Source organism: Pseudomonas sp. MOIL14HWK12:I1, assembly GCF_000510705.1.
GTDB classification, from domain to species: domain Bacteria; phylum Pseudomonadota; class Gammaproteobacteria; order Pseudomonadales; family Pseudomonadaceae; genus Chryseomonas; species Chryseomonas oryzihabitans.
In genome coordinates this window covers 1-112654 of record NZ_KI783308.1, presented here as the reverse complement: position 1 = coordinate 112654, position 112654 = coordinate 1, and the positions used below count along the sequence as shown (strand labels likewise).

Sequence of the window (112654 nt, the reverse complement as noted above, 5' to 3'; positions counted from 1 at the left end):
CGGCTCGGTCACCCGCCCCAGGTAGGTGACGAAGGCATAGAGCACGCCAATCTCGGCGCCGCCCTGCAGATGGCCCATCCCGTAGACCAGCAGCAGCACCGCCAGCACCGCCACGCTGACCAGATCCAGGGCCGAACGCAGCAGGAGTCCGGAGACACGGATGGTGCGCATGCGGGCGCCGTACTGGGCCTGATTGAGCCGCTGGAAATCCTGGCGGAAGCGCTCGGTCTGGTTGAAGGCCTGCAACAGGCCCATACCGCCGATGGCCTCGCCCAGGCGGGCGCTCTGCTCGGCGCGCAGCATCCTGACCTCCATGGCCGCCGCCCCGCTGTATCGCTGATAGGCCCAGACGATCAGCATGGCCGCCGGGATCAGCAGCACGGCGATGGCCATCAGGCGCACGTCGAGCAGGGCCATGGCCACCAGGATGCCGATCAGCAGCACGATGTTGCCGACCATGTTGCCGAGAAAGGCCACATAGAGTTCACGCAGGGCGTCGGTGTCGTTGGTGACCCGCGCCACCAGTTCGCCGGTGGCGGTGCGGTCGTGGAAGCTCTGCGGCAGGCTCAGCACGTGGCGGAACAGCCGGCGCCGCTGCAGGAGCACCACGTCCATGGCGATCTCGGCGAATCTCAGCGATTGCAGGTAGCGACCGTAGGCGGCCAAGCCCTGGGAGACCACATAGGCCGCCACCAGGCCCACCAGCGGCCAGAGCCGCAGGTCGTGAGGCACCAGGTAGTTGTCCAGGTAGTGCTTGGTCAGCCAGGGCCCCAGCACATCGAACAGGGTCGCCGTGACCAGGATCGCCACGGTGCCGGCCAGCTTGCGCGGATTGGCCAGTACCGGCTTGAGCAGCAGCGAGAGCACGCGGGTCTTGGTCATTGGCTGGCCTCCTCCGCCTGCTGCAGCGTCCAGAGTCGGGCATAGAGGCCACCGGCGGCGAGCAGCTCGGCGTGCCGGCCCCGCTCCACCAGGCTGCCCTGGTCGAGCACGATGATCTCGTCGGCCTGCTGCACGGCGGAGAGCCGGTGGCTGACGATCAGGGTGGTGCGCCCCTGCAACCCGGCCAGCGTCTTCAACAGGCGGGCTTCGGTGGCGGTATCCACCGCCGAGAGGGTGTCGTCCAGCAGCAGGATGGGCGCCGGCGAGAGCAACGCCCGCGCCAGGGCCACCCGCTGGCGCTGGCCACCGGAAAGGGTCAGGCCACGCTCGCCCACCGGGGTGTCCAGGCCTTGCGGCAGGGCCGCCAGGTCGGTGCCGAAGGCGGCGGCATCCAGGGCTTCGCGGATCTCCCCGGCGGTGGCGTCGGGACGACTGAGGGCGACGTTCTCGCCCAGGGTGCGGGCGAACAGGAAGGGATCCTGGGGCACATAGGCGAATTGGGCGCGCAGGTCGCCCAGGCGATACTCCTCCAGCGGCACCCCGCCCAGGCGGATGCAGCCCTGCTCCAGCGGAAACTGGCGCAAGAGCAGGCGCAGCAGGGTGCTCTTGCCGCTGCCGGTGGCACCGACGATGCCCAGGGTATCGCCGGCGGGCAGGTCGATGACCACGTCCTGCAAGGCCGGCTGACGCGCCTGGGGATAGGTGAAGGCCGGGATGTAGACCGACAGATCGGCCTGGTCCGGTGGCGTCTGGGTGCCCTCGTCGCGGATGCGCTCGGTGACGGCGAACACCTCTTCCAGCCTACGCGCTCCAGCCTCACCACGCTGCAAGAGGTTGAAGCACCAGCCAATGGCGAACATCGGCCAGATCAGTTGCACCAGATAGAGGCTGAAGCTGGTCAGCTGGCCGAGGGTGATATGGCCGTCGAGATAGCGCCAGCTGCCCATGACCAGGGTCAGCAGGGTGGCGAGGCTCAGGGCGACAAAGATGATCGGCTCGTAGCGCGCCTCGGTGCGCTGCACCTGGTAGTCGGCCTTGGCCACGCTGCGGGCGCGGGCGTCGAAGTCGTCCAGCTCGGCTTCGATCAGGGCGTGCTGACGCAGCATGCGCAGACCGCTCAGGGCTTCCTGGGTACGGTCGTTGAGGGCGGAAAAGCCGGCCAGCGCCAGGCCGAAGCGCTGCTGCACCCGCCGCGCCACGCGATAGAAGCCCCAGGCCATGAAGGGAAAGGGCAACAGCGCCAGGGCGGCCAGGGGCGCGTCGATGCCGATGAACATGGCCAGCAGCACCAGCAGCAGGGTCAGCATGCCGTCGAAACTGGCCAGCACCCCTTCGCCGGCGGCCGTCTCCACGGCGTCGATGTCCTGGGTGGCGCGGGCCAGCAGATCACCGGTGCGACTGGACTGGAAGAATCCGGGATCCAGCCGCGCCAGCTTGGCGAAGAAGGCGTCGCGCAATTCCACCCCGACCTGGTAGGAGGTGCCGAACAGCCGCACCCGCCACTGATAGCGGAGCACATAGAGGCCACAGCCGACCGCCACGATCAGGGCGACGCGCCAGAGCAGCCCGGTCTGATCCAGCTCGCCGGCGCGCAAGGCGTCGATGGCCTTGCCGATCCACCAGGGCAGGGTCAGGTTGAGCAGGCCGACGCCCAGCAGGCAGAGAATGGCAGTCCCGTAGGCACGCCGTTGGCGCAGGAAGAAATCACGCAACAACCGCCACAACGCCATAGAACCGCCTTACCCGAGCAAAGGTGCAGTATATCGGCTACCCAACCGGCAGCGGAGTTCCTTCGTCCCGATGCGGGTCCCATGTCAACGGGTGGCGCGGGGCGCGAGGTCGTTGTAGGGTGCCACTCCCTGCGGCGCCCGGCCGCTGCGCCCCTTTTTCCTTTGCTAGGCTGACGTCCATGACCCTCGAACCCCAACGTCCCGTCGTCCTCTGCCTGTCCGGCCACGATCCGAGTGGCGGTGCCGGCCTGCAGGCCGACATCGAAGCCCTGCTCGCCCAGGGTTGCCATGCCGCCCCGGCGGTCACCGCCCTGACCGTGCAGGACACCGTCGACGTGCGCGACTTCCGGGTGCTGGATCGCGAGTGGGTGCTGGCCCAGGCCCGGGCGATCATCGCCGACCTGCCGGTGGCGGCGGTCAAGCTGGGCATGCTCGGTTCGGTGGAGATGGTCGAGACGGTGCTGGAGATCATGGAAGCCCTGCCCGGCGTACCCCTGGTCTGCGATCCAGTGCTGCGCGCCGGTGGCGGCGGCGCCCTGGGCAAGGACGAGGTCGGCTATGCCATCCGCGAACGGCTGCTGCCACGCGCCACCATCGCCACCCCCAATCTCCCTGAGGCGCGCATCCTCGCCGAGTTGCCCGAGGGCACCCCGGAGCAGTGCGCCGAGCGCCTGCTGCCTTTTTGCGCCCACCTGCTGATCACCGGTGGCCATGGCGAGGAACACGAGGTGCACAACCGGCTCTATGATCGCGAAGGTCGCTGCGAGACCCACGTCTGCCAGCGCCTGCCCGGCAGCTACCACGGCTCCGGCTGCACCCTGGCCAGTACCCTGGCCGGGCGCCTGGCTCTGGGCGAAGCCCTGCCCAGCGCGGTGCGCAGCGCTCTGGACTACACCTGGCGCACCCTGAGGGACGCCGAGCGCCCCGGTCGCGGCCAGTACGTGCCGCGCCGCCTGCCACTGGACTTCTGTTCATGAGCCCGCTGCGCGGCCTCTATGCCATCACCGACAGCGCCCTGCTCGCCGAGGGTCGCCTGCTGCCCTATGTGGAGGCCGCCCTGCAAGGCGGCGCCCGGCTGGTGCAGTACCGCGACAAGTCAGAGGACGCCAGTCGCCGTCAGGACGAAGCCGCTGCCCTGGCCGAGCTCTGCCGCCAGCACGGTGCCCAGCTGATCATCAATGACGACCTCGCCCTGGCCCGCCGGCTGGGCGTCGGCCTGCACCTGGGCCAGGAAGACGGCTCCCTGGCCGCGGCCCGCGCCGACCTGGGGGCGGACGCTGTTCTTGGCGGTACCTGCCACGCCAGCCTGGAACTGGCCGAGGCCGCGGCCCAAGCCGGCGTCAGCTACCTGGCCTTTGGCCGCTTCTTCGCCTCCAGTACCAAGCCGGATGCCCCGCCGGCGCCCCTGGATTTGCTCGACCAGGCCCGCAGCCGCTTCGCCTTGCCGGTCTGCGCCATCGGCGGTGTCACCCTGGACAATGCCCCGCTTCTGCTCGACCACGGCGTCGATCTGCTCGCCGTCGTCCACAGCCTGTTTTCCGCCGCCAGCGCGGGCGAGGTGGAGCGCCGCGCGCGCGCCTTCGCCCAGCTGTTCGCGGCCTGATCTCATTCAAGGAGACCCCTATGTCCCGCTCCGCGCAACTCTTCGACCAGGCCCAGCGCCACATCCCCGGCGGCGTCAACTCGCCGGTCCGCGCCTTCAAGAGCGTCGGCGGCACGCCGCTGTTCTTCAAGCACGCCCAGGGCGCCTACATCGTCGACGAGGATGACAAGCGCTATGTCGACTACGTCGGTTCCTGGGGTCCGATGATTCTCGGCCACAGCCATCCGGACGTGCTCGACGCGGTGCGCCGCCAGCTGGAACACGGCCTCTCCTATGGCGCCCCGACCGCCCTGGAAACCACCATGGCCGACCTCATCTGCGAGCTCGTGCCGTCCATGGAAATGGTGCGCATGGTCAGCTCCGGCACCGAAGCCACCATGAGCGCCATCCGCCTGGCGCGCGGTTACACCGGGCGCGACACCATCATCAAGTTCGAGGGCTGCTACCACGGCCACTCCGACAGCCTGCTGGTCAAGGCCGGCTCCGGCGCCCTGACCCTGGGCGTGCCCAGCTCGCCCGGCGTGCCGGCGGCCTTCGCCCAGCACACCCTGACCCTGGCCTACAACGACCTGGGCGAAGTGGAAGAAACCCTGGCCAAGGTCGGCGACCAGATCGCCTGCATCATCGTCGAGCCGGTGGCCGGCAACATGAATTGCGTGCCGCCGGCGCCGGGCTTCCTGGAAGGATTGCGTAGCCTCTGCGACCAGTACGGCGTGGTGCTGATCTTCGATGAGGTCATGACCGGCTTCCGCGTCGCCCTGGGCGGCGCCCAGGCGCACTACGGCATCCGCCCCGACCTCACCACCTTCGGCAAGATCGTCGGCGGCGGCATGCCGGTGGGCTGCTTTGGTGGCAAGCGCGAGATCATGGAAAAGATCGCCCCGCTCGGCCCGGTCTACCAGGCCGGCACCCTGTCGGGCAATCCACTGGCCATGGCCGCCGGCCTCACCACCCTGCAGCTGATCCGCCGCCCCGGCTTCCATGCCGAGCTGACCGACTACACCACGCGCATGCTGCAGGGCCTGCAGGATCGCGCCGATGCCGCCGGCGTGCCCTTCGTCACCACTCAGGCGGGCGGCATGTTCGGTCTCTACTTCAGCGGCGCCGAAGACATCGTCACCTTCAGCGATGTCATGGCCAGCGACAGCGAGAGATTCAAGCGCTTCTTCCACCTGATGCTGGACGGTGGCGTCTACCTGGCACCCAGCGCCTTCGAGGCCGGCTTCACCTCCATCGCCCATGGCGACGAGGAATTGCGCATCACCCTGGACGCCGCCGAGCGCGCCTTCGCCACCTTCAAGGACTAGGTGTCATTCGTCTCGCTTGCGGAACCTCTCTGCCCTGCCGGCCTCACACCTAGTTGAGTGGCCGGCGTCACAGGTAAAAAAGTTCCGCCGTTGCGCGTAAAGGTTTTGAAAGCGTGCGTCGGCTTGACCCATAATGAGACGTCGGCGCGTTTCGCCGACCGGGTTCTCCGAACCTGCCTCGCTTGTGGAGGCGCTTCATGCACCGCGCTGGTCGTACCCTGTGCGCAGCCCTAATCCTGATGCCCCTGGTCGCCCTGGCCGGAGGCAATTCGCTGCTCGTCCCCAGCACCAGCCGTTGCAACCTGAATCTGGCCAACGAAGCCCTGGCGCAGGCGATCGCCCGTTGCCAGCAGATCGCCCATGACGGCGATTCCCAGGCGCAGTACGAACTCGGTGACTTCTACTACGAAGGCAAGCAGACGCCCAAGGACCTGAACCAGGCGCGTCAGTGGTTCGAGCAGGCCTCGCTCAAGGGCAATGCCGATGCGCAGAATCGCCTCGGCAACATGTTCTTTCGCGGCGAGGGCGTACCGCCCAACAATATCCAGGCCTACATCGTGCTGAAGATGGCCGCCATCAATGGCAACGACGAAGCCATGGACACCGCCGACCTGGTCAGCGCCCAGATGCGCCGGGACGAGCTGGAGATGGCCACCCAGGTGCTGGGCCAGATCTTCCGCGACTATCTGCAGGACATGCAGACCGCGGGCAACCTCAATCCCTTCCAGCCGCCGCAGAACTGACCGCGAGCCCGGTCAGGGCTTGTCGGGCATGGGCATGGGGAACGGCATGACATTGGTGCCGCCCTTGGCTTCGCTGATCTTGGGCTGGCCCAGGCGCTCCACCTCGTCGATGCGGATGATCGAGTGCATGGGCACGAAGCTGCGCACCACGCCTTCGAATTGCGCCTTGAGCTTTTCCTCGCTCGGATCCACCACCACCTGGGTGCGTTCGCCGAACACCAGCTCCTCGATCTCCAGGAAGCCCCAGAGATCGCTCTGGAAGATCTGCTTGGCGTAGATCTCGAAGACCTGACCCTGGTTGACGAAGATGACCTTGTAGATGGCCGGCTTGCTGGGGGATGAGCTCATGGTGGACGCGGGGTTCGCCGAGGAAAAAGGGGGCGGCGAGCATAGCATGTCGTCCCCGGCTGCCGTCAGGGCTCGCCCGGGGTTTCCAGCCAGGCCCGCTCGGCCACCAGGGCCGTCACCCAGTCGATGAAGACCCGCAACTTGGCGCTGACGTGACGGTTGGGCGCGAAGGCCAGATACAGCGGCATGGGGGCCACCCGCCAGTCCGCGAACAGCCTGACCAGTTCGCCGCGGGCGACAGACTCCGCCGCCAGATAGTGCGGCAGGCAGACCACACCGAGCCCGGCCTGCCCCGCGGCTAGGCAGGCATTGCCGTCGTCCACCTCCAGACGGTGCTGGCTCTGCAATTCCAGGCGCTCGCCCCCGCGCCGCAGGGCATAGGGAAAGCCCTTGCCCGCCCCCCCAGAGGAACCGCACCACCCGGTGCGGTGCCTCGGCCAGTTCGGCGGGATGAAGCGGCACACCCTGGCCGGCGAGATAGGCCGGCGCGGCATAGCACCCCAGTTGCAGCGCCCCGAGCGGTCGGGCCACCAGATACTGCTCGCAGATGCGCCCGCCGCGGATCACGCAATCGACGTTGTCGCCGATCAGATCCACCTGGCGATCGCTGACGCCCAGTTCGAGCTGGATGTCCGGATAGCGCTGGAAGAAGTCCGGCAGGGCCGGGATCAGGATCAGCCGCGCCAACGGACTGGGCACGTCTACCCGCAGGCGGCCACGGGGCGTGCGGGTGGCCACCGAAAGCCCCGTCTCGGCATCGTCCACCGCCGCCAGCACGCCCAGGCAGCGGTCGTAGTAGGCGGCGCCGTCGGCGGTGACCTGCACCTGCCGGGTGGTGCGATTGAGCAGGCGCACCTGCAGGTGCGCTTCCAGCTGCTGCACCTGCTGGGTGACGCGGGTGCGGCTGCTGCCGAGGGTCTCGGCCGCGCGGGTGAAGCTGCCCGCTTCCACCACCCGCACGAAGGTCTGCATCGCGGCGAACAGATCCATGCCGATTCCTCACCAGGAGATTGTTTGGATTGTACAAACAATGCTGACCGCCGGGCCGGGTTTATCCCCTGGCGGGCGACGCCTAAGGTGGCCCCATCCATCCCTACCGGAGCCCCACCATGACCCGCGACGTCGTCTTTCCCGCCCAGCGCCACGCCCTCTACGAACAGCACCGCTATTCGCCGGCCATCCGTTCCAACGGCTTTCTCTTCGTGTCCGGGCAGGTCGGCAGCCGCGCCGATGGCTCGCCCGAGCCGGAGCTGGAAGATCAGGTCCGCCTGGCCTTCGCCAATCTCGACGCCGTCCTCACCGCGGCAGGCGCTTCCTTCGCCGACGTGGTGGACGTCACCCTGTTCATGGTCGATGCCGAAGCCAGCTTCGAACGCATCTGGCCGGTGCTGTTGGAGCACTGGGGCACGGCGCCCTACCCCACGGTGACTGCGGTCGGCGCCACCTGGCTGGCCGGCTTTCGCTTCGAGATCAAGGTCATCGCCCGGTTGCCGGAGGGCGCTGCCCAGGCCTAGACCGACCGCCTTCCGGGCGGCTCTTCCCCGTCCGGAAGGCCATCATTATAATGCGCGGTCCACTCGCCACCGACTCCCTGCCGCGCATGTCCAAGAAGCTCTATATCGAAACCCATGGCTGCCAGATGAACGAATACGATTCGTCGCGCATGGTCGACCTGCTCGGCGAACGGGAGACGCTGGAAGTCACCCAGAATCCGGCCGAGGCCGACGTCATCCTGCTCAACACCTGCTCGATCCGCGAGAAGGCGCAGGAAAAGGTGTTTTCCCAGCTCGGTCGCTGGCGCGAACTCAAGCTGGAGAATCCCGACCTGGTGATCGGCGTCGGCGGTTGCGTGGCCAGCCAGGAAGGCGCCGCCATCCGTGATCGCGCGCCCTATGTCGACGTGGTCTTCGGGCCGCAGACCCTGCATCGCCTGCCGGAAATGATCGACGCCGCGCGCACCACCCGGGCGCCCCAGGTGGACATCTCCTTCCCCGAGATCGAGAAGTTCGACCGCCTGCCCGAGCCGCGCATCGACGGCCCCAGCGCCTTCGTCTCCATCATGGAAGGCTGCAGCAAGTACTGCACCTTCTGCGTGGTGCCCTATACCCGCGGTGAAGAGGTCAGCCGGCCGCTGGATGACGTCCTTGCCGAGATCATCCACCTCGCCGAACACGGCGTGCGCGAGGTGACCCTGCTGGGCCAGAACGTCAACGGCTATCGCGGCGCCACCGGCGACGGCCGCATCGCCGACTTCGCCGAGCTGCTCTATGTGGTGGCGGCGGTGGACGGCATCGACCGCATCCGCTACACCACCTCGCACCCGCTGGAATTCTCCGACGCCCTGATCCAGGCCCACGCCGAGATCCCGGAACTGGTGAAATTCGTCCACCTGCCGGTGCAGGCCGGTTCGGATCGCATCCTGGCGGCCATGAAGCGCAACCACACGGCGCTGGAGTACAAGTCGCGCATCCGCAAGCTCAAGGCGGCGGTGCCGGACATCTGCATCAGCTCGGACTTCATCGTCGGCTTCCCCGGCGAGACCGAGAAGGACTTCGAGCAGACCATGAAACTGATCGAGGACGTCGGTTTCGACTTCTCCTTCTCCTTCATCTACAGCGCCCGCCCCGGCACCCCGGCGGCGGACCTGGTCGACGACACCCCCGACGAACTCAAGAAGCAGCGCCTGCAGATCCTGCAGACGCGCATCCACCAGCAGGGCTTCGAGATCAGCCGGCGCATGGCTGGCAGCGTCCAGACCATCCTGGTGAGCGACTTCTCCAAGCGCGATCCCGGCATGCTGCAGGGCCGCACCGAGAACAATCGCATCGTCAACTTCCGCTGCAGCGATGCCAGCCTGATCGGCCAGTTCGTCCAGGTGCACATCGACGAGGCCCTGCCGCACTCCCTGCGCGGCACCCTGCTGGCCCCCGTCGCCAGCGGTGCGCGCCCGCCCGTCGCCGTCGCGCTGGCCTGATGGATGGTCGCACGCGCCCTTTGCCAAGGGCGCGACGCAGGTTACTCTCAAGCTACGTCAAGTTTTCGTAAAGCCAATCCAAAGGGTTTCCCAGCACACCTTGAATACCCCCCAGACGCTCCAGCATTTCACCCTCGAACCCTTCGATGCCGACCGTTTCGCCAACCTGTGCGGCCAGCTCGATGAAAATCTGCGCCAGATCGAAGGCCGTCTTGGCATCGAGATCCGCAATCGCGGCAACCAGTTCGAACTGGTCGGCGATCCCGAGCGCACCCGCGCGGCCCAGAACCTCCTGCAGCGCCTCTACCGCGAGACCGCCAGCGGCACCGCGGTGGCCCCGGAACTGGTGCACCTCTACCTGCAGGAATCCGGTCTGGAAGCCCTGCAGCAAGAGCACCGCGGCGGCGGCGACACCAGCGTGGCCCTGCGCACCAAGAAGGGCATGATCCGCCCGCGCGGCGCCAACCAGCAGCGCTACGTCAAGTCGATCCTCGATCACGACATCAACTTCGGCATAGGCCCGGCCGGTACCGGCAAGACCTATCTGGCCGTGGCCTGCGCCGTGGACGCCCTGGAGCGCGAGCAGATCCGCCGCATCTTGCTGGTGCGCCCGGCGGTGGAAGCCGGCGAGAAGCTCGGCTTCCTGCCCGGCGACCTGGCGCAGAAGATCGACCCCTACCTGCGCCCGCTGTACGACGCCCTCTACGAGATGCTCGGCTTCGAGCAGGTGGCCAAGCTCATCGAGCGCCAGGTCATCGAGGTCGCGCCGCTGGCCTACATGCGTGGCCGCACCCTCAACAATAGCTTCATCATTCTCGACGAAAGTCAGAACACCACCCTCGAGCAGATGAAGATGTTCCTGACCCGGATCGGTTTCGGCTCCACCGCGGTGATCACCGGTGACGTCACCCAGGTCGACCTGCCGCGCGGCACCAAGTCGGGTCTCAAGCACGTCATCGAGGTCCTGCGCGACGTGCCCGGCATCGGCTTCACCCATTTCGAGTCCAAGGACGTGGTGCGCCACCCGCTGGTGCAGCGCATCGTCGAGGCCTACGACCGCTTCGAGGCGCTGCAGGACAAGCCGCGCGCTCACGGAGAGGATCGCCATGGCGATTGAGCTGGACGTCCAGGTCGCCAGCGAGGCGGCCGACCTCCCCGAGGAGCCGGACTTACGTCGCTGGTGTGAACTGGCCCTGCGCGCCCGCCAGGGCGATTCGGAACTCACCATCCGCCTGGTGGACGAAGACGAAGGCCGCGAGCTCAACCGCACCTGGCGGCACAAGGACTACGCCACCAACGTGCTGTCCTTTCCGGCCGACGTGCCGGACGAATTCCTCGATATCCCCCTGCTCGGCGATCTGGTGATCTGCGCCCCCGTGGTGGCGCGCGAGGCCGCCGAGCAAGGCAAGCCCGCCAAGGCGCACTGGGCGCATCTGGTCATCCATGGCTGCCTGCACCTGCTCGGCTACGATCATCTGGAGGATGACGAAGCCGAGGAGATGGAAGAACTGGAACGCCAATTGCTCGCTGAACTGGGCTACCCCGATCCCTACGGTGAATGACACACACATGAACGAAGATCGATCAGGCGCTGGGCATCGTTCCTGGCTGGAACGCATCGTCCAGGCCTTTGCCCATGAACCCAAGAGTCGCCAGGAACTGCTGGAACTGCTGCGCGAGGCGCATGAGAACAAGGTGCTCGACAGCGAAGCCCTGTCCATCGTCGAGGGCGCCATCTCGGTGGCCGACCTGCAGGTACGCGACATCATGGTGCCGCGCTCGCAGATCATCAGCATCCGCGCCCACCAGACCCCGGCGGAATTCCTGCCGGCGGTGATCGAGGCCGCCCACTCCCGCTATCCGGTGATCGGCGACGGCCCCGACGACGTCCTCGGCCTGCTGCTGGCCAAGGACCTGCTGCCGCTGCTGCTCGACCACGAGCGCACCTTCGACCTCAAGGCGGTGCTGCGCCCGGCCACCTTCGTGCCCGAGTCCAAGCGGCTCAACGTGCTGCTGCGGGAATTCCGTTCGACCCACAGCCACATGGCCATCGTGGTGGACGAATACGGCGGCGTCGCCGGCCTGGTCACCATCGAGGACGTGCTCGAGCAGATCGTCGGCGAGATCGAGGACGAGCACGACGTGGAGGAAGAGAGCTTCATCAAGTCGCTGCCCAATGGCGACTTCGTGGTCAAGGCGCTCACCCCCATCGAGACCCTCAACGAAACCCTGGAAACCCGTTTCGCCGATGCCGAGGCCGACACCGCCGGTGGCCTGGTGATGAATCGCCTGGGTCACCTGCCCAAGCGCAACGAGGAAACGGTGATCGACGACTTCCGCTTCCGCGTGCTCAACGCCGACGGCCGCCGCATCCACCTGCTGCGCGTGACCCCGGTCAATCGGTAGCGCCCTTACCCCCTCTCCCCCTTCAGGGATTGTTTAATCGCGGCCATGGGCCGCTCCTACAAGAGCTTGACATCCTGTAGGAGCGGCCCATGGCCGCGATTGCCCTTCGCCTGAACACTCCCTTTCTTCACCCGGACTGCGATCTGCCTCGCTCCCCGCACACGCCTTTGGCACTCCCCCGCGGCGGCGAGTAAGCTTGCGCAGCCTCGATCGGACCAAGGATTTTCGATGCGCTGGATCTCTCAACCCGGCTGGAAGGGCAACCTTCTGGCGCTCTTCGCTGGTGCCCTCACGCCCCTGGCGCTGGCCCCCTTCAACATCTGGCCGCTGGCGCTGCTGTCCGCCGCCCTCTTCTACCTGGGCCTCAAGGGTCTTGGTGTCTGGCGCGCCCTGCTGCGCGGCTGGTGCTACGGCTTCGGCGCCTTTCTCGCCGGCACCAGCTGGATCTACGTCAGCATCCACACCTATGGCGCCGCGCCGGTACCCCTGGCGCTCTTTCTCACCGTAGGCTTCTGCGCCGGTATCGCCCTGTTCTTCGCCCTGCCGGCCGCGCTCTGGGCGCTGTGCCTGAGACGCAACCAGGCGCCCCTGGGCGACGCCCTCACCTTTGCCGGCCTCTGGTTCGCCCTGGAACTGTTCCGCAGCTGGGCGCTGACCGGCTTTCCCTGGCTGCTGCTCGGCTACAGCCAGCTCAACGGCCCCCTGCAGGGCCTGGCGCCGCTGGGTGGCGTCTGGCTGATCTCCGCCGCGCTGGCCTTTACCGCAGCGCTGCTGGTCAACGCCCCGCGCCTGATCATGTGGCCGCTCGCCCTGGTCGCGGGCCTGGTGCTGGTGGCCCTGCCGTGGGTGGCCGGCGACGTCTTCAAGGGCCAGGTCTGGACGCAACCCGCCGGCGCGCCGCTCAAGGTCGCCGGGGTCCAGGGCAACATCGCCCAGGAACTCAAGTGGAATCCCGACCACGCCCGCGCCACCCTGGCGCTCTATCGCGACCGCACCGCCGAGCAGACCGATGCCGACCTCGTGGTCTGGCCGGAAAACGCCATTCCCGTGCTGCGCGAATACGTCAGTGACTTCCTCGCCGCCGAAGGCGCCCAGGTGGCGGCCCATGGCGGCGCCCTGGTGACCGGCCTGCCGGCGCGGGAACGCGACGCCGACGGCGATTCGCGCTATTTCAACAGCATCACCGCGGTCGGCAACGGCTCGGGCACCTACTACAAGCAGAAGCTGGTGCCCTTTGGCGAATACGTGCCGCTGCAGGACTACTTGCGCGGCCTGATCGGCTTCTTCGACCTGCCCATGTCCGACTTCGTCCGTGGTCCCGAGCAGCAGGAACCGCTGCTGGTGAAGGGCTATCGCGTGGCGCCCTACATCTGCTACGAGGTGGTCTATCCGGAATTCGTCGCCAGCATGGCGGCCCGGAGTCAGCTGCTGCTCACCATCAGCAACGACACCTGGTTCGGCAAGTCCATCGGACCGCAACAGCACCTGCAGATGGCGCAGATGCGCGCCCTGGAAAGCGGGCGCTGGCTGGTACGGGTCACCAACGACGGCATTACCGCCCTGGTCGATCCCTTCGGTCGCATCAGCCGGCAGATCCCGGCCTTCGAGGTCGGCGTGCTGCAGGGCACCGTGGTGCCCATGGACGGCCTGACGCCCTATCTGCACTACCGCCTCTGGCCGCTGGGGATCTTTTCCGCCCTGGTGCTGCTCTGGGGTCTGCTAATGCGTCGGCAGGATCGCCCGGAAGAGACGCCGCTGGTGGTCACCCAGAGCTAGGCGCGCGTCAGCGATAGGCGAGCGGATAGAGAAGTAGTCCGGCAGCCTCGTTGAGCAACTGGGCGGTCTGCTCGACCGCCTTGGCTTCCGGTAGCCAGCCACCGAAGGGCCGGGCATTGACGACGCCGATAAAGCCCATGGGCGCGGCCACCACGGCGAAGCCCTGCCGTTCGAAACACCAGCGCGAACGAGCCATGTGATAGGCCTGGGTCACCAGCACCACCCGCTTGACCCCGGCCTCGCGCAGCAGCGGCGCACTCAGGGTGGCGTTTTCCCAGGTGGTGCGACTGCCCCCTTCCTGCCAGCGCACCGGCACCCCCAGGTCGCGTTCCATCACCTCGGTCATCAGCGCCGCCTCGCTCAGTGGACGGTCATGGGGCGAGCCCCCGGTGATCAGCACCGGCAGGCCGCTGGCCTTGGCCAGCCGCGCCGCATAGCGCAGCCGCTCCACCGCCAGGTGGCTGGCGGCATCGCCCGCCCAGCCCGGATCGTCCACTTCGCGACCGGCGCCCAGCACCACGATGGCGTCGGCCTGCTGCGCAAGGTCCGCCCAGCGCACCTCGGGCAGCGCGGCATCGCGCTCCAGCAGGCGTCCACCCGTTTCCACCACGACCGGCAGGGTGCTGGCCCAGAGGCCCAGCAGACCGCCCAGGAAGCAGACCAGCCCCAGGCGCGGATAGCGACGACGCAGCCACCAGCCCAGCAACAGGAGCAGCAGCAGGCCGCCCGGTGGCAGCAGCAGCTGCTTGAAGAAATAGCGCAGACCCATGGTCCCTCCGGTCGGGGGCGACCTCCGGGTCGCGGCGGCGCCTAGTGTAGGGGAGCGCCGACCGGGGCAGAAGGACTCTCGACCAGCAGTCGTCGGCCCTGACACCGCGGGCAGAAGGCACCCGCCGGCTGGACCCGGCCACAGCCCAGGCAGCAGGCCATGGCGGCGTCGGCCGCCTGATGGCGCGCCAGCCAGCGCTTGACCAGGGCGTATTCGGCCGGACTCAGGCCCTGCACCTCGACTTCCTCATCGGCTTTGTCATAGAGGCGCTCCTGGGTAGCCGCCTCATCCAGCGCCAGCGCCAGGCGCCGTTGCAGGCGCACGTCGACGGGCAGCTTTTCGGACTCGCGTCGAAACTTTCCCATGATGGCGATCATCCTCCCGAATAATTGAACGGACGTTTGAACAGCCTAGTACGGCCCTTCCAACCCTGCCTCCCCCGGAGTGCGAAACAAGCGGCGGACCGGGACATTTCCCCGCGCTCGGGGGGTCATGTATGCTTGGCGGCTCGATCAAACGCCTCTGCAGCCCTCGACACGCCCATGCACGAACACTATCAGCCCCGCGAAATAGAAGCCGCCGCCCAGTCCTTCTGGGACCAGAATCTGTCCTTCAAGGCCACCATGCGCCCGGGCCAGGAGAAGTTCTACTGCCTGTCGATGTTCCCCTACCCCAGCGGCAAGCTGCACATGGGGCACGTGCGCAACTACACCATCGGCGACGTCATCGCCCGCTACCAGCGGATGCTGGGCAAGAACGTCCTGCAGCCCATGGGCTGGGACGCCTTCGGCATGCCCGCGGAAAACGCCGCCATGAAGAACGGCGTGGCCCCCGCCAAGTGGACCTACGAGAACATCGCCTACATGAAGTCCCAGCTGCAGAGCCTGGGTCTGGCGATCGACTGGTCCCGCGAGGTCACCACCTGCAAGCCCGACTACTATCGCTGGGAGCAGTGGCTGTTCACCCAGTTGTTCGAGAAGGGCATCATCTACCGCAAGAACGGCACGGTGAACTGGGACCCGGTGGACCAGACCGTCCTGGCCAACGAGCAGGTCATCGACGGCCGCGGCTGGCGCAGCGGTGCGCTGATCGAGAAGCGCGAGATCCCCATGTACTACTTCCGCATCACCGACTATGCGGAAGAGCTGCTGACCTCCCTCGACGGCCTGCCCGGCTGGCCAGAGCAGGTCAAGACCATGCAGCGCAACTGGATCGGCAAGTCCCGCGGCATGGAGGTGCAATTCCCCTATGACCAGGACAGCATCGGCGCCGAAGGTACCCTGAAGGTCTTCACCACCCGCCCCGACACCCTGCTCGGCGCCACCTATGTCGCCGTGGCCGCGGAACACCCGCTGGCCACCCAGGCCGCCCAGGGCAATGCCGAGCTGCAGGCCTTCATCGACGAGTGCAAGCGCGGCGGCGTCGCCGAAGCCGACATCGCCACCCAGGAGAAGAAGGGCCTGGACACCGGCCTGTTCGTCCGTCATCCGCTGACCGACGCCCGCCTGCCGGTATGGGTCGCCAACTATGTGCTGATGCACTACGGCGACGGCGCGGTCATGGCCGTGCCCGGTCACGACGAGCGTGACTTCGAATTCGCCAATAAGTACCAGTTGCCCATCGTCCAGGTGGTGGATACCGCCGAGGCCACCCAGGTGCTGGCCAATCCGGACGACTACAGCCCCGAGGAATACGAGCGCTACCAGTTCGACCCGGTGCAGTGGAAGGACTGGTACGGCAGCAAGGAAGGCTTCCTGATCAATTCCGGTGCCTACGACAACCTCGCCTACGACGCCGCCTTCGACGCCATCGGCGCCGATCTGCAGGCCAAGGGCCTGGGCCAGCCGCGCACCCAGTTCCGCCTGCGCGACTGGGGCATCAGCCGCCAGCGCTACTGGGGCTGCCCGATCCCCATCATCCACGGCGACGATGGCGTCGATATTCCGGTGCCGGCCGACCTGCTGCCGGTGGTGCTGCCCGAGGACGTGGTGCCGGACGGCGCCGGCTCGCCCCTGGCGCGCATGCCGGAATTCTACGAGACCGTCGATCCGCGCAACGGCCAGCCGGCCCGTCGCGAAACCGACACCATGGACACCTTCGTCGAGAGCTCCTGGTACTTCGCCCGCTATGCCTCGCCGAATTTCACCGGCGGCATGCTGGACAAGGAAGAGGCCAACTACTGGCTACCCGTCGACCAGTACATCGGCGGCATCGAGCACGCCATCCTGCACCTGCTCTACTCGCGCTTCTTCCACAAGCTGATGCGCGACCAGGGCCTGATCGATTCCGACGAGCCCTTCGAGAATCTGCTGACCCAGGGCATGGTGGTGGCCGAGACCTACTACCGCACCAATCCCAACGGCAGCAAGGACTGGTTCAACCCGGCCGATGTCGAGGTGGAACGCGACGCCAAGGCCAAGGTGATCGGGGCGCGCCTGAAGAGCGACGGCCAGCCGGTGGAAATCGGTGGCGTCGAGAAGATGTCCAAGTCGAAGAACAACGGCGTCGATCCCCAGGCGATGATCGACCAGTACGGCGCCGACACCTGCCGCCTGTTCATGATGTTCGCCTCGCCGCCGGACATGAGCCTGGAGTGGTCCGATTCCGGCGTCGAGGGTGCGAGCCGCTTCCTGCGCCGCGTCTGGCGTCTGGCCCAGGCCCACGTGAGCCAGGGCCTGCCGACTGCCGGCGCCCTCGGCGAGCTGTCGCCCGCCCAGAAGGACGTCCGCCGTGCCATCCACCTGGCCATCCGCCAGGCCAGCCAGGATATCGGTCAGCATCACAAGTTCAACACCGCCATCGCCGCGGTCATGACCCTGATGAATGTGCTGGAAAAGGCCGCCCAGGACAGCGACACCGATCGCCGTCTGCTGCAGGAAGGCCTGGAGGCCGTCACCCTGCTGCTGGCGCCCATCACCCCGCACATCGCCCACGGTCTCTGGCAGCAACTGGGCCACAGCGACGCGGTCATCGACGCCCGCTGGCCGCAGGTGGACGAGAGCGCCCTGGTGCAGGACAGCCTGCAGATCGTCATCCAGGTGAACGGCAAGCTGCGCGGCCAGATCGAAGTACCGGCCGATGCCAGCCGCGAGGCCATCGAGGCCGCCGCCCGCGCCAACGAGAACGTGGCACGCTTCACCGAGGGTCTGACCATCCGCAAGGTCGTCGTGGTCCCGGGTAAACTGGTCAACATCGTCGCCAACTAAGACACGCGAACGGAGCAGACAACAGATGAAGAAACGGATTCTCCCCGGCCTTGCGGTAGTCGGCCTGGCGACCCTGCTGACCGCCTGCGGCTTCCAGCTGCGTGGCACCGGCGAAACCCGCCTGAGCCTCACCGAGCTGAACCTGACGGCGCGCGACGCCTATGGTCAGACCGTCAAGGACGTCCGCGACATGCTGGACGACGCCCATGTGCGGGTCACCTCGGGCGCGCCCTACACCCTGGATCTGGGCGGCGAAGCCCAGAGCGAGCGCACCGCCAGCTACACCAGCGGCGCCCGCAGTGCCGAGGTCGAGCTGACCACCCGTCAGCCCTACAGCATCATTGGCAAGAACCAGGCGGTGCTGGTCAGCGACTACCTGGAAACCCAGCGCTACTACGTGACCGACCAGAACAACATCGTTGGTTCCGAACAGCAGAAGGACCAGTTGCGCCGCGAAATGCGTCGCGAGCTGGTGCAACAGCTGGCCGCCCGCCTGCAGGCCGTGACGCCGGAGCGCCTGGAGAAGCTGCAGCGCGACGCCGATGCCCGTGCCGCCGCCAAGGCCGAAGCCGACCGCCGCGCCCGCGAGTCCGCCCCGCCGCAGCAGTCGCCGATCGAAATCCCCACCCCCGCGCGCTAAGCGCCGCATCCGGAGCCGCAAGGCTCCGGTTTGCCCTTCCGGTTCAGCATGAAACTCAACGCCAACCAGCTCGGCAAGCAGCTCCAGGGCTCGCTGGCCGCCGTCTATGCCGTCAGCGGCGACGAGCCGCTGCTCTGCCAGGAAGCCAGCGACGCCATTCGCGGCGCGGCCCGCGCCCAGGGCTTCGACGAGCGCGAGGTCTTCGACGTCGATGCCGGTTTCGACTGGGGTCGTCTCTATGAGGCCGGCGCCAGCCTCTCGCTGTTCGCCCAGAAGCGCATCCTCGAATTGCGCCTGCCCACCGGCAAGCCGGGCGACAAGGGCTCCGCCGCCCTGCTCGACTACCTGGCCCGCCCCGCCGAAGACACCCTGCTGCTGATCAGCCTGCCGCGCCTGGATGCCGCCGCCCAGAAGACCAAGTGGGCCAAGGCCCTGCTGGAGCACCCGCAGGCGCAATTCGTGCAGATCTGGCCCGTGGAACTGGCGCAGCTGCCGCAGTGGATCAACCAGCGCCTGTCGCGCCTGGGGCTGGCGGCCACCCCCGAGGCGGTCGAACTGATCGCCGAGCGGGTGGAAGGCAATCTGCTGGCCGCGGCCCAGGAGATCGAAAAGCTCCGCCTGCTCATCGAAGGCTCCCAGGTGGATGCCGAGACCGTGCGCGCCTCGGTGGCCGACAGTGCCCGCTACGACGTCTTCGGCCTGCTGGACGCCGCCCTGGCCGGCGATGCGGAACATGCCCTGCGCATCCTCGAAGGCCTGCGCGGCGAAGGCGTGGAAGCCGCCGTAGTGCTCTGGGCCCTGGCCCGGGAGCTGCGCCTGCTGGCCAACCTCGCCCATCTGCAGGAAAGCGGCACGCCGCTGGAGCGCGCCTTCACCCAGGTCAAACCGCCGGTGTGGGACAAGCGGCGGCCGCTGGTCAGTCGGGCCCTGCAGCGCCAGGGTGCGCGCCGCCTGGAAGCCCTGCTGCGCGAAGCCCAGGTCGCCGACGAACAGATCAAGGGCCAGGCACCCGGCGAGGTCTGGCTGACCCTGGCCAGCCTGGCGCTGACGCTCGCCGGCAAGCGGCTGGCCCTGCCCAGGTCCTGACGCTGGCCGCGCCTTGCAATCCACGGCCCTTGCAATAGACTGGCGCGCCCCCATCAAGGGGGAGTCCCCAACCCTCGGAGCACGCACCATGGCCAAGAAATACAGCCGCGGCCCCAACAAGGCCAAGGTCCTCGTCAGCGATCCCCGATATCGCGCCCGCCAGGAAAAGCCTGCCAAGGGCAAAGGCAGCTACCGCCGCGAAGCCTTCTCGTTGCAAGACGAGAAGGCTTCGGTCTTTCTGGCCGCCTGAAAGCCGCGTCCAGACGCCAGCACCCGGGCCGTGCTAAGGTGAGTCTTCCTGCCTAGACGTCCGGTGGAGACAGATGCAATTCGGGAAAACCCGCGGATTCAAGACCGGCGGCCTCCTCGCCGGAACCCTGGTCACCCTGCTGACCGCCGCCCTGGCCGCCTGCGCCCAGACTCAGACGACGCCCTCCGCGGCGCCCTCTTCACCCTCCTCGTCCAAACCCGCGCCCGCGGCCAATGCCCCCGCCTCGGCGGCCGAGGCCATGCCGCAGCCGGATGAAAGCTTCGAGCAATGGCGCAGTCGCTTTCGTACCCTGGCCCTGGGCCGGGGCATCTCGGCCGCCACCTTCGACCAGGCCTTTGCCGGCGTGCAACCCGATCCGGCAGTGATCGCCGCCGACCGCAGCCAGCCGGAATTCACCAAGCCGGTCTGGGAATACCTGGAATCCGCCGTGTCGCCGCTGCGGGTGCGCAACGGCAAGAGCCTGCTGATCCAGCAGGCCGGGCTGCTGGCCTCGCTGGAGGCCCGCTATGGCATCGAGCCGGCGCGCCTGATGGCCTTCTGGGGCATGGAGAGCAACTACGGCAACAACATGGGCAACAAGGGCGTCATCCGCTCCCTGGCCACCCTCGCCTACGAAGGTCGCCGCCCGGACTTCGCCCAGGATCAGCTCATCGCCGCCCTCGGCATCCTGCAGCACGGCGACGTCACCGCCGACCGCATGATCGGCTCCTGGGCCGGCGCCATGGGCCAGACCCAGTTCATCCCCACCACCTACGACCAGTACGCGGTGGACTTCGACGGCGACGGTCGCCGCGACATCTGGGGCTCCACCGCCGATGCCCTGGCCTCCACCGCCAACTACCTCAAGGCCTCCGGCTGGCAGGACGGCAAGCCCTGGGGCTACGAGGTCCGGGTACCGGCCAATTTCGACTACAGCCTGGCCGACATGGGCGTGCGCAAGAGCCTGGCCGAGTGGAACTCCCTGGGCATCCAGGGCCTCGGCCTGCCGCAACCGGCCGCCCAGCCGAGCGACAGCGCCTCGCTGCTGCTGCCCGCCGGCCATCGCGGCCCGGCCTTCCTGGTGTTCAATAACTTCCGCACCATCCTCAAGTACAACAACTCCAGCTCCTATGCCCTGGGCGTGGCGTTGCTCTCGGAGCGCTATCGCGACGCCGGCCAGATCGCCGGCAGCTGGCCCACCGACGACCTGCCGCTGAGCCGCAGCGAGCGTGTGGAGCTGCAACAGCGCCTGGCCGCCCTGGGGCTCGACCCGGGCAGCGCCGACGGCATCATCGGCGCCAACACCCGCAAGGCCATCCGCGCCTACCAGCAGTCCCAGGGCTGGCCCGCCGACGGCTATCCCAACCATCAGCTGCTGGACAAGCTGCGCGGCTAGGGCCTGACGACGCCCCTTATCCACACGTGGAAAGGGGCGTCCGCCGTCAGCCCTGGCGCGCCACCTCCCCCACCAGCGCCTCCAGCAGAGCTGTCGCCGCCGGCGCCAGCTCCGCGAAGTCTCGGCAACCCACCACCAGGTCACGACGCGCCCAGGCGTCCTTCAGCGGATGACGGGCCAGCGCCAGGCCCGGTCCTGCGCGGAGCAGACTCGCGGCCGGCAGGATGGCCACACCCAGGCCACCGGCGACCAGGGCACAGGCCTGGATCGCACTCGGCACCCGGATACGGATCGCCAGCTCCCGCCCCCATTGCGCGGCCTGGGCTTCCACATGCAGTTGCAAAGCATTGCCGCGGGACAGGCCGACAAAGGGCTGCTCGAGCAGATGGGCGAAGTCGACCGCCTCGCCGTCCTCGAGCCTCAGGCGACCCGGCGCCGTGACCAGCACCAGGGGATCCGTCCGGAATGGCCGGACCTGTAGCCCTTCCAGCCCCGGCGCCGCGACGAAGATCCCCAGGTCGGCACGCCCCTCACGCAGCGCCAGCACGATACGCGGGCTGGGCAGCTCCTCGACGTCCACGTCCACCCGGGGCTGCGCCTGGAGGAAATCGGCCAGGGGCGCATCAAGGTGCTCCATCACCGCGGCGCCATTGGCCAGCAGCCGTACCCGCGTGCGGCTGTCCGCCTCGGCGCCAGCGAGGTCCTGGTCCATGTCCTCCAGTCGCTGCAGGATCGCCCGGGCATGGCGCTCCAGGGTCAGACCGGCCGGGGTGGGGCGTACCCCACGCGCATGGCGGATCAGCAGCGGCGTACCCAGGCTGTCTTCCAGGGCCTTGATGCGGGCACTGGCGGAAGGCAGCGCCAGGTGGCTCCGTTCGGCGCCCAGGGTGATGCTGCGCGCCGCCACGACATGGAGAAACAGACGCAGGTCGAGCAGGTCATAGCGCATCGCCGCAGAGCCTCTGTGCCGACCGTAGGCAGCCTTCGCCAATCCCGGCTTCTCACCTGCGGTCCTGGACGCCATGGTAACCCCTCCACCCGCGGAGACGACCATGACCCTGCTGCTCTGTATCCTGATCTTCGTGCTCGCGGGGCTGACCAAGGGCGTGCTGGGCCTGGGCCTGCCCACCGTGGCCATGAGCCTGCTGGCGCTGCTGATGACGCCGGCCGAAGCCGCCGCCCTGCTGCTGATTCCCTCGCTGCTCACCAACGTCTGGCAATTCTGCGCCGGCCCCTCGCCCTGGCCGACGTTCAAGCGCCTGTTGCCGCTGCAACTGGCCCTGGTGCCCGGCACCCTGCTCAGTATCCCGTTGCTGACCGGAGGCGATGGCGCCGGACTCGCCGCTGCGCTGGGCGCGGTGCTGGTCGCCTATGGCCTGGTCGGCTGGACGAGCTGGCGCCTGCCCGCGCCTGGTCGTCATGAGGGCAAGGTCGCTCCGCTGGTGGGTTTCGTCACGGGTCTGATCACCGGCATGACCGGGGTCTTCGTGCTGCCGGCGGTGCCCTATCTGCAGAGTCTGGCGCTGGACAGGGAACAGCTGATCGAGGCCCTGGGCCTGACCTTCACCGTCGCCACCCTGGCCCTGCTGATGGGCCTCTGGTGGCAGGACGCCCTGGCGGTCGAGCGCCTGGGGGCTTCCAGTCTGCTGCTGCTACCGGCCCTCCTGGGCATGGCGCTGGGCCAGCGCCTGCGCCAGCGTCTCGATGAACGCCTGTTCCGCCGCCTGTTCTTTGGAGGATTGCTGCTGTTGGGCGCCTACGCCGTCCTGCATTATCTGCTGCGCCTGGGCTATCTTGGCTGAACCCGTCACAGCGCTGTCAGGTTCAGCCGGTGTAGGCTGCACCTTCGACGGGCAGCACGGTCTATGGGCGTAATCTAATGGTCGCCGCGCCGCGCTGCCCATTCAGAACCGGCCTTGTGCCTGACCGCTGCCTCTTTCTGACGTATACAGGACGCTTTCATGACGCTCGCTCCCAATGCAGGACGCCTTCCCGACGAGAACACCCTGACCCACCTGCCGCGCCTGGTGGCACGCTACTACAGCGATCGCCCCGACCCCAGCGATCCGGGTCAGCAGGTCGCCTTCGGCACCTCCGGGCACCGCGGTTCCTCGCTCAAGGGCAGCTTCAACGAGTGGCACATTCTCGCCATCACCCAGGCCATCTGCGAATACCGCAAGGCCCAGGGCGTCGATGGCCCGCTGTTCATGGGCATGGACACCCACGCGCTGTCCGAACCGGCCTTCATCTCCGCCTTGGAAGTGCTCGCCGCCAACGGCGTGGAGGTCCGTATCGACGCCGGCTGCGCCGAGACCCACGGCGAACCGGGCTATACCCCTACCCCGGCACTGTCCAACGCCATCCTCGAATACAACGCCGGCCGTAGCTCGGGCCTGGCCGACGGCATCGTCATCACCCCGTCGCACAATCCGCCGGCCGATGGCGGCTTCAAGTACAACCCCACCAATGGCGGCCCGGCCGACACCAACGTCACCAAGAGTATCCAGGACCGCGCCAATGCCCTGTTGGTGGCCGGTCTCGACGGCGTCAAGCGGATGGACTACCGCCAGGCGCTCAAGGCCGCCACCACCCACAAATTCGATTTCCTCGACAGCTACGTGAGCGGCCTGGGCCAGGTCATCGACCTGGACGCCATCCGCGGCTCCGGCCTGACCTTTGGCGTCGATCCCCTGGGCGGCGCCGGGGTGCACTACTGGCCGCGCATCGCCGAGCGCTATGGCCTGCCGCTGGAGGTGCTGTCGACCCGCGTCGACCAGACCTTCCGCTTCATGCGCCTGGACTGGGACGGCAAGATCCGCATGGACTGCAGCTCGCCCCACGCCATGGCCGGCCTGATCGAGAACAAGGACAGGTTCGACGTGTCCTTCGCCTGCGATACCGACCATGACCGCCACGGCATCGTCGCCCGCTCGGTGGGCCTGCTCAATCCCAACCACTACCTGGCGGTGGCCATCGAATACCTCTTCACCCACCGCCCGCAGTGGAGCCAACAGGCCGGCATCGGCAAGACCCTGGTGTCCTCCTCGATGATCGACCGCGTGGCCCAGGGCATCGGCCGCCAGGTGGTGGAAGTGCCGGTAGGCTTCAAGTGGTTCGTCGACGGCCTGCTGGATGGCAGCCTGGGCTTTGGTGGCGAGGAATCCGCCGGGGCTTCCTTCCTGCGCAAGGCCGGTGGCGCCTGGTCCACCGACAAGGACGGCATCATCCTCGGCCTGCTGGCCGCGGAAATCACCGCCGTGACCGGCAAGGATCCAGGCGAGCGCTACCAGGCCCTGACCGAGCGCTTCGGCGCTCCGGTCTACCAGCGCATCGACGCCGCCGCCGACCGCGAGCAGAAGGCCCGGCTGAGCAAGCTCTCCGCCGCCCAGGTCACCGCCAAGGAGCTGGCCGGCCAGCCGATCACTGCCATTCTCACCGAGGCCCCCGGCAACGGCGCCGCCATCGGTGGCCTCAAGGTAGTCACCGAAAACGGCTGGTTCGCCGCTCGCCCCTCCGGAACCGAGGACGTCTACAAGATCTACGCCGAAAGCTTCGAGGGCGAAGCCCACCTGGGGCGTATCCAGGAAGAAGCCAAGGCGCTGGTGGATGGCGTGCTGCGCGGGTAACGGGACTCTCCCCTCACCCCAACCCTCTCCCGAAGGGAGAGGGGGCTAGACGCGGATCGGAGTGGGGCTAGAGACTCCGCCTCCAACATGAAAAAGGGCAGCCACGGGGCTGCCCTTTTTCATGACGACGCCAGGATCAGTTGATCTTGGTGCCGTGCGCCTGCTGGTCGGCGTGGTAGGACGAACGTACCAGGGGACCGGAGGCGACGTTCTTGAAGCCCATCTTGGCGCCTTCCTCGGCGTACCAGGCGAAGGTATCCGGGTGGACGAAGCGCTGCACCGGCAGGTGGTTGCGCGAGGGCTGCAGGTACTGGCCGAGGGTCAGCATGTCGATCTCGTGCTCGCGCATGCGCTGCATGACCTCGATGACTTCCTCGTCGGTCTCGCCCAGGCCCAGCATCAGACCGGACTTGGTCGGCACATGGGGCACGCGCTTCTTGAAGTTCTGCAGCAGGTCCAGCGACCACTCGAAGTCCGAACCCGGGCGCGCGGCCTTGTACAGGCGCGGGACGGTCTCCAGGTTGTGGTTGAAGACATCCGGCGGCTCCTGCTCGGTGATGGCCAGGGCGACATCCATGCGACCGCGATAGTCCGGCACCAGGGTCTCCAGCTGGATGCCGGGGGTCAGCTTGCGGATCTCGCGCAGGCAGTCGACGAAGTGCTGGGCACCGCCGTCACGCAGGTCGTCGCGGTCCACCGAGGTGATCACCACGTACTTCAGACCCAGGTCGGCGATGGCCACCGCCAGGTTCTTCGGCTCGTCCACGTCCAGCGGCTTCGGCCGACCGTGGCCGACGTCGCAGAAGGGGCAGCGACGGGTGCAGATGTCACCCATGATCATGAAGGTGGCGGTGCCACCGGAGAAGCACTCGCCCAGGTTGGGGCAGGACGCCTCTTCGCAGACACTGTGCAGCTTGTGCTTGCGCAGCAGCTGCTTGATGCGCTCGACCTCGGGGGTGACCGGGATGCGCACGCGGATCCAGTCCGGCTTGCGCGGCAGCTCCTCGGTGGGAATGATCTTTACCGGGATGCGCGCGACCTTTTCGGCGCCGCGCAACTTGACGCCGGCTTCCACCTTGTTGGGGCGGGCGGGCGGGGNAAGGGTCTGGACGCTGTCTTGTACTGTAGTGGTCATGTCAATCCGATTCCAGGGTGATCGGTTCGGGGTAGCCCAGGCGCAGACTCAGGTGACGCACCAGAGACTCGCGGACCTCGTCGAAAGCTAGTGGCCCGGTCACCAGATCGCGGAGCTGGGTCATGGCCAGGCCGGCATAACCGCAGGGGTTGATCCGGCGGAAGGGTGCCAGATCCATGTCAACATTGAGCGCCAGGCCGTGGAAGGACCGGCCATTGCGGATGCGCAGACCGAGGGAGGCGATCTTGGCTCCGTCCACGTAGACACCCGGCGCATCGGCTCGGGCCGCGGCCTGCACGCCCCAGTCGGCGAGCAGCGCGATCAGGCTGTCTTCCATGGCGCTGACCAATTCTCGCACGCCCAGGCCCTTGCGGCGAACATCCAGCAGCACATAGGCGATGAGCTGACCGGGACCATGGTACGTGACCTGGCCGCCGCGATCGACCTGCACCACCGGAATGTCGCCCACGGCGAGCAGGTGCTCGGGCTTGCCGGCCTGGCCCTGGGTGAAGACCGCAGGGTGCTGCAGCAGCCAGAGTTCGTCGGGAGTGGCCGGGCCGCGTTCATCGGTGAAGCGGCGCATGGCCTCCAGGGTCGCCTCGTAGGGCCTCAGGCCCCAGCGGCGCACGCCCAGGCTGGCCGGGGCGGGAGTGGTCATCAGATCACCATGTGCACGCGGCCGGTGGCGCGCAGGTCCTGGTGGATGGCCTGCAGCTGGTCCACGCCGGTGGCGGTGATGAGCACCTGCACGGAGAGGAAGCGGCCGTTGCGACTGTCGCGGGTCACCAGGGTGCCGCGATCCAGATCCGGGGCATGGCGCTGGACGGTGTCGAGCACCAGCTCGGCGAAATCGGCACCGGCGTCGCCGATCACCTTGATCGGATAGCGCGGGCAGGGAAATTCGATCTTGGGGGGTTTAACGTCTTCGGTCATGCGGACTTCCAGGCCGAGCTCTGTCGGCAGGGGGTGAAAGGCCCGCAGATGCGGGCCTTTCCAGGGTGACGGATCAGTTGAACAATCCGTAGAAGAACAGGCGAATGCTATCCCACAGGCGACGGAAGAGGCCACCCTCCTCGACCGGCTGCAGCGCGACCAGGTCGGCGGTGTGCACCACCTTGTCATCCAGCTTCACCTCGACCTTGCCGATCACCTGGCCCTGGGCGATGGGCGCGATCAGCTGCGGGTTGAGCACCATCTCGGCGTGCAGCTTCTTGGCCTGACCGCGCGGCAGGGTCATGGTCAGGTCGTTGGCCAGACCGGCCTGGACTTCGCGGCTGTCACCCTTCCATACCGGCGCCTTGGCCAGCTCGGTGCCCTTCTTGTAGAAGGACTGGGTCTCGAAGAAGCGGAAACCGTAGGTCAGCAGCTTCTGGGTCTCGGCGGCGCGGGCCTGTTCGCTGTTGGTGCCGAAGACCACGGCGACCAGACGCATGCCGTCGCGCACGGCCGAGGCCACCAGGCAGTAGCCGGCTTCGTCGGTGTGGCCGGTCTTCAGGCCGTCGACGGTCTTGTCGCGCCACAGCAAGAGGTTGCGGTTGGGCTGCTTGATGTTGTTCCAGAAGAATTCCTTCTGGGAGTAGATGGCGTAGTGCTGGGCATCGGCGTTGATGATGGCGCGCGCCAGGATCGCCATGTCGTGGGCCGAGGAATAGTGATTCGGATCCGGCAGGCCGGTGGCGTCCATGAAGTGGGTGTTCTGCATGCCCAGCTTCTGCGCGGTGGTGTTCATCATGTCGGCGAAGGCGTCTTCGCTGCCGGCGATGTGCTCGGCCAGGGCGACGCTGGCGTCGTTGCCGGACTGGATGATGATGCCGTGCAGCAGGTCACCGACCGACACCTGGGTGCCGACCTTGATGAACATCCGCGAACCGCCGGTACGCCAGGCGTGCTCGCTAACGGTGACCATGTCCGATTCCTTGATGCGACCCCGGTTGATTTCCAGGGTGGCGATGTAGGCGGTCATCAGCTTGGTCAGGCTGGCCGGCGGCAGGCGCTGGTCGGAGTTGGATTCGGTGAGCACGGCGCCGCTGTTGGCATCCATGAGAATCCAGGCCTTGGCGGCCAGCTGGGGCGCCGCCGGAACCATTGTCTCGGCCGCCCAGACGGCCGGGACACAGGCGATCGTTACTAGGAGGAGCAGGCGTCGAGCGAGTTTTGCGATTGTCATCCGAATCTCTGAAAGGTTGGGGTATGGCAGGAGCAGCGGACCCAGACCGCACGGTCCACGGCGATCCGCGCGAGGCGGATCACGACGGCTGGGGCCGGCGACTGGGCGTCATGAAGCATCCCTGCTTCAATCCGGTTGCACGAGAGACGCCTGACCCAGGCGGGCCACGCGTACACTGTTCTGGAGCTGGGAAACCTCAGCCGGCTGGACCGGTCCGAGGCGGACCCGATGCAAGGTCTGCTGGTTGCGCACCGTCGAACTGATGAACACCGGGGCACCGGTCAGGTCGCTGAGCTTGTCCTTGAGCAATTCCGCAGCGTCCGGATTGGCGAAGGCCGCCACCTGCAGATAGAGCCCAGCGGCTGGGACAGAAACGTTTTTTTTTGCGTCGACGGCCGCGGGCGTCACCGGCTCGGCGTGCTGGTTGACCGGTGGCGTATAGGTCTCGATGGCGCCGAAGGTCTGGGTCTCGGTGGTCTTCTGGGCCACCGGCGCCTGGCGCGGCTGGGCCAGTACCATGGGCACCGCCTGGCCGCGCTGGGCCCAGTACTGCTGCGGATCTATGCCTTCGACGCTGACCCGGGCGGTGCCGATCTCGGCGTAGCCGAGCTTCTTGGCCGCGGCAAAGGACAGGTCGATGACCCGGTCGGAATAGAAGGGGCCGCGGTCGTTGACGCGCAGGATCACACTGCGGCCGTTGTCCAGGTTGGTGACCCGCACGTAGCTGGGTAGCGGCAGGGTCTTGTGCGCCGCGGTCATGCCATAGAGGTCGTAGGTCTCGCCGTTGGCGGTGGCCTGACCATGGAACTTGGTGCCGTACCAGGACGCGGTGCCGGTCACGCGGTAGTTGCGCGAATCGGTCAGCGGGAAATAGGTCTTGCCCAGCACGGTGTAGGGATTGTTCTTCAGCGGCCCGTTGTAGGGCATGGGCACGGCGTCGGGAATGCGGCTGACGTCCACGTCCCACCAGGGCGCGCCGTCACGGTGCGGACGCAGGTAGCCACCCGGTCCGGCCACGCCCTTGCTGGTCGGCTTGGGCGCCTGGCTGGAACAGCTCACCAGCAGCAGGCCGAGGCCCAGGCAACCGGCCAGGCGCGCCAGGGCAGTCAGGCGCATCACGGCTTGGCACCCTCGGCGGCATGGCGCTCGGCGATGGCATTGGCCAGATCGGTCACCGCCATGGCGTACATGACGCTGCGGTTGTATCGGGTAATGGCGTAGAAATTGGGCAGGCCCATCCAGTACTCCGGTCCCTTGTCTCCGTCGAGGCGGAACGAGGTTACACGCAAATCGTCACGCAGGGCAGGGTCTTGGGCGTTCCAGCCCAGGGCGCGCAACTCGGCGACGCTCTTGACCGGCTCGATGCCGGCCACCACGCCCTCCTCCACCCGCTCGCCGCTGACCTGGGCGCGAATGGCGGTGGGACCGCGTCCGGACCAGCCGTGGCGCTTGAAGTAGTTGGCCACGCTGCCGATGGCGTCGGTGGGATCGGACCAGATGTTGATGTGGCCGTCGCCGTCGAAGTCCACCGCATAGGCGCGGAAGCTGCCCGGCATGAATTGCGGCAGGCCCATGGCGCCGGCATAGGAACCGGTCAGGCTGAGCGGATCGACCTGCTGTTCGCGGGCGAGCAGCAGGAATTCGCGCAGCTGGCTACGGAAGAAGGGCGCGCGCGGCGGATAGTCGAAGGCCAGGGTCGAGAGCGCATCCAGCACCCGGTAGTTGCCGGTGTTGCGGCCGTAGAAGGTTTCCACGCCGATGATGGCGACGATGAACTGGGCCGGCACGTCGTATTCGCGCTCGGCGCGGGCCAGGGCCTCTTCGTGGGCCTTCCAGAAGTCGACGCCCTGGGCGATGCGCCGATCGGTGATGAAGATGGGGCGGTATTCGCTCCAGGGCTTGACCCGCTCGGCCGGTCGCGAGATGGCGTCGAGGATGGCCTGCTTGCGCTCGACCTCGCCGAACAGCGCCTGCAGCTGTTCCGGGGCGAAGCCATAGCTCTGACTCATCTCGGCGATGAAGTCGCGCGTCAGCGGTGCCGCGTCGTAGTCACCCGCGACGACGCCGGTCGTCACGCCCATCGCACCCGCGAGCCCCAGGCTCAGCAGGCAGCGACGCATCCATCCCATTGTCGGCATCTAACCCTTCTTTGTTGCGTGTTAAACCTGGGCAATCCACTTGCGGTGCGTGTGGATCGACATCAAAACTCCGAACCCGGTGAACAAGGTGACCACCGAGGTGCCGCCATAGCTGATGAATGGCAGCGGTACGCCCACCACGGGGAGCAGGCCGCTGACCATGCCGATGTTGACGAAGACATAGACGAAGAAGGTCATGGTCACGCCGCCGGCGAGCAACTTGCCGAACAACGTCTGGGCCTGCACCGTGATGGTCAGGCCGCGACCGATGAGCAGCAGATAGAGCACCAGCAGCAGGCAGACGCCGACCATGCCGAACTCTTCGCCGAGGACGGCAATGATAAAGTCCGTGTGACTTTCCGGCAAAAAATCCAGATGAGACTGGGTACCCAGCAGCCAGCCCTTGCCGAACACCCCGCCCGAGCCGATGGCGGCCTTGGACTGGATGATGTTCCAGCCGGCGCCCAGGGGGTCCATCTCCGGGTCGAGGAAGGTCAGGATCCGGCGCTTCTGGTAGTCGTGCAGGACAAAGAACCACATGGCCACCGCCAGGGGCACCGCGGCGCTCACCGCGCCGATCAGCCAGCGCCACTGCAGGCCGCCGACGAACAGCACGAAGCCGCCCGAGGCCAGTACCAGCATGGCGGTGCCGAGATCGGGCTGGTCGAGGATCAGCACGAAGGGCACCACCACCAGCGACAGGCTGATGACGCTGTGCTTGAAGTTGGGCGGCAGGCTGCGCTTGGACAGGTACCAGGCCATCATCATGGGCATCAAGAGCTTCATGAATTCCGACGGCTGGAAGCGGATGACCCCGGGAATGTTGATCCAGCGGGTGGCGCCCATGGCGTTGTGGCCCATGACGTCGACCACCACCAGCAGGGCCACGCCGATCACGTAGCCCAGGGGCACCCAGCGCGCCATGAAGCGCGGTTCGAGCTGGGCGACGACGGCCATGGCCACCAGGCCGAGGCCGAAGGAACTCGCCTGCTTGAACAGCAGGTCGAGATTGCGGCCGCCCGCGGAATAGAGGACGAACAGGCCGGTCGCCCCGAGCATCAGCAGCAGGATCAGCAAGGGGCCGTCGATGTGCAGGCGCTGCAGCAGGGTGGCGCGCCGCTTCATCACGTCCCCTTCGGGGATGGTGCGATCGAAGTTGGGAGCAAGACTCATGGCTGCACCTTGGTCGCGGCGGCGGTCGCCCCGGCGGTAGTCGGCTTGGCGTACTCGGCCTTGAGATGGCCCTGGTCATCGAGCAGCCAGGCGTCGAGCACCTGACGCGCGACCGGTCCGGCCACGGCGCCACCCGACTCCCCGTTCTCGACCATCACCGCCACGGCGATCTGCGGATTGTCCACCGGGGCGAAGGCGACGAACAGGGCGTGGTCGCGGTGGCGCTCCTTGAGCGCGGCCGAGTTGTACTTCTCGTTCTGGCGAATGGCGACCACCTGGGCGGTACCGCTCTTGCCGGCGATGCGGTACTGGGCACCGACGTTGAGCTTGTGGGCGGTGCCGCGCGGATTCTGCACCACCATCTCCATGCCGTGGATGGCTCTGTCCCAGTAGCTCGGGTCCTTGAGGTCGATGTCGGGCATGGGGTTGGGATCCGCCGGCGGCTGACCGTCGAGGGTCTTGGCCAGGTGCGGCCGGATCCACTGGCCATGGCTGGCGATCAGCGAGGTGACCTGAGCCAGTTGCAGCGGAGTCACCTGCATGTAGCCCTGGCCGATCCCGAGGATCAGCGTCTCGCCGGGGAACCAGGCCTGGCGGCGGGTGGCGCGCTTCCACTGGCGCGACGGCATCAGCCCCGGCGCTTCCTCGAACATGTCCAGGGCGACCTTCTGGCCAAGGCCGAACTTGCCCATGTATTCGGAGAGGCGATCGATGCCGATCTTGTGGGCGAGGTCGTAGAAGTAGGTGTCGTTGGACCTCATCAGCGCCGTATCCATGTCCACGTAGCCGTCGCCGCCGTGGTTCCAGTTGCGGTACTTGTGATCGTAGTTGGGCAACTCGTAGTAGCCCGGGTCGAAGACCCTGGCCTGGGGCGTGGTGGCGCCGGTGTCGAGACCGGCGATGGCCACCGCCGGCTTGATGGTCGAACCGGGCGGATAGAGGCCGCGCAGCACCCGGTTGTAGAGCGGGCGATCGATGGAGTCGCGCAGCTCGGAATATTCCTTGAAGCTGATCCCGGTGACGAAGGGATTCGGGTCGTAGCTCGGCTGGCTGACCATGGCCAGCACCTCGCCGGTCTTGGGCTGGATGGCGACGATGGCCCCGCGACGTCCGCCCAGGGCGGCTTCGGCGGCGGCCTGCAGCCGCGAGTCGATGGTCAGGACGATGTCCTTGCCCGGCTTGGGGTCGGTGCGATTGAGCACCCGCAGGACCCGGCCACGGGCGTTGGTCTCCACCTCTTCGTAGCCCACCTCGCCGTGCAGTTCGGGCTCGTAGAAGCGCTCCACGCCGGTCTTGCCGATGTGGTGGGTGCCGCTGTAGTTGACCGGATCCAGGCGCTTGAGCTCCTGTTCGTTGATCCGCCCGACATAGCCCACCGAATGGGCGAAGTGCTCGCCCATGGGATAGTGCCGCACCAGCTGCGCCGTCACCTCGACCCCGGGCAGGCGGAACTGGTTGACGGCGATCTTGGCGATCTGCTCTTCGGTCAGCTCGAACAGCACCGGCACCGGCTCGAACGGCCGCCGCCCCTGCTTCATGCGCTTTTCGAACAGCTCGCGGTCTTCCTCGGTCAGGCCCAGGACCTGCACCAGGGTATCGAGGGTCTGCCGCCAGTTGTCGGCCCGCTCCCGGGTGATGGTCAGGCTGAAGCTGGGGCGGTTGTCGGCGACGATGATGCCGTTGCGGTCGTAGATCAGGCCGCGGGTGGGCGGGATCGGCTGGACATGGACCCGGTTGTTTTCCGACAGGGTCGAGTGGTAGTCGTGTTGGATGACCTGCAGGTAGTACATGCGCGCCACCAGTACGCAGGCGAGCACGAGAAAGAGCACCGCCCCGACGGTCACGCGGGCGCGGACGAGCTGGGCGTCTTTCTCGTGGTCCTTGAGGCGTATGGGTTGCGACATCGCAGGTACGAACTACTTGTGATACGGATGGCCGGCCAGTACGGTCCAGGCGCGATAGAGCTGCTCACCGACGAGGATGCGCACCAGCGGATGCGGCAGGGTCAGCGGCGAGAGCGACCAGCGCTGTTCGCTGCGCGCCTGCACCTCGGGAGCGAGACCCTCGGGACCGCCGACCATGAGGTTGACGGTCCGGGCTTCCAGGCGCCACTGCTGGAGTGTTTCAGCCAGTTGCTCGGTGCTCCAGGGCTTGCCGGTGACCTCCAGGGTCACCACACGCTCGCCCGGCTGCACCTTGGCCAGCATGGCCTCACCCTCCTGGCGGATCAGCCGGGCGACGTCGGCGTTCTTGCCACGGGTCTGCAGCGGGATCTCGACGAGTTCCAGCGGCAGTTCCGGCGGCAGACGCTTGACGTACTCGTGCCAGCCCTCTTCGACCCAGCGCGGCATGCGCGAGCCGACGGCGATGAGACGCAGGCGCACCGGGCTTATTCGCCGTGGGCGGCGCGGCTCTGCTCGGCACCGCGCCAGAGGCGCTCGAGGTCATAGAACTCGCGGGTGGTCGGCAGCATCACGTGGACGACCACGTCGCCCAGGTCGAGCAGCGCCCATTCGCCGCCTTCCAGGCCTTCGCTGCCCAGCGGGCGCACGCCCTGCTGCTTGACCTTTTCCAGCACGTTGTCGGCCAGCGACTTGACGTGGCGGCTGGAGGTGCCGCTGGCGATGACCATGATGTCGGTCACGCTGGTCTTTTCCCGCACGTCCAGGGAGATGATGTCCTGGGCCTTCATGTCTTCCAGGGCGGCGATGGCCACCTGGACGAGTTGTTCGCTTTGCATGGTGTAGCTCTTACCTCGGTTCGGAGGACGCCGGATAGAGGCCGTGCGTCCGGATGTAGTCAAGCACGGCATCGGGCACCAGGAAGCGGATGGACTTCCCGGTGGCCAAGAGGCCGCGGATCTGGGTGGCGGACACCGCGAGCGGGTTCTGCCAGATAAAGGTGATCTGCCCGCCCGGCCCCTTGAGGGCCTGGGGATCGGGCTGACTGCGCGCCGCCAGGAAATCGCGCAATTCCTGGCAGGGCTCGCTGTCGGCGTCGGGTCGTTGCAGGACCAGGATGTGGCACAGCTCCAGCAACTCGCGCCAGCGGTGCCAACTCGGCAGGCCGCAGAAGGCGTCCCAGCCCAGCATGAGCAACAGCTGCACCTCATCGCCGAGTTCGGCGCGCAGGCTTTCCAGGGTCTCTATGGTATAGGAGTGGCGCGTCCGGCGCAGTTCCCGGTCATCGACCACCAGGGTCGCGACGTCGGCCACCGCCAGGCGCACCATCGCCAGGCGATCCTCGGCGGAGACGCTGGGCGCCTCGCGATGGGGCGGCCGGGCACTGGGGATCAGCCGCAATTCGTCCAGCGCCAGGGCCTCGGCCACCTCCAGCGCCGCGCGCAGGTGACCGATGTGCACGGGATCGAAGGTACCGCCGAACAAGCCGATGCGGGTGGGCAGGCTGCTCATCAGCTGCGGACGTGACCGTCGCCGAAGACCACGTATTTCTCGCTGGTCAGTCCTTCCAGGCCCACCGGCCCGCGGGCGTGCAGCTTGTCGGTGGAGATGCCGATTTCGGCGCCCAGGCCGTATTCGAAGCCGTCGGCGAAGCAGGTCGGGGCGTTGACCATGACCGAACTGGAATCCACTTCGGCCAGGAAGCGGCGCGAGCGACCGAGGCTCTCCGTCACGATCGCATCGGTGTGATGGGAACCGTAGTGGTTGATGTGCTCGATGGCCTGGTCCAGACCCTCGACGATGCGAATCGACAGAATGGGCGCGAGATACTCGGTAGACCAGTCGGCCTCGGTGGCGGGCACGGCCTGGATCAGATCGCGCGTACGCTCGCAGCCCCTCAGTTCCACGCCCTGCTCCTCGAAGCGGCGCGCCATGGCCGGCAGGAAGGCCTCGGCCACCTGGGCATCGACCAGCAGCGTTTCCATGGCACCGCAGATGCCATAGCGGTAGCACTTGGCGTTCAAGGCGATGGACTCGGCCTTGGCGAGATCCGCAGCCGCGTCGACATAGACATGGCAGATACCGTCGAGGTGCTTGATCACCGGGACGCGGGCATCGCTGCTGATGCGTTCGATCAGATTCTTGCCACCGCGCGGCACGATGACGTCGACGAACTCGGGCATGGTGATCAGGGCGCCGACGGCAGCCCGGTCGGTGGTTTCCACCACCTGGACCGCAGCGGCGGGCAAGCCGACCTTGGCCAGGCCTTGCTGAATGCAGGCGGCGATGGCGCGATTGGAGCGAATGGCTTCTGAACCACCGCGCAGAATGGTGGCATTGCCTGACTTCAGGCAGAGACTGGCCGCGTCGATCGTCACGTTGGGCCGGGATTCATAGATGATGCCGATGACCCCGAGCGGCACGCGCATCTTGCCGATCTGGATCCCGGACGGCCGGGCACTCAGGTCTCGAACGGCACCCACCGGATCGGGCAAGGCGGCGACCTGCTTGAGGCCGTTGATCATCGCGTCGATACGCGCCGGCGTCAGCGTCAGTCGATCCAGCAACGCCGATTCGAGCCCCGCAGCCGTGGCGGCCGCGACATCCTCGGCGTTGGCCGCGATCAACCCTTCACGATCGGCGCCCAGGGCGTCGGCAATGGCGGTCAGCGCCAGGTTCTTCTGGCCAGTGGACGTACGCGCGAGGACCCGCGACGCGGCACGGGCAGCCTGGCCAAGACGGGTCATGTAGGCGGAGACGGACTCGGTCATGGTCGGCGGCCTGCGAAAGACGGTGGGAAAGCCGCAGAGTATAGCGTCGCCGGGCCCTGCGCGGCCAGCGCCGAGGGGCCTGGCGATGGCATTCGCCTGCTCGATTTGGTTGACTCGCCACGGCCTGTCGGGAATCATCCGCGGCTGTATTTGCCGTTCAGCTTGCGTTCAGCTATTCCCTTATAGCCGAAATCGTCCCCAGCTCTGCGCCAGGTGCTGCAGCGACGCCTACCAGTCTTCACGGAAAGAACCATGCCCAAGCACCTCACCTTGTCCCTTGGTCTGCTCGCCCTGCTGATTCATGCCGACGCGACCTGGGCCGCCGCTGCCGACACCGCGCCGAGCGCGGCCGCCGTCCAGGCCCTGGAAGCCCAGCTGAAGAAGACGCCCCAGGATCCGGACGCCCTGGGCAAGCTGGGCAGTGCCCGCCTGGCGCAGCAGCGCTGGACCGATGCCGAGCAGTTGCTGACCCAGGCCGTGCAGAAAGGCGGCAAGACCTGGCAGCCGGCGCTGGACGAGGCGCGCTACCACCACCTGCTGGAACGCGCCCATGCCGCCGAGAACAAGCGCGAGCTGGACCAGGCGCGGGATCTCAGCGTGGAAGCCATCCGCCTGAAGCCCGAAGCGGTCGAGGCGCAGCTGTTCCTCGCCGGCATCCAGAGCCAGAAGCGCCAATGGGAACTGGCCGAGGCCACCTACCGCCAGGTGCTGATGCGCGAGCCGGCCAACGTCGACGCCTACTACGGACGCATCGCCGCGCTCAACGAGCTGGGCCGCACCGAGGAAGCCCTGCAACTCACCAAGAATCTGCAGCCGAGCGCCAAGAATCAGGTCAAGGGCCTGGATCGCCTGCGCGCCGGCCAGGCCATGCAGGAAGCCGAAGCCGCCGAGGCGCGGGGCGATCTGCAGGGTGCCTCGCGCTTGCTGGAACAGGCGCGCCAGGAGTCCCCGGAGGATCCCTGGCTGCGCCTGGCCCAGGCTCGCCTGGAGGTCCGCCAGGGCCGGCCGCGCGCCGCCCGCGACCTGGTGGACAGCCTGGTCAAGGATGGCGCCCAGCGCCCCGAGGTGCTCTATGCCAGCGCCCTGCTGTCCAACGAGCTGGGCGAATACCCGCGCGCCATGCAGACCCTGATGCGCATTCCCCAGGCCCAGCGTTCGCCGGACATGAACGCCCTGGCCGCGCGCATCACCTTCAACGAACAACTGGCCGAGACCGTGGCCCTGGCCAAGCAGGGGCGCCGCGAGGAAGCGCGCAGCCTGATGCAGCGCCTGGAAGCCCGCGCCGGTCGCAATCCGGATCTGATCGGCGACCTGGCCGAGGCCTTCGCCACCGCCGGCGATCCCGAGCACGGCCTGGCCCTGCTCAAGCCGATGATCACCGGCGATACCCGCCCGGCGCCCGCCATGCAGCTGCACTACGCCAGCATCCAGCTGCAGCTGAACCAGGACCAGACCGTGGGCAACGTCCTGCGCGACCTGCAGGGCGTGGTGCTCGACAGCGGCGAGAAGCAGCAGTACGACGACCTCCTCGCCCGCTATCGCATCCGTCAGGCCGATCGCCTCACCGACCAGGGCAAGCTGGCCGCCGCCTACGACACCCTGGCCCCGGCGCTCAAGGCCCGTCCTGACGACAAGGCCGCCCAGGCCGCCCTGGCGCGCATGTACCTGGCCAGCGGCGACACCCAGAAGGCGCGCCAGCTCTATCGCGACGTGCTCAGCGACCAGCCGAAGGACGCCGAACTCTATCTGGGCGCCGCCGAGATCGCCGCCAAGTCCCAGGACAGCGTCACCGCCCGCCAGTATCTGGACCAGGCGGTCAAGCTGGGCCAGAGCGATCCCCTGGTGCTGCGCCGCGCCGCCCTGCTCTACCGCGACATCGGCATGGCCGGTACCGCCACCGGCCTGCTGGAGCAGGTGGTCCAGGTGGAGCGCAAGGATCGCGAATCCGCGGCCCGCGCCGCCGGTGCCAGCGACAACCCCTTCGCCGCCCTGCCCGGCCAGACCCGCAGCGATGACGCCCTGGCCGCCGTTCCGGCCGCCGCGGGTGGCAACGCCGGCAGCGCCGACTACGCCTGGAGCGATCCGCTGCAGGCGCAGAAGGCTGCCAACAATCCCTTCAGCGACCTGTCCGTGGTGCCCACCAGCAGCCTGTCGAGCACCCTGGCCACCGAGCAGATCCTTGGCCAGCTGCAGCGCGAGCGCAGCATCCGCATCACCCAGGGCCTCAGCGTACGCAGCTACGATCCCAGTGGCAGTTCGCGCCAGACCACCGTCAGCGCGCCGCTGGAGATCTCCTTCCCCGCCGGCGACCAACGCCTGGCCGTGCGCGTCACCCCGACGCGCATCAACGACAGCAGCAGCGACGGCAGCCAGAAGGAAAACGGCGTGGCGGCGTCCATCGCCGTGGAAGACGCGGGCCGCGGGCTCAAGGGCGACATCGGCGTCTCGCCGGTGGGCCTGAGATACAGCACCGTGGTTGGCGGCGCGACCCTGGAGCGCCCGCTGAGCAGCCTCAGCGAGAACCTGCTCTATGCCCTGAGCGTATCGCGCCGTTCGGTGACCGATTCCCTGGCGTCCTATGGAGGCATCCGCGATCCGCGCACCGGCCAGGAGTGGGGCGGCGTCACCGCCAACGGCGGCCTGGCGCGGCTGAGATACGACGACGGTCGCTACGGCTCCTACATCTATGGCGCGGCCCATCGCCTGACCGGCCACGACGTCAAGGACAACGACCGCTTCGAGATCGGCACCGGCGTCTACTACTACCTGCGCAATGGCCCGGACAGCCTGTTCACCGTGGGCCTCTCGGCCACCGCGATCGGCTACGACAACAACCAGAACCACCTGACCTACGGCCATGGCGGCTACTTCAGCCCGCAGCGCTACTTCGCCATCGGCGTGCCCCTGGTGTGGGCGCAGCGCGGCGATCTCTGGGCCTACCAGGTGCAGGGCATGCTGGGCGTGCAGACCATTCGCCAGGACGCCGCGGATCGCTATCCAGACGACGCCGCCCTGCAGGCCGCCGCGGAAGCCGCGGGCCAAGGCCAGTACGGCAGCAAGAGCAAGACCGGCGTGGCCTACAGCCTTTCCGCCAATGGCGAATACCGCCTCAGCGGGCAATTCGCCCTGGGCGGTCGCCTGGGCCTGGACAACGCCCAGGACGAGCGCGACGTCAACGGCAACCTCTATCTGCGCTACTTCTTCGAAGAGCAGGAAGGCCGACCGCAACTCTCGCGGCCGCAGCCCTACCGCTCGCGCAACGAGGAATAAGAAAAAAGGCCCGCACCCGCGGGCCTTTTTTCTAGCCGCCGCACCCTGCCCAGCGCCGCCGAAACGACCGCTCGTCCCCGCGTTCGTCGCCACCGCGACCGCCCCGTCCCCGCGTCATGCCTTTCGTCCGCACGGCGCCAGGCGTGACGTTGACGGGTGCCCGAGGTGATCTAAACATTGAAGCGAGCCGGCGCTGAAAAGCGAGACGATCCGTTCGCTCCGCTTCGATGCCCGCATACGCATTTTCAATTGGTGCGTCACGAACTCCGCGTGACAGTATCCACAAAAATGACACCTGATGGCTTTTAGCCATAATTTTGACGTCAAGCATTCACGCAGACCCTCCACCTTTTCGGAAGTCGCCATGGTCCGTTCGCTGGATATTGCCAATCTGTTCCGCTCCTTCGGCGGTGATCCCCAGCGCTACCATGAGTTCGAAGCCCCCGAGCCGGTGCCCCACGAAGCCCTCTTGCCAGCCGCAGCTCAGCCGCAGCCTGCGCCGAGCGCCCAGGTCGAAGCGGTCGTCACGGTGGCCGAGGCGGCCGCTCAGGCTGAACCGGACGCCCTGCCCCCGCTGTCGCGGCAGCTAGCGCAGCTGCACAGCAGCCGCCAGGCCAACCAGGCGGTCGCCGCCCTGGACCAGGCGCTGAGTCGCACGCTGCCGCGGTTGACCGGTCCGGTGCTGGCACTGATGTCGGCCCGGGGCGGCACCGGCAAGACAGTCATCGCCGCGGGCCTGGCCCAGGCGTTGAGCCGCAGCGGCCAGCCGGTGCTGCTGGTGGAGCTGGACAGTCAGAACGTGCTGTCTTCGCTGCTGCTGCAGGAAGCGTCGTCCACCACCGGCTCGGTCAGGGCGCCGCTTTCCGTCTGCCTGGCGGTGGACGAGCGCCTGCGCCTGGTGCCCTTTGGCGCCCCCGACGAGCTGGATCTGCAGGCTCTGGAGCAGGCCCTGGCCACCGACACCCAGTGGCTGACCCGCCGCCTGCAGGCGCTGGACGTCCCGGCCGATACCCTGGTGATCCTCGACTGCCCCACGGGCTCGACGCCCCTGAGTCGTCAGGCCCTGGCCCTGGCCACCCGGATCCTGGGGGTGACGACCGCGGATGCGACCGGTTACGCCAGTCTGCCGCGCCTCGAACGTCAGTGGCAGCGTTGCAGCGGCCAGGTCACACCGCTGCACCTGCTCAACCGGGTCGATCCCGCCCGCCCCCTGAGCCAGGACATCGCCGCCATCGTGGCGCAATCCTGGGGCGAACGCCTGCTGGGCGTACTGCCGGAAAGCCCCGATCTGGAGCAGGCCCTGGCCCTGGGCCAGGGTCTGGCCAGCGTCCAGGACGCCTGGGCGCGTGGCCTGGCCGAGCTGGGCGAGGCCTTGCTCGGCGATCTTCGCTCGCCCGTGCAGCACGCCGCGCGCGCCTAGCCATGAGCTTTCTCGACCGCCTGGAACAGGTTCGCCAGCGCCGCGCGGCGCGCGCTGCCGACGCCCAGCCGGTGCCGCCCGCGGCGCCGCTGTGGCTGCAGCTGTTCGCCTGGACGGCCGCCGCGTTGCTGGGCGCCCTGCTGGTGAGCGTGCCCCTGGCGCTGGAAGAACAGGCGGCGTTCGCCGTCGGCTGCTTCGGCGCGGCCTTGTTGCTGCGTCGACTGCCCGGACGGCTGCCGGTGATCGCGCTGATCCTGCTGTCGCTGCTGGCGTCGCTGCGCTATCTCTACTGGCGTCTGACCAGCACCCTGGGCTTCGAGACGCCGCTGGAAATGGTGCTCGGCTACGGGCTGGTGGCCGCCGAACTCTATGCCCTGGCGGTGCTGGTGTTCGGCTATCTGCAGACCATCTGGCCGCTGCGCCGCACGCCGGTCCCGCTGCCCGCCGACCCGGCCGCCTGGCCCACCGTGGACGTCTTCATCCCCACCTACAACGAAGCCCTGAGCATCGTGAAGCTGTCGATCCTGGCGGCCCAGGCCATCGACTGGCCACGCGACAAGCTGCGGGTGCACGTGCTCGATGACGGTCGTCGCGAGGACTTCCGCCACTTCTGCGCGACCGCCGGCGTCTCCTACCTGGTGCGCGAGAACAACGAGCACGCCAAGGCCGGCAATCTCAATGCGGCGCTCAAGGTGACCGACGGCGAGTACATCGCCATCTTCGATGCCGACCACGTGCCGACCCGCTCCTTCCTGCAGGTCTGCCTGGGCTGGTTCCTCAAGGACCCGCAGCTGGCCATGCTGCAGACCCCGCACTTCTTCTTTTCCCCGGATCCCTTCGAGAAGAACCTCAAGACCTTTCGCACCGTGCCCAACGAGGGCGAGCTGTTCTACGGCCTGGTGCAGGATGGCAACGACCTGTGGAACGCCACCTTCTTCTGCGGCTCCTGCGCGGTGATCCGGCGCACCATGCTGGAAGAGGTCGGCGGCGTGGCCACCGAGACGGTGACCGAAGACGCCCACACCGCGCTCAAGCTCAACCGGCTCGGCTACAACACCGCCTACCTGGGCATTCCCCAGGCCGCCGGCCTGGCCACCGAGAGCCTGTCGCGCCATATCGCCCAGCGCATCCGCTGGGCCCGCGGCATGGCGCAGATCTTTCGCATGGACAATCCGCTGCTGGGCAAGGGCCTCGCCCTCGGCCAGCGGCTCTGCTACCTCAACGCCATGCTGCACTTCTTCTATGGCCTGCCGCGGCTGGTGTTCCTTACCGCACCGCTGGCCTATCTGCTGTTCAGCGCGCAGATCTTCCATGCCTCGGCGCTGCTGATCACCTGCTATGTGCTGCCCCATGTGCTGCACTCGAACCTGACCAACTCGCGCATCCAGGGCGAATTCCGCCACTCCTTCTGGAACGAGGTCTACGAGACGGTACTGGCCTGGTACATCCTCAGGCCCACGCTGCTGGCGCTGATCAACCCGCGGCTGGGCAAGTTCAACGTCACCGACAAGGGCGGCATCATCGCCAGCGACTACTTCGACTGGGAGCTGGCGCGTCCCTACATCGTGCTGCTGGCGCTCAATCTGCTCGGCCTGGGCGTGGGTATCGGTCGGCTGTTCCTAGGCGATCCCGAGGCGGTGACCACGGTCGCCATCAACCTGGTCTGGACCCTCTACAACCTGGTGATCGCCAGTGCCGCGGTGGCCGTGGCCAGCGAGACGCGCCAGGTGCGCGCCGAACCCCGGGTGGCCGCCACGCTGCCGGCCGGACTCGTGCTCGCCGATGGCAGCCGCCTGGAATGCAGCACCCTGGACTTTTCCCAGAGCGGCATCGGCCTGAAGTTGCCCGCGGGCCTGCATCTGCCCGAGGGCAGCGCGGTAGAGGTCGAACTCAGCCGCAACGGTCGCAGCCGTCGCTTCCCGGCCACCGTGGCCTTCAGCCGCGCCGGCGCCGTGGGCACCCGCTTCGCCGAACTCAGCGTGACCGAACAGCGCGAGCTGGTGCGCATGACCTTTTCCCGCGCCGATCTCTGGGCCGAGGCCTGGGGCAATCACCGTCCGGATTCCCTGCTGGGCTCGCTGCGCGAGGTCAGTCAGATCGGCCTGCGCGGCATCGCCGATCTCAATCGCAACGTCTGGCGCCTGAGCCGACCTTCCCGGCGCACGGCGCCCTCCTCCTCCGCCTCCCTGGACCGCCCATGACCGTGTCGCTACGTCTCGCCCCCCTGCTGCTCGCCACCCTGGGTGCCGCGCCCGCCTTCGCCCTGGCCCAGAATGCGCCGCCGGTGGCGGTGGCCGGCAGCGGCTACGACAACAGCTTCAAGCAGCTCGGCGCGGTCTATCCCTTCAATCTGCGCGGCATCGACAGCCGGGACGGAGTCGGCTTCGACATTCGCGCCGACGAGATCGTCAGCGCCGCCAAGGTGACGCTGAACTACACCTATTCCCCGGCGCTGCTGCCGGAGTTGTCCCAGCTCAATGTGCTGGTCAACGACGAGGTCGCCGCCAGCATTCCGCTGCCCAAGGAAGGCGCCGGCACGCCCCAGACCCGGGTGGTGGACATCCCGCCGCGGCTGATCACCGAATTCAACCGGCTGAGCATCCAGCTGATCGGCCACTACACCATGCAGTGCGAAGACCCGCTGCACTCCAGCCTCTGGGCCAAGGTGAGCAATGGCAGCCGCCTGGACATCCAGGTCAGTCGCCTGGACCTGGCACCGGACCTGGCGCGCCTGCCGCAGCCGTTCTTCGATCGCCGCGATGCCCGGCAGCTGGAACTGCCCTTCGTCATCGCCAGTGCGGCCGACAACGGCACCCTGGAGGCCGCCGGCACCCTGTCGTCCTGGTTCAGCGCCCTGGCCAGCTATCGCGGCGCCCGCTTTCCCAGCAGCCAGAACGCCCTGCCGGCCAAGGGCAATGCGGTGGTGCTGGTCACCAGCGAAGAGCGCGCCAAGACCTTGGGCCTGAGTCTGCCGGCACCGGCGACGGCGCGGGTCGACATCCTGGCCAACCCCTTCGATCCCCAGGGCCAGCTGCTGGTGATCTCCGGCCGCGATGCCAACGAACTCAAGCGCGCCGCGAGCGCCGTGGCCCTGGGTCACCAGACCCTCTCCGGCCAGAGCATGACCTTCGACACCCTGCAGGCGCTGCAACCGCGCAAGCCCTACGATGCGCCCAACTGGCTGCCCAGCGACCGACCGGTACGCCTGGGCGAACTGGCCACGCCCAAGCAACTGGCGGTCTCCGGCTATGACTCGGGTACCATGAGCGTGCCGCTGAGGCTGCCGCCGGATCTGTTCCTCTGGCGCAACCAGGGGCTGCCGCTGCACCTCAGGTACCGCTACACCCCACAGCCGGTGGCGACCAATTCCTCGCTGCTGGTAAGTTTCAACGACCGCTTCGTGCAGTCCATCGCCCTGCCGTCCCAGGAACACCTGGACCAGGGCCTGCTGGGGCTGATCAAGGACGAGGAACTGCCGCGCGAAGCCGAGGTGCGGCTGCCGCTGGAGGGCGAGGCGCTGCAGGCCCGCCTGCAATTCCGCTTCATGTACGACTACCTCAAGCAGGGCGAATGCCGCGACGTCATCATCGACAACATGCGCGGCACCCTGGAACCGGATTCGACCCTGGATCTCTCCGGCTATCGGCACTTCATCGCCCTGCCCAACCTGGGCGTGTTCAAGGACAGTGGCTTTCCCTTCACTCGCCTGGCGGACCTGAGCGAAACCGCGGTGATCCTGCCCGATGCGCCCAGCGCGGCGGAGATCGACACCTACCTCAATGTGCTCGGCCGCTTCGGCAGCTCCACCGGCTATCCCGCCACCGCGGTCACCTTGGCCCGTGCCGGCGAGGTCGACGGCCTGGTCGACAAGGATCTACTGCTGATCGCCAGCGGCGCCGACCAGCCGCTGTTGCAACGCTGGGCCGCCCAGTTGCCCGCCGGCTTCACCGGCAACGGCCAGCGCTTCGAGGTATCCGACCTGGCGTTCAAGGTGCGCCAGTGGTTCGGCAGCGACAACGCGGCCAGCCTGGAGCGCAGTCGCGCGGCCCTGAGTGCCAGTGGCGGTGCCGGTACGGCCTTCGTCACCGGCTTCGAATCGCCGCTCAGGAGCGGTCGCAGCGTGGTGGCCCTGGTCGCCGCCCGCCCGGAGGGCCTGGCCGACATCAGCCGCGCCCTGACCACCCGGGAAGACTATGCCCAGGCCTTGCAGGGCAGCCTGGCCACGGTGCGTGGCCAGCAGGTGGAAAGCCTGGTGGCCGACGAGACCTATCACGTCGGCAGCCTCGGGCCGCTGCTCTATGTCCGCTGGCAACTGGCTCGCCATCCGCTGCTGATGCTGGGCCTGAGCGCCCTGGGCGTGGCCCTGCTGGCCGGCCTGCTCCATGCGGCGCTGCGCGCCCGCGCTCGTCAGCGGCTGGAGCGCTAGACCATGAACCATGCACCGCTGCTGGCTACCCTGCTGACCGGTCTGCTGCTGCCGCCGCTGGCCCAGGCGGCCGGTACCCCCGAAGCGCTGCTCCTCGAGCAGGGTCACTTCTGGCAGGCGCGCAAGAATGCGCCCCGCGCCCAGGAGACCTGGAACAAGTTGCTCGAACTGGATGCGCAGCAGCCCGAGGCGCTGTACGGCCTGGGACTGATCGAGGTGCAGGCCAACCGGCTGCCGGCCGCCCAGGCCTATCTGCGCCGCCTGCAGGCGCTCAAGCCCGTGCCCCAGCAGGCCCTGCAGCTGGAGCAGGACATCGCCCTGGCCAGTGGTGACAATCCGCAGCGCCTGGTGGATGCCCGCCAGCTGGTCAGCGAAGAAAAGCCGGTGCAGGCACTGGCGCTCTATCGTCAGCTGTTTGGTGGCCGCCTGCCCCAGGGTGATCTGGCGCGGGAGTACTACGACATCCTCGCCTACACCCCCAATGGCTGGCAGGAAGCCGGTCCGGGCATCGAGCGTCTGCGCAAGCTGCAGCCCAGCGATCCGGCGCTGATGCTGATCCAGGCCAAGCACCTGGCGCGCTTTCCGGCCAGTCGCAGCCGCGGCATCCAGGCCCTGGCGGAGCTGAGCACGCGCAAGGACATCGGTGGCGAAGCCGCCGAATACTGGCGCCAGGCCCTGGTCTGGAGCGGTCCGCCCGGTCCGGCCGAGGCACCGCTGTTCGAGGCCTATCTGCGCCAGCACCCGGATGACGCCGAGTTGCGCGCCCAACTGGAAAAGGGCCGTACCCTGAGTCGCAGCGGCGGTCTGGATCCGCAATTGGCCCGCGGTATCGAAGCCTTGCGCCGCAATGAGCTGGGCGCTGCCGAAAGCGCCTTCCAGGCGCGCCTCAAGGTGGCGCCGGAGGATGCCAACGCCCTAGGCGGCCTGGGCATCGTCCGTCAGCGCCAGGAACGCTTCGACGAAGCCGAAGCGCTGCTGAACCGCGCCACCCGTCAGCCGGGCGGGGCGCGCTGGCAGGCGCCGCTGGCCGAGGTACGCTACTGGGCGCTGCTCGCCCAGGCCCGCAAGGCCCAGCAGGCCAACGACTTCAGCACCGCCCGTGCCCGCGTGGAACAGGCGTTGCGGCTGGACGCCAAGCGCCCGGAAGCACCGCTGGCCCTGGCCGGACTGCAGGCCCAGACCGGTCAGCTGGACGCCGCCGAGGCCGCTTATCGACGGATCCTGCAGCAGGATCCGCGCAATCTCGAAGCCCGTCGGGGCCTGATCGATCTGCTCGCCGAGAGCGAGCGTCCGGCCGAGGCCCTGCGCCTGCTCGACACCCTGACCCCGGCCGAACGTGCCAGGCTCGGCAACCTGGATCGGCTCAAGGCCACCCAGGCCTTGCAGGAAGCCAAGCTGGCCGAGGGCCGTGGCGATCTCCAGGGGGCCCGTCGCGCCCTGGAAGACGCCCGACGCGCCGATCCGGACGATGTCTGGGCACTGCTGGCCCTGGCCCGCCTGCAGCTGCGCCAGGGTCAGGAGGCGGCCGCCCGCCAGACCCTGGACAGCGGTCTGGCCAAGGACCCCCAGCGCCCGGAAGCGCTCTATGTCCGCGCCCTGTTCGCCCTGGAGCAGCGGGATCCCGCCGCGGCGCGCGCGCTGCTCGGGCGCATCCCGCCGGCCCAGCGCACGCCGGCCATGACGGGGCTGGCCGCTGATCTCGACTTCGATGCCCGGGTAAGCGCCGCCCGTGACCTGGCCCGCCGCGGCCAGCAGCAGGCCGCGCGGCGCCAGCTGGCGGCCCTGGAGCCGCAAGCCGGCGAGCGCCCCGCCGCTCTGGGTGGCCTGGCGGCGGCCTATGCCGAGGCCGGTGACCCGGAACGCGGGCTGCGCCTGCTGCGCGATGTCCTGGCCCGCGAACGCACGCCCGATCCCGCCCTGCGCCTGCAATACGGCGAGGTGCTGCTGCGCAGTGGCGCCGACGACGAGGTCAATGCCCTGCTGCACGATCTGCAGGGACAGCGCCTGACCGCCGCGCAGCGCCAGGGTTATGACGACCTGCTCTATCGCTACCGGGTGCGTCAGGCCGACCAGTTGCGCGAGCGCGGCGATCTGGTCACCGCCTACGACACCCTGGCGCCGGCCCTGGCCCAGCGCCCGGACGATGACCTGGCCAACGCCGCCCTGGCGCGGCTGTACCTGGCCAATGGCGAGGCAGACAAGGCGCTGCGCCTCTATGAACCCCTGCTGCGCCGCGCCCCCGACAACCCCCGGCTGCAACTGGGTGCGGCCGATGCCGCCGTGCGCGCCCGGGACAACGCCTATGCCGAGCGCGCCCTCGAACGCGCCGTCACCCTGGGCGCCGACGACGTCGGGGTGTTGACCGAGGCCGCGCGCCTCTATCGCGCCCTGGGTCGCGACGGTCGGGCCACCGAGCTGCTGCGCCAGGTGGTGGCGGTGGAGCGCCGCGACGCCGAGACCGCGCGACCCCTGGCCAGCGCCCCGGCCAATCCCTTCGGCCCGCGCCGCGGCAGCGCCACCCTGGCCAGCCAGGCCATTCCGCCGACCGCCGACCAGTTGCTGGCGGCGGCCAAGGCCGCCCCGCTGGCGGATGCGCCCGTCGCTCCGCAGGACAGCGCAGCTGAGCGCGCCCTCGACGACCTGCTGCAGACCCGCAGCGCGCGGATCACCCAGGGCCTGACGGTGCGCAGCAACGACAACGAACGCGGCCTCGGCAAGCTCACCGACGTGGAAGCGCCGCTGGAGATCGACTTCCCGCTGGGCGATGTGCGCCTGGCCGTGCGAGTCACCCCGGTCAGCCTGACTGCCGGCAGTGTCGGCAGCGACGCCCGCAGTCGCTTCGGTGGCGGCCCGGCCGCTACCCAGGCCGCGCCGGACGCCGCGCCGGGCAGCCAGAGCGACAGCGGCGTGGGCCTGGCGGTGGCCTACAGCGATCCCCAGCTCGGCCTCAAGGCCGACGCCGGCACCACGCCCCTGGGCTTTCTCTATTCCACTCCGGTGGGCGGGGTGAGCCTGGAGCGACCGCTGACCGACCACAGCCGCTACAGCCTCTCGGCCTCGCGCCGGGCGGTGATCGACAGCCTGACCTCCTTTGCCGGCAGCGAAGACGCCCGCACCGGCCAGCAATGGGGTGGCGTGACCGCCAATGGCGTGCGCGGCCAGCTCGGCTACGACGACAGCCAGTTCGGTGCCTATGCCTATGCCTCCTGGTACCGGCTGCTGGGCAATCATGTCGCCGACAACAGCCGTACCGAGCTGGGCACCGGGCTGTACCGCTACCTGATCAACAGCGAAGACAGTCGCCTGACCCTGGGCCTGTCGCTTACCGGCATCGCCTACGACAACAACCAGGCCTTCTTCACCTATGGCCATGGCGGCTACTTCAGTCCGCAGCGCTTCTATGCCCTGGGCGTCCCCCTGACCTGGTCGCAGCGCACCGATCGCTGGACCTGGCAGCTGCGCGGCGCGGTGGGCCTGCAACGCATCGAGCAGGACGGCGCCGACTTCTACCCGACCGACGCCCGCCTGCAGGCCGCGGCGAGCCAGGCGCTCGGCGCCCCGGCGGTCTATGGCGGCCAGAGCAAGACCAGTCTCGGCTACAGCCTCTATGGCGCCACCGAATACCAGCTCGGTCGCCAGCTGTTCGTCGGCGGCAACCTCGGCGTCGACAACGGTCGCGATTTCCAACAGCTCAATGGCGGCGTCTATCTGCGCTATGCGCTGGAACCCCAGGACCGTGCACTCGCCCTGCCGGTCAGTCCCTATCGTTCCCCCTACGACAACTGATTCACGGAGCTCCCATGGCAGCCAGCCTCCTCACCGGCCTCACCATTCTCATGATCGGCGACAGCCATCTGGCCACCCCCGACTACCTGATCGGCACCCTGCAGGACAGCCTGGTGCAGCAGGGCGCCAAGGTGCATACCCTGGGTATCTGCGGCACCAACGCCGGCGACTGGCTCAAGGTCACCCCCGGCACCTGCGGTGGCGCCGAGCGGCGCAACGGCGACAAGGCCGTGGTGCTTGGCGGCAAGGCGGCGACCCAGCCGATCAACGAGCTCATCGCCGCCGACAAGCCCGATCTGGTGCTGATCGTCATGGGCGACACCATGGCCAGCTACACCAACCCCAGCTTTCCCAAGACCTGGGTCTGGCAGCAGACCACCAGCCTGACCAAGGCCATCGCCGCCACCAAGACCCACTGCGCCTGGGTCGGTCCGACCTGGGGCACCGAGGGCGGCAAGTACGGCAAGACCTTCGAGCGGGTCAAGCTGATGTCCGGCTTCCTCGCCAGCAACGTCGCGCCCTGCAGCTACATCGACTCCCTGAGCTTCGCTAAGCCCGGCCAGTGGGCCACCATCGACGGCCAGCACCTGACCGGTCCGGGCTACAAGTCCTGGAGTTCGGCCATCGTCGACGCTCTGAACAAGCTGCCTGCCGACAAGCTCAAGGGAGCCGCCCAGTGAAGGCCCTGCTGCTGCTCGGTCTGCTGGTGGGCGGGGTCGCCCAGGCCGAGGTGTCCCTCTATCCCACCGGCCCCAGCGAAGACTCGGCCTTCCTCCGCTTCGTCAACGCCGGCAGCCAGCCCCTGGCGCTGCAGGCCTCCGGCTCCGCCGCGCGGCTGCAGCTGGAGGCCGCCAAGCCGGTGTCGGATTACCTGACCGTGCCGGCGACCAAGGCGATCAAGGGCGAACTGGTCCAGGGCGCGGCCAAGGCCCCGCTGGAGCTGACCGTGGCCGCCGGTGAATTCGCCACCCTGGTGGTCCTGCCCGGCACCCCGCTGGTCCAGCGCCTGGTACGCGAGCAACCCGACGACTTCAATGCGCTCAAGGCCTCGCTGGCCTTCTACAGCCTGGATCCGCAGTGCGCGACCCCGGGCCTGCAGGCGGCCGGGCGCAATGCCGATATCTTCAAGGACGTGGCCGACGGCACCCTGCAGCGCCGCAGTCTCAACGCCGTGGCGCTCAAGGTGCAGCTGACCTGCGCCGGCCAGGCCACAGGCGCAGCGCTGGACCTGGGCGAACTCAGGGCCGGCGAGCGCTACAGCGTGCTGCTGCTGCCTGGCGCCAGCGGTCCGCGGCTGCTCGCCACCCAGGACGCTATCGCCCACTAAGGACAGCCGCTCGATGGTCTTCGCCTCGCTGGAATTCCTCACCCTCTTCCTGCCGCTGTTCCTGCTGGTCTACGCCCTGGCGCGGCCCGGCGGGCGCAACGGGGTGCTGCTGGTGGGCAGCTGGCTGTTCTATGGCTGGCTGAGTCCGCTGTTCTTGCTGCTGCACATGGCCCTGGCGCTGCTGGCCTGGGTCGGCGGGCTGCTGGTGGATCGCGCGCGCGAAGGCTCGAGGACCCGACTGCAGCTGCTCGCCGGGCTGATCGTGATCAACCTGGCGGTGCTCTGCTGGTACAAGTACGCCAACATCGTCGCCGCCACCTGGAGCCAGGTGCTGGTGACCGCCGGCGCCCTGCCGCTGGACTGGCAGAAGGTGGCCTTGCCGGCCGGGCTGTCCTTTATCGTGCTGCAGGCCATCTCCTACCTGGTGGACGTCCATCGCCACGTGGTGCCGGTGGAGCGCAGCTTCGTCAACTACGCCACCTACATCTCCATGTTCGGCCATTCCATCGCCGGCCCGATCATCCGCTACGACTGGGTGCGCCGCGAACTCAACCAGCGCTGGTTCAATCGCGAGAACTTCGCCCTCGGCGCGCGCCGCTTCATGATCGGCCTGTGCATGAAGGTGCTGGTAGCCGACACCCTGTCGCCGCTGGTGGACGTGGCCTTCCACCTCGACCAGCCGTCCTTCGTCGACGCCTGGATCGGTTGCCTGGCCTATTCGCTGCAACTGTTCTTCGACTTCGCCGGCTACAGCGCCATGGCCATCGGCCTGGGCCTGATGCTGGGCTTCCACTTTCCGGAAAACTTCAACCGGCCCTATCTCGCCCGCAGCATCCAGGATTTCTGGCGGCGCTGGCACCTGTCGCTGTCCAGCTGGCTGCGCGACTACCTCTACATCTCCCTGGGCGGCAATCGCGGCGGTCGCTGGCGCACCTATCGCAACCTCTTTCTGACCATGGCCATCGCCGGTCTCTGGCACGGTGGCGACAGCTGGAACTACCTGCTCTGGGGCATGCTGCACGGCCTGGCGCTGTGCCTGGACCGGCTCTGGGACGAACTCGGCGGCCGGCCGCTGCCGCGGCCCCTGGCCCATGGCCTGACGCTGCTGTTCGTGGCCCTGGCCTGGACGCTGTTCCGCGCGCCGGACTTCGCCACGGCGCTGTCGCTGTACGCCGGCCAGTTCGGTCTGCACGGCTTCGCCCTCGGCGATGCCCTGGCCGTGACCCTGAGACCGGTGCACGGTCTGGCCGCCGGCCTGGGCGTGGCCTGCATCCTGGCCCCGTTGTGGCAGGCGCGCATCGAGGCGCGCCTGCCCGACAGCGCCCTGCTGCGCGTCCTCGGCGCCGCCTGGCCGGTGGCCGGCTTCCTGCTCTGCTTCGCGCTGATCGCCAGTCGCGAAGCCGTGCCCTTCCTCTACTTCCAGTTCTGAGGCCGCCGTCATGAGCGCTCCCGCCCTGCCGCCCTCACCCGCACCGCAACCGCCCAGCGCCAGCAGCGCGCGGCTGGCCCCGCTCGCCGGAGTGGTCTTCGCCCTGTTCCTGGCGATCGGCCTGCTGTCCTGCGCCTGGGCGCTGCTCACCGATCGCCTTTCGCTCTGGCCGGAAAGGGTGGATCGCCATGCCCTGCTCGAAGGCGAGATCACCCACCACATCGCCAAGGAACTGGCCAAGGCGCCGTTGCCGGAAGCGGCCGCCCGCCTGGAACGCGGCGCCAGCTGGCTGCTGCTGGGCGACAGCGGACCCCGGGTGCGCCAGGGCTGCCCCGGCTGGCTGTTTCTCGCCGAAGAACTCGAGGTCTCGCGCCAGGCCGCCGCCAATGCCCGGGCCCGTGCCCAGACGGTGATCGAACTGCGCCAGCAACTGGCCGCCCGGCACATCCAGTTGCTGGTCGCCGTGGTGCCGGACAAGAGTCGCATCGCCGCCGACCAGCTGTGCGGACTGCGACGCCCGGTCGCCTTCGCCAATCGGGTCGCCGACTGGACGCGGATGCTGAGTGCCGCGCGGGTACCGGTGCTCGACCTGACCACGGCGCTCACGCCCCTGGGCAGCGCCGCCTTCCTGCGCACCGATACCCACTGGAACGAGGCCGGTGCCGAGGCCGCGGCCCGCGCCCTGGCGCTGCGCATCCAGGCGCTGCCCTTCCAGGCCAGCCCGGCACGGGCCTTCACGCGTACGCTGCTGGCGCCGGCACCGCGACCCGGTGACCTGGTGCGCCTGGCCGGCCTGGACTGGCTGCCGCCGCGCCTGCAGCCGACCCCCGAGGTGCTGCGCCTGACCCAGGTCGACAGCCACGCCGCGGCCGGCGCCAGCGATGACCTGTTCGGCGATGGGGACCTGCCCAACGTCGCGCTCATCGGCACCTCCTTCTCGCGCAATTCCAATTTCCTGCCCTTCCTGGAACAGGCCCTGGGCGCCAGCGTCGGGCGTTTCGCCAAGGACGGCGGGCATTTCGCCGGTGCGGCACGGGACTATTTCGCCAGTCCCGCCTTCCGACAAACCCCGCCACAGTTATTGGTCTGGGAAATTCCCGAGCGCGATTTACAATCCCCCGGCCCCGAGGCGTTGCGTCTCGATCCGCGTCCTTGAGGCAACCAAGGCTTTCCCCATGGGTCTGAGGACGCAACCCCCAGCCCCCAGGAAGCCTTTCGATGACGGAACTGCTAGACGGCCTGACCCAGTGGATCAACCAGCACCACCAGTGGCTGGGCGTGGCCATCTTCATCATCTCCTTTCTCGAGTGCCTGGCCCTGGCCGGGCTGGTGGTACCCGGCACGGTGATCCTGTTCGCCGTGGCCGTCGCCGCCGGCAATGGCGCGCTCAATCTCTTCGATACCCTGCTGCTGGGCTTTCTGGGCGGCATCCTTGGCGATGCGGTGTCCTATTTCATCGGTCGGCGCTTCCATGAAGGCATCCGCCGCCTGCCCGGCTTGCGCACCCATCCGGAATGGATCGGCTCGGCCGAGGGCTTCATCCACAGATACGGCGTGGCCAGTCTGCTGGTGGGTCGCTTCATCGGTCCGCTGCGCCCGCTGCTGCCGCTGATCGCCGGCATGCTGGACATGCCCCTGGTCAAATTCGTCAGCGTCAGCCTGGTGGCCGCCGCCGGCTGGTCCATCGCCTACCTCGGCCCGGGCTGGGTGACTGGCGCGGCCTTCCGCCTACCCTTGCCGGAAGGCTTCTGGCAGCAGGCCGGCATCATCCTCGGCGGCATCGCGGTGCTGGTGGCGGTCATCGCCCATGGTGCCTGGCGCGAGCGCGCCGGCACCACGCTGATCAGCGGCGCCCTCTGCCTGGCCGGGCTGCTGGCCCTGCTGTTCGGCTGGCACCACCTGCGCGCCTTCGACGAAGGCCTGATGGCGCTGGTGCAGGAGCATCGCGAGGGCTGGCTCAACCTGGTTGCCGTGGTCATCACCCGCATGGGCGATTTCCGTACCCAGCTGATCCTGGCGGCCGTGCTGATCCTGGTGCTGGCCGCCTTCCGCCAGTGGCGCCCGCTGCTGTTCGCCCTGGGCACCACCCTGGGGACCGCTCTGGCCAACGGCCAGTTGAAGAATCTGCTGGCCCGCGCGCGCCCCGATGTGCTCGCCGAACCCCTGACCACCTACAGCCTGCCCAGCGGCCACAGCTCGGCCTCCTTCGCCTTCTTCCTGACCCTGGGCATCCTCGTCGGCCGCCGCTATGGTCCGCGCGGGCGCCTCGCCTGGCTGGTGATCGCTGCCCTGCCGGCGGTGCTCATCGCCCTCAGCCGCGTCTACCTGGGCGTGCACTGGCCCACCGACATCCTGGCCGGCGCCCTGCTCGCCGGCGGTTTCTGCGGCCTGAGCCTGGCGCTGTTGCAGAAGACCGGCGGCAATCGCCTGGAGCCGATCCCGCCGCGGACCTGGTGGGTGCTGCTGCCCCTGGTCGTACTGGTGCTGGCCTTCGCCGCCGGCTGGGCCCTGCCCGAAGCCATCGAGCGCTATGCGCCCCGGTTGTAAGGCCGCGGCCGAAAAAATCCGCGCCTGGTCCTGCAGTTCCGGTTCGATTGTGGTCTGAACGGCTGGAACTACGGCGGTGGGTGGGGAGACACGATAGATGGCAGCGCAGCTTGCCGACTGGAACGAACTGGACTTTCTGGCCGGCGGTGGCGAGATGGGCGCCCGGCTGCGCAGTCACGACTGGTCGGAATCCCCTCTGGGCCCGCCCTCTCAGTGGCCGCAATCTCTCAGGTCCGCACTGAGCATCTGCCTGAATTCCAGCTTTCCCACCGCCATCTACTGGGGCCCCGACCTGCTGCTGCTCTACAACGATGCCTGGGCGCCGATTCCCGCAGAGCGGCATCCCTGGGCCCTGGGTCGCCCGGCGCAGGAGGTCTGGCAGGACATCTGGCCGGTGGTGGGGCCGCAGTTCGGACAGGTCCTGAGCAGCGGCCAGGGCTTTTCGGTGTTCGACCAGCTGCTGCCGATGCTGCGCCAGGGGGTGGTCACCGAGACCTACTGGAACTACAGCTTCACCCCGATCCGTGGCGAAGGCGGCGAGATCGCCGGGATCTTCAACCAGGGCCACGAGACCACCCAGCGCATCCTCGACGAGCGCCGTCGCGCTGCCGATGCCGCCCGCCAGCGGCGGATGTTCGAGCAGGCGCCCGGCTTCGTCGCCATCGTGCGCGGCCCGGATCACGTCTTCGACTTCGTCAACGTCGCCTACAGCCGCCTGTTCGATGGCCGGCCCCGCGAAGGCCTGACGGTGCGCGAGGTCTTTCCCGAATTGCACAATCAGGGCTATTTCGAGTGGCTCGAACAGGTCTATCGCAGCGGTCGCCGCTTCGTCGCCGAGCACCAGCCCCTGCGCCTGGAAACCGCGGGCGAACCGGTCCGCACCCTGTACCTGGATTTCATCTACGAACCCCTGACCGACGAAACCGGCCAGGTGATCGGCATCTTCTGCCAGGGGCAGGACGTCACCGAAGCCCATCTGGCGCGCGCCGCGCTGGAGGCCAGCGAACGACGCTTCCGCACCGCCCTGGAAATCGAGACGGTGGGCGCTCTCTGCTTCGATGCCGAGGGGCGGCTGATCGATGCCAATGACGCCTTCCTGCGCATGAGCGGCCACGACCGCGAGGACCTGGCCGCCGGGCGAATCGCCTGGCCCGCACCGCTACTGCCCCACCCCGACGCTCAGGTGCCGCCCGAGGAGCGCAGCTATCGGCGCCGCGACGGCTCGACCGGCTGGGCGCTGGTGGCCGCCAAGCGCCTGCCCGATGGCAGCGCCTTCGAATTCCTGGTCGACATCAGCGACCGCAAGCAGGCCGAGGCCGAGTTGCGCGAGGAAACCCGCACCCTCGAAGCCCTCAAGCGCATCGACACGGAGTTGGCCAGCCAGCTGGATCTGGCGCACCTGGTGCAGACCGTGACCGATGCCGGGGTGGAGTTGACGGGCGCGGAATTCGGCGCCTACTTTCATCAACGCCATGAAGAAGGTGGCGGACGTCTGCAGCGCTTCACCCTGTCCGGCGTCGAGCGGGACCTTTTCGAGCAGATCGGAGAATCCGCTGCCACCACCCTGTTCGTCACCACCCTGGGCAGCGCGGGCGTGGTCCGCAGTGACGACCTGGCGAGCGACCCACAGCTCGGCCACGTCCTGGCGCCGCAAGGCCGCGCGAGTCGGCTGCCGGTGCGCAGCTATCTGGCCGTCGCGGTGGTGGCCCGCAGTGGCGCGGTGCTGGGCGGGCTGGGCTTCGGCCATCCGGAGCCGGGGCGCTTCAACGCCCGCCACGAACGCCTGATGGTCGCCCTGGCCGCTCGCGCGGCCATCGCCATCGAGCAGGCCCAGCTGTTCCAGGCGGTGCGGACCGCCAACGAGACCCTCGAACAGCGTGTCATCGAGCGCACCGCCGAACTGACCCAGGCGCAGCAGGCGCTGCACCAGGCGCAGAAGATGGAGGCCATCGGCCAGTTGACCGGCGGCATCGCCCACGACTTCAACAACCTGCTGGCCGGCATCATCGGCAGCCTGGAGCTGATCGAGCGCCGCCTGCAGCAGCACCGGACCGACCAGCTCGACCGGCTGCTCGGTGGCGCCCAGGCCTACGCCGCACGCGCGGCCTCCCTGACCCAGCGGCTGCTGGCCTTTTCCCGGCGGCAGACCCTGGAACCCAAGCCCACTGATGTGAACGAGCTGATGCTGGCCATGGAAGAGCTGATCCGCCGCAGCGTCGGCCCGGCGATCGAGGTGCAGGCCGAGCCGGCGGAGCCGCTCTGGTCGACGGTGATCGATGCCGTGCAACTGGAAAGCGCCCTGCTCAACCTGGCGATCAACGCCCGGGACGCCATGCCCCAGGGCGGCCAGCTGCGGCTGTCCACGGCCAATCTGCCGGAGGATGCGCCGGAGCGGCCGGAGGACCTGCCAGCAGGCGATTACGTGAGAGTCAAGGTGAGCGACACCGGAACCGGCATCGCGCCGGAGATCCTGGAGCGGATCTTCGATCCCTTCTTTACCACCAAGCCGCCGGGTCAGGGCACCGGACTGGGCCTGTCGATGGTGCACGGCTTCGTGCACCAGTCGGGTGGCCAGATCCAGGTCGACACCACGCCGGGCGTGGGGACCTGCATCTCACTTTATCTGCCACGGGCGCCGGAGGACGACGCCCGCACGTCCTGAGCGACGCCCAGCGGCGCCGCTCGGCCGACCTCAGAGGCCGGCGCCATGGGGCGTGGTGCCGCCCTTCATCTGCGATTGCAGGTAGTTCTGCAGACCGATCTTGTCGATCAGGCCCAGCTGCTGCTCCAGCCAGTAGGCGTGGTCTTCCTCGGTGTCTTCCAGCTGCACCACCAGGATCTCGCGGGTCACGAAGTCCTTGTGCTGGTTGCACAGGGCCACGCCCTGGGCCAGGGCTTCGCGTACCTCGTACTCCAGCGCCAGGTCCGCGCGCAGCATCTCCGGTACGGTCTGGCCGACGGTGATGGCGTTGGGACGCATGTCCGGCGTGCCCTCGAGGAAGAGGATGCGGCGCAGCAGGGCATCGGCGTGCTGGGTTTCCTCTTCCATCTCGTGACCGATCCGCTCGTACAGGCGCATCAGGCCCCAGTCCTCGTACATCCGCGAGTGGATGAAGTACTGGTCGCGCGCCGCCAGCTCGCCGCGCAGCAGCTGGTTGAGGTAGTTGATGACGTCCGGATGGCCTTGCATGAAAAGAGTCCTGTGCTGTTCAGTGCCCAGTTTAGCGCGCTGGCGCCCGGAGGACGCCGTTCATCGCCCGACCACTGGGGCCGTTCGTCTCATCGCAGCGCTAATCGTTCTACTTAACGATCAGCTTAGCCAGGGCGGCGGCGGTTCTTCGCGCACGCTGGGCTCGTCCTGCTCGCGCCGCGCGGCCTGGCGACGCTCCTCGTCGCGCCGGGCGGCCTCGATCTCGCGCATCACCGCATGGACGTCGGCCTGGCCTTCGCGTTCGACGAATTCGCCGGTCAGGCGGGTATTGGCGAACAGCTCGCCCTTCTCGAACAGCGCCCACATCTCCGGCGCATAGCGGGTCTTGCGCAATTCCGGGGCGAAGCGACCGAAATACAGCGCCATGTTCTCCACGTCCCGCGCCAGCAGGCGGAAGGCGTGGTTGTTGCCGGCGGCGTCCACCGCCTGGGGCAGGTCGATGATCACCGGGCCGTCCTCGGCCAGCAGCACGTTGAATTCGGAAAGGTCGCCGTGGACCAGGCCAGCGCAGAGCATGCGCACGATCTGGCCGATCATCAGCTCGTGGTAGCGCAGCGCTTCCTCGGCGGTGAGGGTCACGTCGTTGAGCCGCGGCGCGGCCTCGCCATTGCCGTCGGTGACCAGGTCCATCAGCAGCACGCCATCGAGGAAGTCGTGGGGCTTGGGCACCCGCACCCCGGCATCGGCCAGGCGATAGAGCGCCGTCACCTCGGCGTTCTGCCAGTTGTCCTCGCGCTCGCGGCGACCGAACTTGGAGCCCTTGGCCATGGCGCGGTTTTCCCGACTGCCACGCACCTTGCGCCCCTCCTGATACTCGGCGGCCTGGCGGAAGCTGCGCTTGTCGGCCTCCTTGTAGACCTTGGCGCAACGTACCTGGCTGCCGCAGCGAACCACGTAGACCGCCGCTTCCTTGCCACTCATCAGGGGCCGTATCACCTCATCGACCAAGCCGTCCTCGATCAGCGGCTCGATGCGTTTGGGAGTTTTCATCGCCGGTTCCAGCTCCTTCTTGTCGGTCGTCTCGGGGGGACGTGTGAGGCAAGTTTCAAGCCAGACGCCGAGAAAGGGAAGTCGGCGTCGCCCCTGAGCGTGCGACTCATCGAAGCGGACAAGATTCCTCAGCCGTGACCGGTTGCATCGTCAGCCGCCGAAGAAGGCCAGGAACCGCCGCCACTCGGCCTGGGCCTCGGCCAGCTCCACCGGGGCGAAGCGCACCTCGTGATGGGCCGGGCACTGGGCCAGGCGCGCCAGGTCCAGCGGGTGGATGAAGCCCAGCAGCGGATAGCCGCCCATGGTCTGGCGATCGGCCATGAGCACGATGGGCTGGCCATCGGGCGGCACCTGGATGGCACCGGTCACCACGCCCAGCGACCACTGGCGACGCGGGGGCGCCAGGGGCACCTCGCCGGCCAGGCGGATGCCCATGCGATCGGACTGCGGGCTGATGCGCCAGGACTGGGTGCAGAGCGCCTGCTGCTGCGCCGGGCCGAAGGCCTCGGCGTCGCCACCGAGGATCACCCGCAGGGTCGGCACCTCGCGATAGTCCGGCACGAAACGCGCGGCCGGGCCGCAGCCGTGGGCATGCAGCGCGCTCACCGCCGCGCAGCCCAGCCGCTGGCCGGCCGCCAGCGGCGCGCCCTGGCCTTCCAGCCCGCCCAGGCCTTCGCGCCGGTTGCTGGCCACGCTCCCCAGGGTCGCCGGCGCCTGGAAGCCGCCACCGGCGGCGGCCAGGTAGGCGCGCTGCCCGGACTGGGCGAAGCCCAGGCGCAAGCGCGCGCCAGCCCTTACCGGAAAACACGACCAGGCCGGCAGGGGCTCGCCATCCAGGCGGGCATCCAGCGGCGCACCGGTCAGCGCCAGCCAGGTATCGGTCTCGATCTCGAATTCGGCGCCGCCCAGGGCGATCTCCAGCAGCGGCGCCGCGACCGGATTGCCCACCAGGCGACTGGCCCAGCGCGCGGCATGGCCGTCCATGGGCCCCGAGGGCGCCACCCCCAGGTGTTGCCAGCCCTGGCGCCCCAGATCCTGCAGCAGGGTCAGGGGACCGGGTTTGATGACCTGCAGTCCGCTCATGGCTGACCTCCCTGGGCGCGAAAGGCCGCTTCGTCGACGGGTACGAAGCGCACCCGATCACCGGGTGCCAGCAGGCACGGCGGCTCGGCCCGGGCATCGAAGACCGTCCACAGGCAGCGACCGATGAGATTCCAGCCGCCCGGCGAAGCCTGGGGATAGACGGCGGTCTGGCGCTCGGCGATGGCCAGGCTGCCGGCGGGTACGTGGGTCCGCGGCGTGCTGCGCCGGGGCAGCGCCAGGCGTTCGTCCAGTTCGCCAAGAAAGGCGAAGCCCGGCATGAAGCCGATGGCGCCCACCTGATAGTCACGACCGCTGTGCAGAGTGATGACCTCGCCCTCGCTCAGGCCACAGCGCTCGGCCACCTCGGCCAGATCGGGGCCGGCATAGAGCGTCGGCACCTGGTGCAGGCGCCCGCCCTCGCCCGCCGGCGCGGCGCCCGGCCAGTCGGCCAGCAGGGGGTCGAGGCCGGCCTGCAGCTCGGCCAGGGTCAGTTGCAGGGGATCGTAGTGCACCAGCAGGCTGGTCCAGCCCGCCACCAGATCGGTCACCGCCGGGCCGAAGCGCTGGCGAATCCGCTCGCCCAGGCGGGCGATGCGCGGCGGCAGCTCGGCATCGGGATGCTCGGCCAGTTCGAGCAGCAGCGCCGCAACGCCAAAAGGCTTGCAGACGATCATAGGGCGTCCAGGGCGGCGCGCAGCCGCCGTAGTACCGCCAGGGATTCGGCGTTATCACCATGCACGCAGAGGCTGTCGGCCTGCAGCCGCATGGGCTGGCCATCGAAACCGGGAAAGTCTTCGCCGCGGGCGATGGCGACGGCCTGGGCGAGGATGCGTTCGGGGTCGTGATGGACAGCCCCGACCTGGCCACGCGGAGCCAGGGAGCCGTCGGCCAGATAGGCGCGATCGGCGAAGGCTTCCAGCAGCAGCGGCACCCCGGCGGCTTCGGCCAGCCGGCGCTCGCGATCATTGTCGGCCTTGGCCAGCACCATCAGCGGCAGTCCCTGGCGATAGCGGGCGCAGGCGGAAAGCGCGGCGCTCAGCAGGGCATCGTCCTTGACCAGGGCGTTGTAGAGGGCGCCGTGGGGCTTCACGTACTCGACGCGTACGCCTGCGGCGCGGCAGAAGGCGTCGAGGGCGCCGATCTGGTAGAGGATCATGGCTTCCACCTCGGCCGGAGTGCAGGCCATGGGCCGCCGACCGAAGCCCACCAGATCGGGATAGGCCGGATGGGCACCGATCTGCACGCCGTTGGCCACCGCCAGGGTCACGGCGCGCTGCATGGTCAGGGGATCGGCGGCATGGAAGCCGCAGGCCAGGTTGGCCTGGTCGACCAGGGGAATGGCATGGGCGTCGTCGCCCATGGACCAGGCACCGTAGCTTTCACCGGAATCGCAATTGAGCAGCAGGCGAGCGGGCATGACAGGATCCTCTGAGAAGGTAGCTCGAGTGTCGGAAAGCCGGAGCGCCGCTGTCCAACAAAAGATTCCGGGCGCTGGCGATAAGAAGCTGTTGAAACACCTTGGCTAGACCAGCACCGGCAAGGCGCGCTCCGGCCCCAGCCGCGTACACCAGTCGGCCACCACCGTCTGGCTCAGGGCCACCACCGCCTCGCTCAGCGCCAGGCCGGCGCCGCCATGCCAGCTGGCCTGGACATCGAAGGGCGGCGGGCCGGCCAGCGGCAAGGGCATGAGACTGCCGCGGGCCAATTCCTCGATCACCAGGGCCGGCGGCAGGGCGCCGATGCCGAAGCCCTCGCCCATCAGCTTGATGATGGCCGCCACCGAGTTGATGCAGCAAACCCGCGGTTCGGCGATGCCTTCGCGCTGGAGCAGGCCGAGGATGTCCTGGTGCGGGCGGGAATGGCGGGAAAAGGTGATCAGCCGTTCGCCCGCCAGTTCGGCCAGATTTGCGTAGGGCCGCGCCAGGTGGCTGTCGCTGGCCACCAGCCAGCGCACCGGGTAGCTGGCCAGGTGCAGATTGCGGATGCCCTCGGCGCGCAGGAGATCGGTCTGGAAGATCAGGTCGAGCTGCCCCCGCGCCAGCTGCTCGGCCAGATTCAGCGCCGTGTCCGCGGTCAATTCCAGCTCGATGGCCGGATAGGTCTGGGTGACCGCGGCGATCAGCTGGTCCAGCCAGCTGTGGATCACCGTATCCATCACCCCGATGCGCAGGCGGCCCTCCAGGGTCTGGCCATGGCCCAGGGCCTCGTGCAGCTCGCGCTGGGTGGCCAGCATCCGCTCGGCGTAGCCCAGTACCCGATGACCCTCGGCGGTCAGGCTCACGCCGCGGGAGTCGCGCAGGAACAGTTGCACGCCCAGTTCGCTCTCCAGCACGGCGATGCGACTGGAAATGGCCGCCTGGGTGGTGGATAGCTTTTCCGCCGTCAGGCGGAAACTGCCCAGGCGGGCGACCCAGACGAAGGTATCGAGAAAGCGCAGATTCATGGGGACCTCGACAAGGCTACCCCGCCACTTTACCCCCACCGGCGGTCTTGTCTGCCCCGCTTTTCCCTATCGGCGGCGAACAGTTTTATTTGCTGGACGCCAGCTCCGCCGGCGGCGAAAGATGCCAGCCGGCGTTATGCCAAGTGACGTCTGACAACAATAACGAGCGGTGCCGCGGGCACTGCCTGGATCAGCCGAAGCCGCCCGCGGCTTCCTACCGTCCGCCGCACCGTCTGCCCGGAGCGCGGTGGACCCGCTGGAGACATCCACCTATGCAAACCACCGTCAACCTCTGGCCGCTGCTGGGCGTGCTGGTCATCGTGGTCGGCTTCGTGCTGAGGTTCAATCCGCTGCTGGTCGTCGCCCTGGCCGCCGTGGCCACCGGGATCGCCGCCCAGTTCAGCCCCGAGGCGCTGCTCGCCGCCATCGGCACCGGCTTCATCAAGGCGCGCGCCCTGCCGCTGATCATCCTGCTGCCGCTGGCGGTGATCGGCCTGCTCGAACGCCACGGCCTGCGCCTGCACGCGCAGAACTGGATCGCCCGCTTTCGCAACGCCACCGTCGGCCGCCTGCTGATCTTCTACCTCTTCGTCCGCGAGACCACCGCCGCCCTGGGGCTGACCAGCCTCGGCGGCCATCCGCAGATGGTCCGTCCGCTACTGGCGCCCATGGCCGAAGGCACCGCCGAAAAACTCCATGGCCGCCTGCCCGAGGCCCTGCGCCAGCGGCTGCTGGCCTTTTGCGCCGCCACCGACAATGTCGGCCTGTTCTTTGGCGAGGACATCTTCGTCGCCTTTGGCGCCATCGCCCTGATGCACACCTTCCTGCTCGGCGCCGGACTCGATGTCGAACCCCTGCACATCGCCCTCTGGGGCATTCCCACGGCGCTCTGCGCCTTCTTCATCCACGCCCTGCGCCTGCACCGCTTCGATCGCCAGCTCTATCGCGAGCTGACCGCCAACCGGGAGGTGCGGCCATGATCCTGTCGATCCAGTATCTGTTCTGGCTGGCCGGCGCCATCCTGGCGCTGACCGCGGTCATGACCCTGGCCGATCGTCAGCACCCCAAGCGCTGGACTAGCGGCCTGTTCTGGGGCCTGTTCAGCCTGGTCTTCCTGATCGGCGATCGCCTGCCACCCGCCTGGGTGGGCGCCGGGGTGCTGCTGATGGCGGTGCTGGCCGGCTGCGGTGCGGTGGGCAGCGGTCATCACGCCAGTCGTCCCGAACGCGAGACCCGTGCCAGCGCCGGCCGCCTGGGCAATCGCCTGTTCATTCCGGCGCTGGCCATTCCCGTGGTGACGGTGATCGGCAGCGTCTTGCTCAAGGATGTACAGATCGCCGGTCTGCCGCTGCTCGACCCGAAGAACGTCACCTTCGTCTCCCTCGGCCTGGGCGCCCTGGTGGCCCTGGCGCTGGCCTGCTGGCTGACCCGCGACACCCCGATCCAGGCGATGCGCGAATCGCGGCGCCTGACCGATGCCCTGGGCTGGTCGCTGGTGCTGCCCCAGGCCCTGGCCATGCTCGGCCTGGTCTTTACCGACGCCGGCGTCGGCAAGGCGGTGGCGCACCTGGCCACCGCCTACGTGGCCCTCGACCTGCGCCTGGTGGCGGTGGTGGTCTATGTGGTGGGCATGGCCGCCTTCACCGTCATCATGGGCAACGGCTTCGCCGCCTTCCCGGTGATGACCGGCGGCATCGGCGTGCCGGTGCTGGTGGGCGTCTACCACGCCGATCCGGCGGTGATGGCCGCCATCGGCATGTTCTCCGGCTACTGCGGCACCCTGATGACGCCCATGGCGGCCAACTTCAACATCGTGCCGGCGGCCCTGCTGGAGCTGGACGACAAGAATGCCGTGATCAAGGCCCAGGTCCCCACCGCCCTGGCGGTGCTGGCCTGCAACGTGGTGCTGCTCTATCTGCTGATGTGAGGTATCCCATGACCCTGTTGCTCACCGGTTTCGCGCCCTTTGGCGGCGAGACCCTCAACCCCTCCTGGGAAGCCGTGCGCCGGCTGGATGGCGAGTGCCTCGGCGATCTGCCGGTGGTCGCGGCGCAGCTGCCGACCGAATTCGGCACCGCGCTCCGGGTGCTGGATGAGCTGCTCGAGCGCCATCGCCCGACCCTGGTGGTGGCGGTCGGCCAGGCCGGCGGGCGGGCCGAGCTGTCGCTGGAGCGCATCGCCATCAACGTCGACGACGCCCGCATCCCCGACAACGCCGGACGCCAGCCCATCGACGAGCCGGTGGTGGCTGGTGGCCCGGCGGCCTATTTCAGCACCCTGCCGATCAAGGCCATGACCCGGGTCCTGCGCGACGCCGGCATTCCCGCGGCGGTGTCCCAGACCGCCGGTACCTTCGTCTGCAACCACGTCTTCTACGGCCTGCAGCATCGCCTGCAGGGCAGCGGGGTACGCGGCGGCTTCATCCATATCCCCTACCTGCCGGCCCAGGCCGCCGCTCAGCCCGGCGCGCCGTCCATGGCCCTGGAGACCCTGATCGCCGGTCTGCGCCTGGCGCTGACCTGCGCGGCGACCACCCGGGCGGACCTGCGCGAAGGCGGCGGCCAACTGGACTGATCCCCGCAGGCGCCGCGGCGGAGGACCACCCGGGCCGGCTGGCCTACAATGCCCCCTCCGCCGCCGCTGCGATTAGCCCATGTCCACCCTGCTTGCCGACTGGCGTCACCCCCTGCTGCACCGCCGCGTCTGGGCCCTGGCCGCGCCGATGATCCTGTCCAATCTCAGCGTGCCGCTGGTGACCCTGGTCGACAGCGCCATCGCCGGTCATCTGCCCGAAGCTCGTCAGCTTGCCGCGGTGGCCATGGGCGGCGCCTTCTACACCGCCCTGCTCGGCATCCTCGGCTTCCTGCGCATGGGCACCACCGGCTTCGCCGCCCAGGCCAGCGGCCGCCGCGACGGCGCCGCCCTGCGCCAGATCCTCCTGCAGGCCGGCCTGCTCGGGCTGGGTCTGTCGCTGCTCCTGCTGCTGGCCGCCAGCCTGGCGCTGGAACCGCTGCTTGCCTGGCTCGGCCTGGATCCCGCCTTCGCCGACCTGGCCGCGCGCTTCCTGCACCTGCGCCTGCTCGGCCTGCCCGCGGCGCTGCTCAGCTACGCGGTGATCGGCTGGCTGCTCGGCACCCAGGATGCGCGCACGCCGCTGGTGCTGCTGCTCACCACCAATGCCCTGAACCTGCTGCTGGTGACCGGCTTCGTGCTCGGCCTCGGCGCAGGGGTGCAGGGCATCGCCCTGGCCTCGGTGCTGGCGGAATGGAGCGGCATGCTGCTCGGCCTCTGGCTGGTGCTGCGCCGCCTGCGGCTGTGGCCCGGCCGGATCGATCGCCCGGCGCTGCGCCGCCTCGCCAGCTGGCGGCCGCTGCTGGCGGTCAATCGCGACATCTTCATCCGCTCCCTGGCGCTGCAGGCGGTATTCCTGCTGTTCGCCGCCCAGGGCGCCCAGCTGGGCGAGACCACGGTGGCAGTCAACGCCCTGCTGCTCAATGGCCTGCTGGTCACCGCCTTCGCCCTCGACGGCCTCGCCCATGCGGTGGAGGCCCTGGCCGGCCATGCCCTGGGCGCCCGCGAGGGCGCCACCCTGCGCCGGGTGCTGGTGATCGCCGGTGGCTGGTCGCTGCTGGCCAGCCTCGGCTTCGCCCTGGCCTTCGCCCTCGGCGGCGATCTGTTCATCGCCCTGCAGAGCGACATCGCCGCGGTACGCGAGGCGGCTCACGCCTACCTGCCCTATCTGGCCGTGCTGCCGCTGATCGCCATGGTCAGCTACCTGCTGGACGGCCTCTTCATCGGCGCCACCCGCGCCCGGGAGATGCGCAACTCGATGCTGCTGGCCCTGTTGCTGGCGCTGCCGCTCGGCTGGCTGCTGCGCGGCCTCGGTAACCACGGCCTGTGGCTGGCCTTTCTTGCCTTCATGGCGCTGCGCGGCCTGATCTCCGCCCTGCTCGCCTGGCGCCTGGCCCACCGCGAAGGCTGGCTCAGCGACGACGGCAGCGTCTGACGCTGCGGAACCGCCGGGTCGGCGCCCCCCTCAAAGTCGGACATCCCCTGCCGAGAGCGCTGCCATGAGCGAAGACACCCGCGATCAGGAACCCCTGGACACCCCCGCCGACGGCGACGACGTCCCCGAGCACCAGAAGCCGGAAAACCTGGAAAAGCTCAAGGATTACGGCAAGGACCAGATTCCGCCCGGCATCGCCTGACGCCAACCCTGAACCTCTCGACAAAAGCCGTCGACAGCGGTGGCAAAGCCCCGGCGGAGCTCTTAGCATCCGTCGGGTTAAGTGGGCCCAAGGGCCTTCGTGAAGGGAATCCGGATCACCATGACCGTCAGGTCCTACCTGTCGCCTCTGCGCGCGCCCCTAGTGGCGCTACTGGCGCTTGTCCCGGCGCTGGCCCAGGCCGTCGACGGCTACGCCGGGATCGCCTTTGGCACCGAGCAGAAAGCCTTTCTGGCGAAAAAGCTCTGCACCTTCCAGCCGCGCAAGATCGACGTCGTCGGCGTCGAGTATTTCGAGTGCACTGATTTGACCTTCGCCGGTGAAAAGGTCGAGGCCGGCGCCTTCTTCATCGATGGCCGCTTCCTGCGCCTGTCCATCGTCACGCCCCTGGCGCAGTCCTTCCTGATCGCCGAAGGCCTCACCCAGAAATACGGCAAGCCCTCTTCCCAGTCGTCGGCCGCCGCCTTCGAGCGCCTGACCCAGGACGACGACGCCCAGGCCTATCTGGCCTTCGACCACGACACCGTCGTCTACAAGTTCAGCGCCCAGGCAGCACGCAAGAAGCAGGTCCTGCTGATCTATACCTCGCCGCGCTACGAGCCCCTGCTCAAGGAGAAGCAGCTGCAGTTCGTCAAAGACTCTCTCTAAACATCCGGTTACAGCTCGTCGGACAATTGGGCCTTTGGCCATCAAAGTGTTGCCCCGTTCACGTATGGCCGGAAACAAGCCATGAACAATGGCAGATAGCCACGGTCAGAACGCGGGCAAGGAGCCCCTTCCTGTAACCGGCTACTTACGGACGTCGTTCCTTCGGGAGTCCTACCATGACCGAACCTGTCGCAACGCGCGCCCTGGCGCCGCAGCGTTCCCGCTTTCGTTTGCCCCAGTGCTTTGGCTTCAGCTGCACAGGTTCTCTTTTGAAAAGGATCATTCAATGAACACTCGCAATCTCTGGGTCGACTATGCCAAGGCCATAGGCATCGTGCTGGTCGTCTACGGCCATGTCGTCCGCGGCCTGCTCAACGCCGGCATCCTGCAGGACGCCGAATTCCACGGCCTGGTGGACAGCGTCATCTACAGCTTCCACATGCCGCTGTTCTTCTTCCTGTCCGGCCTGTTCTTCTACAGCTCCTTCATCAAGCGCGGCACCGGCGGCCTGCTGGTGAACAAGATCGACACCATCGTCTATCCCTTCCTGGTCTGGTCGCTGCTGCAGGGCTCGGTGGAGGCGCTGATGTCGCGCTACACCAATGGCGGCGTCAGCTTCAGCGAAGTCCTGACGGTCTGGGAGCCACGCCAGCAGTTCTGGTTCCTCTATGCGCTGTTCCTGGTGTTCTGCCTGGCAATGCTCGCCTATCGCTGGGCCAAGCCGCTGGCCTTCTTCGCCGTGTTCGCCTTTGGCGCCCTGGTCTATCTGTTCCAGAACGCCGGCCCGGAAGACTTCTTCTTCACCTTTACCGCGCAGAACTTCGTGTTCTTCGCCTTCGGCGTCTGGTTCAACAACTTCAAGCAGGCCATCGAGGAACAGGCCGGTCGCGTGATGCTGGGTTCGGGTCTGCTGTTCGTGGTGCTCGAATACTGGTTCCACGGCCTGCTGGGCCTGGTCTACACCGATCGTGGCCTGGCCACCCTGGTGCTGGCGCTGAACGGCATCGTCTTCGTCAGCGCCACCTGCATGGTGCTGGCACAGCGGCCGCTGCAATGGGTGCTGACCCTGGGCGCGCTGTCGATGCCCATCTACGTGATGCACGTGCTCAGCGGCAGTGGCGCCCGCATCGTCCTGAGCAAGGGCCTGCACATCAACGACGGCCTGCTGCACATCGTCGCCGGTTGCGCCTTCGGCATCCTGGTGCCGGTGGCCATCGCCAAGCTGCTGGAAGCCCGCGGCATCAACGGTCTGTTCGAGGCGCCGGCGTGGATCTCCGCCCGGCGGTGGCTTCGGCCCAAAGCAGAAACCCCCCGCCCCGCCGTCTAAATGACGACACCGGCCAGGGCGCCCTGCGCGCCCTGGCCGGCGCGGCAGAGCTTTCGGATCACCGCGCAAGAGCCAATAAAAAACCCGCTGCCAGTCACCTGGCAGCGGGTTTTTTGTTGGCTGCAGCCCTGGGGCTTCAGCCGGTCACGCGAATCACTGGCTGGCCAGTACCTGGCCGTTCTTCACTTCCAGTTGCTTGCCCGGCTCGTGGTCCATGCGGACCTGGCCGATCTTGCCATCCAGCAGGTATTTGACGTCATAGCCGACCACCTTGTCGCTGCTGTCGTTGACCGTGCTGCAGCGGGTCTGGGTGGTGGTGTAGGTGTCGCGGTTCTGCATGTATTCCTGACCCTTGTTGCCGGCGTAACCACCGCCCACGGCACCGGCGATGGTCGCCAGGGTCTTGCCGCTGCCGTTGCCGACCTGGTTGCCCAGCAGACCGCCGACGACCGCGCCTACGGCGGTCCCGGCGATCTGGTGTTGGTCCTGAACAGGCCGCCGATGCGTCACCGCGACCTCCTTGCAGACCTCGCGCGGGGTCTTGACCGTTTCCTTGACCGGCTGGACGGCGACGACCTCGGCGTACTGAGGCCCGCGGTCGACGAAACTGTACGCCACGGCGCCACCAGCGGTGGCGACGATGGCTCCCAGAACCGTACCTACGAGCATCGACTTGTTCACTACAACCTCCTGACTACTCTGTCATAGCGGGCACCTGGCCCTTTGCCATGCCTGGGACATCAGGGACGGTCGTCGAGTTCCTTGGCTTGCGGGGGAATCAGGTCCTCGCTCTTCAGGTCCAGCCAGATCAGCACCACGTTGGCGATATAGATCGACGAGTAGGTACCGGCCAGCACGCCGATGAACAGCGCCAGGGAGAAGCCGAACAGGTTGTCGCCGCCAAAGAACAGCAGCGCCGCCACGGCCAGCAGGGTCGAGATCGAGGTGGCCAGGGTGCGCAGCAGGGTCTGGGTGGTCGAGACGTTGATGTTCTCGATCAGACTGGCCTTGCGCAGTACCCGGAAGTTCTCCCGCACCCGGTCGAACACCACGATGGTGTCGTTGAGCGAGTAGCCGATGATGGCCAGGACCGCCGCCAGCACCGTCAGGTCGAAGGTGATCTGGAAGAACGACAGCAGGCCCAGGGTCACCACCACGTCGTGCACCAGCGAAATGATCGCGCCCACGGCGAACTTCCACTGGAAGCGGAAGGCCACGTAGACCAGCACGCTACCCAGGGCCAGCAGCATGCCCAGGCCGCCCTGGTCACGCAGCTCCTCGCCCACCTGCGGACCGACGAACTCGGTACGGGTCAGGGAGAAGCGCTCGGTGCTCGCCTTCTGCAACGCGCTGGTCACCTGCTGGCCCAGCTGCGGGTTGTCACCCGGCATCCGGACCAGGACATCGGTGGTGGCGCCGAAGCTCTGCACCACCGCCTCCTCGAAGCCGGCGCCCTGCAGCTCCTGACGGATCTTGCCGAGGTCGGCGGGTTGCTCGTAGCGCAGCTCGATCAGGGTACCGCCGGTGAAGTCCAGGCCGAAGTTCAGCCCCTTGTAGAACCAGCTGAACAGCGCCAGAACGGTCAGGAGCGCGGTGATGGCGAACGCGATGTTGCGTACGCCCATGAAGTTGATGGTCTTTTTCATCGCCGCGTCCTCAAATCCACAGCTTCTTGACGTTCCGGCCGCCATAAATCAGGTTGACCATGGCACGGGTCACGAAGATGGCGGTGAACAGGGAGGTGAAGATACCCAGCGACATGGTCACGGCGAAGCCCTTGACCGGCCCGGTGCCCATGGCGAACAGGATGGCGCCCACCAGCAGGGTCGTCAGGTTGGAGTCCAGGATCGCCGTGAAGGCGCGACTGAAGCCCTCGTGGATGGCGCGCTGGATCGGCATGCCGTTGGCGATCTCTTCGCGGATCCGCGAGAAGATCAGCACGTTGGCGTCCACCGCCTGACCCATGGTCAGGACGATACCGGCGATGCCCGGCAGGGTCAGGGTGGCATGCAGGATGGACATCAAGGCCATCAGCAGCACCATGTTGAAGCCCAGGGCGATGGTAGCCAGCAGGCCGAAGAAGCGGTAGATGGCGATCAGGAACAGCGAGACGAAGACCATGCCCCACAGCGAGGCATCGATACCCTTCTCGATGTTGTCGGCACCCAGGCTCGGGCCGAGGGTACGCTCCTCGGCGAAGTACATGGGTGCGGCCAGGCCACCGGCACGCAGCAGCAGCGCCAGTTCCGAAGCCTCGCCCGAGCCGTTCAGGCCGGTGATGCGGAAGCTGTTGCCCAGGGCCGACTGAATGGTCGCCAGGCTGATGATGCGCCGCTCTTCCTCGAAGCCGGGCACCGCCACTTCCTTCTGCACGCCGTCGACGGTCTGGGTGGTGTAGCGGGTGACCGGACGCTGCTCGATGAACACCACGGCCATGCTGCGGCCGACGTTGCTGCGGGTAGCGCGATTGATCAGGTCGCCGCCATGGCCATCCAGGCGGATGTTGACCTGGGGCCGGCCGTTCTCGTCGAAGCTGGCCGAGGCGTCGGTGACCTGGTCACCGGTGATGATGACGTTACGCTCCAGCGGTACCGCCGGACGACCAGGCTCGCGGAATTCGAAGCTCTCGGTGGAGGCGCGCGGGGTGTCCGCGGTGGCGGCCAGGCGGAATTCCAGGTTGGCGGTCTTGCCGAGGATGCGTTTGGCTTCGGCGGTGTCCTGCACGCCCGGCAGCTCGACCACGATGCGGTCGGCGCCCTGGCGCTGCACCAGCGGCTCGGCCACGCCCAGTTCGTTGACCCGGTTGCGCACCGTGGTCAGGTTCTGGGTGACGGCATAGTTGCGGATCTCGCGCAGCTTGGCCTCGGTCAGCTGCAGACGCAGCACCTGCAGGTCACCACGGGTGTCGGTGGTCAGCTCGAAATCGGTGTAGTTCTTGCGGATCAGGCTCTGCGCCTGCTGCAGATCGGCGGCATCGGTGAAGCCCAGCTGCAGGGCGCCGTTCTGGTCGGGCATGCTGCGATAGCGCACCTTCTCGCGACGCAGCAGGGTCTTGACCTCGTTGTCATAGACCTTCAGGCGCGCGTCCACAGCCTTGTCCATGTCCACCGCCAGCAGGAAGTGCACACCACCGGACAGGTCCAGACCCAGCTTCATGGGGCTGGCACCGAGCTTGCGCAGCCACTGCGGGGTGGTGGGCGCCAGGTTCAGGGCGACCACGAAGTCGTCGCCGAGGGTACGGCGGACCACTTCCTGGGCCGGCAGCTGATCGTCGGCGCGCATCAGGCGGATCAGCACCCGGCTGCCGCTCTCGTTGACGTCGCTGGATTTCACGGCGAGTTGCGCCTGCGCCAGAGCCGCGTTCACCCGCTGCACATCGGCAGGGGTCACCGTGCGTTCGGTGCTGGAAGCGCTGATCTGCAGGGCCGGATCGTCGGGGTACAGATTAGGAACCGAATAGATGACGCCCACGACCAGTACGGCCAGGATCAGCAGGTACTTCCAGAGGGGATATTTGTTGAGCATGACACCGCCCGAGATAAAGGCGGGGCGCCTTGCGCGCCCCGATATTAGCTAGATTGAGGAAGACTCAGAGGGCCTTCAGGGTGCCCTTCGGCAGGGTCGCGGCAATGGCGCCCTTCTGGAACTTGAGCTCGACGTTGTCGGACACTTCCAGCACCACGAACTCGTCGGTGACCTTGTTGATGCGACCGGCGATGCCACCGGTGGTCACCACTTCGTCACCCTTCTGCAGGCCGCCGATCAGGTTCTTGTGATCCTTGGTGCGCTTGGCCTGGGGACGCCAGATCAGGAAATAGAAGATCACCACGAAGCCGATCAGGAAGATGAACTGAATGTATTCACCTCCCGGTGCAGCGTTGGCGGCCGGCGCGGCAGCTTCCTGGGCCTGGGCCGTGGAAATCAGAAAACTCATTGCACTACTCCTTGCAGAGTTGGATGACGGAAAAAGAAGAGATGCCGGGGGTCGCTCGCCGCCGTTCCGACCGCCTCGAGACCCTGCTCACGCCCCTGACGAAGGACGCGCGAGCGCCGTTTCGCCAGGGCGATCGGACAGGGGCTTTCAGCTGTCGAGCGGCGGCGTAGGCAGGCCGCGCCGAGCATAGAAGGCGTCCACAAAGTCGGCCAATTTACCCTCTTGGATAGCCTGGCGCAAACCGGCCATCACGCGCTGGTAATACCGCAGGTTGTGGATCGTATTCAGCATACTCCCCAGCATTTCCCCGCATTTATCCAGATGGTGCAGATAGGCCCGGGAGAAATGTTTGCAGGTGTAACAGTCGCAGGTCGGGTCCAGTGGCGTCTCGTCGTGACGGTGCACGGCATTGCGCAGCTTGAGGACCCCAGTGTCGATGAACAGGTGGCCGTTGCGGGCATTGCGGGTGGGCATCACGCAGTCGAACATGTCGACGCCACGGCGCACGCCTTCCACCAGGTCTTCCGGCTTGCCCACGCCCATCAGGTAGCGCGGCTTGTCGGCCGGCAGGTGCGGCGGCAGGAAGTCCAGTACTTGGATCATCTCTTCCTTGGGCTCGCCCACCGACAGGCCGCCGATGGCGTAGCCGTCGAAGCCGATGCCTTCCAGGCCCTCCAGGGACCTCAGGCGCAGTTCCTCGTGCATGCCGCCCTGGACGATGCCGAACAGCGCCGAGGGGTTGTCGCCATGGGCTTCGCGGGAGCGCTTGGCCCAGCGCAGCGACAGCTCCATGGAGCGGCGCGCGGTGTCGAAGTCCGCCGGATAAGGGGTGCACTCGTCGAAGATCATCACGATGTCCGAGCCCAGGGCGCGTTGCACCGCCATGGATTCCTCGGGCCCCATGAACACCTTGGCACCGTCCACCGGCGAGGCGAAGTAGACGCCCTCCTCCTTGATCTTGCGCAGCGCGCCCAGGCTGAACACCTGGAAGCCGCCGGAATCGGTGAGGATCGGTCCCTGCCACTGCATGAAGTCGTGCAGGTCGCCGTGGCGCTGGATCACCTCGGTCCCCGGGCGCAGCCAGAGATGGAAGGTGTTGCCGAGGATGATCTGGGCACCGATGTCGGCGACGCTGTCGGGCAGCATGCCCTTGACCGTGCCGTAGGTACCGACCGGCATGAAGGCCGGGGTCTCGACCACGCCGCGGGGAAAGGTCAGGCGACCGCGACGGGCCTTGCCCTCGGTGGCCAGCAATTCGAAATTCATGAAACTCATATCAGCTCTCCGGGCCCTGGGCCCCGGGATTGCGGGTGATGAACATGGCGTCGCCATAACTGAAGAAGCGATAGCCCTCGGCCACGGCCGTGGCATAGGCGGCCATGGTCTCGCGGTAACCGGCAAAGGCCGACACCAGCATCAGCAGGGTCGACTCGGGCAGGTGGAAGTTGGTCACCAGCGCATCGACCACGTGGAAGGGCCGACCGGGATAGAGAAAGATGTCCGTCTCGCCGGCGAAGGCCTTGAGCTCGCCGTCACGGGCGGCGCTTTCCAGCGAACGCACGCTGGTGGTGCCGACGGCGATCACCCGGCCACCCCGGGCGCGGCAGGCGGCCACGGCATCCACCACGGCCTGGTCGACCTGCAGCCACTCGCGGTGCATGTGGTGGTCTTCGATCCTTTCCACCCGCACCGGCTGGAAGGTGCCGGCACCGACGTGCAGGGTGACGAAGGCGGTCGCCACGCCCTTGGCGCGGATGGCCTCCAGCAGCGGCTCGTCGAAGTGCAGTCCGGCGGTGGGCGCGGCCACGGCGCCGGCATTGCGCGCATAGACGGTCTGGTAGCGCTCGCGATCCTCGGCTTCGTCGGGCCGGTCGATATAGGGCGGCAGCGGCATGTGGCCGACCCGCTCCAGCAGCGGCAGCACCGGCTCGGCGAATTTCAGCTCGAACAGCGCCTCGTGGCGCGCCACCATCTCGGCCTCGGCGCCGCCGTCGATGAGGATGCGGCCGCCCGGTTTGGGCGACTTGCTGGACCGCACATGGGCCAGCACCCGCTCCTCGTCCAGCACCCGCTCCACCAGGATCTCCAGCTTGCCGCCACTGGCCTTCTGGCCGAACAGCCGCGCCGGGATCACCCGGGTGTCGTTGAACACCATCAGGTCGCCGGGCCGCAGATAGCCCAGCAGATCGGCGAAATGGCAATGACTGAGCTCACCGCTGGGGCCGTCGAGCACCAGCAATCGACTGCCGCGGCGCTCGGCCAGCGGATGACGGGCGATGAGGGATTCGGGGAGGTCGAAATGGAAGTCGGCGACGTGCATGGCAGGTAGATCTCGAAAGGCCGCACAGCTTACCGGAAGCGGCCTTTTTCACCAACGCACTTTGGATTGACCGGGCCTGCCCGCGTCCCTATACTCCGCCGCCATTGCCCCGGTGGCGGAACCGGTAGACGCGGCGGATTCAAAATCCGTTTCCGAAAGGAGTGGGAGTTCGAGTCTCCCCCGGGGCACCAAGCTGTACCTTCCAGGCCTTCTCCGTGTTGGCTGGAGGCCGAAGAAACCGCCCCTTGAGGCGGTTTTTTTGTGCCTGGGGCGCCCGGGTTGCGGCCTCGAGACGAGCCTCAGTCCACGATGAATAATCTGGCGCCAATCGCGGTAGAGGATCTGTGGGCCTCGGCATTGTCGGCCACTTGGTAGCTCATGCCAGCGGTCAAGGTGAAGACGCGACCATCGACCAGCTCGGTATCCAATCGACCGTCCAGGCACAGCAGGATGTGCCCCTTGCTGCACCAGTGATCGGCAAGGTAACTCTCACTGTACTCGACCATGCGGACTCGTATTGCCCCAAACTGGCAGGTACGCCAAACAGCCGAGCCGGTCGTTCCCGCATGGACTACAGGTTCGATTGTCGACCAATCAGTGATTCCGAATGGAATGTCGCTCAGTTGCATGACGGCCTCTATCAGGACAGGAGGGGTATGGTACCCGGGCAGCAAGACGGTCAATTCATACAGATTGGCCGAATTTGCGAGATACGCAGCCTTGGAGGGTCTCCACTCGCTGCGCCTTCTGTACCTTTACGAATGCGCCGCCCCGTTGATCAGGCACGCTCTTGATCACCCCACTCCCGCTTTCATCATGAGGAAGGATGCCTGTTGAAGTTGAAATGGATATTGCTTGGCCTCGCACTGCTACTGTCCGGCTGCAGTCACTACAGTGATGCCGGCCCGATCTGCGAGCCGAGTCCGCTGAGCGGTGAGGACTGCCAGAAGCGGCAGCCGGTCGGGAATTACCTGATGGACAAGTATCACGAATGGGAACGCTACCAGTAGGCTCGCATTCTCGATCTGTTTAGCGAGGGCTAGGTATGAGGCGAACCGCACCACTGCTGATCGTCCTGTTGCTTGGACTGCAAGGCTGCGCCGTACAGCAACCGGCCCAGCCAGCCGGTGCAGCTATCGACCTGGATCGCTCGCCCAGCTGGACCCTGCAGGCCCGGTTGCACAGTGCGCTCTATGGCTGCGAATTGCTGGTGCTGCACGGCAACAACGCCCGCCTGGCGGGCGAGCTGGGGCGCTTGGCGGACTTTCGCCAGCGGCTGAACAGCTGCCAGACCCAGGCCGCTGCCGAAGAAAAGCAGGCTACGGGCCAGTTACCCACCGGCCAAGATCGCCTGCTGCGCAATGCGCAGAAGGCCTACCTGGCCGCCTGACAGCGCTATCTGGCCGGACTCACCATCGATCATCCGGCCGATCTGCAGCAGAAGCAGTCTTATCTTGAGGCGCGGTCAGCGCTGCTCGAGGTGGCGTCAAAACGCCCGGACATCCGCGCCGAGCCCGGCAAACGACCGAATAGCCAGCTGACAACCGGCAGCTGAAACCCGAGGGCAAAGCATGCAATAGTAAGACATCGATACGGACGCGAGATCTTGCGCATGGAAACGCTCTCCCCTCTCTCCCAGGTGGCGGTCAAGGACCTGGAAACGGCCCAGACCCCCGCTCGCTTCTCCACCGCCTTCATCGAGCGCCTGCTCTCGCGTTGCGAGACGCGCATGGACGAGATGGAAGCCTGCCCCGACATGAGCGCGGATCTGCGCCTGATCCACATGCAGAACGTCGATCTGCTGGTGCGTACCGTGGTGGGCGAATGCCGCCATCGGGATCAGATCCGCCGCGTGCAGCGAATCCTGAGCTTCTGCGAAGCCCACGCCGGCTGGCTGCAGCCGCAACCGGTCGTGAGCAAAGGCGCCGCCTAGCGGACAGCGCCGCCGGGCCCTAGCCGGCCCGGCGCAGCAACAGCACCCCGGCCACGGCGCAGAGCAGCGCCGGTGCCAGCACGGCCAGCAGCGGCGAGAAGCCGAACACCAGGCTGGACGGCCCCAGCAGATCCTGGAAGATCCGCAGGGCGAAGCCGATGATCACCCCGGTGAAGATCCGCTGTCCCAGGGTCACCGAGCGCAGCGGGCCGAAGATGAAGGAGATCGCCATCAGCACCAGGGCGGCGGTCACCAGCGGCTGGAAGATCTTCGACCAGAACGCCAGCCAGTAGCTTTTGTTGCTCAGCCCCTGATCGGCCAGGTAGTGGATGTACCACCACAGCCCGGAGATCGACAGCGCATCCGGCTCCATGATCACGGTGTCGAGCACCTGCGGGGTCAGCTCGACGTTCCAGGTGACCTTGGGCTCCTGGCGCACGCTGGTCTGGCGATTGCCGAAGTCGGTGATGCTGACGTTTTCCAGCTCCCAGTGATCGCCGCGATAGATGCCGCGCTGGGCGAAGCTGGATTGCAGCAGGTGGCGATTGTCGTCGAATTCGTAGCGCGTCACGCCCAGGAGCAGGCCATTGGGCTGCACCGCGTTGACGTGAGTGTATTCGTGTCCCTGACGATGCCAGAGACCGTGGCGCGAACTCTGTGCCTTGCCGGCGCTCTGGGCCAGGGCCCGCCCGCTCTGCGCCAGGTTTTCCGACCAGGGCGCCACGTACTCGCCGATCAGGATGCCGGCGATGAGCAGCACGAACATCGGCTTCATCACCGCCCAGACGATGCGCCCCAGGGAGACGCCAGCGGCACGCATCACGATCAGTTCGCTGCTGCTGGCCAGGGTGCCCAGGCCGATCAGGCAGCCGATCAGCGCGGCCATAGGCAGCATCTCGTAGGCCCGGCGCGGCGTGGTGAGCAGGACGAACTTGAGCGCCTCGGCGACGCCGTAGTTGTCGTCGAAGTCGCCGAGCTGGTCGATGAAGGCGAACAGCAGGGCCAGACCGACGATCACCCCCAGTACCGCGAGGATGCTGACGAAGACGGTGCGACCTATGTACCAGTCGAGCTTGTTCATGCCGCCACCTCCGGCTTGTGACCGCGCAGACGCGCCTTGAGCGGTTCCCAGAAGGCAAGCAGCAGGCCGAGTACCAGGAACAGCAGGTGCACGCCCCACAGCCCGATAGCCGGCGGCAGGCGGCCCTTGTCCAGGGCGCCACGGGCGGCGATCAGCAGCGACAGATAGGCCATGTACAGCAGGATCGCCGGCAGCAGCTTGAGGAAGCGGCCTTGGCGCGGATTGACCTTGGCCAGGGGCACGGCGATGAGGGTGACGATGAAGACCAGGATCGGCAGCGACAGCCGCCACTGCAGCTCGCCGCGGTACTGCAGGTCGTTGCTGCGCATCAGCTCGCCGGTGGTGACGGCATCACGCTCGCTGATGTCCTCGCTGACCGCGGGCTTGGGCAGGAGCACACCGTAGGTGTCGTACTGCACCGCCCGGTAGTCGGCCTGGCCCGGCACGCCGTCGTAGCGGAAGCCGTTCTGCAGGATCAGGTAGCGACTGCCGTCCGGGTGGATTTCCTGCCGGCCGGTGTCGGCCACCAGCACGCCCACGCCACGATCCTTGCCGCCGGCGGTGGAGGTGTTGCGCTCGGAGATGAAGACCCCGCCCAGCTGGCTGCGATCCGCCGACAGGCGCTCGGTGTAGGTGACCCGCGAGTTGTCCCTCAGGGACTGGAAGCGACCCGGCTCGAGGGTATCGAACTCGGTCATGGCATCCTGCTGGTTGAGGATGGTGGTGACCTTCTGCACGCCCAGGGGCGCCAGCGACAGACTCAGCCAGGCGACGATCAGGGCGACCACCGCGGCCGGGGCCATGCTGTAGGCCAGCAGGCGGCGCGGACTCATACCGGTGGCGGTGAGCACGGTCATCTCGCTGTCCAGGTACAGCCGACCATAGGCCAGCAGGAAGCCGAGAAACAGGCCCAGCGGCAGGATCAGCTGCAGGAAGCCGGGGATGCGATAGGCCATGATGAGCAGGAGCACGCCCGGATCCAGCAGGCCCTGGGCCGCCTGGGCCAGGTACTTGATGAAGCGGCCGCTCATGATGATCACCAGCAGCACGGCACTGACCGCACCGAGGGTGGTGAGAACTTCTCGAGACAGATAGCGGAAGACGATCAAACAGGATTCTCCAGGGTTGTCAGGCTCTGGCGCGAACGCTCACACTAGCTCGGCTGCATGGCTTGCGTTGCAAGGCCCACCCGTTGAAGGCCGATCGCCGGGAAAGGCCCTGGCGAAAGCCCCGCATTATATCCTGCGAACTCATGTGTTTGTCTTGGGGAGCTTCTCCTAATGGAATTCGTCGTCAAAAACGCTCGTCCGGAAACCCTGAAAACCGCCACGCTGGTCGTGGCCGTCGGTGAAGGCGGTGCGCTCGACGCAGCGGCCAGCGCCGTGGACGCCGCCACCTCCGGCGCCCTGAGCGCGGCGGTCAAGCGCGGCGACATCGCCGGCAAGGCCGGCCAGACCCTGCTGCTGACCAATCTGCCCGGCATCAAGGCCGAGCGCGTGCTGCTGGTGGGTAGCGGCGCCAGCGAAGGGCTGTCCGACCGCCAGTACCGCAAGCTGGCCAGCGGCGCCCTGGGCGTGCTCAAGAGCCTGGGCGGCAGCGACGCCGCCATCGCCCTGGGCGATGTGCCGGTCAAGAATCGCGACGGCTATGCCCGTCTGCGCCTGCTGGCCGAGACCCTGGCCGATGGCGACTACGTCTTCGATCGCTTCAAGAGCAAGAAGGCCGAGCCGCGGCCGCTGAAGAAGCTGACCCTGGTCACCACCAAGGCCTCCCAGCCGGAAGCCGAGCGCGCCCTGGCCCATGCCCTGGCGATCACCCACGGCACCGCCTACGCCAAGGACTTCGGCAACCTGCCGCCAAACGTCTGCAACCCGGTCTATGTGGCCGATCAGGCCAAGGCCCTGGGCAAGCAGTTCAAGGACGCCGGGCTCTCCGTCGAGGTGCTCGACGAGAAGAAGATGCGCGAACTGGGCATGGGCTCCTTCCTCGCCGTGGCCCAGGGCAGCGCCCAGCCGCCGCGCCTGGTGGTGCTGCAGTACAAGGGCGGCGCCAAGAATGCCCAGCCCTATACCCTGGTCGGCAAGGGCATCACCTTCGACACCGGCGGCATCAGCATCAAGCCCAGCGCCGGCATGGACGAGATGAAGTACGACATGTGCGGCGCCGCCAGCGTCCTGGGCACCTTCCGCGCCCTCATGGAACTCAAGCCGGCGATCAACGTGGTCGGCCTCCTGGCCCTGGCCGAGAACATGCCCAGCGGCACCGCCACCCGTCCGGGTGACATCGTCACCAGCATGAGCGGCCAGACCATCGAGATCCTCAACACCGACGCCGAAGGCCGGCTGGTGCTGTGCGACACCCTCACATACGCCGAGCGCTTCCAGCCCAAGGCGGTGATCGACATCGCCACCCTGACCGGCGCCTGCATCACCGCCCTGGGTTCGCTGGTCTCGGGCCTGATGGGCAACGACGACGCCCTGATCGACCAGGTCAAGCAGGCCGGCGATCGCGCCGACGACCGCGTCTGGCAACTGCCGCTGCACGACGAGTACCAGGAGCAGCTGGACAGCCCCTTCGCCGACATGGCCAACATCGGCGGCCCCAAGGCCGGCACCATCACCGCCGGTTGCTTCCTGGCGCGCTATGCCAAGGCCTATCCCTGGGTCCACCTGGACGTGGCCGGTACCGCCTGGATCAGCGGCGGCAAGGACAAGGCCGCCACCGGTCGCCCGGTCCCGCTGCTGGTGCAGTATCTGCTCGACCGCACCGCCGAGGCCTAAGCACCTGTTCAAAGTCTGCTGCGCGTCGGCCAAACGGCGTTGAAAAGACCTTCGGAATGCTCATTTACGTTTTGTAAACTCCGCTTCCTCAGGTCTTTTCGCCTTGTTTGGCTCTAGCTCGCGAGACTTTGAACACGTGCTAACGCCTATAGAGGCCGCGACGCCACTGCGTCGCGGCCTTGTCGTTTCCCTCCCCTTCTTCGTGATCCGCCATGACCCGTGTCGACTTCTATGTTCTGCCTTCCACCGATCCTGCGGCACGGCTGGCCTTTGCCTGTCGGCTGGTGGACAAGGCCTGGAAGCAGGGCATGCCGGTCTATGTGCACTGCGCCGACGCCGAGCAGCGCCAGCGCCTGGACGAGCAGCTGTGGGCGTTCCGTCCCGACAGCTTCGTTCCCCACGATCTGGCGGAGAACGCCAGCGACAGCCCCGTGGTGCTGGGTCTGACCACGCCCGCCGAGCAGCAAGGCGAGCTGCTGATCAACCTCAGCCTGGCCCCGCCGCCCTGCCATGCGGGTTTCGCCCGGATCGCCGAAGTGGTCGTCGAAGCCCCCGAAGTGCGCCAGGCGATGCGCGAAGGTTTTCGCTTCTACCGCAAGCTTGGCTATGCTCTACAGGACCATCAGCTGTCACGTGTCTGATTTCATGACCAGCACCAAGCCTCCCGCGCACGTCCTGCAAGACCTCGAAGCCATCCGCCAGGTGCTCGACAAGAGCCGCAGCGCGGTCCATCCGAGCAGCGTCGATGGCATCCCCATCCTCTCCGACGTCATCGCCCCCAGCGCCGAGCGGCTCAAGGCCATCCCGCCGCTGCTCGACCAGATCGTGCCGGACGTCATCGAGGACGTGACGCCCAGCGCGCCCCACGAAGACCTGGCCCAGGTGCGTCTGCGCCAGGAAGCGCCGGCCATCCTCCAGGAACTGCTCGACGAGCAGTTGCCGCGCCTGGAAGCCGAACTGCAGCGCCGCCTGCAGCAGCGCCTGGAAGAATTGCTGCAGCGTCCCTGAGCCCGGGGCGCCAAGGCGCCCTGCCGTCGGCGGGCCGGAGTCGCTATACTCGGAGGCTTTCCTCTTCCAGCGACAAAAGCCCCCTCCATGGACAAGACCTACCAGCCGCACGCCATCGAAACCTCCTGGTACCAGACCTGGGAACGCCAGGGCTATTTCGCGCCCCAGGGGTCGGGCGAGCCCTACACCATCATGATCCCGCCGCCGAACGTGACCGGCAGCCTGCACATGGGCCATGGCTTCAACAACGCCATCATGGACGCCCTGATCCGTTTCCGCCGCATGCAGGGCCGCAACACCCTCTGGCAGCCGGGCACCGACCATGCCGGCATCGCCACCCAGATGTTGGTGGAGCGCCGCATCGGCGCCGAGGGCCTGTCGCGCCATGACCTGGGCCGGGAGAAATTCCTGGAGAAGGTCTGGGAATGGAAGAACGAATCCGGTGGCAACATCAGCCGGCAGATCCGCCGCCTGGGCTCCTCGGTGGACTGGTCGCGCGAGCGCTTCACCATGGATGACGGCCTCTCTGAGGCGGTCAAGGAAGCCTTCGTGCGCCTGCACGAGGACGGCCTGATCTATCGCGGCAAGCGCCTGGTCAACTGGGACACCAAGCTGCACACCGCCATTTCCGACTTGGAAGTGGAAAGCCATGACGAGAAGGGCCACCTCTGGCACCTGCGCTATCCGCTGGCCGATGGCGCCCGTACCGCCGAGGGCATGGACCATCTGGTGGTCGCCACCACCCGTCCCGAGACCCTGCTGGGTGACGCCGCCGTGGCCGTGCACCCGGAAGACCCACGCTACAAGGACCTGATCGGCCAGTATGTCGAGCTGCCCCTGGTCGGCCGGCGCATCCCCATCGTCGGCGACGACTACTGCGACCCCGAATTCGGCACCGGCTGCGTCAAGATCACCCCGGCCCACGACTTCAACGACTATGAAGTCGGCAAGCGACACAACCTGCCGCTGATCAACGTCTTCGACGCCGATGCGGCAGTGCTGCCCGGCGCCCAGGTGTTCAATCTGGACGGCAGCGTCAACGGCATGTTCGATGCCACCCTCCCCGCCGCCTACGCCGGTCTGGACCGCTTCGAGGCGCGCAAGCGCATCGTCGCCGACCTGGACGCCGCCGGGCGCCTGGAAAAGATCGAGGACCACGCGCTCAAGGTGCCCAAGGGCGACCGCTCCGGCACCGTGATCGAACCCTGGCTGACCGACCAGTGGTACGTCTCCACCAAGCCCCTGGCCGACAAGGCCATCGCCGTGGTCGAGAGCGGCGAGGTGCAATTCGTGCCCAAGCAGTACGAGAACATGTACTTCAGCTGGATGCGCGACATCCAGGACTGGTGCATCAGCCGCCAGCTCTGGTGGGGCCACCGCATTCCCGCCTGGTACGACCAGGCCGGCAACGTCTACGTCGGTCGCGACGAGGCCGAGGTGCGTGCCAAGCACAACCTGGGTGACATCGCCCTGCGCCAGGACGACGACGTCCTGGACACCTGGTTTAGCTCCGGCCTGTGGACCTTCTCCACCCTCGGCTGGCCCGAGCAGACCGAGGCGCTCAAGACCTTCCACCCCACCGACGTGCTGGTCACCGGCTTCGACATCATCTTCTTCTGGGTCGCCCGGATGATCATGCTGTCCACCCACCTGACCGGGCAGATCCCGTTCAAGACCGTCTACGTCCATGGCCTGGTGCGCGACGGCCAGGGCCAGAAGATGTCCAAGTCCAAGGGCAACGTGCTCGATCCGCTGGACATCGTCGACGGCATCGACCTGGATACCCTGCTGCAGAAGCGCACCAGCGGCCTGATGCAGCCCAAGCTGGCCGAAAAGATCGCCAAGCAGACCCGCGCCGAATTCCCGGACGGCATCGCCAGCTACGGCACCGACGCCCTGAGATTCACCTTCTGCTCCCTGGCCACCACCGGTCGCGACATCAAGTTCGACATGGGTCGCGTCGAGGGCTATCGCAACTTCTGCAACAAGCTGTGGAACGCGGCGAACTTCGTCATGGAGAACGTCGAGGGCCAGGATACCGGCGTCAACGACGAACCCGTCGAGCTGTCCTCGGTGGATCGCTGGATCATCTCCCAGCTGCAGCGCACCGAGGCCGAGGTGACCCGTCAGCTCGACGCCTTCCGCTTCGACCTGGCCACCCAGGCGCTCTACGAATTCGTCTGGGACGAGTACTGCGCCTGGTACCTGGAGCTGGTCAAGCCGGTGCTGTGGGACGAGAACGCCTCCCTCGAACGCCAGCGCGGCACCCGCCGCACCCTGGCGCGGGTGCTGGAAGTGGTGCTGCGCCTGGCGCACCCCTTCATGCCCTTCATCACCGAAGAAATCTGGCAGCGCCTCAAGGCGCCGGCCGGCGTCCAGGGCGAGACCCTGATGCTGCAACCCTGGCCGGTGGCCAACGAGGCGCGCATCGATGCCGCCGCCGAAGGCGACATCGAGTGGGTCAAGGCGCTGATGCTGGGCGTGCGGCAGATCCGTGGCGAGATGAAGATCTCCATGGCCAAGCGCATCGACATCATCGTCGCCAACGCCAGTGCCGAGGACCAGCGCCGCCTGGCCGATTTCGAGCCGCTGCTGAACAAGCTGGCCAAGCTGGAATCGGTCCGCGTGCTGGCCGCCGGTGAGGAAGCGCCGATGTCCGCCACCACCCTGGTCGGCGAGATGGAAGTGCTGGTGCCCATGGCCGGCCTGATCGACAAGGACGCGGAACTGGCGCGTCTGGACAAGGAGATCGGCCGCCTGGAAGGCGAGGTCAAGCGCGTCGGCGGCAAGCTGAGTAACGAAGGCTTCGTCGCCAAGGCCCCGGCCGAGGTGCTGGAGAAGGAACGCGCCAAACTGGCCGAGGCCGAGCAGGCCCTGGCCAAGCTGGTGGACCAGCGGCAGCGCATCGCCACCCTCTGATGCCCCTGAAGCCCACCCTCGCGGTGGGCTTTTTATTGCCAGGACGATTCTCATGGACGTGAGCAAGACCAAGACCAGCTTCTATCGCCGGCTCTATGTGGCCTGGCTGGTGGCCAGTGGCACCGCCACCAGCGTACCGGCCCTGATGGCCGCCACCGGCATGCCGCGGCGCACGGCCCAGGACACCCTGCTGGCCCTGGCCGATCTGGATATCGACTGCCAGTTCGTGCAGGGCGAAGGCGCCCGCAACAATGCCGGCGGCTATGAGATTCGCGACTGGGGCGCGGTGGACCCGCGCTGGATCGAGCGTGAGCTGGCGCGGATCAAGACGGTCCTGGGCTATCCCTGAACCCTAGACATCCAGCACCTGCACCACGTCATAGGCCGGCGTCTCATAGGGGTGCGCCGCCTTGAGCGCCGCCACGGCCTGGCGGGCGATCGGCTCGTCGGCCAGCACCAGCTCCACCCGCCATTCCTCCAGTTGTTCGAGACTGCCCTGCTCGCCCAGGTGCGGCTGGCTGCCCGCTAGCGGACGGAATTGGCCGAGGCCCCGGACCTGCCAGCAGCAGCTGTCATAGCGGCCGATGCGACCGCCGCCCACGGCGAAGATCGCCTGCTTGACGGTTTCCAGGTGGGAGTCGGGGACGTAGAAGCAGAGTTTGAGCATGGAAGGCGCTCTCGGGCTGGGCGGCCCTCACCCCAGCCCTCTCCCTGAGGGAGAGGGGGTAAGAGCGCAGCGGCGGACGCCTGGTGGCTCGCCGTCGGTTTGGAAAAAGGGCGTATGAGCCAGGCTCACCCGACCGCAGGTCGAGCAAGCCTGGCCAGGCGCCGAACCCTCAATCCACCCAGACCCGCGCGTTGCGGAACAGGCGCATCCAGCCACCGTCCTCGCCCTGCCAGTCGGCCGGGATCCAGGAGTTCTGCACGGCGCGGAAGCAGCGCTCGGGGTGCGGCATCATCAAGAGCACGCGACCGTCCTGGCTGGACAGACCGGTAATACCCAGCGGCGAGCCGTTGGGGTTGGCCGGATAGGTCTCGGTGACCTTGCTGTGACCATCGACATAGCGCAGCGCCACCGTACCGGAGACGTCAGCCGCGACCAGCGCCTGCTGATTGGGGTACTCGGCGAAGCCTTCGCCGTGGGCGATGGCGATGGGCAGCCGCGACCCGGCCATGCCGGCGAGGAACAGCGACGGCGAATCCTGCACCTGGACCATGGCCACCCGCGCCTCGAACTGCTCGGAGCGGTTGCGCACGAAGCGCGGCCAGAATTCGCTGCCGGGCACCAGCTCGCGCAGGTTGGCGACCATCTGGCAGCCGTTGCACACGCCCAGGGTGAAGGTATCGGTGCGCTCGAAGAACTGCTGGAAGCCGTCACGGGCGCGGGCGTTGAACAGGATCGACTTGGCCCAGCCACCGCCGGCGCCGAGGACGTCGCCATAGGAGAAGCCGCCACAGGCCACCACACCCTTGAAGTCCGCCAGGTCGATGCGCCCGGAGAGGATGTCGCTCATGTGCACGTCGATGGCGGCGAAACCGGCGCGATCGAAGGCCGCACCCATCTCCACCTGACCGTTGACGCCCTGCTCGCGCAGGATGGCGACCTGCGGCCGCACGCCCTTCTTGATGTAGGGGGCGCAGATGTCTTCGTTGGGGTCATAGGCCAGCTTGGCCGACAGCCCCGGATGATCCTCTTCCAGCAGGGCATCGAATTCCTGCTGGGCGCACTCGGCGTTGTCGCGCAGGCGCTGGATCTGGAAGCTGGTCTCACTCCAGACGCGCTGCAGCATGCGCCGTTCGGCCCGGTAGAGGTGCTCGTCGTGGTAGTGGATGTTGATCTCGTAGCCGTTGACCGGGTTGCCGATCACCGCCACGCAGTCTTCCAGACCGGCCGCGCTGAACTGGGCCAGCACTTCATGGGTGAAGTCCTGGGGCACCTGGATGACGGCGCCCAGTTCTTCGGCGAACAGCGCACGGGTCAGCTCGTCACGGTCGGCGGCCAGGGCATCCAGGCGCAGGGCCAGGCCGCAGTGACCGGCGAAGGCCATTTCCACCAGGGTGGTGATGAGGCCGCCGTCGGAACGGTCGTGGTAGGCCAGCAGCAGGCCGTCCTGGTTGAGGCCCTGGATCACGGCGAAGAAGGCTTTGAGGTCTTCGGCTTCGTCGACGTCGGGAGCCTGCTGGCCGAGCTTGCCGTGGGTCTGGGCGAGGATGGAGCCGCCCAGGCGATTCTGGCCGCGACCCAGGTCGATCAGGATCAGGTCGGTCTGGCCCTTGTCCAGGCGCAGCTGCGGGGTCAGGGTGCGGCGGATGTCCTGCACCGGGGCGAAGCCGGTGATCACCAGCGACAGCGGCGCGGTGACGCTCTTGTCTTCGCCGCCGTCCTGCCAGCGGGTCTTCATGGACATGGAGTCCTTGCCGACCGGGATGGTGATGCCCAGCTGCGGGCACAGCTCCATGCCCACCGCCTTGACGGTTTCATAGAGGCGCGCGTCTTCGCCCGGGTGGCCGGCAGCGGCCATCCAGTTGGCGGAAAGCTTGATGTCGCCGAGCTTCTCGATCCGCGCGGCGGCCAGGTTGGTGATGGTCTCGCCAATGGCCATGCGGCCGGAAGCGGGCGCGTCGAGCAGCGCCAGCGGGGTGCGCTCGCCCATGGCCATGGCTTCGCCGGTGTGGACGTCGAAGCTGGTGGCGGTCACGGCGCAGTCGGCCACCGGCACCTGCCAGGGGCCGACCATCTGGTCGCGGGCGACCAGGCCGGTGATGGTGCGGTCGCCGATGGTGATCAGGAAGCTCTTGCTGGCCACGGCCGGGTGACGCAGGACGCGCTCCACCGACTCGGTCAGGTCCAAGCCGGCGCCGTCGAAGGCGTCGCCCAGTTCGGCTTCACGGGTCGCGCTGCGGTGCATGCGCGGCGGCTTGCCGAGCAGGACGTCCAGCGGCATGTCCACGGCGTTGTTGCCGAAGTGGCTGTCGGCCACGGTCAGCTGGCGCTCCTCGGTGGCCTCGCCGACCACGGCGAAGGGGCAGCGCTCGCGTTCGCAGATGGCCTTGAAGGTCTCGAAGTTCTGGGCGTCCACGGAGAGCACGTAGCGCTCCTGGGACTCGTTGCACCAGATCTCCAGCGGGCTCATGCCCGGCTCGTCGTTGGGCACGTTGCGCAGTTCGAAACGACCGCCGCGACCGGCATCGTTGACCAGCTCGGGGAAGGCATTGGACAGACCGCCCGCACCCACGTCGTGGATGAAGGTGATGGGGTTGTTTTCACCCAGCTGCCAGCAGCGGTCGATGACCTCCTGGCAGCGGCGCTCCATTTCCGGGTTCTCGCGCTGCACCGAGGCGAAATCCAGGTCGGCGGAGCTGGCGCCGGTGGACATGGACGAGGCCGCGCCACCACCCAGGCCGATCAGCATGGCCGGGCCGCCCAGCACGATGAGCTTGCCGCCCACCGAGATGTCGCCCTTCTGCACGTGGTCGGCGCGGATGTTGCCCAGGCCGCCGGCGAGCATGATCGGCTTGTGGTAGCCACGCACCTCGGGACCGCGGGGGGTCTCGACCTGCTGTTCGAAGGTACGGAAGTAGCCGGCCAGGGCCGGACGCCCGAATTCGTTGTTGAAGGCGGCGCCGCCGAGCGGGCCTTCGATCATGATGTCCAGCGGGGTGACGATGCGCTCGGGCTTGCCGTAGGGCTGTTCCCAGGGCTGCTCGAAACCGGGGATGTTCAGGTTGGAGACGGTGAAGCCGGTCAGGCCCGCCTTGGGCTTGGAGCCGCGACCGGTGGCGCCTTCGTCGCGGATCTCGCCGCCGGAGCCGGTCGAGGCGCCAGGGAAGGGAGCGATGGCGGTCGGGTGGTTGTGGGTCTCCACCTTCATCAGGATGTGCACGGGTTGGCTGTGCGCGCCGTATTCGCGGGACTCGGCGTCGGGGTAGAAGCGCCCGGCGGTGAAGCCTTCCATGACCGCGGCGTTGTCCTTGTAGGCGGACAGCACGCCGGTGCGGTTCATCTCGTAGGTATTCTTGATCATGCCGAACAGGGACTTCTCCTGGCTCTCGCCGTCGATGTCCCAGCTGGCGTTGAAGATCTTGTGCCGGCAGTGCTCGGAGTTGGCCTGGGCGAACATCATGAGTTCGACGTCGTGGGGATTGCGCCCCAGGGCGGTGAAGCTCTTGACCAGGTAGTCGATCTCGTCTTCGGCCAGGGCCAGGCCCAGCTCCAGGTTGGCCTGCTCCAGGGCCGCGCGACCGCCGCCGAGCACGTCCACCGCGGTGAGCGGCTTGGGCGTGGCATGGCTGAAGATGTCGGCGGCGGCGTCCAGGGTCGGCAGCACGCGTTGGGTCATGCGGTCATGCAGGGCCGAGGCCAGTTGCGCATGGGCGGCGGCGTCCAGCTCGCCGGCGACATAGTAGGCCACGCCGCGCTCCAGGCGCTCGATCTGCGCCAGGCCACAGTTGTGGGCGATGTCGGTGGCCTTGCTCGACCAGGGCGAGATGGTGCCCAGACGGGGCACGGTGAGGAACAGCGCGCCGCTGGGTTCCTGCTGGGGGACGCTGGGGCCGTATTGCAGCAGTCGGCCGAGGATGCCCTCTTCCTCCGCGCTCAGGGTGCCGGCGACTTCGGCGAAATGAACGAACTCGGCATAGAGCCCGGAGACACCGGGAACCAGGCGAGTCAGCTGGTCGAGAAGTTTGCCGTGACGGAACGAAGAAAGAGCGGGAGCGCCGCGCAGGATCAGCATCGGGGACAGCCTCGGGGCCAAGTCACTTTGGGGCCGTGCATTCTAGCCTAAAGGCGCGCCGGGGACACCTTCCGGCGACGAGGGTTCATCCAGCCTTACCACCACCCTTGTATGTATAAAATGGGCGCTTTGCCACTTCTCGCGTATACTGCCCGCCGATACGGCCTGCCGCGCCCCATGGACGCGGCTCCACATTGGGCTCAGGATAGAGCCTTTGGCCGGACCGGTGGCGCGGAGCGTCCCGACTATAACGAGTGCCCGGAGGGGCCGACCGATGAGGCGCGTCAGCAAGGCGCCAGTGCCGTTTTGATGCCGTATGGCCGAGCTAGCCCATTTGAATAAAGCCTTCAAGCGATTCGCCTGGCTTACCCTGCCCTTTCTCGCCTTGCTCATGAGCTGCGGGGAAGCGGACGTGCCTGCGCCGCCCAAGCCGACCGCGCTGGAGCAGGTGCAGCAGGCAGGTGTCCTGCGCGTAGTGACGCGCAACAGTCCGGCGACCTATTTCCAGGACCGTAACGGCGAGACCGGCTTCGAATACGAACTGGTCAAGGGCTTTGCCGAATCGCTCAAGGTGCGCCTGGAAATCAGCACCGCCGACAACCTCGACGACCTCTTCAATCGCCTGACCGCGCCGGACGGCCCGGTGATCGCCGCCGCCGGCCTCACGCCCTCGGTCAATCGCCAGAATCTGAAATTCTCCCGCAGCTATCTGGACGTGGTGCCCCAGGTCATCTACCGCAACGGCACCGTCCGCCCCAGCACCCCCAAGGACATGGTCGGCAAGCGCATCCTGGTGCTCAAGGGCAGCAGCCAGGCCCAGCAACTCAGGGCGCTGCAGGCCCAGGTGCCTGAGCTCACCTTCGACGAGTCCGATCAGGTGGAGGTCAGCGATCTCTTGCGCATGGTCGACGAAGGCCAGATCGACCTGACCCTGGTGGATTCCAACGAACTGGCCATGAACCAGGTCTATTTCCCCAACGTGCGAGTGGCCTTCGACCTCGGCGACAACCAGGGCCAGGCCTGGGCGCTGCAACCCGGCGAGGACAACAGCCTGCTCGACGCGGTCAACGCCTACCTCGACAAGGTCCGCCGCGACGGCACCCTGCAGCAGCTCAAGGAGCGCTACTACGGCCACGTCGACGTGCTCGGCTACGTGGGCGCCTACACCTTCGCCCAGCACCTGCAGGAACGCCTGCCCAAGTACGAGAAACACTTTCGCAAGGTGGCGCAGAAGCATCAGCTGGACTGGCGCCTGCTCGCCGCCATGGGCTACCAGGAATCGCTGTGGACGCCGGATGCCACCTCCAAGACCGGGGTGCGCGGCCTGATGATGCTGACCAACAACACCGCCCAGGCCATGGGCGTGTCCAATCGCCTGGATCCCGAGCAGAGCATCACCGGCGGTGCCAAGTACTTCGACCAGATCCGCGACGAGTTGCCCGACAGCATCAACGAACCGGATCGCACCTGGTTCGCCCTGGCCACCTACAACATCGGCATCGCCCACATCCTCGACGCCCGCCGCCTGGCCGAATCCCAGGGCCTGGATCCGGATCGCTGGCTGGACGTGAAGAAGATGCTGCCGCGCCTGGCGCAGAAGCAGTGGTATAGCAAGACCCGCTACGGCTACGCCCGCGGCGGCGAAACGGTGGAATTCGTGCAGAACGTGCGCCGTTACTACGACATCCTCACCTGGACCACCCAGCCGCAGATGGAAGGCCAGCAACTGGCCAAGACCGGCCTCCACGTCCCTGCCATCGCCGACGACCGCCCCGCCCGGGAAACGCCGCAGGATATGTAAAGAGAGACGTACCGTCGTCCGTCCGATGCGCCATTACCGTCCCCTCTCCCTCGGGGAGAGGGCTGGGGTGAGGGCTGACTCGCTCGAAACCTCGTAGCGTGGAAAACCGCTCAGCGTTTTCCACTGGCACCCCGGCACCTCCCGCGTGGACAAGGCTGCGCCGTTGTCCACCCTACCTAGCTGAGGCGTGCCGTTGTCTAAGCCGATGCGTCGGTACCACCCCCTCTCCCTCGGGGAGAGGGCTGGGGTGAGGGCAGACTCGCTCGAAACCTCGTAGCGTGGAAAACCGCGCAGCGTTTTCCACTGGCACCCCGGCACCTCCCGCGTGGACAAGGCTGCGCCGTTGTCCACCCTACGCGCCCGCGGGCGCCTTCACGCCCGACATGGCCGGCTCGATCGGGGCACCGTTGGGCTTCGCTGCGCTCAACCCAACCGACGAAAAGCGCTATTTCTTCGGCTTCTGGATCAGCTTGTCCACGGCGCGGGCGGCGGCGACCATGCCGAAGGTGGCGGTCACCATCATCACCGCGCCGAAGCCGCCGGCGCAGTCCAGGCGGACGCCTTCGCCGACGAAACTCTTCTGCTGGCAGACGCTGCCGTCCGGCTTGGGATAGCGCAGTTGCTCGGTGGAAAAGACGCAGGGCACGCTGTAGTGGCGACTGGGATTGCGCGAGAAGCCGTAGTCGCGGCGCAGCAGCGAGCGGACCCGCGAGGCCAGGGGGTCGTTGTAGGTGCGATTGAGGTCGACCACCTGGATCTGGGTGGGGTCGATCTGGCCGCCGGCGCCGCCGGTGGTGACGATGGCGATCTTGCGCCTCTTGCACCAGGCGATCAGCGCCGCCTTGGAGGCCACGCTGTCGATGCAGTCCAGCACCAGGTCGAGCTCTTCAGTGATGTAGTCGGCCATGGTCTCGCGGGTGACGAAGTCTGCCACCGCCTTGACCTGGCAGGCCGGATTGATGGCCTGGATGCGTTCGGCCATCACCGTGACCTTGGGCCGCCCCACCTGGCCTTCCAGCGCATGCACCTGGCGATTGGTGTTGCTGACGCAGACGTCGTCCAGATCGAACAGGCTGATCTGGCCGACGCCGCTGCGGGCCAGGGCCTCGGCAGCCCAGGAGCCCACCCCGCCGATGCCGACCACGGCGACATGACTGGCGGCCAGGCGCTCGACGGCCTCCTGCCCATAGAGCCGGGCGATCCCGCCGAAGCGTTGTTCATCGAACGTCATGAAGGCTTTCCACAAAAGCCACAGTATAGGTTTTCCTTTACCATACCGCTCCCCCTGAACCCTAGCCGCCTCCCGGGACCCGCCATGACCACCGCCCTCACCCCCACCCTGGAACTCGCCTGCGACCTCATCGGCCGGGCCTCGGTCACGCCGCTGGACGAAGGCTGCCAGGCCCTGATGATGCAGCGCCTGGAGCGCCTGGGCTTCGCCCTCGAACCCCTGCGCATCGAAGAGGTGGACAACTTCTGGGCGCGGCGTGGCGGCGCGGGTCCGGTGCTGTGCTTCGCCGGGCACACCGACGTGGTGCCCACCGGCCCCCTGGAGGCCTGGCAGCAGGCCCCCTTCAATGCCCACGTGGATGCCGACGGCATGCTGCGCGGCCGCGGCGCCGCCGACATGAAGGGCAGCCTGGCGAGCATGATCATCGCCGTGGAGCGCTTCGTCGCCGACCACCCGGACCATCGCGGCGCCATCGCCTTCCTCATCACCAGTGACGAGGAAGGCCCCGCCCTGCACGGCACCCGTGCCGTGGTCGAGCGCCTGCGCGAGCGCGGCGAACGACTGGACTGGTGCATCGTCGGCGAACCCTCCAGCACCCGGCTGCTGGGCGACGTGGTCAAGAACGGGCGTCGCGGCTCGCTCAACGGTCGCCTGACGGTGGGCGGCAAGCAGGGCCACGTGGCCTATCCGCACCTGGCGCGCAACCCCATTCACTTGGCCGCCCAGGCGCTGGCGGATCTGGCCGCCGAACAGTGGGACGCGGGCAACGCCTTCTTCCCGCCCACCAGCTTCCAGATCTCCAACGTCAATTCCGGCACCGGCGCCGGCAACGTGGTGCCGGGCGAGTTGCAGGCGCTGTTCAACTTCCGCTTCTCCACCGAATCCACCGTGGAGGGCCTGCAGGCCCGCGTCGAGGCCATCCTCGATCGCCACGGCCTGGACTGGCACATCGACTGGTCGCTGTCCGGCCTGCCCTTCCTCACCGAGCCGGGCGACCTGCTCGACGCCGTCTCGGCCAGCGTGGAAGCCGTCACCGGCTACCGCCCCGAAGCCTCCACCAGCGGCGGCACCTCGGACGGTCGCTTCATCGCCACCCTGGGCGCCCAGGTGGTGGAACTGGGTCCGGTCAACGCCACCATCCACCAGGTGGACGAGCACGTGCTGGCCAGCGACCTGGATCTACTGACCGAGGTGTACTACGGCACCCTGGTGCGGTTGCTGGCATGAAGCTGATCTGTCCGCTCTGCCAAGCCCCGCTGGCCGAACTCGAGGGTGGCGTCGGGTGCGCCGCCGGTCATAGATTCGACCGTGCCCGCCAGGGCTATCTGAACCTCCTGCCGGTGCAGCACAAGAAGAGTCTGGACCCGGGCGACAACGCCGCCATGGTCGAGGCCCGCCGACGCTTTCTCGATGCCGGTCACTATGCGCCCCTGGCCGAGCGCCTGGCGCACCTGGCCGCCGAACGCGCGCCCCAGCGCTGGATCGACGTGGGCTGCGGCGAAGGCTTCTATACCGCGCGCCTGGCCCAGGCGCTGCCTGCGGCCGACGGCTATGCCCTGGACATCTCCCGCGAGGCGGTGCGCCGCGCCTGCCGGCGTACCCCGGCCCTGACCTGGCTGGTGGCGAGCATGGCGCGCCTGCCGCTGCCGGACGCCAGTTGCCAGCTGCTGGCCAGTGTCTTCAGCCCCGTCGACTGGGCCGAAGCCCAGCGCGTGCTGGCACCCGGCGGCGGCATCCTGCGCCTGGGTCCGGCCAACGCCCACCTGCTGGAGCTGCGCCAGCGGCTCTATGACGAGGTGCGCGACTATGCCGAAGACAAGCACCTGCAGGATCTGCCGGAGGGCCTGGAACTGGCCCACAGTGAGGGGCTCGAATTCGTGCTGCCGCTGGCCGAACGCCAGACCCGTGAAGACCTGCTGGCCATGACCCCCCACGGTTGGCGCGTCAACGCCGAACGCCGGGAGCGGGTCCTCGCCGAGCCCTTCGAGGTGCGGGTGGCAGTACGTTACGATTGGATCGTCAAATCCGGAGCCTAAGCCCCATGCGCCAGCCCGATATCGAAATCTATCTCAAGGACGTCGACCAGGACGCCGTCTCGGCCTGGCTCGAACAGGTGTTCGCCATGCCCTGCGCCTGGCAGGCGCGTGGGCAGACCTTCAAGTGCACCCTGCGCTATGGCGGCGAGTCCATTCCGGTCACCTGGCTGCCGAAGGCGGTGGGCAAATGGCACAGCCTGCTGCTGGAAAGCGATGTATCGCCCTGGGTGGACGATCTGGCCTGTGCCCGCGATGCCCAGGCGGCCCTGCAGGTGCAGGTGCGCTGCGCGCCAAGTGGCTGGAGCGAGGAAGAAGAGGAAGAAGCCGCCGATCGCTGGCTGAAGGTGACGGAGGCGGGCGTCGAAGAGATCGTCTGGCGCACCGAGTGAACTGAAGGTGCGAGGAGCCTTGCGCTCCTCGCACAGCGGGCCTAGACCCGGGCCACGTCTTCGGCTTGCAGGCCCTTCTGGCCCTCGACCACCGAGAACTCCACCTGCTGGCCTTCGGTCAGGGAGCGGTGGCCTTCACCACGGATGGCGCGGTAGTGAACGAACACGTCGGCACCGCCCTCGCGTTGAATGAATCCATATCCCTTGGCGTCATTGAACCACTTGACGGTCCCGGTTTCGCGTTGCTCACCCATCACATCTCTCCGAAGCTTTCTGGATTTCCTATCCCCGCTCGCCACAGCCTAGGCGACCGGGTTGCCTTTTGGTATCGGTACAGATCGCGCATCGGATCGGTCGCCAGGCTGGCAGCCCGGGTCCGACCACTGGCAACAACTTGCCGACACCTTATGAAGCATGGCTTTCCCGGCAAAAGCAACGTTCTTTACGCAAAGTGCCATCACGGCTGGAAGCCGCGCCAGCGCCGGGTTTTCGACGATTTAAGCGGCATTTTTTCGACAGCGGGGACAAGGCGCCGACTGCCGGGTCGAAGTCAGAACAACACGGGCGGTTTTACGCCCGCCAGGCCATCCGGCACACTGCCGCCCCGTCATTCCGGTAGCCCTCCATGACCCGTTCGCCGCTGCGCCTTCTGGCCTTCTCGCTGCTCAAGCGCCTGCTCTATCTCTGGGTTCGCTCCGAGACCACCCAGGCGGCCAGTCTGCTCAGCCGCATCAATCCCGCCAAGCCGGTGCTCTATGTCCTCCCCGAAGCCTCGCTGAGCGATCTGGCGGTGCTCGACCGCGAGTGCCGCAAGGCCGGGCTGCCGCGACCACTGCGCCCGCTGGTGCTGGGCAGCAAGACCGAGCCACTGGCCTACTTCAACGCCACCGGCAAGGCCAACTGGCGCGGGCGCCCGGCGCGGCGCTCGGTGCCCCCTACCCTGCGCCGGGTGGTCACCGCGGTAACCGAGCAGCAGCTGGCGGACGTCCAGCTGGTGCCGGTTAGCGTCTTCTGGGGCCAGTCGCCGGATCGTGAGACCAGTCCCTGGAAACTGCTCTGGGCGGACAACTGGGTGGTGACCGGCCGGCTGCGCAAGCTGGCGCGCATCCTGGTGCTGGGCCGGCTGACCCGAGTGCAATTCTCCAAGCCGCTGTCCCTGGGCGAATTGGCCAGCCAGCGCCCCGATCCGCAACGCCTGGAGCGTCTGGTGATGCGCCGGCTGCGCATCCACTTCCGCAACGTGCGCCAGGCGGTGATCGGTCCGGACCTGTCGCACCGGCGCACCCTGCTGCGCGGCCTGCTGCGGGCACCCCAGGTGCGGGCGACCATCGCCCACGAGATCGCCCAGCGCAAGGCCACTCCCGGGCGCATCGAAGACGAGGCGGCGCACTATGCCCGGGAGATCGCCTCGGACTTCTCCTATCCGGTGGTGCGCTGCCTGGACGTCGGTCTGCGCTGGTTCTGGAACAGCATCTACGATGGCGTCACGGTCAGCCACATCGAGCGGATCCAGGAGATGGCGCCCGGTCATACCGTGGTCTACGTCCCCTGCCACCGCAGCCACATCGACTACCTGCTGCTCTCCTACCTGCTGTTCCAGAACGGCCTGACCCCGCCGCACATCGCCGCCGGCATCAACCTGGACATGCCGGTGGTGGGCAACATCCTGAGACGCGGCGGTGCCTTCTTCATGAGGCGCAGTTTCAAGGGCAATGCCCTCTATGCGGCGGTGTTCAACGAGTATCTGCACAGCCTGTTCAGCCGTGGCTTCTCCACCGAGTACTTCGTCGAGGGCGGTCGCTCGCGGACCGGCCGCACCCTGCAGCCACGCACCGGCATGCTGGCCATGACCCTGCGCAGCTTCCTGCGCGACTCGCGGCGGCCCATCGTCTTCGTGCCGGTGTACATCGGCTACGAGAAGGTCTTCGAGGGTCGCACCTACCTTGGTGAACTGCGCGGCGCGGCCAAGAAGAAGGAATCCATCTTCGACCTGGTCAAGGTCTTCGGCGCCCTGCGCCAGCGCTTCGGCCGGGTCTGGGTCAACTTCGGCGAGCCCATCCCGCTGCAGAGCTTTCTCGATGCCCGCCGTCCAGGCTGGCGCGACGAACCCCTGGGCGAAGACCTGAAGCCCACCTGGTTCAATTCGGTCACCCACGAACTGGGCGAGCGGGTGGTGCGCCGCATCAATGCCGCGGCGGCCGTCACCCCGGTCAACCTAGTGGCCCTGGCGCTGCTCTCGACCCATCGCCAGGCCCTCGACGAAGGCGCCCTGGTGCGCGCCATCGACCTCTATCTGGATCTGCTGAAACGGGTCCCCTACTCCACCAGCGTCACCCTGCCCGAGGGCGACGGCCAGGCGATCATCGAAGAGGTGCGCGCCCTCGGCTTCCTCTCCGAGCAGCAGGACGCCCTGGGGCGCATCCTCTACCTGGACGAGCAGAACGCGGTGCTGATGACCTACTACCGCAACAACGTCCTGCACCTCTTCGCCATCCCGGCGCTGATCGCCAGCTTCTTCCAGAACACCGGGCGCATGACCCGCGAGCTGATCCATAGATTCGCCCTGGCGCTCTATCCCTATCTGCAGGCCGAGCTGTTCATCCACTGGGAGCGCGAGGAGCTGCCGCTGGTGCTGGACGGCTGGCTGGAGGCCATGGTGGAGCGCGGCCTGCTGCGTATCGAGGACGACGTCTTCGTGCGCGCGGCGCCCAGCTCGCGGCAGTTCGTCCGCCTCACCCTGCTGGCGCGGGCCATCCTGCAGACCCTGCAGCGCTACTACATGACCACCGCGCTGATCCTCAACCACGGGCAGAACAGCCTGACCGCGCCGCAGCTGGAAGAACTCTGCACGGTGATGGCCCAGCGGCTGTCGGTGCTGCATGGCCTCAATGCGCCGGAATTCTTCGACAAGTCGCTGTTCCGCCACTTCATCCAGACGCTGCTGGCGGAAGGGGTGCTGCGCAAGGCCGACGACGGCACCCTGGGCCACCATGAACTGCTTGGTGAACTGGCCGAGGGTGCGGGCAAGCGGGTGCTGCCGGCGGAGATTCGCCTGTCGATCCGCCAGGTGGCCCTGGATCGGCCCGAGGCCCCGGACCTGCCGGAAGCCGAATCCCCTGTGCCCGCCGGCAACTAAGCCAGCATCCATGGGTCACAGCAGTCGATTTCAGTCCAGGATCTACCCATGAAAAGAATCGCCACCCTGCTCGCCACCTCGCTGCTGCTCAGCGCCTGTAGCGGGCTGCGCCCCGGTCCCGCGACGCCACCGCCGCCGGCCGGCCAGCCGCTGCCGCCCACCGAGCAGCCGCAGACCACCACCCCTGGCGTGCCGGCCCAGCCGAGCATGACCAGCCTCAGCGGCCAGGCCACCTTTACCGCCAACGAGCCGGTACCGCCCACCGCCAAGCTCACTGTCAGCCTCTACAGTGCCAGCGCCGGCGATACCCCTGCCGGTCGCCTGGCCCAGCGCACCCTGTTCGTCAAGCAACCCGGCCAGGTGCCCTTCCGCCTCGACTACGCCCCGGCCAAGGTCAAGAGCGGCGAGCGCTATCTGCTCAGCGGCCGCATCCTGCTGGGCGGTCGTCCGCTGTACCTGACCCAGGAGCCGGTGACCGTGGATCTGAACAGCGGTGGCGAGGTGGAATTGCCGCTGCAGCCGGTGCGCTGAACTCCAAGAGACTCGGCGTGGCATGCTAGGATCAAGGCTCTCGACCTCCCGCTTCTCCACCGAGGTGCGCCTTGACTCCTCGCCTCGCCATCAAGCGCTATCAGGGCGACCACCAGCCCCATGCCCATGCCTTCGCGCAACTGGTGCTGCCCATCCAGGGCGGCATGGAGCTGGAACTCGCCGGGCGTAGCGGGACGCGGCTGCATACCGGGCTCGCGGCCCTGGTGGCGCCCGACTGCGGTCATGCCCAGCAATCGGAGCCAGGCAGCCGCTTTCTGGTGATCGATTGCGCTGCCGACTGGTTGCCTGCCCCCATTCTGGATCGCGCGCTACGGCAGCCGGGGCTGGCGATTCCGCCTGCGACGCGGCAGCTGATCGCCTTCGCCGAGCTGACTTCGCCTGACGCCCTCGATCAACACGCGCCCGAACTCACCCGCCTGCTGCTCGCCTCGCTCGACGCCACTGCCGCCGGCTCGGCCTTCGACCGTTTGCTGGCCCAAGTGGAGGCCCAGCCCGCGGGTGACTGGAACAATGCGGCCATGGCCCGCCTGGCGGGCCTGGGGCTGACGCGGTTGCACCTGCTGTTCCACCAGCGTTTCAGCCAGACGCCCCAGGCCTGGCTGACCGATCTGCGGTTGCGCCAGGCGCAGCGCTGGCTGGGCGACAGCCGCCTGCCGATTGCCGACATCGCCCTGCGCGTCGGCTTTTCCGATCAGGCCGCCCTGACCCGCGCCATGACCCGCCGCCAGGGCATCAGCCCGGCCGCCTGGCGGCGCGGCCAGCGACTGCCCGGGTAACTCAGTCCAGCTAAGCAGTCCAGGTAAAAAGCCGCGCAGTCTCGCGCAAGACCGGTTCCCCTCGCCGTCGCCACACTGGTGGCGAATGGGTGGAGACGGTGCGATGCAGGAACGAGAACTATCGGCGGTGGGTATCGGCTATGGGCTGGCGGCAGGCCTGTGCTGGGGCGTGATCTTTCTGGCGCCGGCGCTGGTCCCCGACCTGAGCGGCGCCCAGTTCGCCGTGCTGCGCTTTCTCTGCTACGGGCTGGTGTCTCTCGGGCTGCTGCTGCGCTGCTGGCGCCGACTGCGCTCGCAACTGAGCTGGGCCGACGGCAGGCGCCTGTTCTGGCTCAGCCTGATCGGCAACCTGGGCTACTACACCCTGGTCGGCGTGGGCGTGAAGCAGGCCGGTATCGCGGCAACCACCCTGATCGTCGGCCTGATCCCGCTGCTGGTGGCCCTGGCCGGGCAGCGCGACGCGGGCGCCGTGAGTTTCGGTCGCCTCTGGCCGTCGCTCTGCTGCGCGCTGCTCGGCGTTGCCCTGATCAGCTACGAGACGCTGACCACCACCGCCGTCGGCGAGCAGCCCGCCCTGGGCCTGCTGTGCGCCTGTGGCGCCCTGCTGGCCTGGAGCTGGTTCGCGGTGGTCAACGCGCGCTTCCTGGCCAGGACGCCGATCGGCGCCCACGATTGGGGCCTGCTGCTGGGCGGGATGACCGGCGCCCAGGCCCTGCTGGCCGCGCCCTGGTTGCTCGGCGAGGCGCTGGCGTTGCGAGCACCGGCGGACTGGCTGCAGCCGCTGCTGGTGGCTGCCGGCGTGGCATTGCTCGCCTCGGTGATCGGTGGCGCCTGCTGGAACCAGGCCAGCCGCCGGCTACCCCTGACCCTGAGTGGCCAGGCCATCGTCATCGAGACCCTGGCCTCGCTGACCTATGGCTTTCTCTGGAACGGGCGCTGGCCGACTCGCCTGGAAGCCCTGGCGATCCTCCTGCTCCTGCTCGGGACGAGCTGGTGCCTGCAGTGCCACCGGCGCCCGGCCCGGACGGTAGCGGCGGCGGCGACCTGACCCTGAGGATCCGGCCGGCTGCGCCCCTCCTACGCCAGCGGCGGCAGTGCCCAGTCGATGGGCGTGAGCCCGGCGTTGCGCAGGAATTCATTGGTGCGACCGAAGTGGCCGTTGCCGATGAAGCCGCGGTGGGCCGACAGCGGCGAGGGATGCGCCGACTTGAGGATCAGGTGCTTCTGGGGATCGATGAGCGCCTGCTTGCTCTGGGCATGGCTGCCCCAGAGCAGGAACACCAGATTCTCGCGCTCGGCGCTGACCACCTCGATGATGCGATCGGTGAATCGCTGCCAGCCGGCCTTCGCATGGGAGCCGGCGTTGGCCTGCTCCACGGTCAGCGAGGTGTTGAGCAGCAGCACGCCCTGCTCCGCCCAGTGCTGCAGATAGCCATGGTTGGGAATGGGCAGGTTCAGGTCGCGCTTGAGTTCCTTGAAGATGTTCTGCAGCGACGGTGGCGCCGGCACCCCGGGTTGCACCGAGAAGCTCAGGCCATGGGCCTGGCCCGGACCGTGGTAGGGATCCTGACCGAGAATGACCACCCTGACCTGCTCCACAGGGGTGGTATTGAGAGCATTGAAGATCAGCGGACCGGGTGGATAAATGACCTTGCCCGCCGCCTTCTCGCGCCTCAAGAACTCGCTCAGCTGACGCATGTAGGGCTGCTCGAATTCGTCGCGCAGCGCGGCTTTCCATTGGGGGTCGAGCTTGATGCGATCGTCGTCCACGATTCGAGGCTTCCTGGTCAAGACAAGGGCAGCACCCTAGAAAAGCCGGCTGCCCCTGTCAAACCCGCTACCAGCGCGGACCGTAGCGCGGGCCCCAGCCGGGCGGACCATAACCCGGGCGCGGCCCCCAGCCCGGTGGTCCCCAACCGGGACCCGGCCCCCAGTGGGGCGGTGGTGGCGGGGCCGGTCGATAGTAGTAGCCGTAGCCATAGGGCCGCACGATGACCGCGGGCGGCGGATAGGCTGGCGTGCCGTAAAAGACCGCCGCGGGGGGTGCCGGACGGCTGTAATAGCGCGGGGACGTGTCGTAGACGGTGCAGCCGGTGAAGGTCAGGGCACAGAGCGACGCCAAGAGGAAATGGCGCATGGGGGAGATCTCCAGAACGGCCCGGATGGGCCTGGAGAAAGCTTAAGCTGCGCCCGCCGCTCGCGCTCGATTATCGCGCGTTCATTCAGCCGGGATTAAGAGACGCCGGTCCGCTTTCCTTCCGCTCGCCCAGGTAGTCCCGCAGCCGCGCCTGCAGATGGGGCACGCCCTGGGGATGGGCGAGAAAGTCGACGATACTCATCAGCTGCCAGTGCTGGCCTTCGTCACCGAAGCGGATGGCGGCGATCTCGGCGGGATGCAACTGCCCGGCGAACAGCCAGCTGGGCAGATAGCCCGGCTGACGCGGTGGATAGCAACGTCCCCAGGTCAGCCGCGCCTCATCCAGCACCAGGCCGAATTCCTCTTCCAGCTCGCGCAGGGCGCAACGCTCGGGCGTTTCGTCGTCTTCGCGCCCGCCGCCCGGCAGGTCCCAGAGAGCCGGCCAGGGGATGTCGGGCTTGTCATCGCGCTGATAGACCAGGATCTGCTCGGCGCAGAGCAGCGCCAGCTTGGCGCCGTTGAAGGCATGGCGGGACATGCGGAGGCCTCCGGTGGCGATGGGGGAGACCCCCAGGCCTCCCCGTCTGGACTCAGTAACCCAGCTGCTTGAGCAGGGCCGCGGGTGCCTGCTTGGCCGGACGCTCATAGAACTTCAGCAATTCGGCGGCGCGATTGCTGAAGAAGCCATCCACCCCACGCGGCGCGAGACGGGCGTAGTCCACCGCCGAATCCACCGTGTAGGCATGCACCAGCAGACCCCGCTCGTGGGCGACGTCGTTCATCCAGGGCTTCACCAGGTCCGCATAGCTCTGGTCGCCGCCCTCTTCCAGGGCTGCCGAGGGGCCGATGCCGATGGCGCCATGGGCCTTGGCCCACTCGATCCAGGCGGTGAAATCGCCCTCGGAGCGCACCTGCTGCTTGGCATAGTAGGCCGCCTTGCTGGCCTCGCCCGATTCGGCGTAGGTGGGCCCGGGCTTGGCCGGGATGTAGTCGTCACCCAGCCACAGCAGCAGGATCTTCGGCGTGTTGGGCATCTCCTTCTGCAAGAGCTCCAGGCTGCCTTTCTCGAAGGTCTGCAGGATCACCCGCCCGGGCATGGCGGCGACGCCGGTGGCGCCGGCCTTGGGCTTGCCGAGCCAACCGCGCTGGGTCAGCTTGGCCTTGAGGTCGCGCTCGATGCCGGGAAACAGCTTGGGCTGCTTGGTCTCGATGTAGAGACCCGGCTTGTTGCGACCGCCTTCGGCGATGTCGATGACCTCGTCCAGGGTGAGGATCCTGAGTCCGGCGAACTTTGGCCGGGCACGGTCGGGATGGGCCTGATTGAACCAGCTGCCGGCGTCCAGCGACTTGAGTTCGGCCAGGGTGAACTGGCTGACCGGCGCCTTGGCGCGCTCGGGGAAACGCTTGGCGACGTCGGTGGTGCGCTCCAGGGTATCGTCGTGCAGGGCGATGAGCTGGCCGTCCTTGGTGCGCTGTAGGTCGAGTTCCAGGTAATCGGCACCCAGCTCCCGCGCCACCAGGTAGGCCGGGGCGGTGGATTCGGGGGCGTCGAAGGAGGCGCCGCGATGGGCGATCACCGCCGGCCAGGGAATGCCGGCCTGCCGGGCCAGGGTCTGGCCGACATCGGCTTCGGTGGCCAGCGCCAGCTGGCTGACCAGCAGGGTGCCGGGAATGAGGGTACGGATCAGGGTGCGCAGAGCAGTTATTGTCATGGGTTCCTCGGGTGGTCCGACGATCGGAGCTAGGATGCAGCTTGCACCCCGGATGCGACAGTACGCAGACCCCCAGCGTAGCGGACGTTATCCAGGTCGCAATTTCCGGTACTCTGCCGCCCGCTTCGCCCGACGAGATCACCATGGCTGCATCGCTTACCCCCTTCGATCCCACCCGCTGCCCGCTGTGCGGCCAGGCCAACAGCTGCGCCCTGGCGGCCGGTGGCGAGCTCCGCGACTGCTGGTGCCTGCAGACGCCGATGGATCCCGCCGCCCTGGAACGCCTGCCCGCGGAAGAGCGTGATCGACGCTGCCTCTGCCCGGCCTGCGCGGCCGGCGTCGCTGGCGGGCCTCGCTGATGCGTCTGGATCGCTGGCTGGGCAACCGACCCGAGCTGGGCCGCAAACTCGCCCGGCGCCTGCTCGCGGAAGGTCGGGTAAGGGTCAACGGCGCCACCACCCTGCAGGCCGCCCAGGAGGTGTTCGCCTTCGATCGCATCGAGGCCGACGAGCGCCTGCTGCAGGACGGTCCCGGCGGCCGCTACCTGATGCTGCACAAGCCGCGCGGCTGCGTGAGCGCCACCGTCGACGCCCGCCATGCCACGGTGCTGGACTGTCTCGCCCCGGACCAGCGTGCCGATCTGCACCTGGCCGGACGGCTGGACTTCAACACCACCGGCCTGCTGCTGCTCACCAACGACGGCCAGTGGTCCCGCGGCCTGAGTCATCCGCGCCACAAGCAGACCAAGCGCTACCGGGTCACCACCGACGAGGTCATCCCCCAGCACCTGGTCGCGGCCTTTGCCGAGGGCCTCTACTTCGCCTACGAAGACCTCACCACCCAACCGGCGCGGCTGGAGCTGCTGGACGAGCACAACGCCTACCTGACCCTGGTCGAAGGTCGCTATCACCAGGTCAAGCGCATGTTCGGTCGCTTCGGCATCGAGGTCATCGCCCTGCACCGCGATCGCATCGGCAACCTGGTACTGGATCCGGCACTGGCCGAGGGCGACTGTCGTCCACTCACGCCCGCAGAGGTGGCGCTGCTACGTCCGGCGGATTAGGGGAACAGGAGCGGCGGGGCACCGGTCGGGATGCAGACACGTACCCCTGGAGACCTCTCATGCGTATCGATATCCCCTACCTCGGCTTTGGCGGTGCCCCGTTGGGCAACATGTTCCGCGAGGTAGGCGACGCCGAGGCCCGGGCGACCCTCGAAGCCGCCTGGGACGCGGGCATCCGCCTCTATGACACCTCGCCCCACTATGGCGCCGGGCTGTCGGAGCGACGTTTCGCCGAGGTGCTGGCCGACAAGCCGCGCAACGATTTCGTCCTCTGCAGCAAGGTCGGCCGCCTGCTGGAACCGGCCGATCAGCCGGAAAACGCGCCGCCGTTCGTCAACGAACTGCCCTTCAAGCGGGTGCTCGACTATTCCGCCGACGGCGCCCGCCGCTCCATCGAGGCCAGCCTGGAACGTCTCAAGACCGACCGCCTCGACCTGGTCTGGATCCACGACCTGTCGGAGGACCAGCACGGCCCGGCCTGGCGCGACTACTTCGCCCAGGCCATGCAGGGTGCGGCCAAGGCCCTTACCGAGATGCGCGAAGAGGGCCTGATCATGGGCTGGGGCCTGGGCGTCAACCTGGTGGAGCCCTGCCGCCTGGCGCTGGAGCAGAGCGATCCCGACGCCTTCCTGCTGGCCGGTCGCTATTCCCTGCTGGACCACCGCGAAGCCCTGGACACCCTCTTTCCCGAATGCGAACGCCGCGGCGTGGGCATCGTGGTGGGTGGGCCCTACAACTCCGGTCTGCTGGCGGGCGGCAAGCACTACAACTATGCCGAAGCCGAGCCGGCACTGCGCCGCAAGGTCGAGTTGATCGAGGGCGTCTGCCAGGATCATGGGGTGGACATCCGCGCCGCGGCCCTGCAGTTCTGCCTGGCCCATCCCACGGTGGCCGCTACCATTCCCGGCAGCAGCACCCCGGAGCGGGCCCGACAGAACGCCGAGCTGCTGCGGGCGCCCATCCCCGCCGCCCTCTGGCGCAACCTGCGCGAGATCGGCGTGCTGCCGGAGGACGCCCCGACACCCGCGTGAGTGAAAAGGGCGGCTGTGCTAGGCTCGCCGCCCCTTTTCCACCCTGCCTGCCCTCATGACCTCGCCCCGCCGCCCCCTGCCTGGCCGCCCCGCGCCCCTGCATCGCCGCAATCGCCACCAGGGCAGCTACGACTTTCCCGCCCTGATGCGCGCGAACCCGGCGCTCAGGCCCTTCGTGGCACCGACGCCGCGGGGCAATCTGTCCATCGATTTCACCGATCCCCAGGCGGTCCGGGCGCTCAACCGGGCCCTGCTGGCGCTGCATCACGGTGTGCGCGACTGGGACATTCCCGCCGATTTTCTCTGCCCACCGATTCCCGGCCGGGCGGATTACCTGCACCACCTGGCCGACCTGCTGGCCGAGGGCAATGGCGGCCGGATTCCCCGGGGCGCGACGACCCGCTTGCTGGACGTGGGTACGGGCGCCAATGGCGTCTATCCGCTGATCGGTTTCAAGGAGTATGGTTGGCACTTCGTTGGCAGCGACATCGCTCCGGCGGCGCTGGATGCCTTCGGACGCACCCTGGCGGCCAATCCGGATTGCGCCGCCGCCATCGAGTTGCGTCTGCAGCCGGAGCCTCAGGCGATCTTTGCCGGCATCCTGCAACCCGGCGAGCGCTATGCCGCCACCCTGTGCAATCCGCCCTTCCACGCCAGCCCCGACGATGCCGTCCGCGGCAGCCAGCGCAAGTGGAAGAATCTGGGCAAGACCACCGGCAAGCAGGTCCCCCTGCTCAATTTCGGCGGCCAGGCGGCCGAACTCTGGTGTCCCGGCGGCGAGGCGGCCTTCATCGACCGGATGATCCGCGAGAGCCGTGCCTGCGCACGCCAAGTCGGCTGGTTCACCTGCCTGGTATCCAAGGCAAGCAACCTGCCGCCGTTGCAGGCGGCGTTGCGCCGTGAGCAGGCCGGCGAGGTCCGCGTCGTCGCCATGGCCCAGGGCCAGAAGCAGAGCCGCTTTCTTGCCTGGCGCTTCGCCTGACCGATCTCCCCGCACTTGAACGACGACCCTTCGGCGGCTTTCTGACCGGTTTCGTCGGTGCTGCCGGCTGCCTGCGCGGCCGCGCCTGGAGCCGCTCCGGTGCGCTCTACGACCCATCTGACGTGACTTTGACCGGGGTCACACGAGATTAGACCAAAGGCTAATAGGCAAAGCCAATGAATTGCAGGCTAGGCAGCCCTATCCCTTCCCATTAAAATGTCCGGCAACAAAAACGCCACGCGCATGCAGCCGCGCCCGAGACCTCGTCTCCGGCCAGCCGCTGCCAAGGCCGTGCATCGCGTTTTTGCTCCGACTCCTCCGGTGACTCATGAGAGAGGGGCGGTGGAGGGACAAGAACCTGCCCTTGCGTGTTTCCGGCTGCATTCTGCCTCGCCCACTGCACATCCACCCATGTGCCATGGTGCCGCACCGCACCGAAACTCGATAAGCAGACCCAGCTTCTATCGAACGAGAGACCACATGCTGAAGAAAATGACTGGCGCGCTGCTCGGCGTCGCCATCGCCTCCGCCCTGGGCACCGCACAGGCCGAAGACACCAAGAAGGTCGACGTCCTGCTGATCGGCGGCGGCATCATGAGCTCCACCCTGGGCATCTGGCTGAACGAGCTGGAGCCGAACTGGACCATGGAAATGGTCGAGCGCCTGGACAAGGTCGCCGACGAGAGCTCCAACGGCTGGAACAACGCCGGTACCGGCCACTCCGCCCTGGCCGAGCTGAACTACACCCCGGAAGACAAGGACGGCAAGGTCACCATCGCCAAGGCCATCGAGATCAACGAAGCCTTCCAGATCTCCCGTCAATTCTGGTCCTGGCAGGTCAAGAACGGCGTCCTCAAGGACCCGAAGAGCTTCATCAACAGCACCCCGCACATGAGCTTCGTCTGGGGTGACGAGAACATCGCCTTCCTGAAGAAGCGCTACGAGGCGCTCAAGGCCAGCCCGCTGTTCTCCGGCATGCAGTACTCCGAGGATCCCGCGCAGATCAAGCAGTGGGTTCCGCTGATGATGGAAGGCCGCGATCCCAAGCAGAAGATCGCCGCCACCTGGAGTCCGCTGGGCACCGACGTCAACTTCGGCGAGATCACCCGCCAGTTCGCCGCCAACCTGCAGTCCAAGCCGAACTTCAAGCTGAATCTGTCCAGCGAAGTCGAGAACATCACCCGCAATGCCGATGGCAGCTGGCGCGTGGAGTACAAGAACCTCAAGGACGGCAAGAAGACCGAGACCGACGCCAAGTTCGTCTTTATCGGTGCCGGCGGCGGTGCCCTGCACCTGCTGCAGAAGTCGGGCATCCCCGAAGCCAACGACTACGCCGGCTTCCCGGTGGGCGGCTCCTTCCTGGTCACCGACAATCCCGAGATCGCCCAGCAGCACCTGGCCAAGGCCTACGGCAAGGCTTCGGTGGGCGCACCGCCGATGTCGGTTCCGCACCTGGACACCCGCATGCTCGATGGCAAGCGCGTGATCCTGTTCGGGCCCTTCGCCACCTTCTCCACCAAGTTCCTCAAGCAGGGTTCCTACCTGGACCTGCTGACCAGCACCAACACCCACAACGCCTGGCCGATGGTCCGCGTGGGCGTGGCCGAGTACCCGCTGGTGGAATACCTCGCCGGTCAGCTGATGCTGTCGGATGACGACCGCATGGCCGCCCTGCGCGAGTACTTCCCCAACGCCAAGAAGGAAGACTGGCGCCTGTGGCAGGCCGGTCAGCGCGTGCAGATCATCAAGCGCGACGCCGACAAGGGCGGCGTGCTGAAGCTGGGCACCGAGATCGTCGCCGCCAAGGACGGCAGCATCGCCGGCCTGCTGGGCGCCTCCCCGGGTGCCTCGACCGCCGCCCCCATCATGCTGAGCGTGCTGGAGAAGGTGTTCAAGGACAAGGTCGCGACTCCGGAGTGGCAAGCCAAGCTGCACCAGATCGTGCCCAGCTACGGCACCAAGCTGAACAGCGACCCCGCGCGCGTGCAGCAGGAGTGGAACTACACCGCCGAAGTCCTGCAACTGGCCACCCCGCCGGTCGCCACCGGCACCGAGAACGCCAAGGCCACCGCCAGCGCTCCGCGTGTCGAAAAGGCCGCCAACGACATGGCACTGTAAGTCGCTGCCAGGCCCGCTGCGTACGCAGCGGGCTCACCGCGAAGACCAAAGGCCCCACCCGGATCCGGCGTGGGGCTTTTTTTCGCCCGCGTCCGGCCCGGGCTAGAGCCCTTGCCGCGGCCGGAGCCCTGTGACGAAAACCGCAACGGCGTGAATTTTTTCCCGCCAGACAGGCACTAAAACTGCAGCGATACGCCGAGGCCGCTCTTTGCACGCCACAATGGTGATCTATCCTCGAGCCTTAACCGTTACCTGAATCTGGAGACACGATGACGGCACATCCCGCCCCGGGCATCCTGCATACCCGAGAAGGCCAGCGCCTGGCTGATACCGACGCCGCCGCCTGGCGACAGTGGGGACCCTACCTGAGCGAGCGCCAGTGGGCCACGGTCCGTGAAGACTACAGCGCCGACGGCGACGCCTGGCGCTACTTTCCCCACGACCATGCGCGCAGCCGCGCCTATCGCTGGGGCGAAGACGGCCTGGCCGGTTTCTGCGACAAGGCCCAGCAATGGTGCCTGGGCATCGCCCTCTGGAACGAGCGCGACCCCTTCCTCAAGGAACGGCTGTTCGGCCTGACCAACGCCGAGGGCAACCATGGCGAGGACGTCAAGGAGCTGTACTTCTACCTGGACGGGGTGCCGAGCCACGCCTACCAGAAGATGCTCTACAAGTACCCCCACGCCGCCTTTCCCTATGCCCAGCTCACCGAGGAAAACGCCCGGCGCGGGCTGAACGATCGCGAATTCGAGATCCTCGACACCGGCGTCTTCGCCGAGGACCGCTATTTCGACGTCACCGTCGAATACGCCAAGCACACCCCCGACGACATCCTCATGCGGGTCACCGTGGAAAATCGCGGGACCGAGCGCGCCAGCCTGCGGGTGCTGCCGCAGATCTGGTCACGCAACACCTGGGCCTGGACCGGTACCCCGCCGCGCTCCATGCTCAGCCTGGAAGGCGATCAGGTTCGCGCCAGCTATTTCGACCGGCCCGATCTGGTGGTCAGCGCCTGGGGCCCACGAGAGGCCGAGTGGCTGTTCTGCAACAACGAAACCAACCTGCCCCGCCTGACCGGTGAAGCTGCCGAGGGCCCCTTCAAGGACGGCATCAACGACTACGTGGTGCGCGGCGCCCGCGAGGCGATCCGCCGCGATTTCGGCAGCAAGGCGGCCGCCCATTTCGCCGTGGAACTGGAGGGTGGCGCCAAGACCGTGGTCTACCTGCGTCTGGCGCCCACCAATGCGCTGTCGGTGGATGCCGATGCGATCTTTGCCGAGCGTATCGCCGAGGCCGACGCCTTCTATGCCGCCCTGCAGGAAAAGATCGCCGATCCCGATGCCCGCCTGGTGCAGCGCCAGGCCCTGGCCGGCCTGCTCTGGTCCAAGCAGCTCTACTATTTCGAGGTCAATCGCTGGCTCGATGGCGATCCGGCCCAGCCGACGCCGCCGGCGCAGCGCCAGCGCATCCGCAACGGCCACTGGCGGCACCTGCTCAATTTCGACATCGTCTCCATGCCGGACAAATGGGAGTACCCCTGGTACGCCTCCTGGGACCTGGCCTTCCAGGCGGTGGCCTATGCCCTGATCGATCCCGGCTTCGCCAAGCAGCAGTTGCTGCTGCTGGTGAAGGACAGATTCATGCACCCCAATGGCCAGCTGCCGGCCTACGAGTGGAATTTCGAGGACGCCAATCCGCCGGTGCATGCCTGGGCCACCTGGCACGTCTACCTGCAGGAAAAGTCCCTGACCGGGGTGGGCGACCGGGTCTTTCTCGAGCGTGTCTTCCACAAGCTCCTGCTGAATTTCTCCTGGTGGATCAACCGCAAGGACACCGAGGGTCGCAACATCTTCCAGGGCGGCTTTCTCGGCCTGGACAACATCGCCCTCTTCGATCGCTCGGCACCCCTGCCGGAGGGCTATCACCTGGACCAGGCCGACGGCACCGCCTGGATGGCCGCCTATGCCCTGGACCTGATGCGCATCGCCCTGGAGCTGGCCAAGGAAAATCCGGTGTACGTCGATCTGGGGGTCAAGTTCTTCGAGCACTTCCTGCACATCGCCGGCGCCATCAACCACAGCGACGACCGCGAAGACGGCCTCTGGGACGAACAGGACGAATTCTTCTATGACGTCCTGCACAAGGCGGATGGCAGCGCCGAGCCGCTGCGCCTGAGGTCCATCGTCGGCCTCATCCCGCTGTTCGCGGTGCAGGTGCTGGAACAGCGCGAGCACGAGGGCCTCCCCGGCCTCGGCGGACGACTGCGCGGCTTCCTGCGCCAGCGTCCGGATCTCGCCCGACTGGTCTCGCGCTGGACCGAGCCCGGCCAGGGCAACAGATTCCTGCTCTCGCTGCTGCGCGGCCATCGCACCAAGCTGCTGCTCAAGCGCATGCTGGATGACAACGAATTCCTCTCCGAATACGGCATCCGCTCGCTGTCCAAGGCCCACGAACAGCAACCCTTCGAGATGCGCCAGGCCGACGGCAACCTGCTCAGCGCCCGTTATCAGCCAGCGGAATCGGATTCGCGCCTGTACGGCGGCAATTCCAACTGGCGTGGACCGCTGTGGATGCCGATCAACTACATGCTCATCGAGTCGCTGCACGAATTCCACCGCTACTACGCCGACAGCTTCTCGGTGGAATACCCCAGTGGTTCGGGCTACCTGGCCAATCTGGAAGAGGTCGCCGACGGCCTCAGCCAGCGCCTGACCCGGCTGTTCCTAAAGGACGCCGATGGTAAGCGCCCGAGCATGGTCGACTATCCGCAATTGCAGAACGATCCGCGCAGTCGCGACCTGGTGCTGTTCCACGAGTATTTCCACGGCGAAAACGGCCGCGGACTCGGGGCTTCCCACCAGACCGGCTGGAGCGCCCTGGTGGCACTGCTGATGCAACCCCGGCGCTAGCCGAGCACGCCGTGGTGCCGGTACCGACCGGCACCACGGCGGACTGTGGCAAGGCTGCAGTTTTCCTCGGCCACCCCGGGTACTATGCTCTAGCCAGACATCCCGCCTTCGCGAGCCCGCATGACTGCCCCCGATGACGCCCAGCGTCTCCACGCCCTGAGCGAGTTGCAGATTCTCGATAGCGGCGTCGAAGCCGCCTACCAGGACATCGTCGTCCTGGCCTGCCAGCTAACCCGGGCGCCGGTGGCCTTCATCACCCTCGCCGATCGACACCGTCTCTGGTTCAAGGCCTGTCAGGGCCTGACGCTAGCCGAGGTGCCGGTCGACGCCTCCCTCTGCCACCTGGCGATCCGTACCCCGCGTGAGCCCTTCCTGGTGGAAGACCTGCAAGGCGACCCACGCGTCGCCCATCTCCGGTCCGCTCCCGGGCTGGAAGGGATGCGTGCCTACCTGGGCATCCCCCTGCTCGACCGGCACGGGGTCGCCCTGGGCACCCTCTGCGTGATGGACGACCGGGTTCGGCGTTTCGAGACGGCTCAGGTCGACAACCTGCAACGGCTGGCCAGACAGGTCATCATCCTGCTGCAACAGCGCGAGACCCTGCGCCAGCTGGAAGAGCTGGACATCAACTTTTCCGCCTTCATGAACAACGGGCCCTTCATCGCCTACATCAAGGACCGCGACTGGCGCTACCGCTATGTCAACGAGCCGTTCCTGCAGCAGCTGGAATTGACCCGCGACGAGGTCATCGGCCAGGACGACTTCACCATCTGGCCAGAGGCGGCGCCCCGTTTTCGCCAGGTCGACGAGCAGGTGATGAACGAACTCAAGCCGAGCCGACTCGTCGAGCGCATGACCGCCCTCGATGGCCGCCGCCTCTTCTGGCAGTCCTACAAGTTTCCCCTGGTCACCCGCCAGGGCATCGCCCTGGCGGGCCTGTCGGTGGACGTCACCGAGCACATCGAGCAACAGCACATGCTGGAGGCCTCGCAGCGCCAGTTGCTGGGCATGATGCAGGCCGCCGAGCAGCGCAGCGTCACCGATGCCCTGACCGGCCTGTTCAATCGACGCGCCTTCGACCTGCGCCTGGCGGAGCACCTGCTGCGCGCCGAGGAGCAGCGCACGCCGCTGTCCATGCTGTTGATCGACGTGGATCACTTCAAGGCCTACAACGACGCCTATGGTCACCAGGCGGGTGATAGCGCCTTGCAGGCCGTCGGCCAGCTGCTGCTGCAGAGCTGTCGCGACAACGACGCCTGCTTCCGCTACGGCGGCGAGGAATTCGCCATCCTGCTGCCGGGTGCCGATCTCACCGCGGCCCACCTGGTGGCCGAGCGCTGCCGCGCCGCCGTCGCCAACAACGCCTGGTCACGACGTCCCATCACCCTGAGCGTCGGCCTGGCCACCCACAGGGCCGGGATGGATGCCTACACCCTCACCGAAGGCGCCGACCGGGCGCTCTATGCAGCCAAGGGCGCCGGCCGCAACCGCATCGCCGCGGAACCCGGCCCCGAAGCCCCTGCCAATCCGGAATGACGCCCAAAACAAAAAACCCGCCGAAGCGGGTTCTTTGTTGCGACCATCCCAACGTCCTGTCAGGCGCCATCCTGGCCTGGTCTTCATCCGTGACCTCAGAGCTGCGCATCCTGCGCGGCTGATGGGTGTAGATTACGCAGCCCCCGCAGGTGGCAACATGGCCAGGTGACACCAGTGCGTGTAAGCCTTTTGCCATACCCCGCCCGGCTCGCCTACCAACCTCAAATCGCGCCCAACAAAAAACCCGCCGAAGCGGGTTCTTTGTTGCGNCCATCCCAACGTCCTGTCAGGCGCCATCCTGGCCTGGTCTTCGTCCGTGACCTCAGGGCTGCGCATCCTGCGCGGCTGATGGGTGTAGATTACGCAGCACCCGC

General features: G+C 67.5%; 98 protein-coding genes, 1 tRNA gene and 1 pseudogene (1 of these 100 cut by a window edge). 58 read left to right on the top strand and 42 right to left on the bottom strand.

The window, feature by feature from the left end; translation table 11 throughout:
• Window positions 1-882: the 5' portion of an ABC transporter ATP-binding protein gene (locus tag PSEK12I1_RS0118195; protein ID WP_027602493.1), read on the bottom strand. It extends 864 nt beyond the left edge of the window; 882 of the gene's 1746 nt are visible here — the first part of the coding sequence; the start codon lies at window positions 880-882; its stop codon lies off the left edge, out of view.
• Window positions 879-2612 (bottom strand): ABC transporter ATP-binding protein, encoded by a 1734-nt coding sequence (locus PSEK12I1_RS0118190; RefSeq protein ID WP_027597182.1) that lies wholly within the window; start codon window positions 2610-2612, stop codon window positions 879-881. The genes PSEK12I1_RS0118195 and PSEK12I1_RS0118190 overlap by 4 nt, the downstream gene beginning before the upstream one ends.
• A gap of 179 nt (window positions 2613-2791) precedes the next feature.
• Here PSEK12I1_RS0118190 and PSEK12I1_RS0118185 point away from each other — a divergent pair, with 179 nt between their 5' ends.
• From PSEK12I1_RS0118185 to PSEK12I1_RS0118170, 4 genes are all read left to right on the top strand, one after another.
• Window positions 2792-3589: a hydroxymethylpyrimidine/phosphomethylpyrimidine kinase gene (locus tag PSEK12I1_RS0118185; protein ID WP_027602492.1), complete on the top strand. Its 798-nt coding sequence runs from the start codon at window positions 2792-2794 to the stop codon at window positions 3587-3589.
• Window positions 3586-4215 (top strand): thiamine phosphate synthase, encoded by a 630-nt coding sequence (gene thiE / locus PSEK12I1_RS0118180; protein ID WP_027602491.1) that lies wholly within the window; start codon window positions 3586-3588, stop codon window positions 4213-4215. Before PSEK12I1_RS0118185 ends, thiE begins: the two co-directional genes overlap by 4 nt.
• A 20-nt stretch (window positions 4216-4235) precedes the next feature.
• The gene (hemL, locus tag PSEK12I1_RS0118175) at window positions 4236-5522 is read left to right on the top strand and encodes a glutamate-1-semialdehyde 2,1-aminomutase (protein ID WP_027597184.1); all 1287 of its coding nucleotides are present in this window, start codon (window positions 4236-4238) and stop codon (window positions 5520-5522) included.
• A 197-nt stretch (window positions 5523-5719) separates the two neighbouring features.
• Entirely contained in the window at window positions 5720-6265 is a 546-nt protein-coding gene (locus PSEK12I1_RS0118170) for a tetratricopeptide repeat protein (RefSeq protein ID WP_027597185.1), read from the top strand.
• A 12-nt stretch (window positions 6266-6277) separates the two neighbouring features.
• On the opposite strand, the gene PSEK12I1_RS0118165 is transcribed toward PSEK12I1_RS0118170, so the two are convergent.
• Entirely contained in the window at window positions 6278-6613 is a 336-nt protein-coding gene (locus tag PSEK12I1_RS0118165) for a DUF1820 family protein (RefSeq protein WP_007159644.1), read from the bottom strand.
• A gap of 65 nt (window positions 6614-6678) precedes the next feature.
• Window positions 6679-7603, bottom strand: a pseudogene (locus PSEK12I1_RS23945) (LysR family transcriptional regulator).
• Between the two features lie 119 nt (window positions 7604-7722).
• On the opposite strand from PSEK12I1_RS23945, the gene PSEK12I1_RS0118150 reads away from it, so the two are divergent.
• The 6 genes from PSEK12I1_RS0118150 to lnt all read left to right on the top strand — a co-directional run bounded on the left by PSEK12I1_RS0118150 (window position 7723) and on the right by lnt (window position 13769).
• Window positions 7723-8127, top strand: a complete 405-nt coding sequence (locus tag PSEK12I1_RS0118150; protein ID WP_027597187.1) for a RidA family protein — start codon at window positions 7723-7725, stop codon at window positions 8125-8127.
• Window positions 8128-8213: 86 nt separating this feature from the next.
• Window positions 8214-9587: a tRNA (N6-isopentenyl adenosine(37)-C2)-methylthiotransferase MiaB gene (gene miaB, locus PSEK12I1_RS23940; RefSeq protein ID WP_155951403.1), complete on the top strand. Its 1374-nt coding sequence runs from the start codon at window positions 8214-8216 to the stop codon at window positions 9585-9587.
• 100 nt (window positions 9588-9687) lie between these two features.
• Window positions 9688-10704, top strand: coding sequence for a PhoH family protein (locus tag PSEK12I1_RS0118140; protein WP_027597188.1), 1017 nt, complete (start codon window positions 9688-9690; stop codon window positions 10702-10704).
• Window positions 10694-11149, top strand: a complete 456-nt coding sequence (gene ybeY, locus PSEK12I1_RS0118135; RefSeq protein ID WP_027602488.1) for an rRNA maturation RNase YbeY — start codon at window positions 10694-10696, stop codon at window positions 11147-11149. Before PSEK12I1_RS0118140 ends, ybeY begins: the two co-directional genes overlap by 11 nt.
• A gap of 7 nt (window positions 11150-11156) precedes the next feature.
• Entirely contained in the window at window positions 11157-11993 is an 837-nt protein-coding gene (locus tag PSEK12I1_RS0118130; RefSeq protein WP_027602487.1) for an HlyC/CorC family transporter, read from the top strand.
• 228 nt (window positions 11994-12221) lie between these two features.
• Entirely contained in the window at window positions 12222-13769 is a 1548-nt protein-coding gene (gene lnt / locus PSEK12I1_RS0118125) for an apolipoprotein N-acyltransferase (RefSeq protein ID WP_027602486.1), read from the top strand.
• A 7-nt stretch (window positions 13770-13776) separates the two neighbouring features.
• On the opposite strand, the gene PSEK12I1_RS0118120 is transcribed toward lnt, so the two are convergent.
• The gene (locus tag PSEK12I1_RS0118120; RefSeq protein WP_027602485.1) at window positions 13777-14538 is read right to left on the bottom strand and encodes a YdcF family protein; all 762 of its coding nucleotides are present in this window, start codon (window positions 14536-14538) and stop codon (window positions 13777-13779) included.
• 41 nt (window positions 14539-14579) lie between these two features.
• Complete coding sequence (locus PSEK12I1_RS0118115) at window positions 14580-14903, bottom strand: hypothetical protein (RefSeq protein WP_231501056.1); 324 nt, start codon at window positions 14901-14903, stop codon at window positions 14580-14582.
• A 177-nt stretch (window positions 14904-15080) separates the two neighbouring features.
• Between PSEK12I1_RS0118115 and leuS the strand changes: the two genes are divergently transcribed.
• From leuS to PSEK12I1_RS0118090, 5 genes are all read left to right on the top strand, one after another.
• Window positions 15081-17744, top strand: coding sequence for a leucine--tRNA ligase (leuS, locus tag PSEK12I1_RS0118110; RefSeq protein ID WP_027602483.1), 2664 nt, complete (start codon window positions 15081-15083; stop codon window positions 17742-17744).
• Window positions 17745-17769: 25 nt separating this feature from the next.
• Entirely contained in the window at window positions 17770-18384 is a 615-nt protein-coding gene (gene lptE / locus PSEK12I1_RS0118105; RefSeq protein ID WP_027602482.1) for an LPS assembly lipoprotein LptE, read from the top strand.
• A 48-nt stretch (window positions 18385-18432) separates the two neighbouring features.
• Window positions 18433-19470, top strand: coding sequence for a DNA polymerase III subunit delta (gene holA / locus PSEK12I1_RS0118100; RefSeq protein ID WP_017642504.1), 1038 nt, complete (start codon window positions 18433-18435; stop codon window positions 19468-19470).
• 88 nt (window positions 19471-19558) lie between these two features.
• Window positions 19559-19720 (top strand): alternative ribosome rescue factor ArfA, encoded by a 162-nt coding sequence (gene arfA, locus PSEK12I1_RS23935; RefSeq protein ID WP_007159657.1) that lies wholly within the window; start codon window positions 19559-19561, stop codon window positions 19718-19720.
• Between the two features lie 73 nt (window positions 19721-19793).
• Complete coding sequence (locus PSEK12I1_RS0118090; RefSeq protein ID WP_027602481.1) at window positions 19794-21116, top strand: lytic murein transglycosylase; 1323 nt, start codon at window positions 19794-19796, stop codon at window positions 21114-21116.
• A gap of 46 nt (window positions 21117-21162) precedes the next feature.
• On the opposite strand, the gene PSEK12I1_RS0118085 is transcribed toward PSEK12I1_RS0118090, so the two are convergent.
• On the bottom strand, window positions 21163-22065 hold the full coding sequence (locus PSEK12I1_RS0118085) for a LysR family transcriptional regulator (RefSeq protein WP_027602480.1): 903 nt from the start codon (window positions 22063-22065) through the stop codon (window positions 21163-21165).
• 103 nt (window positions 22066-22168) lie between these two features.
• Between PSEK12I1_RS0118085 and PSEK12I1_RS0118080 the strand changes: the two genes are divergently transcribed.
• Together PSEK12I1_RS0118080 and pgm are read left to right on the top strand one after the other, a co-directional pair.
• Window positions 22169-22918 (top strand): sulfite exporter TauE/SafE family protein, encoded by a 750-nt coding sequence (locus PSEK12I1_RS0118080; RefSeq protein ID WP_027602479.1) that lies wholly within the window; start codon window positions 22169-22171, stop codon window positions 22916-22918.
• 159 nt (window positions 22919-23077) lie between these two features.
• Window positions 23078-24742: a phosphoglucomutase (alpha-D-glucose-1,6-bisphosphate-dependent) gene (pgm, locus tag PSEK12I1_RS0118075; protein WP_027602478.1), complete on the top strand. Its 1665-nt coding sequence runs from the start codon at window positions 23078-23080 to the stop codon at window positions 24740-24742.
• Window positions 24743-24878: 136 nt separating this feature from the next.
• Here the strand turns inward: pgm and lipA are convergent, their stop codons facing one another.
• The 12 genes from lipA to PSEK12I1_RS0118015 form a co-directional block, all read right to left on the bottom strand.
• Window positions 24879-25877 (bottom strand): lipoyl synthase, encoded by a 999-nt coding sequence (gene lipA / locus PSEK12I1_RS0118070; RefSeq protein ID WP_027602477.1) that lies wholly within the window; start codon window positions 25875-25877, stop codon window positions 24879-24881.
• Between the two features lies 1 nt (window position 25878).
• Window positions 25879-26535, bottom strand: a complete 657-nt coding sequence (gene lipB, locus PSEK12I1_RS0118065; RefSeq protein WP_007159661.1) for a lipoyl(octanoyl) transferase LipB — start codon at window positions 26533-26535, stop codon at window positions 25879-25881.
• Entirely contained in the window at window positions 26535-26810 is a 276-nt protein-coding gene (locus PSEK12I1_RS0118060; RefSeq protein WP_007159662.1) for a DUF493 domain-containing protein, read from the bottom strand. The genes lipB and PSEK12I1_RS0118060 overlap by 1 nt, the downstream gene beginning before the upstream one ends.
• A gap of 73 nt (window positions 26811-26883) precedes the next feature.
• Entirely contained in the window at window positions 26884-28044 is a 1161-nt protein-coding gene (locus tag PSEK12I1_RS0118055; protein ID WP_007159663.1) for a D-alanyl-D-alanine carboxypeptidase family protein, read from the bottom strand.
• A gap of 126 nt (window positions 28045-28170) precedes the next feature.
• The gene (locus PSEK12I1_RS0118050) at window positions 28171-29160 is read right to left on the bottom strand and encodes a septal ring lytic transglycosylase RlpA family protein (protein WP_037007194.1); all 990 of its coding nucleotides are present in this window, start codon (window positions 29158-29160) and stop codon (window positions 28171-28173) included.
• Window positions 29160-30164 carry a lytic murein transglycosylase B gene (gene mltB, locus PSEK12I1_RS0118045; RefSeq protein ID WP_371099744.1) on the bottom strand — a complete coding sequence of 335 codons (1005 nt, stop codon included), beginning with the start codon at window positions 30162-30164 and terminating at the stop codon, window positions 29160-29162. Before mltB ends, PSEK12I1_RS0118050 begins: the two co-directional genes overlap by 1 nt.
• 39 nt (window positions 30165-30203) lie before the next feature.
• Window positions 30204-31307 carry a rod shape-determining protein RodA gene (rodA, locus tag PSEK12I1_RS0118040; protein ID WP_085982634.1) on the bottom strand — a complete coding sequence of 368 codons (1104 nt, stop codon included), beginning with the start codon at window positions 31305-31307 and terminating at the stop codon, window positions 30204-30206.
• Between the two features lie 44 nt (window positions 31308-31351).
• Window positions 31352-33259 carry a penicillin-binding protein 2 gene (gene mrdA, locus PSEK12I1_RS0118035; RefSeq protein WP_027602475.1) on the bottom strand — a complete coding sequence of 636 codons (1908 nt, stop codon included), beginning with the start codon at window positions 33257-33259 and terminating at the stop codon, window positions 31352-31354.
• Between the two features lie 12 nt (window positions 33260-33271).
• Complete coding sequence (gene rlmH / locus PSEK12I1_RS0118030) at window positions 33272-33739, bottom strand: 23S rRNA (pseudouridine(1915)-N(3))-methyltransferase RlmH (protein WP_007159668.1); 468 nt, start codon at window positions 33737-33739, stop codon at window positions 33272-33274.
• Between the two features lie 5 nt (window positions 33740-33744).
• Window positions 33745-34095, bottom strand: a complete 351-nt coding sequence (rsfS, locus tag PSEK12I1_RS0118025) for a ribosome silencing factor (protein WP_007159669.1) — start codon at window positions 34093-34095, stop codon at window positions 33745-33747.
• Window positions 34096-34105: 10 nt separating this feature from the next.
• Window positions 34106-34768, bottom strand: coding sequence for a nicotinate-nucleotide adenylyltransferase (nadD, locus tag PSEK12I1_RS0118020; RefSeq protein ID WP_027597202.1), 663 nt, complete (start codon window positions 34766-34768; stop codon window positions 34106-34108).
• Window positions 34768-36027, bottom strand: a complete 1260-nt coding sequence (locus PSEK12I1_RS0118015; RefSeq protein WP_027602474.1) for a glutamate-5-semialdehyde dehydrogenase — start codon at window positions 36025-36027, stop codon at window positions 34768-34770. The genes nadD and PSEK12I1_RS0118015 overlap by 1 nt, the downstream gene beginning before the upstream one ends.
• A gap of 252 nt (window positions 36028-36279) precedes the next feature.
• On the opposite strand from PSEK12I1_RS0118015, the gene PSEK12I1_RS25110 reads away from it, so the two are divergent.
• The 11 genes from PSEK12I1_RS25110 to PSEK12I1_RS0117960 all read left to right on the top strand — a co-directional run bounded on the left by PSEK12I1_RS25110 (window position 36280) and on the right by PSEK12I1_RS0117960 (window position 56894).
• Window positions 36280-39297, top strand: coding sequence for a cellulose biosynthesis protein BcsC (locus tag PSEK12I1_RS25110; RefSeq protein ID WP_027602473.1), 3018 nt, complete (start codon window positions 36280-36282; stop codon window positions 39295-39297).
• A gap of 364 nt (window positions 39298-39661) precedes the next feature.
• Complete coding sequence (locus PSEK12I1_RS24165; RefSeq protein ID WP_051399196.1) at window positions 39662-40717, top strand: cellulose synthase operon protein YhjQ/BcsQ; 1056 nt, start codon at window positions 39662-39664, stop codon at window positions 40715-40717.
• A 2-nt stretch (window positions 40718-40719) separates the two neighbouring features.
• The gene (gene bcsA, locus PSEK12I1_RS0118000; protein WP_027602472.1) at window positions 40720-42918 is read left to right on the top strand and encodes a UDP-forming cellulose synthase catalytic subunit; all 2199 of its coding nucleotides are present in this window, start codon (window positions 40720-40722) and stop codon (window positions 42916-42918) included.
• Window positions 42915-45143 (top strand): cellulose biosynthesis cyclic di-GMP-binding regulatory protein BcsB, encoded by a 2229-nt coding sequence (gene bcsB, locus PSEK12I1_RS0117995; RefSeq protein WP_081737539.1) that lies wholly within the window; start codon window positions 42915-42917, stop codon window positions 45141-45143. The genes bcsA and bcsB overlap by 4 nt, the downstream gene beginning before the upstream one ends.
• Before the next feature lie 3 nt (window positions 45144-45146).
• Window positions 45147-48929 (top strand): cellulose biosynthesis protein BcsC, encoded by a 3783-nt coding sequence (locus PSEK12I1_RS0117990; protein WP_037007192.1) that lies wholly within the window; start codon window positions 45147-45149, stop codon window positions 48927-48929.
• A gap of 14 nt (window positions 48930-48943) precedes the next feature.
• Entirely contained in the window at window positions 48944-49609 is a 666-nt protein-coding gene (locus PSEK12I1_RS0117985; protein ID WP_027597207.1) for a cell division protein FtsQ, read from the top strand.
• Window positions 49606-50256, top strand: coding sequence for an alginate O-acetyltransferase AlgF (locus tag PSEK12I1_RS0117980; protein WP_051399197.1), 651 nt, complete (start codon window positions 49606-49608; stop codon window positions 50254-50256). Before PSEK12I1_RS0117985 ends, PSEK12I1_RS0117980 begins: the two co-directional genes overlap by 4 nt.
• Before the next feature lie 13 nt (window positions 50257-50269).
• Window positions 50270-51685, top strand: coding sequence for an MBOAT family protein (locus PSEK12I1_RS0117975; RefSeq protein WP_027602468.1), 1416 nt, complete (start codon window positions 50270-50272; stop codon window positions 51683-51685).
• Between the two features lie 10 nt (window positions 51686-51695).
• Window positions 51696-52841: a cell division protein FtsQ gene (locus PSEK12I1_RS0117970; RefSeq protein WP_027597210.1), complete on the top strand. Its 1146-nt coding sequence runs from the start codon at window positions 51696-51698 to the stop codon at window positions 52839-52841.
• A 62-nt stretch (window positions 52842-52903) separates the two neighbouring features.
• The gene (locus PSEK12I1_RS0117965) at window positions 52904-54232 is read left to right on the top strand and encodes a bifunctional DedA family/phosphatase PAP2 family protein (RefSeq protein ID WP_027597211.1); all 1329 of its coding nucleotides are present in this window, start codon (window positions 52904-52906) and stop codon (window positions 54230-54232) included.
• 97 nt (window positions 54233-54329) lie between these two features.
• Entirely contained in the window at window positions 54330-56894 is a 2565-nt protein-coding gene (locus tag PSEK12I1_RS0117960; protein WP_027602467.1) for an ATP-binding protein, read from the top strand.
• Between the two features lie 30 nt (window positions 56895-56924).
• On the opposite strand, the gene bfr is transcribed toward PSEK12I1_RS0117960, so the two are convergent.
• The 6 genes from bfr to PSEK12I1_RS0117930 form a co-directional block, all read right to left on the bottom strand.
• Window positions 56925-57422, bottom strand: coding sequence for a bacterioferritin (gene bfr / locus PSEK12I1_RS0117955; protein WP_007159675.1), 498 nt, complete (start codon window positions 57420-57422; stop codon window positions 56925-56927).
• A gap of 120 nt (window positions 57423-57542) precedes the next feature.
• A complete protein-coding gene (locus PSEK12I1_RS0117950; protein WP_027597213.1) occupies window positions 57543-58433 on the bottom strand; it encodes a PA4780 family RIO1-like protein kinase in 891 nt (296 codons plus the stop codon).
• Between the two features lie 150 nt (window positions 58434-58583).
• A complete protein-coding gene (locus tag PSEK12I1_RS0117945; RefSeq protein WP_027602466.1) occupies window positions 58584-59516 on the bottom strand; it encodes a biotin-dependent carboxyltransferase family protein in 933 nt (310 codons plus the stop codon).
• A complete protein-coding gene (gene pxpB / locus PSEK12I1_RS0117940; protein WP_007159678.1) occupies window positions 59513-60190 on the bottom strand; it encodes a 5-oxoprolinase subunit PxpB in 678 nt (225 codons plus the stop codon). Before pxpB ends, PSEK12I1_RS0117945 begins: the two co-directional genes overlap by 4 nt.
• Window positions 60187-60933: a 5-oxoprolinase subunit PxpA gene (locus tag PSEK12I1_RS0117935; protein WP_027597216.1), complete on the bottom strand. Its 747-nt coding sequence runs from the start codon at window positions 60931-60933 to the stop codon at window positions 60187-60189. Before PSEK12I1_RS0117935 ends, pxpB begins: the two co-directional genes overlap by 4 nt.
• A gap of 105 nt (window positions 60934-61038) precedes the next feature.
• Window positions 61039-61959, bottom strand: coding sequence for a LysR family transcriptional regulator (locus tag PSEK12I1_RS0117930; RefSeq protein WP_027597217.1), 921 nt, complete (start codon window positions 61957-61959; stop codon window positions 61039-61041).
• A 272-nt stretch (window positions 61960-62231) separates the two neighbouring features.
• Between PSEK12I1_RS0117930 and PSEK12I1_RS0117925 the strand changes: the two genes are divergently transcribed.
• From PSEK12I1_RS0117925 to PSEK12I1_RS0117895, 7 genes are all read left to right on the top strand, one after another.
• Window positions 62232-62939, top strand: coding sequence for a DUF969 domain-containing protein (locus PSEK12I1_RS0117925; RefSeq protein ID WP_027597218.1), 708 nt, complete (start codon window positions 62232-62234; stop codon window positions 62937-62939).
• The gene (locus PSEK12I1_RS0117920) at window positions 62936-63886 is read left to right on the top strand and encodes a DUF979 domain-containing protein (RefSeq protein ID WP_027597219.1); all 951 of its coding nucleotides are present in this window, start codon (window positions 62936-62938) and stop codon (window positions 63884-63886) included. Before PSEK12I1_RS0117925 ends, PSEK12I1_RS0117920 begins: the two co-directional genes overlap by 4 nt.
• Window positions 63887-63894: 8 nt before the next feature.
• Window positions 63895-64533: a pyroglutamyl-peptidase I gene (gene pcp, locus PSEK12I1_RS0117915; RefSeq protein ID WP_027602465.1), complete on the top strand. Its 639-nt coding sequence runs from the start codon at window positions 63895-63897 to the stop codon at window positions 64531-64533.
• 79 nt (window positions 64534-64612) lie between these two features.
• Window positions 64613-65965 carry an MATE family efflux transporter gene (locus tag PSEK12I1_RS0117910; protein ID WP_027602464.1) on the top strand — a complete coding sequence of 451 codons (1353 nt, stop codon included), beginning with the start codon at window positions 64613-64615 and terminating at the stop codon, window positions 65963-65965.
• Between the two features lie 64 nt (window positions 65966-66029).
• Complete coding sequence (locus PSEK12I1_RS24815) at window positions 66030-66167, top strand: hypothetical protein (RefSeq protein ID WP_007159685.1); 138 nt, start codon at window positions 66030-66032, stop codon at window positions 66165-66167.
• A gap of 120 nt (window positions 66168-66287) precedes the next feature.
• Window positions 66288-66833 carry a hypothetical protein gene (locus PSEK12I1_RS0117900; RefSeq protein WP_037007189.1) on the top strand — a complete coding sequence of 182 codons (546 nt, stop codon included), beginning with the start codon at window positions 66288-66290 and terminating at the stop codon, window positions 66831-66833.
• Between the two features lie 286 nt (window positions 66834-67119).
• The gene (locus PSEK12I1_RS0117895) at window positions 67120-68160 is read left to right on the top strand and encodes an acyltransferase (RefSeq protein ID WP_027602462.1); all 1041 of its coding nucleotides are present in this window, start codon (window positions 67120-67122) and stop codon (window positions 68158-68160) included.
• Window positions 68161-68313: 153 nt separating this feature from the next.
• Here PSEK12I1_RS0117895 and PSEK12I1_RS0117890 read toward each other — a convergent pair whose 3' ends face one another.
• The 6 genes from PSEK12I1_RS0117890 to queA all read right to left on the bottom strand — a co-directional run bounded on the left by PSEK12I1_RS0117890 (window position 68314) and on the right by queA (window position 74414).
• Window positions 68314-68841 carry a glycine zipper 2TM domain-containing protein gene (locus PSEK12I1_RS0117890; RefSeq protein ID WP_007162948.1) on the bottom strand — a complete coding sequence of 176 codons (528 nt, stop codon included), beginning with the start codon at window positions 68839-68841 and terminating at the stop codon, window positions 68314-68316.
• Between the two features lie 59 nt (window positions 68842-68900).
• Entirely contained in the window at window positions 68901-69806 is a 906-nt protein-coding gene (secF, locus tag PSEK12I1_RS0117885; protein WP_027597224.1) for a protein translocase subunit SecF, read from the bottom strand.
• 10 nt (window positions 69807-69816) lie between these two features.
• Window positions 69817-71685: a protein translocase subunit SecD gene (gene secD, locus PSEK12I1_RS0117880; RefSeq protein WP_027597225.1), complete on the bottom strand. Its 1869-nt coding sequence runs from the start codon at window positions 71683-71685 to the stop codon at window positions 69817-69819.
• Between the two features lie 64 nt (window positions 71686-71749).
• Window positions 71750-72094 (bottom strand): preprotein translocase subunit YajC, encoded by a 345-nt coding sequence (gene yajC, locus PSEK12I1_RS0117875; protein WP_007162951.1) that lies wholly within the window; start codon window positions 72092-72094, stop codon window positions 71750-71752.
• Window positions 72095-72241: 147 nt separating this feature from the next.
• A complete protein-coding gene (tgt, locus tag PSEK12I1_RS0117870; RefSeq protein WP_051399200.1) occupies window positions 72242-73360 on the bottom strand; it encodes a tRNA guanosine(34) transglycosylase Tgt in 1119 nt (372 codons plus the stop codon).
• Between the two features lie 10 nt (window positions 73361-73370).
• On the bottom strand, window positions 73371-74414 hold the full coding sequence (gene queA, locus PSEK12I1_RS0117865) for a tRNA preQ1(34) S-adenosylmethionine ribosyltransferase-isomerase QueA (RefSeq protein WP_027602460.1): 1044 nt from the start codon (window positions 74412-74414) through the stop codon (window positions 73371-73373).
• Between the two features lie 106 nt (window positions 74415-74520).
• Between queA and PSEK12I1_RS0117860 the strand changes: the two genes are divergently transcribed.
• Window positions 74521-74605 (top strand) — tRNA-Leu (locus PSEK12I1_RS0117860).
• A 108-nt stretch (window positions 74606-74713) separates the two neighbouring features.
• On the opposite strand, the gene PSEK12I1_RS0117855 is transcribed toward PSEK12I1_RS0117860, so the two are convergent.
• Window positions 74714-75043, bottom strand: coding sequence for a DHCW motif cupin fold protein (locus tag PSEK12I1_RS0117855; protein WP_027602459.1), 330 nt, complete (start codon window positions 75041-75043; stop codon window positions 74714-74716).
• A gap of 416 nt (window positions 75044-75459) precedes the next feature.
• Between PSEK12I1_RS0117855 and PSEK12I1_RS23925 the strand changes: the two genes are divergently transcribed.
• Window positions 75460-75804 carry a hypothetical protein gene (locus PSEK12I1_RS23925; RefSeq protein WP_177323766.1) on the top strand — a complete coding sequence of 115 codons (345 nt, stop codon included), beginning with the start codon at window positions 75460-75462 and terminating at the stop codon, window positions 75802-75804.
• Window positions 75805-76026: 222 nt separating this feature from the next.
• Complete coding sequence (locus PSEK12I1_RS0117835; protein ID WP_007162970.1) at window positions 76027-76347, top strand: hypothetical protein; 321 nt, start codon at window positions 76027-76029, stop codon at window positions 76345-76347.
• Window positions 76348-76366: 19 nt separating this feature from the next.
• Here the strand turns inward: PSEK12I1_RS0117835 and lptG are convergent, their stop codons facing one another.
• Window positions 76367-77428, bottom strand: coding sequence for an LPS export ABC transporter permease LptG (gene lptG, locus PSEK12I1_RS0117830; RefSeq protein ID WP_007162971.1), 1062 nt, complete (start codon window positions 77426-77428; stop codon window positions 76367-76369).
• Window positions 77425-78537, bottom strand: coding sequence for an LPS export ABC transporter permease LptF (gene lptF, locus PSEK12I1_RS0117825; RefSeq protein WP_027602457.1), 1113 nt, complete (start codon window positions 78535-78537; stop codon window positions 77425-77427). The genes lptG and lptF overlap by 4 nt, the downstream gene beginning before the upstream one ends.
• 171 nt (window positions 78538-78708) lie before the next feature.
• On the opposite strand from lptF, the gene PSEK12I1_RS0117820 reads away from it, so the two are divergent.
• The 5 genes from PSEK12I1_RS0117820 to PSEK12I1_RS0117800 all read left to right on the top strand — a co-directional run bounded on the left by PSEK12I1_RS0117820 (window position 78709) and on the right by PSEK12I1_RS0117800 (window position 84484).
• On the top strand, window positions 78709-80208 hold the full coding sequence (locus PSEK12I1_RS0117820) for a leucyl aminopeptidase (protein ID WP_027602456.1): 1500 nt from the start codon (window positions 78709-78711) through the stop codon (window positions 80206-80208).
• Between the two features lie 212 nt (window positions 80209-80420).
• Window positions 80421-80849 (top strand): DNA polymerase III subunit chi, encoded by a 429-nt coding sequence (locus PSEK12I1_RS0117815; protein ID WP_027597232.1) that lies wholly within the window; start codon window positions 80421-80423, stop codon window positions 80847-80849.
• Window positions 80850-80853: 4 nt separating this feature from the next.
• Window positions 80854-81216 (top strand): hypothetical protein, encoded by a 363-nt coding sequence (locus tag PSEK12I1_RS0117810; RefSeq protein ID WP_027602455.1) that lies wholly within the window; start codon window positions 80854-80856, stop codon window positions 81214-81216.
• A gap of 87 nt (window positions 81217-81303) precedes the next feature.
• Complete coding sequence (locus tag PSEK12I1_RS0117805) at window positions 81304-84135, top strand: valine--tRNA ligase (protein ID WP_027602454.1); 2832 nt, start codon at window positions 81304-81306, stop codon at window positions 84133-84135.
• Between the two features lie 52 nt (window positions 84136-84187).
• Window positions 84188-84484 carry a helix-turn-helix domain-containing protein gene (locus PSEK12I1_RS0117800; protein ID WP_027602453.1) on the top strand — a complete coding sequence of 99 codons (297 nt, stop codon included), beginning with the start codon at window positions 84188-84190 and terminating at the stop codon, window positions 84482-84484.
• Between the two features lie 3 nt (window positions 84485-84487).
• On the opposite strand, the gene PSEK12I1_RS0117795 is transcribed toward PSEK12I1_RS0117800, so the two are convergent.
• On the bottom strand, window positions 84488-84802 hold the full coding sequence (locus PSEK12I1_RS0117795; protein WP_027602452.1) for an NGG1p interacting factor 3 protein, NIF3: 315 nt from the start codon (window positions 84800-84802) through the stop codon (window positions 84488-84490).
• Window positions 84803-84971: 169 nt separating this feature from the next.
• The gene (purL, locus tag PSEK12I1_RS0117790; RefSeq protein WP_027602451.1) at window positions 84972-88871 is read right to left on the bottom strand and encodes a phosphoribosylformylglycinamidine synthase; all 3900 of its coding nucleotides are present in this window, start codon (window positions 88869-88871) and stop codon (window positions 84972-84974) included.
• 316 nt (window positions 88872-89187) lie between these two features.
• Between purL and mltF the strand changes: the two genes are divergently transcribed.
• Window positions 89188-90672, top strand: coding sequence for a membrane-bound lytic murein transglycosylase MltF (gene mltF / locus PSEK12I1_RS0117785; RefSeq protein WP_027597238.1), 1485 nt, complete (start codon window positions 89188-89190; stop codon window positions 90670-90672).
• A gap of 445 nt (window positions 90673-91117) precedes the next feature.
• On the opposite strand, the gene tcdA is transcribed toward mltF, so the two are convergent.
• The gene (gene tcdA / locus PSEK12I1_RS0117780) at window positions 91118-91903 is read right to left on the bottom strand and encodes a tRNA cyclic N6-threonylcarbamoyladenosine(37) synthase TcdA (RefSeq protein ID WP_027602450.1); all 786 of its coding nucleotides are present in this window, start codon (window positions 91901-91903) and stop codon (window positions 91118-91120) included.
• An 84-nt stretch (window positions 91904-91987) separates the two neighbouring features.
• Between tcdA and dapE the strand changes: the two genes are divergently transcribed.
• The 3 genes from dapE to PSEK12I1_RS0117765 are packed head-to-tail and all read left to right on the top strand — an operon-like array spanning window position 91988 to window position 94328.
• On the top strand, window positions 91988-93130 hold the full coding sequence (gene dapE, locus PSEK12I1_RS0117775) for a succinyl-diaminopimelate desuccinylase (RefSeq protein ID WP_027602449.1): 1143 nt from the start codon (window positions 91988-91990) through the stop codon (window positions 93128-93130).
• Entirely contained in the window at window positions 93127-93939 is an 813-nt protein-coding gene (locus PSEK12I1_RS0117770; protein ID WP_027602448.1) for a putative RNA methyltransferase, read from the top strand. The genes dapE and PSEK12I1_RS0117770 overlap by 4 nt, the downstream gene beginning before the upstream one ends.
• 5 nt (window positions 93940-93944) lie before the next feature.
• Window positions 93945-94328, top strand: coding sequence for a hypothetical protein (locus PSEK12I1_RS0117765; protein WP_027602447.1), 384 nt, complete (start codon window positions 93945-93947; stop codon window positions 94326-94328).
• 41 nt (window positions 94329-94369) lie between these two features.
• Here PSEK12I1_RS0117765 and PSEK12I1_RS0117760 read toward each other — a convergent pair whose 3' ends face one another.
• Window positions 94370-94582 (bottom strand): cold-shock protein, encoded by a 213-nt coding sequence (locus PSEK12I1_RS0117760; RefSeq protein ID WP_027597241.1) that lies wholly within the window; start codon window positions 94580-94582, stop codon window positions 94370-94372.
• A 371-nt stretch (window positions 94583-94953) separates the two neighbouring features.
• Here PSEK12I1_RS0117760 and plsB point away from each other — a divergent pair, with 371 nt between their 5' ends.
• From plsB to PSEK12I1_RS0117740, 4 genes are all read left to right on the top strand, one after another.
• Window positions 94954-97464: a glycerol-3-phosphate 1-O-acyltransferase PlsB gene (plsB, locus tag PSEK12I1_RS0117755; protein WP_027602446.1), complete on the top strand. Its 2511-nt coding sequence runs from the start codon at window positions 94954-94956 to the stop codon at window positions 97462-97464.
• A gap of 48 nt (window positions 97465-97512) precedes the next feature.
• Window positions 97513-97995 carry a YbaY family lipoprotein gene (locus PSEK12I1_RS0117750; protein ID WP_027602445.1) on the top strand — a complete coding sequence of 161 codons (483 nt, stop codon included), beginning with the start codon at window positions 97513-97515 and terminating at the stop codon, window positions 97993-97995.
• Window positions 97996-98066: 71 nt separating this feature from the next.
• On the top strand, window positions 98067-98792 hold the full coding sequence (locus tag PSEK12I1_RS0117745) for an AraC family transcriptional regulator (RefSeq protein WP_027602444.1): 726 nt from the start codon (window positions 98067-98069) through the stop codon (window positions 98790-98792).
• 103 nt (window positions 98793-98895) lie between these two features.
• Window positions 98896-99840 carry a DMT family transporter gene (locus PSEK12I1_RS0117740; protein WP_027602443.1) on the top strand — a complete coding sequence of 315 codons (945 nt, stop codon included), beginning with the start codon at window positions 98896-98898 and terminating at the stop codon, window positions 99838-99840.
• 29 nt (window positions 99841-99869) lie between these two features.
• On the opposite strand, the gene ung is transcribed toward PSEK12I1_RS0117740, so the two are convergent.
• The 4 genes from ung to PSEK12I1_RS0117720 all read right to left on the bottom strand — a co-directional run bounded on the left by ung (window position 99870) and on the right by PSEK12I1_RS0117720 (window position 102641).
• Complete coding sequence (ung, locus tag PSEK12I1_RS0117735; protein WP_155951404.1) at window positions 99870-100565, bottom strand: uracil-DNA glycosylase; 696 nt, start codon at window positions 100563-100565, stop codon at window positions 99870-99872.
• 64 nt (window positions 100566-100629) lie between these two features.
• Window positions 100630-100929: a hypothetical protein gene (locus PSEK12I1_RS0117730; RefSeq protein WP_007163043.1), complete on the bottom strand. Its 300-nt coding sequence runs from the start codon at window positions 100927-100929 to the stop codon at window positions 100630-100632.
• An 85-nt stretch (window positions 100930-101014) separates the two neighbouring features.
• Entirely contained in the window at window positions 101015-101467 is a 453-nt protein-coding gene (locus PSEK12I1_RS0117725) for an NUDIX hydrolase (protein ID WP_007163044.1), read from the bottom strand.
• Between the two features lie 52 nt (window positions 101468-101519).
• Window positions 101520-102641, bottom strand: coding sequence for a glycerophosphodiester phosphodiesterase (locus PSEK12I1_RS0117720; protein ID WP_037007184.1), 1122 nt, complete (start codon window positions 102639-102641; stop codon window positions 101520-101522).
• A 143-nt stretch (window positions 102642-102784) separates the two neighbouring features.
• On the opposite strand from PSEK12I1_RS0117720, the gene PSEK12I1_RS0117715 reads away from it, so the two are divergent.
• From PSEK12I1_RS0117715 to PSEK12I1_RS0117685, 7 genes are all read left to right on the top strand, one after another.
• On the top strand, window positions 102785-103000 hold the full coding sequence (locus PSEK12I1_RS0117715) for a cysteine-rich CWC family protein (protein WP_027602440.1): 216 nt from the start codon (window positions 102785-102787) through the stop codon (window positions 102998-103000).
• A complete protein-coding gene (locus PSEK12I1_RS0117710; RefSeq protein ID WP_027602439.1) occupies window positions 103000-103704 on the top strand; it encodes a pseudouridine synthase in 705 nt (234 codons plus the stop codon). Before PSEK12I1_RS0117715 ends, PSEK12I1_RS0117710 begins: the two co-directional genes overlap by 1 nt.
• A 59-nt stretch (window positions 103705-103763) precedes the next feature.
• Window positions 103764-104735 carry an aldo/keto reductase gene (locus tag PSEK12I1_RS0117705; protein WP_027602438.1) on the top strand — a complete coding sequence of 324 codons (972 nt, stop codon included), beginning with the start codon at window positions 103764-103766 and terminating at the stop codon, window positions 104733-104735.
• Window positions 104736-104790: 55 nt separating this feature from the next.
• Window positions 104791-105717, top strand: a complete 927-nt coding sequence (gene rlmF / locus PSEK12I1_RS0117700; protein WP_027602437.1) for a 23S rRNA (adenine(1618)-N(6))-methyltransferase RlmF — start codon at window positions 104791-104793, stop codon at window positions 105715-105717.
• Between the two features lie 480 nt (window positions 105718-106197).
• Window positions 106198-107835, top strand: a complete 1638-nt coding sequence (gene mqo, locus PSEK12I1_RS0117695; RefSeq protein ID WP_027597252.1) for a malate dehydrogenase (quinone) — start codon at window positions 106198-106200, stop codon at window positions 107833-107835.
• A 269-nt stretch (window positions 107836-108104) separates the two neighbouring features.
• Window positions 108105-110744 carry a glucosidase gene (locus PSEK12I1_RS0117690; RefSeq protein WP_027602436.1) on the top strand — a complete coding sequence of 880 codons (2640 nt, stop codon included), beginning with the start codon at window positions 108105-108107 and terminating at the stop codon, window positions 110742-110744.
• A gap of 120 nt (window positions 110745-110864) precedes the next feature.
• On the top strand, window positions 110865-112280 hold the full coding sequence (locus tag PSEK12I1_RS0117685) for a diguanylate cyclase (protein WP_027602435.1): 1416 nt from the start codon (window positions 110865-110867) through the stop codon (window positions 112278-112280).
• Window positions 112281-112654 lie beyond the last annotated feature (374 nt).

Bases quoted from the DNA above. Each gene is read 5' to 3' on its own strand.
- PSEK12I1_RS0118190 (WP_027597182.1), bottom strand. From the start codon at position 2,612: ATGGCGTTGTGGCGGTTGTTGCGTGATTTCTTCCTGCGCCAACGGCGT.
- PSEK12I1_RS0118185 (WP_027602492.1), top strand. From the start codon at position 2,792: ATGACCCTCGAACCCCAACGTCCCGTCGTCCTCTGCCTGTCCGGCCAC.
- thiE (WP_027602491.1), top strand. From the start codon at position 3,586: ATGAGCCCGCTGCGCGGCCTCTATGCCATCACCGACAGCGCCCTGCTC.
- hemL (WP_027597184.1), top strand. From the start codon at position 4,236: ATGTCCCGCTCCGCGCAACTCTTCGACCAGGCCCAGCGCCACATCCCC.
- PSEK12I1_RS0118170 (WP_027597185.1), top strand. From the start codon at position 5,720: ATGCACCGCGCTGGTCGTACCCTGTGCGCAGCCCTAATCCTGATGCCC.
- PSEK12I1_RS0118165 (WP_007159644.1), bottom strand. From the start codon at position 6,613: ATGAGCTCATCCCCCAGCAAGCCGGCCATCTACAAGGTCATCTTCGTC.
- PSEK12I1_RS0118150 (WP_027597187.1), top strand. From the start codon at position 7,723: ATGACCCGCGACGTCGTCTTTCCCGCCCAGCGCCACGCCCTCTACGAA.
- miaB (WP_155951403.1), top strand. From the start codon at position 8,214: ATGTCCAAGAAGCTCTATATCGAAACCCATGGCTGCCAGATGAACGAA.
- ybeY (WP_027602488.1), top strand. From the start codon at position 10,694: ATGGCGATTGAGCTGGACGTCCAGGTCGCCAGCGAGGCGGCCGACCTC.
- PSEK12I1_RS0118130 (WP_027602487.1), top strand. From the start codon at position 11,157: ATGAACGAAGATCGATCAGGCGCTGGGCATCGTTCCTGGCTGGAACGC.
- lnt (WP_027602486.1), top strand. From the start codon at position 12,222: ATGCGCTGGATCTCTCAACCCGGCTGGAAGGGCAACCTTCTGGCGCTC.
- PSEK12I1_RS0118120 (WP_027602485.1), bottom strand. From the start codon at position 14,538: ATGGGTCTGCGCTATTTCTTCAAGCAGCTGCTGCTGCCACCGGGCGGC.
- PSEK12I1_RS0118115 (WP_231501056.1), bottom strand. From the start codon at position 14,903: ATGGGAAAGTTTCGACGCGAGTCCGAAAAGCTGCCCGTCGACGTGCGC.
- leuS (WP_027602483.1), top strand. From the start codon at position 15,081: ATGCACGAACACTATCAGCCCCGCGAAATAGAAGCCGCCGCCCAGTCC.
- lptE (WP_027602482.1), top strand. From the start codon at position 17,770: ATGAAGAAACGGATTCTCCCCGGCCTTGCGGTAGTCGGCCTGGCGACC.
- holA (WP_017642504.1), top strand. From the start codon at position 18,433: ATGAAACTCAACGCCAACCAGCTCGGCAAGCAGCTCCAGGGCTCGCTG.
- arfA (WP_007159657.1), top strand. From the start codon at position 19,559: ATGGCCAAGAAATACAGCCGCGGCCCCAACAAGGCCAAGGTCCTCGTC.
- PSEK12I1_RS0118090 (WP_027602481.1), top strand. From the start codon at position 19,794: ATGCAATTCGGGAAAACCCGCGGATTCAAGACCGGCGGCCTCCTCGCC.
- PSEK12I1_RS0118085 (WP_027602480.1), bottom strand. From the start codon at position 22,065: ATGCGCTATGACCTGCTCGACCTGCGTCTGTTTCTCCATGTCGTGGCG.
- PSEK12I1_RS0118080 (WP_027602479.1), top strand. From the start codon at position 22,169: ATGACCCTGCTGCTCTGTATCCTGATCTTCGTGCTCGCGGGGCTGACC.
- pgm (WP_027602478.1), top strand. From the start codon at position 23,078: ATGACGCTCGCTCCCAATGCAGGACGCCTTCCCGACGAGAACACCCTG.
- lipB (WP_007159661.1), bottom strand. From the start codon at position 26,535: ATGACCACTCCCGCCCCGGCCAGCCTGGGCGTGCGCCGCTGGGGCCTG.
- PSEK12I1_RS0118060 (WP_007159662.1), bottom strand. From the start codon at position 26,810: ATGACCGAAGACGTTAAACCCCCCAAGATCGAATTTCCCTGCCCGCGC.
- PSEK12I1_RS0118055 (WP_007159663.1), bottom strand. From the start codon at position 28,044: ATGACAATCGCAAAACTCGCTCGACGCCTGCTCCTCCTAGTAACGATC.
- PSEK12I1_RS0118050 (WP_037007194.1), bottom strand. From the start codon at position 29,160: ATGCGCCTGACTGCCCTGGCGCGCCTGGCCGGTTGCCTGGGCCTCGGC.
- mltB (WP_371099744.1), bottom strand. From the start codon at position 30,164: ATGCGTCGCTGCCTGCTGAGCCTGGGGCTCGCGGGTGCGATGGGCGTG.
- rodA (WP_085982634.1), bottom strand. From the start codon at position 31,307: ATGAAGCGGCGCGCCACCCTGCTGCAGCGCCTGCACATCGACGGCCCC.
- mrdA (WP_027602475.1), bottom strand. From the start codon at position 33,259: ATGTCGCAACCCATACGCCTCAAGGACCACGAGAAAGACGCCCAGCTC.
- rsfS (WP_007159669.1), bottom strand. From the start codon at position 34,095: ATGCAAAGCGAACAACTCGTCCAGGTGGCCATCGCCGCCCTGGAAGAC.
- nadD (WP_027597202.1), bottom strand. From the start codon at position 34,768: ATGAGCAGCCTGCCCACCCGCATCGGCTTGTTCGGCGGTACCTTCGAT.
- PSEK12I1_RS0118015 (WP_027602474.1), bottom strand. From the start codon at position 36,027: ATGACCGAGTCCGTCTCCGCCTACATGACCCGTCTTGGCCAGGCTGCC.
- PSEK12I1_RS25110 (WP_027602473.1), top strand. From the start codon at position 36,280: ATGCCCAAGCACCTCACCTTGTCCCTTGGTCTGCTCGCCCTGCTGATT.
- PSEK12I1_RS24165 (WP_051399196.1), top strand. From the start codon at position 39,662: ATGGTCCGTTCGCTGGATATTGCCAATCTGTTCCGCTCCTTCGGCGGT.
- bcsA (WP_027602472.1), top strand. From the start codon at position 40,720: ATGAGCTTTCTCGACCGCCTGGAACAGGTTCGCCAGCGCCGCGCGGCG.
- bcsB (WP_081737539.1), top strand. From the start codon at position 42,915: ATGACCGTGTCGCTACGTCTCGCCCCCCTGCTGCTCGCCACCCTGGGT.
- PSEK12I1_RS0117990 (WP_037007192.1), top strand. From the start codon at position 45,147: ATGAACCATGCACCGCTGCTGGCTACCCTGCTGACCGGTCTGCTGCTG.
- PSEK12I1_RS0117985 (WP_027597207.1), top strand. From the start codon at position 48,944: ATGGCAGCCAGCCTCCTCACCGGCCTCACCATTCTCATGATCGGCGAC.
- PSEK12I1_RS0117975 (WP_027602468.1), top strand. From the start codon at position 50,270: ATGGTCTTCGCCTCGCTGGAATTCCTCACCCTCTTCCTGCCGCTGTTC.
- PSEK12I1_RS0117970 (WP_027597210.1), top strand. From the start codon at position 51,696: ATGAGCGCTCCCGCCCTGCCGCCCTCACCCGCACCGCAACCGCCCAGC.
- PSEK12I1_RS0117965 (WP_027597211.1), top strand. From the start codon at position 52,904: ATGACGGAACTGCTAGACGGCCTGACCCAGTGGATCAACCAGCACCAC.
- PSEK12I1_RS0117960 (WP_027602467.1), top strand. From the start codon at position 54,330: ATGGCAGCGCAGCTTGCCGACTGGAACGAACTGGACTTTCTGGCCGGC.
- bfr (WP_007159675.1), bottom strand. From the start codon at position 57,422: ATGCAAGGCCATCCGGACGTCATCAACTACCTCAACCAGCTGCTGCGC.
- PSEK12I1_RS0117950 (WP_027597213.1), bottom strand. From the start codon at position 58,433: ATGAAAACTCCCAAACGCATCGAGCCGCTGATCGAGGACGGCTTGGTC.
- PSEK12I1_RS0117945 (WP_027602466.1), bottom strand. From the start codon at position 59,516: ATGAGCGGACTGCAGGTCATCAAACCCGGTCCCCTGACCCTGCTGCAG.
- pxpB (WP_007159678.1), bottom strand. From the start codon at position 60,190: ATGATCGTCTGCAAGCCTTTTGGCGTTGCGGCGCTGCTGCTCGAACTG.
- PSEK12I1_RS0117935 (WP_027597216.1), bottom strand. From the start codon at position 60,933: ATGCCCGCTCGCCTGCTGCTCAATTGCGATTCCGGTGAAAGCTACGGT.
- PSEK12I1_RS0117930 (WP_027597217.1), bottom strand. From the start codon at position 61,959: ATGAATCTGCGCTTTCTCGATACCTTCGTCTGGGTCGCCCGCCTGGGC.
- PSEK12I1_RS0117925 (WP_027597218.1), top strand. From the start codon at position 62,232: ATGCAAACCACCGTCAACCTCTGGCCGCTGCTGGGCGTGCTGGTCATC.
- PSEK12I1_RS0117920 (WP_027597219.1), top strand. From the start codon at position 62,936: ATGATCCTGTCGATCCAGTATCTGTTCTGGCTGGCCGGCGCCATCCTG.
- pcp (WP_027602465.1), top strand. From the start codon at position 63,895: ATGACCCTGTTGCTCACCGGTTTCGCGCCCTTTGGCGGCGAGACCCTC.
- PSEK12I1_RS0117910 (WP_027602464.1), top strand. From the start codon at position 64,613: ATGTCCACCCTGCTTGCCGACTGGCGTCACCCCCTGCTGCACCGCCGC.
- PSEK12I1_RS24815 (WP_007159685.1), top strand. From the start codon at position 66,030: ATGAGCGAAGACACCCGCGATCAGGAACCCCTGGACACCCCCGCCGAC.
- PSEK12I1_RS0117900 (WP_037007189.1), top strand. From the start codon at position 66,288: ATGACCGTCAGGTCCTACCTGTCGCCTCTGCGCGCGCCCCTAGTGGCG.
- PSEK12I1_RS0117895 (WP_027602462.1), top strand. From the start codon at position 67,120: ATGAACACTCGCAATCTCTGGGTCGACTATGCCAAGGCCATAGGCATC.
- secF (WP_027597224.1), bottom strand. From the start codon at position 69,806: ATGAAAAAGACCATCAACTTCATGGGCGTACGCAACATCGCGTTCGCC.
- secD (WP_027597225.1), bottom strand. From the start codon at position 71,685: ATGCTCAACAAATATCCCCTCTGGAAGTACCTGCTGATCCTGGCCGTA.
- yajC (WP_007162951.1), bottom strand. From the start codon at position 72,094: ATGAGTTTTCTGATTTCCACGGCCCAGGCCCAGGAAGCTGCCGCGCCG.
- tgt (WP_051399200.1), bottom strand. From the start codon at position 73,360: ATGAATTTCGAATTGCTGGCCACCGAGGGCAAGGCCCGTCGCGGTCGC.
- queA (WP_027602460.1), bottom strand. From the start codon at position 74,414: ATGCACGTCGCCGACTTCCATTTCGACCTCCCCGAATCCCTCATCGCC.
- PSEK12I1_RS0117855 (WP_027602459.1), bottom strand. From the start codon at position 75,043: ATGCAACTGAGCGACATTCCATTCGGAATCACTGATTGGTCGACAATC.
- PSEK12I1_RS23925 (WP_177323766.1), top strand. From the start codon at position 75,460: ATGAGGCGAACCGCACCACTGCTGATCGTCCTGTTGCTTGGACTGCAA.
- PSEK12I1_RS0117835 (WP_007162970.1), top strand. From the start codon at position 76,027: ATGGAAACGCTCTCCCCTCTCTCCCAGGTGGCGGTCAAGGACCTGGAA.
- lptG (WP_007162971.1), bottom strand. From the start codon at position 77,428: ATGAACAAGCTCGACTGGTACATAGGTCGCACCGTCTTCGTCAGCATC.
- PSEK12I1_RS0117820 (WP_027602456.1), top strand. From the start codon at position 78,709: ATGGAATTCGTCGTCAAAAACGCTCGTCCGGAAACCCTGAAAACCGCC.
- PSEK12I1_RS0117815 (WP_027597232.1), top strand. From the start codon at position 80,421: ATGACCCGTGTCGACTTCTATGTTCTGCCTTCCACCGATCCTGCGGCA.
- PSEK12I1_RS0117810 (WP_027602455.1), top strand. From the start codon at position 80,854: ATGACCAGCACCAAGCCTCCCGCGCACGTCCTGCAAGACCTCGAAGCC.
- PSEK12I1_RS0117805 (WP_027602454.1), top strand. From the start codon at position 81,304: ATGGACAAGACCTACCAGCCGCACGCCATCGAAACCTCCTGGTACCAG.
- PSEK12I1_RS0117800 (WP_027602453.1), top strand. From the start codon at position 84,188: ATGGACGTGAGCAAGACCAAGACCAGCTTCTATCGCCGGCTCTATGTG.
- PSEK12I1_RS0117795 (WP_027602452.1), bottom strand. From the start codon at position 84,802: ATGCTCAAACTCTGCTTCTACGTCCCCGACTCCCACCTGGAAACCGTC.
- purL (WP_027602451.1), bottom strand. From the start codon at position 88,871: ATGCTGATCCTGCGCGGCGCTCCCGCTCTTTCTTCGTTCCGTCACGGC.
- mltF (WP_027597238.1), top strand. From the start codon at position 89,188: ATGGCCGAGCTAGCCCATTTGAATAAAGCCTTCAAGCGATTCGCCTGG.
- tcdA (WP_027602450.1), bottom strand. From the start codon at position 91,903: ATGACGTTCGATGAACAACGCTTCGGCGGGATCGCCCGGCTCTATGGG.
- dapE (WP_027602449.1), top strand. From the start codon at position 91,988: ATGACCACCGCCCTCACCCCCACCCTGGAACTCGCCTGCGACCTCATC.
- PSEK12I1_RS0117770 (WP_027602448.1), top strand. From the start codon at position 93,127: ATGAAGCTGATCTGTCCGCTCTGCCAAGCCCCGCTGGCCGAACTCGAG.
- PSEK12I1_RS0117765 (WP_027602447.1), top strand. From the start codon at position 93,945: ATGCGCCAGCCCGATATCGAAATCTATCTCAAGGACGTCGACCAGGAC.
- PSEK12I1_RS0117760 (WP_027597241.1), bottom strand. From the start codon at position 94,582: ATGGGTGAGCAACGCGAAACCGGGACCGTCAAGTGGTTCAATGACGCC.
- plsB (WP_027602446.1), top strand. From the start codon at position 94,954: ATGACCCGTTCGCCGCTGCGCCTTCTGGCCTTCTCGCTGCTCAAGCGC.
- PSEK12I1_RS0117750 (WP_027602445.1), top strand. From the start codon at position 97,513: ATGAAAAGAATCGCCACCCTGCTCGCCACCTCGCTGCTGCTCAGCGCC.
- PSEK12I1_RS0117740 (WP_027602443.1), top strand. From the start codon at position 98,896: ATGCAGGAACGAGAACTATCGGCGGTGGGTATCGGCTATGGGCTGGCG.
- PSEK12I1_RS0117730 (WP_007163043.1), bottom strand. From the start codon at position 100,929: ATGCGCCATTTCCTCTTGGCGTCGCTCTGTGCCCTGACCTTCACCGGC.
- PSEK12I1_RS0117725 (WP_007163044.1), bottom strand. From the start codon at position 101,467: ATGTCCCGCCATGCCTTCAACGGCGCCAAGCTGGCGCTGCTCTGCGCC.
- PSEK12I1_RS0117720 (WP_037007184.1), bottom strand. From the start codon at position 102,641: ATGACAATAACTGCTCTGCGCACCCTGATCCGTACCCTCATTCCCGGC.
- PSEK12I1_RS0117715 (WP_027602440.1), top strand. From the start codon at position 102,785: ATGGCTGCATCGCTTACCCCCTTCGATCCCACCCGCTGCCCGCTGTGC.
- PSEK12I1_RS0117710 (WP_027602439.1), top strand. From the start codon at position 103,000: ATGCGTCTGGATCGCTGGCTGGGCAACCGACCCGAGCTGGGCCGCAAA.
- PSEK12I1_RS0117705 (WP_027602438.1), top strand. From the start codon at position 103,764: ATGCGTATCGATATCCCCTACCTCGGCTTTGGCGGTGCCCCGTTGGGC.
- rlmF (WP_027602437.1), top strand. From the start codon at position 104,791: ATGACCTCGCCCCGCCGCCCCCTGCCTGGCCGCCCCGCGCCCCTGCAT.
- mqo (WP_027597252.1), top strand. From the start codon at position 106,198: ATGCTGAAGAAAATGACTGGCGCGCTGCTCGGCGTCGCCATCGCCTCC.
- PSEK12I1_RS0117690 (WP_027602436.1), top strand. From the start codon at position 108,105: ATGACGGCACATCCCGCCCCGGGCATCCTGCATACCCGAGAAGGCCAG.
- PSEK12I1_RS0117685 (WP_027602435.1), top strand. From the start codon at position 110,865: ATGACTGCCCCCGATGACGCCCAGCGTCTCCACGCCCTGAGCGAGTTG.